Below are 113,571 nucleotides of genomic sequence, written 5' to 3'. Positions count from 1 at the left end.
CGGTCTCGGCTGCCCCGAATGGCCGCGCTGCTCCGGCGACAGCCTGGTGCCCACCCACAACCCCGAGCACCACGTGCTCAACATGTCGATCGAGTTCGGCAACCGGCTGATCACCTTCGTGGTGCTCGGCATCGGCGTCCTCGTGTTCGTCGCGGCGCTGCGGCTGCGCCCGCGCCGCCGCAGCCTGGTCCGGTGGGCGCTGGCCCAGCCGATGAGCGTGTTCGCGCAGGCGGTCATCGGCGGCATCGTCGTGCTGACCAAGCTGCACCCGGCCGCCGTCTCGCTGCATTTCCTGGTCTCGCCCGCGCTGCTCGTGTTCTGCGTGGCCCTGTGGATCCGGGCGGGCGAGGGCGACGACGCGCCCCGGTACCTCGCCGGGCCCTGGACGCGCCGGCTCGCGGCCGCCCTCCTGGTCTCCTGCGCCGCCGTCCTCGTCGCGGGCACCGTCGTCACCGGAACGGGTCCGCACGCGGGCGACACCGAGTCCCGCCGCTACGGCTTCGACATCACCGACGTCGCCCGCGTCCACGGCGAGCTGGCATGGCTCACGATCGCGCTGACGTTGATCGCCATCGTCGTCCTGCACCGCACGGGCGCCCCCGCCGCCGCGCGCCGCCGCGCCCACGAGCTGGCCGGCCTCATCGTCGTCCAGGGCGCCATCGGCTACGCCCAGTACTTCCTGGGCGTCCCCGCCGGGCTGGTGCTCCTGCACATGCTCGGCGCGGTGCTCATGTGGATCGCGGCGTTCCGCCTCTTCTTCGCGCTCCGCGACCGCGGCCCCGTTCCCGCCGTGGAACCGGCCCCGGCCGCCCCGCGGGCGGCCGAGGCGCCGCAGCCCGCCTGACCCGCGCCTCAGCCCTTGCGGAGGAACGCGCGCAGGCGGTCCAGCGGCCAGGTGTTGATGACGTCGTCGGGGGTCAGCCAGCCTCGCTGGGCCGTTCCGACGCCGTAGCGGATGTTGCGGTGGTGCCCCACGGAGTGGGCGTCGGTGTCGATGGAGAACTTCACGCCGAGGCGCTTCGCCCGCCGGATCAGGTCGGCGGGCAGGTCCAGGCGGTCGGGGAAGGAGTCGATCTCCATCGCGGTGCCGGTGCGGGCGGCCGCGCGGAACACCTCGTCCCAGTCGGCGTCCACCGGCGGACGGCGGCCGATGCTGCGGGCGGTGGGGTGGCCGATCACATGGACGTGCGGGTTCTCGCACGCGCGGACGAGCCGCCGGGTCATGTCCTCCTCGTCCTGCGTGAAGTGGGAGTGGACGGAGGCCACGCAGATGTCGAAGCCGGAGAGGAAACCGGCGTCCCAGTCGACCTCGCCGTCCGGGTCGATGTTGAGTTCGGTGCCGTGGAGGAGCCTGAGGCCGGGATACCGCTTCTGCAGTTCGGCGACCTGGTCGCGCTGGGCGAGCATCTTCTCGTCGGTCATCCGCTGCATGAACAGGTTCGGCGCGTGGTCGGTGATCGCGTAGTACTCCAGCCCGCGCGCCTGCGCGGCGGCGACCATGTCCTCCAGCGACGCGACGCCGTCGGTCAGGTCGGTGTGGCTGTGCAGATCGCCGCGCAGGTCGTCGACGGTGACGAGGCGGGGAAGCTCGTCCTTGAGGGCCGCCTCGATCTCGCCGCTGTCCTCCCGGAGGGCCGGGTGCACCCAGGGGAGGCCGAGCCGCTCGTACACCTCCTCCTCGGTCTCCGACACGATCAGCTCGTTCGACTCGGCGTCGAACAGCCCGTACTCGGAGAGCTTGAGGCCCGCCTTCACGGCGATCTCGCGGGTGCGGATGTTGTGCGCCTGCGAGCCGGTGAAGTACTGCAGCGCCGCGCCCCACGACTCGGGCGGGACGACCCGCAGGTCGACCTGCAGGCCCTTGGAGGTGCGGATCGAGGTCTTCTTGTCGCCGCCCGCGATGACCTCGGCGACGAACGGGAGCGCGGTGAACGCCTCCATGATCGGGTGGGGGTCGCGGGACGCGGCGAGGACGTCCACGTCGCCGATCGTCTCGCGCATGCGCCGCAGCGAGCCGGCGTGCGCGCAGCGCTCCACCTGCGGCAGCGCGGAGAGGGCCGCGATGATCTCGTCGGCGACGTTCGCGGCGGCGTCGACCAGGACGCGCTCCCCGGAGCTCCGCATCAGCTCGATGCCGCGGAGGATGTTCTCCTCGGTCTTGGCGCCGAAGCCCTTGAGGCCGCGCAGCCGCCCCTCCTTGATCGCCGTGCCCAGCTCGTCCACCGACGAGATACCGAGCTCCTCGTAGACGGCCAGGGCCTTCTTCGGGCCGAGGGTCGGGATGGCGGTGAGGGCGCGCACCCCGGCGGGGATCTGCGTGCGCAGCTCCTCGACCTGCCTGATCGTGCCGGTGGCGGTGTAGTCGAGGACCTTCTTGGCGATCGCCTCGCCCACCGTCGGGATCTTGCGGAGCCCGGCCAGGTCGAGGCCGGCGATGTCGTCGGGGTATCCCGCGATCGCCCGCGCCGCCTTCTCGTACGCCCTGATCTTGAAGGCGTCGCCGCCGGTGATGGACAGCAGGTCCGCCAGTTCCTGGATGAGGGCCGCAGCCTCGTCGTTCGCCCGTGCCATGAGGCGAGTCTAGAAGCCGGGTACGACGTTCCCGAAGATCAGCGGAGCGGCGCGACGGGCCCGCCGGGGTTGTCCATGCGGGCCCGCACGACCTCGTCGGCGATCGCCGACACCTGCTCCTCGGGCAGCCGCCGGTAGCCGTCGTCGGTGACGACCGCGACCGTCGGGTAGATCCGCCGCGTCGGGTCGGGGCCGCCGGTGGCCGTGTCGTCGTCGGCCGCGTCGTAGAGGGCCTGGACGCAGACCGTGGCGGCGTCCTCCAGGGACAGGTCGCGGCGGTAGAGCTTCTTCAGCGCGCCCATCGCGTAGGGGGAGCCGGAGCCGTCCGCGTGGAAGTCGCGGGCCTCCTGCGGGGCGCCGGTGATGTCGTAGGTGTAGATGCGTCCCTCGCCCGAGCCGGGCTCGTACCCGGTGAACAGCGGGACGACCGCGAGCCCCTGCAGCGCCTGCGCGAGGTTGGCCTGGATCACGGCGCCGAGACGGCGGGCCTTGCCCGGCAGCGACAGCGGGACGGTCTCCATCTTCTCGTAGTGCTCCAGCTCGACCTGGAACAGCCGGACCATCTCCAGCGCCAGCCCGACCGTCCCGGCGAACGCGACGGCGGAGTACTCGTCGGCGCGCTGGACCTTGTCCAGTTCCCGGTAGGCGATGCGGTTGCCCTGGGTGGCGCGGCGGTCGCCGGCCATCATCACCCCGCCCGGGAACGTCAGCGCCAGGACGGTCGTGCCGTGCGGCAGCTCGGGCGCGTCGCCCTCGGGCACCCGGTTGACGGGCAGCAGCTCGGGGGAGTGCAGGCGCAGGAAGTCGACGAACGACGCCGACCCCGCCTCGAAGAACTCGGGCGGCATCCCCTGGTCCTCGCTCCGGCCGATCACGGCGGCTCCCTTCCGCATGCTGGACGACCCGTACATCGTGATCCTTCCACGCTGCCACACGAGGCCGCCACTCATGCGATCGATGGTGGGGGGACGACCCCCCACACCCCCCGGTTCGTTCCACTCATGCTTCGGGAGCCTCCGGCGGTTCCTTCTGGCTTCTGGTGGCGCCCGCGCAGGCGACGATGACGCAGCCGATCGCGACCCACTGGCGCCCGGTGAGGATCTCGCCGAGGACCACCACGCCGACCAGCGCGGCCACGGCGGGCTCCAGGCTCATCAGGATCCCGAAGACCCGGGCGGGCACCCGCCGCAGCGCCTCCAGCTCCAGCGAGTACGGGATCACCGACGACAGCAGCCCGACGCCGAGCCCGATCAGCAGCAGCGACGGGTCGAGCAGGGCGCCGCCGCCCGCGGCGGCACCGGCCGCGATGCCGCCGGGCAGCATGACCAGCGTTCCGATGATGCTGGCGAGGGCCAGCCCGGTCGTGCCGGGGAACCTCTGGCCCGTGGCGGCGGTGAGCAGGATGTAGGACGCCCATCCGACCGCGGCGAGCAGCGCGAACACGATGCCGAGCAGGTCCACGTCGCCGCCGCCCCGGGCGAGCATGACCACGCCCGAGCCCGCGAGCACGACCCACACGGCGTCGCGCGGACGGCGGGAGCCCACGATGGCGACCGACAGCGGGCCGAGGAACTCGATCGTCACCGCCACGCCCAGCGGAATCCGGGACAGTGACTGGTAGAACGCGTAGTTCATCCCGGCGAGGGAGACCCCGTAGCCGGCGACGACGGCCAGGTTCCTCCAGGAGTGGTCGCGCAGGACGGTCCGCAACGCCTTGCGGGCCAGGAAGCCCAGCACGAGCGCCGAGGCCAGCAGTCGGATCGACACGACGGAGGTCGGCGGCAGACGCTCGAACAGGTGCTTGGCCAGGCCCGCGCCGACCTGCACGGACAGGATGCCGAGCAGGATCAGGGCGGGCGGCGGCACCGAGCCCAGGGACAGCGCGCGGACGCGTGCCGGCGCGCGGCCCACGTCACCGAACGAACCGGGCGCCTCAGCGAGTGCCACGTGTCACTCCCATCTGAAGAAACGGGCGGCGAGCGCGAGGCCGGCGAGGGCCCACACCGCGAGCACGAGCAGGGGCTTGCCGGGGAGCGCGGCTCCGTGCTGGAGCACGTCCCGCAGGCCCTCGGCCAGCGCGGAGATCGGCAGCAGTTCCAGGACGTCCCGCACCGGGCCGGGGAACTTGTCCAGCGGGAAGACGACCCCGCCGACGGCGAGGAGCAGGATGTAGACGAGATTGGCGGCGGCGAGGGTCGCCTCGGCGCGCAGCGTCCCGGCCATGAGCAGCCCGAACCCGCTGAACGCGGCGGTGCCGAGCAGCAGCAGGACGATCACCGAGCCGGGGTCGCCGTGCGGATGCCAGCCGAGCGCCAGCGCCACCGCGCAGATCACCGCGGCCTGCACCGCCTCGACCGCGACCACGCTCAGCGTCTTGGCGGCGATGAGCCCGCCGCGCGGCAGCGGGGTGGCGCCGAGCCGCTTGAGCACGCCGTAGCGCCGCTCGAAGCCGGTGCCGATCGCCTGGCCGGTGAACGCGGTGGACATCACCGCGAGCGCCAGGATCCCGGGCGTGAGGAAGTCGACCCGGCGGCCCGCGCCGAGGTCGAGCAGGGACGTGGCGCCGAACAGGGTGAGCAGCACCACCGGGATGATCAGCGTGAGCAGCAGCTGCTCGCCGTTGCGCAGCACGGCGCGGAACTCGTAGCCGGCCTGGGAGAGGATCATCCGGTGCAGCGGCACGGCCGCCGGCGCGGGGGACAGGTCCAAGGTCGCGGTCACGAGCGCAGCTCCCGTCCGGTCAGTTCCAGGAAGACGTCCTCCAGGGTGCGGCGCTCGATCCGCAGGTCCTCGGTCATGACGCCGTGCGAGGCGCACCAGGCGGTGACCGTGGCCAGCAGTTCGGGCCGGACGTCGGCCTCGATCAGGTAGTGCCCGGCGGGCGACTCCTTGGCGGCGCTCCCGACGGGCAGCGCCGACAGCAGCTCCTCCAGGCCGAGGCCGGGACGGGCGCGGAACCGCAGCTGCCGCTCGGCGCCGGTCAGCTCCTCCGGGGCGCCCTCGGCCACGACCTTGCCGCGGTCGACGATCACGACGTGGTCGGAGAGGCGCTCGGCCTCCTCCATGTTGTGCGTGGTGAGGACGACCGAGACCCCGGCGGCGCGGAGCTCCCCGATCAGCTCCCAGGTGGCGTGCCTGGCCTGCGGGTCGAGCCCGGTCGTGGGCTCGTCGAGGAAGACGAGCTCGGGCCGTCCGACCACGGCGACGGCCAGCGACAGCCGCTGCTGCTGCCCGCCCGACATCCGCCGGAACGGGGTGCGGGCGTGCTCGGTGAGGCCGAGCCGCTCCAGCAGGACGGACGTGTCGAGCGGTGTGGCGTGGAACGAGGCGACCAGCCGGAGGAACTCGCCGGCCCGGGCCGTGCCCGGCACGCCGCCGGACTGCGGCATCACGCCGACCCTCGGCCTCAGCGCGCGCCCGTCCGCGGCCGGATCCAGGCCGAGGACGCGGACGGTGCCGGAATCGGCCCGCCGGAACCCCTCGCAGATCTCGATCGTGGTGGTCTTGCCGGCGCCGTTCGGGCCGAGCAGCGCGGTGACGGCGCCCCGGGCGGCGCTGAGCGACAGGCCGTCCACGGCCCGTCTTTCACGGCCGGCCGCGCCATAGCGCTTGACGAGCGACCGCAGCTCGACCGCGCCGTCTCCGGGGGGTGTCATGGTGACGAGTTTAGGTCCGGGCGGGGACGGCTCCGCGCCCGGTCCCGGCGGCGGGCCCGGTGAAGGTGCGGCAAAGCCTTCCGGTAAAGGCCCATCCAGTTTCGCCGGCGCGGCGAGGGGGAATTCGCGAGCTGGGGGTGCTCGCGGCGCCCGCGCTGCATGAACTGCCCGCTCGTCCGGGACGCCTGGAAGCAGGCGGGTGAAGGGGGAACTGATGCGCGTGGTCGTCGCGCTCGGGGGGAACGCGCTGGTCAAGCGGGGAGAGACGCCCGACGCCGCACTCCAGCGCCGCAACGTGGACCGCGCCGTGCGGTCGCTGGCGCCGCTCGCCGAGCGGCACGAGCTGATCATCACGCACGGGAACGGCCCGCAGGTCGGGGTGCTGTCGCTGGAGAGCGTGAACGACCCGAACCTCACCCGCCCGTACCCGCTCGACACCATCGGCGCCGAGACCCAGGGAATGATCGGCTACTGGATGCTGCAGGCGCTGCAGAACGCGCTGCCGGGCCGCCAGGTCATGGCGATGATCAACCAGACGCTGGTGTCGGCGGTGGACCCGGCGTTCGAGAACCCCACCAAGTTCGTCGGCCAGGTCTACGACCGGGAGGAGGCGGAGAAGCTCGCCGCCGAGTACGGCTGGACCGTCCGCGAGGACGGGGACCGCTGGCGCCGCGTCGTGCCGTCCCCGCGCCCGCAGCGGGTGATCGAGACCCGGCTGATCAGGGAGCTGGTCCGGCTCGGCACGGTGGTGGTCTGCGCGGGCGGCGGCGGCATCCCGGTGTTCCGCAACGACGTCGGGCGGCTGGAGGGCGCCGAGGCGGTGATCGACAAGGATCTCACCGCGTCCGTCCTCGCCGAGAGCATGGACGCGGACGCGCTGCTGATCCTCACCGACGTGCCCCGCGTGATGCGGAACTTCGGCACGCCCGAGCAGGAGGAGATCACCCACACCACGCCGCACGAGCTGCGGGCCGAGGACTTCCCGGCCGGTTCGATGGGCCCGAAGGCCGAGGCGGCGGCGAGCTTCGTCGAGCGGACGGGGGACATGGCCGCGATCGGGCTGCTCGACCAGTGCGAGCGGATCCTCGAAGGCACCGCCGGCACGATCGTCACCCCGAACGCCACCTGGCCGCTGGCGAGCACCCTCTGACCCCCGGGCCGTCGATATGCTGCCGGGTGAGGGGCTGACCTGCCCGGTCGGGCGATGGCGGGCCGCCGCACGCGCCGCGGGTGAATCCGCAGGTTAGGTAAGGCTTACCTGCGTGAGCTACGACATCGGGATTCCGGTGTTTCGAGGGAAGTAATTACGGCACACTGATGTTGTGAAAAACGTGAGCGAGGATCAGACGAGCGCCCGGGCCGCCTCCGCGCGGCCTTCCGGCGTGCCGTCCGGGCCTGGCCACACCGAGCGTGACACACGCGCCCGGGTGGCCCGGCTGATCCTCGAACACGGCCCGGTCACGGCGTCCACGCTGGGGGAGCGCGTCGGCCTCACGCCGGCCGCGATCCGCCGCCACCTGGACGCGCTGCTGGCCGAGGGCATGATCGAGGTCCGCAAGGCGCGCGTACCGCAGACCCGGCGCGGCCGGGGCCGGCCCGCCAAGTGGTTCGCCATCACCGACGCCGGGCGCAGCGCCTTCGTGCACGCCTACGACGATCTGGCGACCAGCGCACTGCGGTTCCTCGCCGAGACGGCCGGCGACCACGCGGTCGCCGAGTTCGCCAGGCGGCAGATCGCCGACCTGGAGCGGCGGTACCGGCCCGTGGTGCAGGACGCCCCGCCCCAGCAGCGGGTCCGCACGCTCGCCGAGGCGCTGTCGGGAGACGGCTACGCGGCCGCCGCCGCCAAGGCGCCCCAGCCGGGCGGCGGTGAGCAGCTCTGCCAGCACCACTGCCCGGTCGCGCACGTCGCCGCGGAGTTCCCGCAGCTGTGCGAGGCCGAGACCGAGGCGTTCAGCCGCCTGCTGGGCACCCCCGTCCAGCGGCTGGCCACGATCGCCCACGGCGACGGCATCTGCACCACCCACGTCAGCCCCCGCTCGCTGTGCGGGACGGACGAGAGCGTCACCCCCGGAGGGGACGCGGCGGACGCGGGGGCGTCCGCCGAAAAGCATCTGATCATTGACGAGGAGTCCGGAGGGACGTCCCTATGACTACGGCAGCCCACCCTGAGTTGGAAGGGCTCGACAGGTACAAGTTCGGCTGGGCCGACTCCGACGTGGCAGGCGCCTCGGCGCGGCGCGGGCTGAACGAGGACGTCGTCCGCGACATCTCGGGCAAGAAGAACGAGCCCGAATGGATGCTCGACCTGCGCCTCAAGGGGCTGCGGCTGTTCAGCAAGAAGCCGATGCCCACCTGGGGCTCCGACCTGTCGGCCATCGACTTCGACAACATCAAGTACTTCGTGCGCTCCACCGAGCAGCAGGCCGCGTCCTGGGAGGAGCTTCCCGAGGACATCAAGAACACCTACGACAAGCTCGGCATCCCCGAGGCCGAGAAGCAGCGCCTCATCGCCGGCGTCGCCGCGCAGTACGAGTCGGAGGTCGTCTACCACAAGATCCGTGAGGACCTTGAGGAGAAGGGCGTCATCTTCCTCGACACCGACACCGGCCTGCGCGAGCACCCGGAGATCTTCCAGGAGTACTTCGGCTCGGTGATCCCGGTCGGCGACAACAAGTTCGCCGCGCTCAACACCGCGGTGTGGTCGGGCGGCTCGTTCATCTACGTCCCGCCGGGCGTGCACGTGGAGATCCCGCTCCAGGCCTACTTCCGGATCAACACCGAGAACATGGGCCAGTTCGAGCGGACGCTGATCATCGCCGACGAGGGCTCCTACGTCCACTACGTCGAGGGCTGTACCGCCCCGATCTACAAGTCGGACTCGCTGCACTCCGCCGTCGTGGAGATCGTCGTGAAGAAGGACGCCCGCGTCCGCTACACGACCATCCAGAACTGGTCCAACAACGTCTACAACCTGGTGACCAAGCGCGCCGTCGCCTACGAGGGCGCCACCATGGAGTGGGTCGACGGCAACATCGGCTCCAAGGTCACCATGAAGTACCCGGCCGTCTACCTGCTCGGCGAGCGCGCCAAGGGCGAGACCCTGTCGATCGCCTTCGCGGGCGAGGACCAGCACCAGGACGCCGGCGCCAAGATGGTGCACGCCGCGCCGAACACCTCCAGCAGCATCATCTCCAAGTCGGTGGCGCGCGGCGGCGGCCGCACGTCCTACCGGGGGCTGGTGCAGATCCAGGAGGGCGCCGAGCACAGCAAGTCCACGGTCAAGTGCGACGCGCTGCTCGTCGACCAGATCAGCCGGTCCGACACCTACCCCTACGTCGACGTCCGCGAGGACGACGTGGAGATGGGCCACGAGGCCACCGTGTCCAAGGTGTCGGAGCAGCAGCTGTTCTACCTGATGAGCCGCGGCCTCACCGAGGACGAGGCGATGGCGATGATCGTGCGCGGGTTCGTCGAGCCCATCGCGCGCGAGCTGCCGATGGAGTACGCCCTGGAGCTGAACCGGCTCATCGAGCTGCAGATGGAAGGAGCCGTCGGCTGATGGGGCTGGAGCAGAAGCCTCTTTCGACGCTGCACGAGAAGGCGTCCTACGAGGTCGGCGACTTCGACGTGCCGACGGGCCGCGAGGAGGAGTGGCGGTTCACCCCGCTGCGCCGCCTCCGCGGCCTGCACAACGGCACCGCCGAGGAAGGCGGCAAGGTGCTGCTGGAGGCCGAGGCGGCGCCCGGGGTCACCGTCGAGACCGTCGGCCGCGACGACGACCGGATCGGCAAGGCCTACGTGCCCGCCGACCGGGTCAGCGCCCAGGCATGGAACTCCTTCACCCACGCCACCGTCGTGACCGTCCCGAAGGAGACCGTCGCGCCGTCGCCGACCGTCCTGCGGCTGCGCGGCGAGGACGCCTCGGCCGCCGCCTACGGGCACACCACGATCGTCCTGGAGCCGTTCGCCGAGGCCACCGTCGTGCTCACTCACCGCGGCCCGGCTACCTACGCCGACAACGTCGAGTTCGTCGTCGGCGACGGCGCCCGCCTGTCGGTGATCAGCCTCCAGGACTGGGCGGACGGCAGCGTCCACGTCTCCCACCAGCACGCCCGGCTCGGCCGCGACGCCCGGTTCGTCTCGCACAACGTGTCGCTCGGCGGCGACGTCGTGCGGATCTCGCCGTCCGTCGCCTACGACGGGCCCGGCGGCGACGCCGAGCTGTACGGGGTGTACTTCGCCGACGGCGGCCAGCACCTGGAGCACCGCCTCCTCGTCGACCACGCCGTCCCGCACTGCCGCAGCCGCGTCGACTACCGCGGCGCCCTGCAGGACCAGGACGCGCACGCCGTCTGGATCGGCGACGTGATCATCCGCGCGGAGGCCGAGGGCACCGACACCTACGAGCTGAACCGCAACCTCGTCCTGACCGACGGGACGCGGGTCGACTCCGTCCCGAACCTGGAGATCCTCACCGGCGAGGTCGCCGGCGCGGGCCACGCCTCGGCGTCCGGGCGGCTGGACGACGAGCACCTGTTCTACCTGCAGGCGCGCGGCATCACCTTCGACGAGGCTCGCCGCATGGTGGTGCGGGGCTTCCTCGGCCAGCTGGTGGAGCGCATCGAGGTCGCCGAGGTGCGCGAGAAGGTGCGGGAGGCGATCGAGGCGGAGCTCGACCTGGGGGCGGAGAAGTGACCGCCGCCGCGAAGGACGAAGGGACCGGCGCGTCCACCCGGGACGGATACGTGAAGGTGTGCGCGCTGGACGAGGTCCCGGCCGACGGGGCGCTCGCCGTCGAGGTCGACGACACGCCCGTCGCCATCGCGCGCAGCGGCGACGACGTGTTCGCCCTGAACGACATCTGCTCGCACGCCGAGGTCTCCCTCTCCGAGGGCGAGATCTACGACGGCACCATCGAGTGCTGGCTGCACGGGTCCTGCTTCGACCTGCGCAGCGGCAAGCCCACCAACCCGCCGGCCACGCAGCCGGTCGCCACCTACAAGGTCAAGGTCGAGGGCGGCGACGTCTACGTCTCGCTCGCCGCCGACGACTGACCGCACGACGAAGGACTACACGCACTATGGCCACGCTTGAGATCCGCGACCTCCACGTCTCCGTCGGCGACGGCTCCGACGGGGCGAAGGAGATCCTGCGCGGGGTCGACCTGACCGTGAAGGCCGGCGAGACCCACGCGATCATGGGGCCGAACGGCTCCGGCAAGTCCACTCTCGCCTACGCGATCGCCGGCCACCCGAAGTACGAGGTGACGTCCGGAACCGTCACGCTCGACGGCGAGGACGTCCTGGCCATGTCGGTGGACGAGCGCGCCCGCGCCGGGCTGTTCCTGGCGATGCAGTACCCGGTCGAGGTGCCCGGCGTCTCGGTCTCCAACTTCCTGCGCTCGGCCGTCACCGCGGTCCGCGGCGAGGCCCCGAAGCTCCGCGAGTTCTCCAAGGAGATGAAGTCGGCGATGGACGCCCTGTCCATCGACCCGGCGTTCGCGCAGCGCAGCCTGAACGAGGGCTTCTCCGGCGGCGAGAAGAAGCGGCACGAGATCCTCCAGCTGGAGATGCTGAAGCCGAAGGTCGCCGTGCTGGACGAGACCGACTCCGGCCTCGACGTCGACGCGCTCAAGGTCGTGTCCGAGGGCGTCAACCGGTTCGCGGGCGGCGAGACGGGCGTCCTGCTCATCACCCACTACACGCGCATCCTGCGCTATGTGAAGCCCGACTTCGTGCACGTGTTCGCCGCCGGCCGCGTCGTCGCCGAGGGCGGCCCCGAACTGGCCGACGAGCTGGAGAACGAGGGCTACGAGAAGTACGTGAAGGCGGGCGCATCCCTATGAGGCTGCTGCCCGAGGAGCTGAAGAAGGACTTCCCGCTGCTGCAGCGCACGGTGCGCGGCGGTCGCCCTCTGGTGTACCTCGACTCGGGCGCGACGTCGCAGAAGCCCGTCCGGGTGCTGGACGCCGAGCGGGAGTTCTACGAGCGGCACAACGCGGCGCCGCACCGCGGGGCGCACCTGCTCGCCGAGGAGGCGACGGAGGGCTACGAGAACGCCCGCGCGTCGATCGCCCGGTTCATCGGCGCGACGCCGGGCGAGATCGTGTTCACCAAGAACGCCACCGAGGCCATCAACCTGGTCGCGTACGCGATGAGCAACGCGGCCACCGCCGGGCCCGAGGCCGAGCGGTTCGCCGTCGGCCCCGGCGACGAGGTCGTGGTGTCGGAGATGGAGCACCACGCCAACCTCGTCCCGTGGCAGGAGCTCTGCCGGCGGACCGGGGCGACCCTGCGGTGGTTCGGGATCACCGACGAGGGCCGCCTGGACCTGGAGAACCTCGACGACCTCGTCAACGAGCGCACGAAGATCGTCGCGCTGACCCACCAGTCGAACGTGCTCGGCACCGTTCCGCCGGTCCAGCGGATCGTGGACCGTGCCCACGCCGTCGGGGCGCTCGTCCTGCTGGACGCCGCGCAGTCGGTTCCGCACCAGCCGGTGGACGTCACCGCCCTCGGCGCCGACTTCCTGGCGTTCTCCGGGCACAAGATGCTCGGCCCGACCGGCATCGGCGTCCTGTGGGGGCGCGGCGAGCTGCTGGAGGCCATGCCGCCGTTCATCACCGGCGGTTCCATGATCGAGGTCGTCCGCATGGAGGAGACCACGTTCATGCCGCCGCCGCAGCGGTTCGAGGCCGGCGTCCCGATGACCGCCCAGGCGATCGGGCTCGGCGTCGCCTGCGACTACCTCGCCGAGATCGGCATGGACCGCGTCCACGCCCACGAGGAGGCGCTCGTCGGGTACTCCCTCGAACGGCTCGGCGAGATCCCCGGCGTCCGCGTCATCGGCCCCGGCACCACCGAGGCCCGCGGCGGCGCCGTGTCCTTCACCGTCGAGGACATCCACCCGCACGATGTCGGCCAGGTCCTGGACGAGCTGGGCGTCGAGGTCCGCGTCGGCCACCACTGCGCGTGGCCGATCTGCCGCCGCTTCGGCATCCCGGCCACCACCCGCGCGACGTTCTACCTCTACAACACCCTCGGCGACGTGGACGCGCTCGCCGACGGGGTGCGGCAGGCCCAGAAGTTCTTCGGAACAGCCTGAAGGCACGCCCTGTTGTAGCGAGAAAGGCTTGGAAGGGACGACATGCAGCTCGAGGCGATGTACCAGGAGGTCATCCTGGACCATTACCGCAACCCCCTGCACAAGGGTCTGCGGGAGCCGTTCGAGGGCGAGGCGCACCACGTCAATCCCACCTGCGGTGACGAGGTGACGCTGCGCGTCCACCTGGACGGCGAGGGCCAGGACGCCACGGTCGCCGACGTCTCCTACGACGCCATGGGCTGCTCGATCAGCCAGGCCAGCGCCTCGGTGATGTCCGACCTGGTGATCGGCAAGTCCGTCAAGGAGGCGATGGCGGTCGGCGAGGAGTTCCTGGCGCTGATGCAGTCCCGCGGCCAGGACGTCGAGCCGGACGAGGACGTCCTGGAGGACGCCATCGCCTTCGCCGGGGTCTCCAAGTACCCCGCCCGGATCAAATGCGCCCTGCTCGCCTGGATGGCGTGGAAGGACGCGACCGCCCGCGCACTCGGAGAGGCACCATGACCGACACGCCCGCGACCGACACCCCGGCGACCGGCACCCCGGCGACCGACATCTCGGCGACCGCCATGTCGCCCCAGGAGGAAGAGGTCCTGGAGGCGCTCAAGGACGTCGTCGACCCCGAACTCGGCATCAACGTCGTCGACCTGGGCCTGGTGTACGGGGTCGACCTCGCCGACGAGGTCGCCACCCTCGACATGACGCTCACCAGCGCCGCCTGCCCGCTCACCGACGTGATCGAGGACCAGGCCCACAGTGCGCTGGAGGGCCTCGTCAAGGACGTCAAGATCAACTGGGTCTGGCTCCCGCCGTGGGGCCCCGACAAGATCACCGACGAGGGCCGCGACCAGCTCCGCGCCCTCGGCTTCAACGTCTGACCGCTGACCGGTCCGCACCGCGCCATGAGGCCGCGCCCCGCCCGGGGGCGCGGCCTTACGCGTCACCTCGGGTGCGCGTGCTCGGCGGGGGTGGTGTCCGGCGACTTGGGCTTGGGCGGCCAGAGGGTCGTGCTGATCGGCCAGATGGACCAGATCGCCAGGACCACGCCGAGCCGTCCCAGCCAGGCGGTCAGGGCCTCGGTGCGGTCGGCGTCGCCGACCAGGGCGATCATCGCGAGGAGGAGGACGCAGGCGATGGCCGTGGCGAGGGTCGCCTTGCCGAACTCGCGCCACTCGTAGCGGACGCGGGCCCCACCGTGCTTCGGCTTGCCGGACGGTGGCGGGCCGCCGGCGAACCGGTGTGCGAAGCGCTCGTCCGCCCAGCGGACCATGCTGTGGCCGAAAGCGACCGAGTAGCCGAGGTAGGCGGCGGCCAGGCCGTGGCCGGAGCCGGCGGTCGCGCCGCCGCGCAGGTCGATGACCGTGGCGGCCAGCAGCACCACGTCGAGCAGCGGGACGCACAGCAGGAGCGCCGCGCCGGTGCGGCGGAGGCGCAGCGGGTAGCGGGCGGCGAGACCGGCCGCGAGGACGATCCAGAACCCGATCTCGCATCCGGCGATGACCGCGATGAGCACGTTGACATCCCTTCTCGGCGGCGGAATTCCATCGTGTGCCCCGGCGGAGGGGGAGATCGTCCTCTGGTGTGAGGTTTCGCGGGTCGTCCGAAGGATGTACGCGGACTCCTCATCCCGGTGGACGAGGCACGCCGGAGGGGATGTTGAGATGGATCCGTGCACAGGCTCCGACGTCTCACCACGCGCCAGGACGCGCTCATCGCCGCGGCGTCGCTGGCCGGCGGACTGGCGGTGCTCGCGGCGCACGGCTACACGACGTGGTCGAAGGACTGGGACCCGTCGTTCTGGGTTCGTCTCTTTCCGCTGTTCGGGCTGTGCTCGGCGATGCTCCTGAGGCGGACGGCCCCGATCACCGGGCTGCTGCTGGCGGCGCCGTTCAACTTCGCCGACGTCGCGTTCGGGCCGAGCCTCGCCACCGCGATGATCTACGGGGACGCGCTGTACGCGGCGAGCCTGTACGGGCGGCGCCGCACGGCGGAGTGGCTGCTCGGGGTGACGGTCGGGGGGAGCCTCGCGGTGGCGGCCGGGGCCGGGATCGCGCTGCGCGGCGTCGCCGTCGGCGTGGTGGCCGGGTCGGTCGCCGGGGTGGTGTGGGTGGCGCCGGTGCTGACCGCGATGGCGGTCCGGGAGCACCGGTCCCGGGCGGAGGCGGAGCGGCAGCGCGCCGAGCAGGTCGCGCGGCTCGCGGAGATGGACCGGCGCGCCGCGGTGACCGCCGAGCGCGCCCGGATGGCCCGCGAGCTGCACGACGTGATCGCCAACCATCTGAGCGCGGTGGCGCTGCACTCCTCGGCCGTCCTGAAGGTGCCGGACCTCGACCGGGACGGTGTGAACCGGGCCATGGAGGTCATCCGGGAGAACAGCGTGCAGGGCCTGGCCGAGATGCGCCGCATGATCGGGCTGCTGCGGGAGGGCGACGGCGCGGACCCGGCCGCCCGGCCCCGGCTCGCCGAACTGGGGCGGCTCGTCGAGCACACCGGCCGGCCCGACCTGTCCGCCCGGCTGGAGGTCACCGGGGAGCCGCCCGAACTGCCGGCGGCGGTGGAGCTGGCCGCGTACCGGATCGTCCAGGAGTCGCTGACCAACGCGCTGAAGCACGGCGGGCCTGGCCGCGCCGACGTCCGGGTCGCCTACGCCGGGAAGAACGTGGTGATCGACGTGCTCAGCCCGCTCGGCCGGGACGGCTCCCGGCTGCCCGGCACCGGCAGCGGCCTCGTCGGGATGCGGGAGCGTGCCGTGATGCTCGCCGGCAGGTTCGCCGCGGGACCCGACGGCGGGCGGTGGCGCGTGCACGCCGAACTGCCCGTCGAGCTCGTGAACGGGGCGGCATGATCGAGGTGCTGGTCGCCGACGACCAGGCGGCGGTGCGGGCGGGGCTCGTGCTGATCCTCGGTTCGGCGCCGGACGTGCGGGTGGTCGGCGAGGCGGCCGACGGGGCGCGGGCGGTCGAGCTGGCCCGCGAGCTGCGCCCGGACGTGGTGCTCATGGACGTCCGCATGCCCCGCCTGGACGGCATCGGCGCCACCCGGGAGATCGCGGCGTTCACCGACGTGCTGGTTCTGACGACGTTCGACATGGACGAGTACGTGTTCGGCGCGCTGCGGGCGGGCGCCGCCGGGTTCCTGCTGAAGGACGTCGACGCCGACAAGCTGGTGGAGGCGGTGCGGACGGTCGCGGCGGGCGAGGGGATCATCGCGCCGAAGGTCACCCGGCGGCTCATCGGCGCCTTCGCGTCCCGGCCGGCGGCGCCCGCGGAGAAACCCGGGCTGGACGAGCTGACGCCGCGCGAACGCGAGGTGTTCGCCTGCCTCGGGGAGGGCCTGTCGAACGGCCAGATCGCGGCGCGGCTCGACATGGCGGAGACGACCACCAAGACGCACGTCAGCCGGATCCTCGGCAAGCTCGGGCTCACCGGCCGCGTCCAGGCGGCCATCCTCGCCCAGGAAACGGCCGCACGCGGGCTTTCCCGCCTTGATTCACATAAAGGATCATCCGGGGCGGTCTAGGCGCGCAGCGACGATCTCAGCGCGACATCGCCCGGATCAGGTCGGCCACGCGGACGATGCCGAGGCAGCGGCCCACCTCGTCCACCACGACCAGGTCGTCGTACACCCGCTCGTCCTCGGCCCCGGCGGCGCGCAGCGCGGCGATCGCCGGGACGGTCCGCGGCACGGGACGCGGCGGATCGGCCAGCCGCGCGGCGGGCCGGCGCGCGTGCAGCGCGTGCCCGTAGGCGCCTGAGAGCTTGAGCAGGAAACGCGTCCGGTCCACGGTGCGCAGCGGGCGCTGCCGGTCGTCCACCAGGACGACGCTCGTGGCGCCGGTCTCCGCGTTCAGCACGGTGAGCACCTCGTCGGCCGTCGCCGTGTGCGGCAGCGTCACCGCCGGGAGGGTGAACTCCGACACCCGCGGCCCGAGCCCGGCGCCCGGCCGGGCCGGCGGGGCGTGCTCCGCCGCGACCGGGATGCTGACCGGCATCCCCGGGCGCCACTCCGGCGGCGCGAGGGCCGGCCCCTGGACGAGCCGTACGCCGGACTCGCGCATGTGCATCACCTGGTCGCCCGTCGCCATGCCTGGCGCCAGGACGTGCGTCTCCAGCCGGTGCGCCAGCTCGACGAGACTCGCCACGAGCGCCGCCCGGCGCGGCTCGGTGAGCGCGCCGCGGGCCAGTTCGGGATCGAGCTTGACCAGGTAGGAAGTGCCGTCCACCAGCAGGTCGAGCGGCGCGTGCGCGGAGCCCAGGCCGGCGTGCCCGACGAGGTAGCCCGCGCGGCGCAGCGCCGAGAGCGCGGCGGTCAGCGCCGGGCGCCGGGCGGGCGGGAACCCGCCCGTGACGCACAGGATGATCTCGTGCGGGCGCCGGCCGGTCTCGCCGAGCCCGTGGTGCAGCTCGCCCAGCAGATCCTCGCCGGCCGCCAGCGTCTCGGCGCGCAGCCCGATCTGCAGGGGCAGCGGCGTGCCGAGGTCCGCGGCCGCGCGGGCCGCCTCGACCGCGCGCCGCACGTCCTCGGACGCGGGGTCGAACCGCACCGGCCCCCGGGACGGCCCGGCGTGCGCCTCCACGGCGACGACGGCGCCCGTGCCGAGATCGACCACGGGATGGAACACGGCCCGGGCCGGAAGCAGCGCGTCGAGGGTCTCGGTGGCGGACACACGCGAATCATGGCGCCCGAACTCTGGCGAAACCACCCCCGCGGGGAGAAGTTAACCCAGAGTTCTCCCAGGTCGTGGCGCGGATCACCGGCCGGGAGCAGCACCCCGGCGCACCCTCACAGGCCGCGTCCGGCGGCGAGCGCCGACAGCAGGTACGTCACCCCGGCCACGGCCGCCAGCCACGCGTAGGCGATGAAGTCGGCGCCGCGCAGCGTCTGGACGACGAGCCCGCCGACGATCGCGACGGTCAGCACGTCACCGGTCATCGCGGCGGCCCGCAGATGGGCGCGGGCCCGGGTGCCCGACCCGAAGCCCTCACTGAGCGGCACCGCCGGCTCGTTGCGCCGGTAGGCGAGGTAGGCCGCGTATCCGGCCAGTGCGGCGAGCGCGACGAGGGCCGCCCCGGACCGCCCGTCGGCGGCCAGCACGGCCCCGACCACCACACCGGCGCACAGGACGAGCCCTGGCACGGCCCACCGGCTGAGACTGCGGCGTTCGGGAGCGATCCACATGGGTTCATCCTTCCCGATCCGCGCGTGCGGCGGACCGTCAACGCGCCGGGCTGTATCTTCTCGCTTCGTGGCGCAATTTAGGTTGAACGGCTCGAAGATGCTCGCCGTCGACCTCGCCGGCGAGACCATCAGGGCCCTGAACGGCTCCATGGTCGCCTACGAGGGGCAGATGGCGTTCAAGCGGCAGGGCATGACGGGCGGCGAGGGCCTCCGCGGCGCCCTCAAACGCAGGATCGCGGGTGAGGGCATGACCCTCATGGAGATCACCGGGCAGGGGACGGTCTACCTGGCGAGCGAGGCGACGGAGGTGACCCTCGTCCAGCTCACCGGCGACACGCTCTTCGTCGAGTCGGAGAGCCTCCTCTCCCTCGACGGGAACCTGCAGACGGGCGTCCATTTCGTCGGACTGCGGGGCATGGGCACCGGCCAGGGGCTCGCCACCACGAAGGTGGACGGGCACGGGACGGTCGCCATCCTGTCCGCGGGGCCCGCGATCGCGCTGGAGGTGACCCCGCAGGCGCCGCTGTGCGTCGACCCGCACGCCTACGTCTGCCACCACGGGCAGCTCCAGCAGGACGTGGTCACCGACGTCAACTGGCGGACGGTGATCGGCCAGGGATCGGGGGAGAGCGTGCAGTTCCGGTACCAGGGGCACGGGCTGGTGTACGTCCAGCCAGCCGAACGCGGCGGAATTCTGGAGATCTGAATGCCCGGCTACCAGTCGATCAACTCCAAGCTGCTCCAGGTGCCGATCGGGCCGGGGCAGGAGGTCTACAGCAAGCGGGGCGCGATGCTCGGCTACACCGGCCCGGTGTCGTTCGCCCCGTCCACCACGGCGGGGCAGGGCATCGGCGGCGCCGTCGGGCGCGCGGTCGCCGGCGAGCGCAGCGCGATGATGCACGTGACCGGCCAGGGCAGCGTCATGTTCGGCCACGGCGGGCTGCACGTCAGCGTCGTCGACCTGAACGGCGCCGACACCCTGTACGCCGAGGCCGACCGGCTGCTCGTGCACGACGCGACCCTCCAGGTCGGGACGATGTTCATGGGCGAGCAGGGCGGTGTGCGCGGCATCGTCCGCGGCGCGGTCACCGGGCAGGGGCTGTTCACCACGACGCTCACCGGGCACGGCTCGTGCGCGCTGCTGTCGCACGGCGGCGTGATGGAGCTGCCGATCACCCCGCAGCGTCCCGTGCACGTCGACCCGCAGGCGTACGTCGCCCACCGCGGGCAGGTGCAGAACAAGCTCACCACGGCGGTGGGCCTGCGCGACCTGATCGGACGCGGCTCCGGCGAGGGCTTCCAGCTCGAACTGAGCGGCTCCGGCGTCGTCTACGTCCAGGCCAGCGAGAGGAAGATCTGACCCGTGAGCACGTTCGGCACGAAGACCTGGAACGTCACGACGCTTCCGGCCAACGACAACGTCAACCCCTACGCCTTCAGCGTCGACCTCAACGGGCAGTGGTTCGCGCAGAAGGGCAAGATGATCGCCTACTACGGGCAGATCAGGTTCGAGGCGCTGTCGGCGGGCCCGCTGGACTCCCTCGTCGCGCACACCTTCAACTCGCCGCTGTACGCGCAGGACTGGATCGTCGCGGAAGGCCAGGGCAAGCTCGTCCTCGCCGACCGCGGCTTCGACGTCAACTCCTTCGACCTGGAGAACGGCAACCTCACCGTCCGGGCCGGGAACCTGCTGGCGTTCGAGCCCGGCCTGGAGCTCAAGCAGTCGATCATCCCCGGCTTCCTGACGCTGATCGGCACGGGACGGTTCGTCGCCGCGTCCAACGGGCCCGTCCACTTCGTCGAGCCGCCGATCCGGATCGACCCGCAGGCGCTGCTCGGCTGGGCCGACTGCCCGTCGCCCTGTCACCACTACGACCACTCCTACATGCGCGGCGCGTTCGGCGCCGCCCGGATGATCTTCGGGATCGGCGGCTCGTCCGGCGAGGAGCACCAGTTCGACTTCACCGGCCAGGGAACCGTGCTGATGCAGTCGTCCGAGGTCGTTATGAACGAGGACGTCCTGCTGCGCGACCTGGAGGGCCAGATCGGGCTGGTCGGCACGTCCGGCCTCCAGCGCCTCCAGTCGACGATCTCCCAGCGGCTCTCCGCCGAGCGCCAGGGCTGACCCCGGGGCCCGGACCGCTCCGGGCCCCGGGTCACCCGGTCACGACTCCGGCGAGGGCGCCGGCTTCATCACGTGGAACGGGACGCCGAACGGGTCGCGTACGGACGCCGACCGCCCGTACGGGGTGTCCTGCGGCTCGGAGTCGACGGTGCCGCCGCCGGCGCGGACCCTGCGGACCGCCTCGTCGGCGTCGTCGACGGAGAAGTACGTCGTCCACGACGAGACCGGGCCGTCACCGCCGCCGAGGGCGATGTCGGAGCCGCCGAGGATGCCGCCGATGTAGCGGCCGTCCTCCGCGCGCTTCAGCGCGGTGTAGTCCATGCCGCCCGGGATCGGCTCCAGCTCGTAGCCGAACACCGCCTTGTAGAACTCGCCTGCGGCCGCGGAGTCCCGCGTGACCAGCTCGTTCCAGACGAACGAGCCGGGGTCGTTGACGATCCGCGAGCCGGGGTGGGTGCGGCCCTGCCACAGGCCGAACTGCGCGCCCTGCGGGTCCCGGACGATCGCCATGCGGCCCTGGTCCATCACGTCCATGGCCGGGGCGACGACCTCGCCGCCCGCGTCCGTGACGCGCTTGACGAGCCCGTCGCAGTCGTCCGCGGCGAAGTAGACGCTCCACCAGTACACCTCGGGCTGGTCCTCGGGGTTCCGCATCATCCCGGCGACGGGCTCGCCGCGCAGGGTGCACAGGTTGTAGTGGCCTCCCTCGGGCCCCGTGTCCTCGTACTGCCAGCCGAAGAGCGTCCCGTAGAACGTCTTCGCCCGTTCGAGGTCGGGGATGCCGATGTCGAGCCAGTTGGGCGTCCCGTCCGGCGCGTTGCTCGTGACATGGGTCATCCGACTCACACTCCTTTGTGCTGGGACCGTGGCCCCGCTGTCGTCCCGCCGCACGCCCGCCACTTCCCATCCTGGCCCCCAGCGGGGCGTTCACACATCGTTCCCGCCTCATCGGCGTGGCCGGGACCGGCCTGCGGACCGTCCTCCAGCCCCCACCCGCCACCATTCAACGGACGAGCTCCGCTCGACGGTCACGTACACTGATCGAATGGTTCCGCTCCCGAACTGACAGGCCGCCCAGCGCGCCGCCCGGTCCCAGGACCGCGGCGCGCTGTTTCGTGCGCCTGTCCATCGAGCCGTCCGTCAGGGGAGCCCTGTCACTGTGATCATCGCGAAAGACATCGAGCTGCGCGCCGGACCCCGGCTGCTCATCGAGGCCGCCACGTTCCGGGTCAACCCCGGCGACCGGGTCGGCTTCGTCGGGCGCAACGGCGCCGGCAAGACCACCCTCACCAAGGTGCTGGCGGGTGAGGCGCTGCCCGCGCAGGGCGCCGTGACGTCGTCCGGCACCATCGGCTACCTGCCGCAGGACCCGCGCGGCGTCGACCTGGAGGAGCTGGCCCGCGACCGGATCCTGTCCGCCCGCGGGCTGGACGAGGTGATCCGCAAGCTGCGCGCCGCCGAGGAGGCGATGGCGACCGCGGCGGGCCCCGACCGGGACAAGGCCGTCCGCCGCTACGGGCGGCTGGAGGAGCGGCTGCACGTGCTCGGCGGCTACAGCGCGGAGGCCGAGGCCGCCTCGATCGCCTCCAGCCTCGGGCTGCCGGACCGGGTGCTGACCCAGCCCCTCGGGACGCTGTCGGGCGGGCAGCGGCGCCGCGTGGAGCTGGCCCGCATCCTGTTCTCCGGCGCCGACACCCTGCTGCTGGACGAGCCCACCAACCACCTGGACGCCGACTCCATCGTCTGGCTCCGCGACTTCCTGAAGGGCCACCAGGGCGGCCTCGTCGTGATCAGCCACGACGTGGAGCTGCTGGACGCGGTGGTCAACCGGGTGTTCCACCTGGACGCCAACCGCAGCGTGGTCGACATCTACAACGTCGGCTGGAAGAAGTACCTCGACCAGCGGGAGACCGACGAGCGGCGCCGCAAGCGCGAGTCCGCCAACGCGCACCGGCAGGCGTCCGCGCTGCTGTCGCAGGCCGACAAGATGCGCGCGAAGGCCACCAAGGCGAAGGCCGCCCAGCAGATGGACCGGCGCGCGCGGCAGCTCCTCGCCGGCGTCGAGGGCGAGCGGCAGGCCGACAAGGTCGCCAAGATCCGCTTCCCGGACCCCGCCCCGTGCGGCAAGACCCCCCTCACCGCGGAGGGTTTGTCGAAATCGTACGGATCTTTGGAGATTTTCACCGACGTGGACCTGGCCGTCGACCGGGGCAGCCGCGTGGTCATCCTCGGCCTCAACGGCGCCGGGAAGACGACCCTGCTGCGCCTGCTGGCGGGCGTCGACAAGCCCGACACCGGGGCGGTCGTGGCCGGTCACGGCCTGCGGATCGGCTACTACGCCCAGGAGCACGAGACCCTGGACGTCGAGCGGTCCGTCCTGGAGAACATGCAGTCGGCCGCGCCCGGCATGGCGCCGGTCGAGGTCCGCAAGATCCTGGGCTCGTTCCTGTTCTCCGGCGACGACGTCGACAAGCCCGCGGGCGTCCTGTCCGGCGGCGAGAAGACCCGGCTGGCACTGGCGATGCTGGTGGTGTCCAGCGCCAACGTGCTGCTGCTCGACGAGCCCACCAACAACCTCGACCCGGCGAGCCGCGAGGAGATCCTCGGCGCGCTGCGGACGTTCGCCGGCGCCATCGTCCTGGTGACCCACGACGAGGGCGCGGTCGACGCGCTGGCGCCGGAAAGAGTGATTTTGCTCCCGGATGGTGTGGAAGACATCTGGAGTGACGAGTTTGCCGATCTGGTGGCGCTCGCGTGACCTGCACGGTGACTTCCGCAGATCTTTTCTGGCCGAGTGGGTAGCCGAACCGGCGGGAATGACTGATCATGGCGGGGGATAACGCAGCGGTCACCACATCACTACGGGAGGTACTCGTGGCCGAGACCCTTAAGAAGGGCACCCGCGTGACCGGTGCCGAGCGCGACAAGCTCGCGGCGGACCTCAAGAAGAGGTACGACTCCGGCGAGAGCATCCGCGCCCTGGCAGCCGCCACCGGCCGCTCGTACGGTTTCATCCACCGGATTCTGACCGAGTCCGGCGTCAACCTGCGCGGTCGCGGTGGCGCGACCCGGGGCAAGAAGTCCTGAACGGACAACGGCCCCCGGATGAGCGCACCGCCTGACCCGGCGCCGCGACCGGCCGAGTAAGGTTCGGTCGCGGCGGCGGACAGGTTCCGGGTCCCGCCCCGTGGACGGCGGGGCGGGCCCGGTTCGCTCATCGAAAGGAAGACCCATGGGGGACGCGACGGCGGCCGGACGGCCGGAAACGGCCACGGGCCCTGCGGCGGAGTCCGCCCGGCCCGGCCTTGAGCAGGCGGGCCTCCGGCTCGATGTGGACGGCGCGGTCGCGACGGTCACCCTGAACCGGCCCGAGCGGCGCAACGCCATGACGTTCACGACCTGGCGCGGGCTCGCCGAGATCGGGCGCTCCCTGCCCGCGGACGTGCGCGTCGTCGTCCTGCGGGGCGCGGGCCCGTCGTTCTCCGCGGGGATCGACCTCGGCATGTTCTCCGGCGGCGGAGAGGGCTTCGCCGACGGCGCCGACGCCGAGGGCACCGACCGCTTCATCGCCGAGCTGCAGGAGGGCTACACCTGGCTCCGGCGCCCCGACATCGTCACCGTCGCGTCCGTGCACGGCCACGCCATCGGCGCCGGCTTCCAGCTCGCGCTGGCCTGCGACATCCGCGTGATCGCCGACGACGCGAAGTTCTGCATGAAGGAGCCCGCGCTCGGGCTCGTCCCGGACCTGACCGGCACCAAGCCGCTCGTGGAGGTCGTGGGCATCGGGCGCGCCCTGGAGCTGTGCCTCACCGCCCGCACGGTCGGCGCGGACGAGGCGGCCCGGATCGGCCTCGCCGAGACCGTGGTCCCGCGTGACGGCCTCGACGGCGCCGTCCGCGACCTGGTGGACGCCCTGCTCGCGGTGAACCCCGGTGCGGCGGTGGCGACCAAGCGGCTGCTGTGGCAGGCCGCCGACAACACCCTGGACGAGCAGTGCGCCGCCGAGCGCCGCGAGCAGATCGGCCGTCTCCGCGAACTCTTCGGCACGTGACCGGCGCCCGCCCGGGGCGGGGTCCTCGCCCCGGGCGGAGCCGGTTCTACCGGAGGGCCTCCCGGCCGCCGCGGGCCAGCGGCAGCATGACCCTGCTGACGCCCGGCTGCACGGTGACCTCGGTTCCGGCCGGGTAGCGGAGCGTGTAGTCGTAGTCGGTCGACAGCAGGATCACACCGAGCCGGTGGCCGGCCTTCACCACGTAGTCGGCGGGTTCGAGGTTCCACCGGAACCCGTACGTCCGGCCCGGCTCCACCGGTTCGGTGCGGCTGAAGTCGTGCCGGTTCCGCGCGTCCAGCCACCCCCGCGTGATGATCTTGTAGGGGGCGGTCTCGGTCGCGAGCGCCTGCCGGATCGTGCAGCCGGAGTCGGCGGGCACGCTCTCGCCGTAGCAGACCTCCTGGCCGGTGTTGACGCGGGCGCCCGTCGGGCGGGTGTCGGTGCCGTAGTCGACCAGCAGCGCGGTCAGGTACGGCGACCGGCCGTCGAGCGAGGCCCGCAGGGACACCGACGGGACGCCGTCCACCCGGACGGGCTCGCGCAGCGGCTCCGTCAGATAGGCGAGCCGGTTCGGATCGGCCTGGTCCTCGTCGGCGAGGAGCTGCTCGGCGGTGCGGGTCCTTCCGGCGTCGGTGAAGGACTGCGCCGCGCCGTGCCGCGGCCGGAGACCGAGGGTGCCCGGCTGCCCGGACGGGCCCGCGTTCAGGCCGAGCGGGACGGTGCGGGTGCCGGGGACCGGCCAGTCCTTCGCCGTCTCCCACGTCCCGTCGGCGTGCTCGACGTCGACCCGCGGCTCCTTCTCGATCCCGTTGCGGATGCCGTACAGGTACCGGTCGAACCAGTGCAGCGTCTGCCGCAGCCACTCCTCGACCCGCCAGCGGAACGGCGTCGAGTGGTTGCCCTGGTGCAGCCACAGCTTGCGCGGCACACCCGCGTCCTTGAGGGCGTTCCACCACTGCACCGAGTTCTTGATCTTGACGTTCCAGTCGTTGAGCCCGTGCACGACCATGACGGCGGCGCGCACCCTCCGCGCCTGGCCGACGTAGTCGCGGTCGGCCCACACCTTGGAGTAGTCGCCGGTCTCGCGGTCCTGGGCCGCCTCGATGCCGTCGATGACCTTCGCGCAGACCTCCGGGTCCTTCCGGGTCAGCACCGCCTTCGCCAGGACGTCCAGGTCCTCGCCCTGGAAACCGCCGGGCGCGACCACGCCGCCGCCCGCGCGGTAGTAGTCGTACCAGCTGGAGATCCCGGCGATCGGGACGATGGCCTTCAGGCCCTCCACGCCGGTGCCGGCGGCCATGTTCGGCAGCGTCCCGTCGTAGGACTGGCCGATCATGCCGACGTTCCCGGTGGACCAGGTCGCCTTCACCGGCGTGCCGTCCGGCGCCCAGCCGCGGACGCGGCCGTTCAGCCAGTCCACCGCCGCCCTGGCGCCCGCCTGCTCGCTGCGGTCGCCGGAGGTCGGGCAGCCGGTCGAGCCGCCCGTCCCGATGCTGTCGAGGTCGGCGACGGCGTACCCGCGCGGCAGGAAGTAATTGTCGTAGTAGCCGGGGAAGATCTCGGCGAGGTTCCGCTTCGTGCTGGTCAGCGACCGGGCCCGGGCGTCGCCGATGTCGACCGGATGGTTCGGGACGTCCTTGATGCCGGCCCAGTACGGGCTGGGCTCCAGGATCGTCGGCACCTTGAGCCCGGTGGTGCCGGTCTCCTTGGGGCGCATGATCCGCATCTGCACGCGGTCCCGCACGCCGTCGCGGTCGCTGTCGGCCGTCGTCTCGATGTTCACGGTCTGGGTGACGGCGTCGGCGCGGGAGAACACCGGCTGCGTCTCGCCGTTCCTCACCGTGACCCGGTGAGCGCCGGGTGAGCCGGGTTCGGGCCTCGTGGGCCCGGCCGCGGCCGCGGGCAGTGCGGTGGTGGCGACGAGCGCGGCGGTGAGGGTGATCACGCCGGCGCCGCGCGTGCGGCGTCTTCTCATGGGGGCTCCTGGGGGAGGTGAGCCTGGGGGTGATGATCACGGTTACACCCGCCGGGCGGGTTGTCCAGAGGCGTTTACGCCGTGAGCGGAGCCGGGAAGCCCGGCGGCCGGGGACGCGTTGTCCCCGCCGGATACTGAGATGCTTACTTGATTACGTCGACGTTCGGAGGCGCTCGTGGGAATGCCTGGAATGCCGGGCAGCGGCTGGCAGGTGATGGCCTCGTTCCGCAAGGACAGCTCCGTCACCCGGCAGAAGCTCAAGCCCGGCACCGTGGGGCGGATCGCGGGCTACGCCCGTCCCTACGTCCGCGAGCTGGTGCTGTTCCTGGCGCTGAACTCGCTGTCCGCGCTGATCGTCGTCGCCAACCCGCTGCTGCTGAAGGGGATCATCGACCAGGGCATCGTGCCGGGCCGGCAGAACATCGTCATCTGGTTCGCCGCCGCCGTCGCGGGGCTCGCCCTGGTGGAGGCCGTGCTCGGCCTCGTGCAGCGCTGGTACTCGGCCCGCATCGGGGAAGGGCTCATCTACGACCTGCGCAGCCAGGTGTTCGCGCACGTCCAGCGGCAGCCGGTCGCGTTCTTCATGCGGGCGCAGACGGGCTCGCTCGTCAGCCGCCTCAACAACGACGTCATCGGCGCGCAGCGCGCCCTCACCACCACCCTGTCGTCGGTGGTGTCCAACGTGATCAGCCTGATCCTGGTGCTGGTCACGATGCTGATCCTGTCCTGGCAGGTCACGCTGATCGCGCTGCTGCTGCTCCCGATCTTCGTCCTGCCGGCCAAGTGGGTCGGCAGGCGGCTGCAGCGGGTGAGCCGCGAGCAGATGGTGCTGGACGCCGAGATGGGCTCGCTCATGACAGAGCGGTTCAACGTCGCCGGCGCGATGCTCGCCAAGCTGTACGGGCGCCCCGCCGAGGAGGAGGAGAACTTCTCCGGCCGCGCCGCCCGCGTCCGTGACATCGGGGTCGTCGCCGCCATGTACGGGCGCGTCTTCTTCACCGCGCTGACGCTGGTCGCCGCGCTCGCCACCGCCATGGTCTACGGCGTCGGCGGCTACCTGGTCGTGGACGGCACCTTCCAGCTCGGCACGCTCGTCGCGCTCGCCACCCTGCTGACCCGGATGTACGGGCCGCTGACCGCGCTGTCCAACGTCCACGTGGACGTGATGACCGCGCTCGTCAGCTTCGACCGCGTCTTCGAGGTGCTGGACCTCAAGCCGCTGATCCGCGACCGCGAGGACGCCCGGCGGCTGGCCGAGGCCCGGACGCCGTCCGGGAACGGCGCCGGGCCCGCGCTGTCGAAGGCCCCGTCGGTCGAGTTCGACCACGTCCGGTTCGCCTACCCGTCGGCGGAGGAGGTGTCGCTGGCCTCGCTGGAGTCGATCGCGCGCACCGACAACGCGCCCGGCAGGGAGGTCCTGCACGACGTCGACTTCACCGCCCGCCCGGGCCAGCTCGTCGCGCTCGTGGGCCCGTCCGGCGCGGGCAAGTCGACGATCACGCACCTGGTGTCGCGGCTGTACGACGTGTCCGGTGGCGCGGTCCGGATCGGCGGCGCCGACGTCCGCGACGTCACGCTCGAATCGCTGCGCGCCGAGATCGGCGTCGTCAGCCAGGACGCGCACCTTTTCCACGACTCGATCCGCGAGAACATGCGCTACGCCAGCCCCGACGCCTCCGACGAGGAGATCCTGGCGGCGCTGGAGGCCGCGCACATCGGCGACCTCGTCGCCGACATGCCCGCTGGCCTGGACACGGTCGTCGGCGACCGCGGCTACCGGCTGTCGGGCGGCGAGAAGCAGCGGCTCGCGATCGCCCGGCTGCTGCTGAAGGCGCCGTCGGTGGTCGTCCTGGACGAGGCGACCGCCCACCTGGACTCCGAGTCCGAGGCGGCCGTCCAGCGGGCGCTGCGGACCGCCCTCGCCGGGCGGACGTCCCTGGTGATCGCGCACCGGCTGTCGACGATCCGGGAGGCCGACCAGATCCTGGTGATCGAGGGCGGCCGCGTCGCCGAACGCGGCCGGCACGAGGAGCTGCTGCTGGAGGGCGGTCTGTACGCCGAGCTGTACCGCACGCAGTTCTCCCGCCAGCGCGACGAGGACCGGGAGACCGAGCCGCTCGGCGCCGAGTAGCGGCCGCTCAGGCGTCAGAGCCGAGCCGGTAGCCGAGCCTCCGCAGCTCGGTGCCGGCGACCTTCTCGACCTGGGCGGCCTGCCGCGGGGTGAGGCGTTCGCGCCACACCCCGACGCCCGGCTCGCCGGCGTCCCGGTCCCCGGCCCGCACCAGACCCGACAGCGCCGTCTTGGACAGCGGCGCGTCCAGGTACTCCGACAGATCGGCGCCGACGCGCCGCGGCCTGGAGACGAGATCTTCGTAACGGACGGTGAACAGCTGCTCTTCCGGAACCTGCTGGCGCAGCTTGGCGCTGAGCCGCACCGAGCCGCGCCACCGCATCGCGCACTTGACGGCGGGCGCCGCGCGCGGCCACCGGTTGCGGTCGGTGTGGTCCTCGACGCCGAAGAACGGGTTGGGGAAGACCGTGTCGAGGTTGGCGAGGCCGGGCTTGAACCAGGCCAGGCAGCGCTCGTCGTCCAGCATGTCGGCGACGGCGTCCCGGCCGTCCCGGATCAGCTGGACGAGCTGGGCGTCGGGGAAGGCGTCCAGCAGCACGTCGGCGCTGTAGATCAGGTCGGGTGAGGCGTCGGCGAACCGGGCCAGCCCGTTCGGCTCCACGCACGGTTCCCGCAGGTCGGCCTCCTGCGCCGGCCGGTCCGGCGGGCCGGGCGGGCGCGGCGGAAGGCCGCCCAGCTCGCGGCACTCGTCCGGGCACTGCGCGCAGGCCCGCGCCGAGACCTGCCACGCCTCGGCGTAGGCGTCCCGCAGCACCCGCGCGGCGCCCTTCCCGCGCTCGTTCGCGATGGAGGGCTGCCTGGCGAACGCGTAGGTGACCCGCAGGACGCCGTGCCGGCCGGTGGTCAGATGGAAGCCGGGGGAGCGCTTGACCGCACGCGCGAGGAGCTCCGCACCCGAGTGCGGAGCGCCCAGGATGAACACCGGGCGGCGGACCTTGGTGCCGTTGATCACCAGGATGTGCGGCGTCGATCTCATACCGGGCCAAGTTTGTCACCTTTTGAGGCCCGGTCGCTCCGTGACCCTCCGTAAGGGGCCGCCCGATACCCATCCGTTAGCCGCCGAGTACCGGTCCGTCATCCGGGCCGGGGCGGGCCGCCCTGGACCTACCATGTGGAGGGTGGACGCTCCCATGACGCTCGCCGAACTTCTGCCGAAGGCCGAGTCGATCACGGTACTCACCGGCGCCGGGATCTCCACCGACAGCGGGATCCCCGACTTCCGCGGCCCGCAGGGCGTCTGGACGAAGGACCCCTCGGCCGAGGCGATGTCCACGATCGGCGCGTACCTGGCCGACCCGGAGGTGCGCCGCCGGTCCTGGCGGGCCCGCCGCGATCACCCGGTCTGGCGCGCCGAGCCGAACGCCGCGCACGCCGCCCTGGTCGAGCTGGAGCGGGCGGGACGGCTCCGCGCCCTGATCACCCAGAACATCGACGGCCTGCACCAGCGCGCCGGATCGTCGGCGGACGCGGTCATCGAGATCCACGGGACGGTGCGGGAGGCCGTGTGCCTCGCCTGCGAACTGCGCACCCCCATGACCGAGATCCTCGCCCGCGTCGACGCCGGCGAGGACGACCCGCCCTGCGCCGACTGCGGCGGCGTCCAGAAGTCGGCGACGATCTCCTTCGGCCAGGCCCTCGACCGGGACGTCCTGGACGCGGCGGTCGCCGCGGCCCGGTCCTGCGACCTGTTCCTCGCCGTCGGCACGTCGCTGACCGTGCAGCCCGCCGCCGGGCTGTGCCTGGAGGCGGTCGACCACGGCGCCCGCCTGGTGATCATCAACGCGGAGGAGACGCCCTACGATGGGCTGGCCGACGCCGTGCTGCGCCGGCCGATCGGCGAGACGCTGCCGCGCCTCGCCGGGCTCGTCCTCGGCACGGGGCGGTGATCTGTTTGCGGGTCGTGACCGGCCGCCCCTTCCGCTGGCGTCCGGATCCTGACAAGCTCTATCCGTCGCGGTGCGAGGAGGGATCGGGTTGAACAGCGGGGGCGCCCGCGCGGAGGCGGCCGACGGGCCGTCCGACGCGCCCGCCGTCGGCATGCCCGGCGGCGCGGGGCGCGCGCGAAAGGCCCGCAGGTACGGGCGGTTGCGGCCCGGCGATCGTGTCGCGGTGGTCGCGCCCAGCGGCCCCGCCGAGCCCGCCCGGCTGGAGGCGGGCTGCGCCGTGCTGCGCGACCTCGGCCTTGACGTGGTGGTCGGAAAGCACGCTTTGGACCGTGTCAACCTCGGCCCTTCCGGGCCGGTGCGCGCCGACTGGCACCGGCTGGCGGGAGGCGACGCCGACCGCGCCGCCGATCTCCAGGCCGCCTGGTGCGACCCGCGGGTCCGCGCGGTCGTCTGCGCGCGGGGCGGCTACGGCGCCACGCGCGTCCTGGACCGTCTCGACTGGGACGCCCTGCACGCGGCGACGGAGGCGTCGGACGCCTCCCGCGGCGGCCCGAAGATCCTGCACGGCTCCAGCGACATCACCGCCCTGCACACCGCGTTCGGAACGCGCCTGGGCGTCACCACGTCCTTCGGCCCCATGCCGGCCGGCGTGATCGCCGACCTGGACCCGGCCGCGCCGGACGACTCTCTGGACGGCCTCCGCGCGGCCCTGTTCGGCGGTCCGGTGACCCTGTCGGGCACGCACTCCCTGCGGCCCGGACGCGCCGAAGGCCCGCTCACCGGCGGCACCCTCTCGCTGCTGACGGCCGTGCTCGGCACCCCGTACGCGCCGCCGCCCGCCGCCGGCCGCATCGTCTTCCTCGAAGACGTGACCGAGGCGCCCTACCGGATCGACCGGATGCTGGTCCAGCTCCTCCAGGCGGGCTGGCTCGACGGCGCGGCCGGCGTGGCGCTCGGCACCTGGAAGGACTGCGGCGACCCCGCCGAGCTCGACTCGGTGTTCGCCGCGCGGCTCGGCCCGCTCGGCGTCCCGGTCCTGGCGGGCCTCCCCGCCGGGCACGGCCCGCGCCAGCACACCCTGGAACTCGGCGCCCCCGCCGTGCTGCACGCCCCCGACCCCGCAAGCACAGATCCGCACCCCGCCGTGCCGGACCCCGGCGCGCTCACCTTCGAAGCGCCCCCAGGAGGTGCGCGATGAGCGGCCGCCACGCCCGTCCCGAACCATGGGACGACGGGACCCTCGACTCACTGCTCGTCCTCGTCGCCGAGAGCCTCGGCTACACCTGCAGCCGCGCGCCCGGCGAGGTGATGCTGCTGGAGGGCGCCAACCGGCTGCACGTCAGCCTGCGCGACCTGCGGCAGCTCGCCCGGCTCGTGCCGCGCGACGACTGGCCCGCGCTGGTCTCCGACCACGTCACCACGATCGTCACCGCGGTCGAGGAGCCCCTCGACCTCAGCGACTTCGACCTCGCCCAGCATCTGCTGCGCACCCGCATCTACCCGGCGGAGGCCGACAACGGCGTCCTCGCGGCCCGGCCGTTCGCGCCCGGGCTGATCGAGGTCGTGGTGGTCGACACCCCCACCACCGTCCGGACGGTCACCACCGAGGAGATGAACGGCTGGCCGGTGTCCGGCGACGCGCTGTTCATGCTCGGCCGCTCCAACGTCCGCGCCGACGGGCCGCTCCAGCTGGACGAGCAGGACCTCGGCGGCGTCCGCGTCTCGGTCCTGCACGGCTGGACGTTCTACGCCGTCACCCACCTGGCGTGGCTGGAGGAGTACCTGTCGATCGGCCCGTACGGCGCGCTGGTCATCGCCCCCAACCGCAGCCTCATCGTCGCGCACCCGCTCAAGATCGCCGAAGCCTGTCCGCGGGCCCGCTACCGCGAGGCCGTGGCGGCCGCCACTGAACTCCACGCGCAGGCTCACCGCGCGTACGAGGAGGGGCCCGGATCGCTGAGCCCGCACCTTTACTGGTGGCGCGCCGGTGAGCTGACCTACCTCGAAACCCGCTACGAGGGCGACACCCTGGTCCTGCCCGAGGAGTTCGCCTCCGTCCTCGCGACGCTCGCGGCAGAACGATGACGGCGGCCGAGCGATGACCGCGGCGGAGTGCTGATGCGGATCGTCGTCGCGCCCGACTCGTTCAAGGGCAGCCTGTCCGCGGCGGCGGTGTGCGCCGCCGTCGAGGCGGGCGCCCGGCGCGCCGTGCCGGACGCCGAGGTGGTCGCGGTCCCGATGGCCGACGGCGGCGAGGGCACCCTGGACTGCTTCCTCAGCGCCCGGGCGGGCGACGCGATCGAGGTCGCCGCCACCGACCCGCTGGGACGTCCGGTCAAGGCGCGCTACGCCCTGTCCGGCGACGGGCGGTCCGCGGTGGTGGAACTGGCCGCGGCGTCCGGCCTGCCGCTGGTCGAGGACGTTCCGCCCGACCCGATGAACGCCGCCACCACCGGCACCGGCGAGCTGATCGCCGACGCGGTGCGGCGCGGCGCCCGCGACGTCCTCGTCTGCATCGGCGGCAGCGCCAGCACCGACGGCGGCGCCGGGCTGCTGCGCGCGCTCGGCGTCCGCCTCCTGGACGACCGCGGCGCGGAGCTTCCTCCGGGCGGGGCGGCGCTCGCCCGGCTCGCGTCGATCGACGACTCCGGGGTGCCCGGCGAGGTGCGCGCGACCCGGTTCCGGGTCGCCTGTGACGTGACCAACCCCCTGGTCGGGCCGGACGGCGCCGCCGCCGTGTTCGGCCCGCAGAAGGGCGCGTCCCCAGGCCAGGTGGCGGAGCTGGACGCCGCCCTCACCGTCTTCGCCGACGTCGTGGCCGCGCACGGCGGGGTCCGGGTCCACGACCTGCCCGGCGCGGGCGCGGCGGGCGGCACCTGCGGCGGGCTCGCCGGCCTGCTCGGCGCGGAGCCGGCCGGCGGCGCGCTCCTCGTCGCCGAGGCCGTCGGCCTCCCGGTCGCGCTGGCCGGGGCGGACCTGGTCATCACGGGGGAGGGCCGCGTCGACGGGCAGAGCGCCGCCGGCAAGGTCGTCTCCGCCGTCGCGACCTTCGCCCGGGAGCGGGGGACGCCGTGCGTCGCCCTCGCCGGCGGCGTCGCGGGGCCGCTGGACGAACTGCACGCGCTCGGGCTGACCGCCGCCTTCAGTCTCGCCGACGGCCCGCGGACGCTCGCCGAGCTGAAGGCGGACGCCGCGCCCCTGCTCACCGCGCTCGCGGAGCAGGCCGTCCGACTCTTCCGCCGCTAGGCGGCGCAGACGGGCTCGGGTTCCGGCGCGGGCTCAGGGGCACGGGGCTTGATCGTCAGCGCGGGCAGCAGGACGTGGGTGAGCGGCCCGATCGCGACGGCGTACAGGACGGTCCCGACGCCGACGGTGCCGCCCAGCAGCCAGCCCGTGGCGAGCACGGCCAGCTCGATCGCCGTCCGGACCACGCGGATCGAGCGGCCCCGCGCGGCGAGGCCGGTCATCAGCCCGTCCCGCGGCCCGGGGCCGAGGCCCGCGCCGATGTAGCAGCCGGTGGCGAAGCCGCCCACGAGGACGGCGGCGATCAGGTAGGCCCAGCGTGCCGCGAGCGCGCCGGGGTCCGGCAGCAGCCAGAGGAACAGGTCGGCGAACGCGCCGACGAGCACGACGTTGCTGACCGTCCCGATCCCGGGCCGCTGCCGGAGCGGAATCCAGGCGAGCATCACGACCGCGCCGGCGATGATGATCCACATGCCGATCGACAGTCCGAGACGCCGGGAGAGGCCCTGGTGGAAGACGTCCCACGGGTCGTTGCCGAGGCCGGACGACACCTGGAGGGCGATCCCGAGCCCGTACAAGGCCAATCCAACATAGAGCTGCACCAGACGGCGCGCCATCAAGGCCATTATCGTGCTCCAACCCACTAGTGGCCATCGTTCCAGGTCATTCTCCGGACAAGTGGCCTGGCATTTGCAGGGCCAATATGCGAAAGTGGCTTGTATGAGTACGCGTTACGTGAGCGGTCCGCATCTCGCCCGGCTGCTGGGCGACGTGTCACGGGAGCGGCCCGTCTACGCGGCGCTGGCCCGGTCGGTGCGCGGCCTCGTCCTGGACGGCCGGCTCGCGCTGCGGACCCGGCTGCCCGCCGAGCGCGACCTGGCCGCCGCCCTGGGGGTCAGCCGCACCACCGTGACGACCGCCTACGACCGGCTCCGCGACGAGGGCTACATCGAGAGCCGGCAGGGCGCGGGAAGCTGGACGGCGCTGCCCCCGGTCCGCATGTCGGCGGCCGACCCGGCCACCGCGGCCCCGGCCGGCCACCGGTTCGGCAGGGCCCACCCCGCGCCCGACGACCCGTCCTTCATCGACCTCGGCTGCGCCACCCCCGGCGCACCCGCGATCTTCGGCGAGGCCGTCGCCGCGGCCGTCGACGAGCTGCCCCGCTACAGTTCCGGCCCCGGCTACGAACCCGCCGGGCTGGCGAGCCTGCGGCAGGTCATCGCGGACGGCTACGCGGCCCGCGGCGTCCCCACGCGCGCCGACCAGATCGTCGTCACCACCGGCGCGCAGCACGCGTTCACGCTGCTGTCGGAGCTGCTCATCGAGGCGGGCGACGCCGTCATGGTCGAGCGCCCCACCTACCCGCACGCGCTCGGCGCGCTCCGCCGCCGCGGCGCCCGGCTCGTCCCGGTCGGCGTCAACGAGGGCTGGGACGTCGAGCTCGCCGCGGGCGCCATGCGGCAGGCCGCGGTCCGGATGGCGTACACGATCCCCGACTTCCACAACCCGACCGGCCACCTGATGTCCGCGGACGACCGGGCCGCGCTCGTCGACGCCGGGCGGCGCGCCGACGCGTTCCTCGTCTGCGACGAGACGTTCGCCGACCTCGCCCACGACCCCGAGGCGCCGCGCGAGCCGCCGCTCGCGTCCTACGACGCCGGCGGGCGGGTCGTCACGATCGGGTCGGCGTCCAAGCTGCTGTGGGGCGGGCTGCGGATCGGCTGGATCCGCACCACCGCGCCGCTGGCCCGCCGCCTGGTGCTCGCCCGCGAGCCGTTCGACATGGCGAGCCCGGTGCTGGACCAGCTGATCGTCCGGGAGCTGCTGCTGCGGGTGGAGGAGGTCCGCGCCGAGCGTGCCGAGAGCCTGCTGCGCGGCCGTGACGCGCTCGCCGCGGCGCTGCGCGAGCTGCTGCCCGGCTGGGAGTTCCGGCTGCCCGCGGGCGGCATGTCGCTCTGGGCGCGGATCGGCGCGCCCGTCGCGTCGCGGCTCACCGAGGCGTCCGAGCGGCTCGGCGTCCGGGTGGTCGCCGGCCCGGTGTTCGGCGCGGACGGCGTCCTGGAGGACTATCTCCGGCTGCCGTACGTGCTGCCGCCGGACACGCTGCGCCTGGCGGCCGAGCGGCTGGCCCTCGCCTGCCGTGAGGTCGAGGCGGCGCCCGCCGCCCGGCCGCTGCCCGCCTACGTCTGACCGGCGCCGTCCGACCGGTGCTGCGTCCGACCGGGGCTACGGGGCGCGCTGGATGTAGTCGACCAGGTGTTCCCGTTCGCTCTCCAGCTCGTCGATGGCGCTCTTGACGACGTCGCCGATGCTGACGATCCCGGCGAGCCGGCCGTCCGCGACGACGGGCGCGTGCCGGAAGCGGTGCTCGGTCATGACGCGCCGCAGGTCCTCCACCTGGTCGCCGGGGCCGCAGCTGCGGACCTCGGCGGTCATGATGTCGGAGACGGGACGGTCCAGCAGCGCGGCGCCGTGCTCGTGCAGCCGCCGCACCACGTCCCGCTCGGAGACGATGCCGGCGATGGACGTGCCGTCGGGCGAGACCACCACCGCTCCGATGTTGTGCTCCGCCAGGATGGCGAGCAACTGCCGCACGGTGGCCTCGGGCCGCACCGTGGCCACCGCGTCTCCCTTCCTCCGCAGAATGTCGCGAATCCGCATGCCTCACGCTCCGGTGCCGGTTTCGGACCCGTGGGACGACGGCCGCCGGGGGCGGGGCCGGTCGCCGGGCTTGTTCCTGCAAAGGTCGCATGTTCCGGCGTCCGGGGAAACCCCGAGCCGGTAAACGTCGGGGCGGACCGACGCGGAGGCGGTGCGCGTCAGGGGGCGACGAGGCGGGTCAGCGCGTTGAGGGCGGGGGTGAGCAGGCGTCCCGCGGGGCCGGCGTGGGCCAGCGCGGCGCGTGCGGCGTTGGCGCCGCACGCGCCGTGGACGCCGCCGCCGGGATGCGCGGACGCGGAGGCCAGGTAGAGCCCCGCGACCGGGGTCTCGGCGCGCCCGAGACCGGGCACGGGGCGGAACACGAGCTGCTGGTGGATCATCGCCGTGCCGCCGTTGAGCGCGCCGTTCCGCAGGCCGGCGTTGTGCGCCTCGAACGCGGGCGGCGCGACGACGCGGCGGGCGACGACGCGGGACCGGAATCCCGGCGCGTAGCGCTCCACGACGTCCTCGACCCGGTCCGCCATGACCGCCTGTTCGCGCTCGTCCCAGACGCCGGTGATGCCGCCGGGCCCGGCGTCGGCCTTCACCCGCTGGGGGACGTGGGTGTAGGCCCAGGCCGACTCGGTTCCGGCGGGGGACCGGGCGGGGTCGGCCGTCGTCATCTGGCCGAGGAGCGTGAACGGCTCGGACGGGACCCGGCCGGTGGCGAGGTGGCTGCTGTAGCCGGTCAGCTCGTCCAGGCCGGGGGACAGGTGGACGGTCCCGGCACGTCCGGCGCCGGGCGATGTCCAGGGGATCGGGCCCGACAGCGCCCAGTCGACCTTGAAGGTGGCGGGGTCCCAGGTGAAGCGCCGCATGTCCGCGCGGAGCGAGGCGGGCAGGTCGGCCCACGGGACCAGACCGCCGTAGAGGGCGGGAGCCGGGACGTCCGCGAGCACCGCCCTGGCGGCGCGCACCGGCTCACCGGACGCCGTGCGGACGCCGAGCGCGCGCCCGTTCCGGACGACGACCGACGTGACCGGGGTGCCGCAGCGGACACGTCCGCCGCGGGACTCCAGCCGCCGCACCAGCGCCGCCGTCAGTTCGCCCGCGCCGCCCTCGGGGACCGGCCACCCGTACCGCTGGCCGAGCATGGCGAGGAGCCAGCCGAACAGCGACCCGGCCGGCGACTCGGGGGACAGGTCGGTGTGCAGCGCGCACCCGGCGAGCAGCAGCGGGCCGCCGGGTCCGCCGAACTCCTGTTCACCGAGCGTGCGGACCGGCGCCAGCAGCGAGCGCAGGACGCGGAGGCCGCCCGCGCGGCGCGCCGACACCGCCAGCGGAAGCGCGGCCCGGACCGGCGGGAACGGGGTGAACAGGGCGCGCAGGACGTCCTCCCCCAGCTCCTCCCACAGGCCGTACAGCCGCAGCCACGCCTCGCCGTCGCCCTTCCCCAGCGCGTCGAGGCCGGCGGCCGTCGCCTCCGGGTCGCGTTCGAGGACGGCGCAGCGTCCGTCGGGGAGCGGATGGGCGAGGACGGCGGGAGCGTGCCGCCAGCGCAATCCGTGTCGTTCGAGATCCAGCGCCCGCATCGCCGGCGACGCGACGCCGAGCGGGTAGAACGCGCTGCACAGATCGCTGACGTAGTCGGGATGGACGCCCCGGTCGCTGCGGACTGCGCCGCCCGGCTCCGGCTGCGCCTCGAGGACCTCCACGTCCCATCCCGCGTCGGCCAGCACGTTGGCGGCGACGAGCCCGTTCGGTCCCGCGCCGATGACCACCGCGTCGGCCATGTGGCACCGCCTCCCCGGTGATCACCCTACGGGTACCGGGCGGGCGCGGATCAGCCGACGTCGAGCCGGGCCAGCCGGCGCATCACGCCGGGGGCGATTCTGGACGCCAGGTAGCTCAGCCGTGCCTCCGGTGTCACCGGTACCACCGGCCGGTCGTCGCGGACGGCCGCGACGATCCGCTCCGCCACGCGGTCCGGCCCGAAGCCGCGGCGCGCGTAGGCCCGCGCGACCCGCTGCCGGCTCCGCTCCTCCTCGTCCTTCCCCTGGCCGACGAAGCGGGACGTCCGGGTGATGTTGGTGTTGACGATCCCGGGGCAGATGGCGCTGACCCCGATCCCCTGGCCCTTCAGCTCGGCGCGCAGGCACTCCGACAGCATCAGCACCGCCGCCTTGCTCGTCGCGTAGGCGGGCAGCGCGCGGGACGGCGTGAACGCGGCGGCCGAGGACGTGTTCACGATGTGGCCGCCCTGCCCGCGCTCCACCATCTGCTTGGCGAACAGCCGTGAGCCGTGGACGACGCCCCACAGGTTGACGTCCAGGATCTTCTGCCAGTCGTCGGCGGTGTGGTCGAGGAAGGCCCCGGCCATCCCGATCCCGGCGTTGTTGACGACGACGTCCGGCACTCCGTGGTCGTGCAGGACGGACTTGGCGAAGTCCTCCATCGCGGTGGGGTCGGCCACGTCGACCTGGAAGGCGTGGCCGGCCGGGCCGAGGAGACCGGCGAGTTCGGCGGTGCGCTGCGCGGTGGACAGGTCGAGGTCGGCCGCGACCACCTCGGCGCCGCGTTCGGCGAAGGCGAGCGCGGTCGCGCGTCCGATTCCGCTGCCCGCTCCGGTGACGACGACGAGGGAGCCCTCGAACGGGCGCCGGTTCCCGCCGACCCTGGCCCGGGCGAGCGCGCGTGACTCGGCGGCGCTCAGCGGGCCGCCCTGGACACCCGTGACGTGCTCGATGATCCAGCGGGCGACGACGCCGGGGTGGCTGCGCGGCACCCAGTGCCCGGCGGCGATGGGCCGCAGCGACAGGTTCGGGACGCGTCCGGCCAGGCCGCCCACCAGATGCGGCGAGACGAACAGGTCCCGGGTGGGGACGATGACCTGCGTCGGGACGTCCGTGCGCCGGTCACGCGGACGGCGGAGCCGCCGGATCATGTTCGCCCGGTACAGTCCGACGCCCGCGGCGGCGTCGCGGGCCATGGTCCGGGCCGGGTGGCCGTCCCGGACCGGGATGCCCTCGCCCAGCTGCAGCGCCTTGCTGAACGGCCCGGCCATCCCGGCCCGCCACAGCAGCTCCGGCAGGAGCGGCGTCTGGAAGAAGTAGATGTACCAGGACCGGATCGCCTGCCCCGCCGCCCGACGCAGGTTGGCGGGCGTCGGCCGGGCCAGGTTCCGCCGCATCCAGTGTGCGACGTGGTCGAGGCAGGGCCCGGAGATCGAGGTGAACGAGGCGAACCGGTCCGGCATCGTGCAGGCGGCCTCCCACGACTGGATCGACCCCCAGTCGTGGCCGACCAGGTGCACCTTGCGCTCGGGTGCGGTGGCGTCGAGCACGGCCCGCATGTCCGACATCAGGTAGTCGAACGTGTAGCGCCTGCTCCCGAACGGCCGCGAGGAGGCGCCCGCGCCCCGCACGTCGTACCTGACGACGTGGAACCGCCCGGCGAGCCGTCCGGCCACCTCGTCCCAGACGGCGTGGGTGTCGGGATAGCCGTGGACCAGCAGGAGGGTCGGGTTCGACCGGTCGCCCTGCTCATAGACGGCGAGGTCGACACCGTCGCCCCGGACGCGCCTCTTGGTGACGGGTGGAGCGGGGGGTGTCATGGGGTCGTCTCCCGTCGGGCCCACCGGTGCACGTGGGGCAGGTCGTCGTCGAGCCAGTACGCGTCGTCCTCGGTGACCACGAGGATCTCCTCGAACTTCACGCCGACGCCGCGGAACCCGATGTGGGGCTCGACCGCCCACAGCCCGGGCGTCGGGGGGTGCTGGGACTGCGCGGCCCCGTTCCAGAGCGGGGAGCGCCCTTCGAGGCGCTCCTTGACCAGTTCGCGGCCGATGGTCTGGAGGAACCGTACACCGAACGGGAATCCCACGCGTCTGGGGAGGATCCCGCCGATGATCCCGACCTGGTGGCCGATGACGCGCCCCGGGTACTTGCGGTGCCGGCTCTCGTAGCCCTGCCGGTCGATGAGCGCGTCCACCTCGGCGTAGATGCCGGCGAACGTGCGGCGCTCCCGCACCAGATCGAGGATGAGCGTCCGGTAGGCGGCGAGGTCGGCGTCCAGCCGTTCCCAAACGCGGTTCTCCCCGAGGACGCCCCCGTACCCGATGTCGGCGGAGTAGCCGTCCCTCACCGGCGCCATGTCGAGGATGTACGGCATGCCCTCCTCCAGCCGCGTCCCGCCGGGAAGGAACTGCGTGGGCACCTTGAAGCCGCGGAACGCCGACCGGTCGCCGAACCAGGCGAACGGGGTGTGCAGCCAGTCGTCGACGCCCCGCTCCCGCAGCCAGCGGCGCATGCGGCGGCACGCCTCGCGTTCGGTCACGCCCGGTTCGAGCGTGCCGGCGACCTCCTCGGCGCACCGGTAGCACAGCCGCTGGACGGCACGGAATCGCTCGAGCTCCGCCTCGTCGTGCACGCGGGCGAGCGCCACTTTATTGGACACGACGTTAATAAATCGCCGAATCGTCCCCCGGTCAAGAGCCGCCGGCGTGACGCCCGCCACGGCCGGCGGGTCTAGTACGGGTCGTAGCCCGCGGCCTTCGCCGCGGGCGACCGCCTCAGGTACTCCAGGGCGCGCGGCGTCGAGCACACCTTCGACGGGTGGTGGTTCGGCCTGAGGTAGACGGGCGCCTCGCCGAGCAGGAGCCGGAAGACCCCGGGCACGTGGCCGAGCCGGACCGACCGCCGGTACGAGCGGTAGACGCGCAGCGGCGTCACCCGCCGCTTGATCGTCGGGTCCTGCCTGAGCAGATACAGCGAGCCGCCGATCAGCGCCCAGTACAGGAAGAACAGCGACACCACCCAGGCCGCGACGCGGGTGGCGTAGCCGCCGCCCATGGCCTTGAAGACGTCGAAGACCACCGACCGGTGCTCGACCTCCTCGGCGCCGTGCCAGCGCAGCAGGTCCAGCATCGTCGGGTCCACGCCGGCCTCGTCGAGCCGGTCGTTGTCCATGATCCACTGGCCGAGCACGGCGGTGTAGTGCTCGATCGAGGCGACCGCCGCCAGCTCGAACCGCAGCCGGCGCCGCCAGGCCCGCGGGTCGCGCTCCTTCAGCGCCGCCATCTGCGCGGGCCGCTCGGCGTTGCCCCGGCCCGCCGCGTCCGTGATCTTGGAGACGTCGATCCCGGCGCGCTCCAGGATCTGGTCGAGCACGCCCTGGTGGGAGCGGGCGTGCACCATCTCCTGCCCGATGAACCCCTTGATCTCCTCCAGCAGCCGCTCGTCTCTGATATGCGGGCGGGCGTCCTTGACGCACTGGATGAACCACTTCTCGCCCTCGGGCAGGACGATGTGGAACGAGTTGATGATGTGCGTGGCGACCGGGTCGCCCGGCACCCAGTGCAGCGGCGTGTCCGACCAGTCGAAGGAGACGCGCCGCGGCCTGATCGGCGGATGCCGCTCGTCGATGGGCGCCGGACCGCCGTCCGCCAGGGGCCTCGTCATCGGGTCCTCGCCTCCCACGCGTCCTGCCGGACGCGGCGTGCCCCTCGCCGCGCGTCTGCCATTGGCAGAGCAGTCAACCTCCGCCGGGCCCGTGGTTTCTTGAGGACAGCCCAACAAGTTACCGCTTGGTTTTCGGTGCGTCGTGACAAGAGCCGCACGTCACGGCCCGATACGCTGCGCCCCCGCGTAGACGTTCATGGTCTCGCCGCGCAGGAATCCGACGAGCGTCATCCCGGCGTCCTCCGCGAGCTCCACCGCCAGCGAGGACGGCGCCGACACCGCCGCCAGCACCGGGACGCCCGCGGTCATCGCCTTCTGCGTCAGCTCGAACGACGCCCGCCCGCTGACCATCAGGACGGTCCCGGTCAGCGGCAGCCGGTCCTGCCGCAGCGCCCACCCGATCACCTTGTCGACGGCGTTGTGCCGGCCGACGTCCTCGCGCACGGCGAGCAGCCCGCCCGCCGCGTCGAACAGCCCGGCGGCGTGCAGCCCGCCCGTGCGGTCGAACACCCGCTGCGCCTTGCGCAGCCGGCCCGGCATGGCCGCGAGGACGCCCGGGGTGAGCCGGAGCGGGTCGCCCGCCACCTCGTACGGCCGGTCGGCGCGCAGCGCCTCGATGCTCGACTTCCCGCACACCCCGCACGCGCTCGTCGTCGTGAACGCCCTGGTCATCGAGTCGTCCGGCGGCGCCACGCCGGCCGCGAGCACGACGTCCAGCGTGTTCTGCTCCGCCGTGTCCGCGCAGTACCGCATGGTCGCGAGGTCGCCGGCCGCCCCGATCACGCCCTCGGCCGCCAGGAACCCTGCGACCAGGTCGAAGTCGTGCCCGGGCGTGCGCATCGTGATCGTCAGCGGCTTGCCGGCCACGCGGATCTCCAGCGGCTCCTCCACCGCGAGCGTGTCGGGCCTGCGCCCGCGCGACCCGGACGTGCTCAGCCGCAGCACGGGCTTCCGCACGGTGATCCGCCCCATGACCGTGACGGTACCCCGGAAATCCGTCATACACGAAGGCGGCGCGGGGGCTAGTCGGGAACGCCGCGCGGCCGGGGCGCCCGCCACCCGTACCGCAGGGCGAGCACCCGCAGTCCGAACGCCATGGCGGCGGCGCCGGCGGTGACGGCGCCTCCGTGCAGGTCCGCGGCGTCCGCGGCCGCGGTCACTGCGGCGCCCAGCAGCGCCGGCAGCGCGTAGAGCTGCCGGTCGTAGAGCACCGCGGGGATCTGACCGCCCAGCATGTCCCGCAGGATGCCGCCGCCGACCGCCGTCACGATCCCGAGCAGCACCGAATGCACCGGGGACAGTCCGTAGGCGAGTGCCTTCACCGTCCCGGTCGCGCAGAACAGCCCGAGCCCCGCCGCGTCGAAGAGCAGCACCGCCGGCAGCAGCCGCGTCACCTGCGGATGCCAGAAGAACACCAGCGCCGACGCCGCCAGCGGCACCAGCACGTACCCGAGGTCGGTGAACGCCGCCGGGGGCACCGCCCCGATCATCAGGTCCCGGATGATCCCGCCGCCCAGCGCGGTGATCTCCGCCAGCACGACCATCCCGACGACGTCCAGCCGCTGCCGGACGGCCGCCAGCGCCCCGGACACCGCGAACACGAAGATCCCTGCCAGGTCCAGCACCGCCGCGACGTCCGGCCCCGTCACTCCCGGCGGTCCGTCCGGTCGATGCTCCAGTTCGCCACCACCGCCGCGAACGACGGGATCACCAGCGCCACCATGCCCCAACCGTACGCGGCGCCCCGCCGCCGGAACGGGGGTGGCGGAGGCGTACGGGAATCGAACCCGCCGTCCCGAGATGCTCGGGACCGTCGGCTTTGAAGGCCGGGGAGGCCACCAGGCGCTCACACGCCTCCGCGGGCGATCTTAGCCGGTGTAGAGGGCGTCGAGGTCGGCGGAGTACTTGGCGTGGACGACGCGGCGTTTCAGCTTGAGGGTCGGGGTGAGCTCCTCGCTCTCGGCGGTCCACTCGGCGGGGAGCAGGCGCCACTTCTTGACCTGCTGGACGCGGGCGAGGCGGGTGTTGGCGTCCTCGACGGCCTTGGCGACCTCGTCGAGGACGAGGGGGTGGGCGGCGAGGGCGGCCAGGTCGGTGGTGTCGATGCCGCGGGCGGCGGCCCAGACGGGGGCGACCTCGCCGTCGAGGGTGATGAGGGCGACGACGTACGGGCGGCGGTCGCCGAAGGCCAGGGCCTGGCCGACCAGGGGGTGCTCCTTGAGCCGGTTCTCGATCAGGGACGGGGCGATGTTCTCGCCGCCGGCGGTGATGATCAGTTCCTTCTTGCGGTCGACGACGGTGAGGAAGCCGTCGGCGTCGATGCGGCCGACGTCGCCGGTGCGCACCCAGCCGTCCGGGTCGATCAGGTCGGCGGTCGCGTCCGGGCGGTTCAGGTAGCCGGGAGTGCAGGTGGCGCCGCGGACGAGGATCTCGCCGTCGCCGGCCAGCCTCAGTTCCACGCCGGGGAAGGGGCGTCCGACGGTGCCGAGCTTGAAGGAGTCGGCGAGGTTGGCGGTGACGGCGCCGGTCGTCTCGGTCATCCCGTAGGCGTCGAAGATCTTCAGGCCGAGCCCGGCGAAGAAGCGGGCGACCTCGACCGGCAGCGGGGCGGCGGCGCTGGACGCCTGACGCACCCGGTCCAGGCCGAGGAGGGCGCGCATCGGCGTGAGGACCGCCGTGTCGGCCGTCTCGAACGCGGCGGTGATCTCGGGGGTGAGGGTGTTGCCGTACTCCTGTGCCGTCACGTAGGCGCGGCCCGCGTGGAGGGCGGCGGTCACGGCCTGCTTCTTCGCCTCGTCCCGCTCGGCGGACAGGACGGCCTGGATGCCGGCCATGACCTTCTCCCAGACGCGCGGGACGCCGAAGAAGGAGTGCGGCCGCACCTCGGCCAGGATCGTCGTGAGCTGGGAGGGGTCGGGGCAGAAGTGGACGTGGGAGGCCAGCCCCACGGGCAGGTAGTAGCTGAGGACGCGGTCGGCGATGTGCGCGAACGGCAGGTAGGAGATGCCGGACGGATGGTCGGGCAGGACGGAGGTCCGCCGCACCATCTCGGCCTCGTGCAGCACCATCGAGTGCGTGATCAGGACGCCCTTGGGGTCGCCCGTGGTGCCGGAGGTGTACAGGAGGGTGACGGTGTCCTCGGGCTTGACGGCCCGCCAGCGCCGGTCGGCGGCGGACGGGTCGGCGGCGAGCTCGCGGCGGCCGAGCTCGGTGAGGGCGTCCCAGGTGAGGAAGAGGTCGCCGGACGGGCAGGCGTCCGCGTCCACCACGATGATCTTGCGGAGCCCGGGCAGCCGGCCGAGGACCGGCAGCCAGCGGTCGAGCTGGTCCTTGCCGTCCAGGACGGCGTACCTGGCGGAGCAGTGGCCCGCGACGAACGCGACCTGGTCGGGCGCGAGGGTCGCGTACACGGTGGTGGGGACGCCGCCGGCGTGGACGGCCCCGAGGTCGGCGATGACGTGCTCGGAGCGGTTCGGCATCATCAGCGCGACGACGTCGCCGGACTCCAGGCCGAGGGCGGCGAACCCGGCGGCCGTCTCCAGTGCGCGGGTCCGGGTGTCAGCCCAGGTCAGCGTCTTCCATTCGCCGTCGATCCGGTCCGAGTAGGCGGGCCTCGCGCCGTGCCGCCCGGCGGTCTCGGCGAGGGCCGTGCAGATCGTCCGTCCCATGTCGCCCCTTGATGTAAGTGATGACTTGCAGAGCGAATCGCATCATGCCGAACGACGTTCGGACAAGGGTTTCACCGAATCCGGCGCTGGTCGCGGCCGGGATGGGCCCTCGGTGATCGCTCCCGTACTGTCCGTTTGTTGATCATTTGAGATAGTTGTGCGTTAAATCTTGCGGTGACCCGACTCGCCCCCGCCGCCCGCCTGACGCAGTACGCGCACGGCGGCGGCTGCGCCTGCAAGATCCCGCCGGGGGAGCTGGAACGGGTCGTGGCCGGCCTGACCGGCGGGGACGACTCCCTCCTCGTCGGCGGCCCGGACGGCGACGACGCGGCCGTGCTGCGGATCGAGGGGGCGCGGGCCGTGGTGTCCACCGCCGACTTCTTCACGCCGGTCGTCGACGACGCCTACGACTGGGGCCGCATCGCCGCCGCCAACGCGCTCTCCGACGTGTACGCGGTCGGCGGGGAACCGCTGATCGCCCTCAACCTGCTGGGCTGGCCCGCCGACGCGCTGCCCGTGGAGCTGGCCCGCGAGGTGCTGCGCGGCGGACGGGACGTGGCGGCCCTCGCCGGCTGCGCGATCGCGGGCGGGCACAGCATCGACGACCCCGAGCCGAAGTACGGCCTGGCGGTGACCGGCGTCGCCGACCCGGACCGGCTGCTGCGGCTGGACGCCGGCCGCCCCGGCGTCCCGCTGACGCTGACCAAGCCGCTCGGCATCGGCGTCCTCAACGCCCGGCACAAGGCGACCGGGGAGGAGTTCCCGCACGCGGTCGCGACCATGACGGAGCTGAACGCCGACGCCGGGCGGGCCGCCCTCGAACACGGCGCGACCTGCGCCACCGACGTCACCGGGTTCGGGCTGCTCGGCCACCTGTACAAGCTGGCGCGGGCGAGCGGGGTCACGGCCGTCGTGAACGCCTCCGCCGTCCCGTACCTGGACGGCGCGCGCGAGGCGCTCCGGGACGGGTTCGTACCGGGCGGCACCCGGCGCAACCTGTCCTGGGTGTCGCCGCACACCGACTTCCGCCGCATCGCCGAGGAGGAGCGGCTGCTGCTCGCCGACGCCCAGACGTCCGGCGGCCTGCTGGTCGCCGGGGAGATTCCGGGCGCCCCGGTCATCGGCGAACTGGTCGGCCGGGGACGGCACACGCTCGTCATCCGCTAGCCTCCCGCGCTCGTGTCGCCGCCCGGGACGCGGGTAGGGCTCCGACGAGGGCCCGAAGGCGACGGGAGGAGCGTACGGATGACCATCGGGGGGCTGGCCGCGGCCGTCGTCCTGGGCGCGGTCATCGGGGCCCTGGCGCGGCTGATCGTGCCGGGCAGGCCGACCATGCCGGTGTGGCTCCTGATGGGGGCCGGTGTCGTCGCGGCGTTCGCCGGGACGGGCCTGGTCCACGTGTTCGGCCTGGGGGACGGCGGCTGGAGTCCCTGGGAGATCCTGTTCCAGATCGTCCTCGCGGCGGCCGGCGTCTGCCTCGTGGCGGCGTTCTGGCCGGAGCGGACCCGCCGCACCCCCTGACCGAGTACAACCGGCGGCTACGGCGTCCGGCGCAGGACGGGGCGCAGGTCGTCCAGCACGTCCGGGTCCTCGATCGTGGACGGGACCGATACCTCCTGGCCGTCCGCGATTCCCCGCATCACACCGCGCAGGATCTTGCCCGACCGCGTCTTCGGCAGCGCCGGCACGACCGAGATCTCCTTGAGCGCGGCGACGGGCCCGACCTGGTCGCGCACCAGCCTCACCAGCTCCGCGCACACCTCTCCCGGCTCCGCCAGGACCCCGCTCTTCAGCACGACGAGCCCGCGCGGCACCTGCCCCTTGAGCGGGTCCTGGACGCCGATGACCGCGCATTCGGCGACCGCCGGATGGGAGGAGATGACCTCCTCCATCGTCCCGGTTGACAGCCGGTGCCCGGCCACGTTGATCACGTCGTCGGTGCGGCCCATCACCCAGACGTAGCCGTCCTCGTCGATGTGCCCGCCGTCGCCGGTGAGGTAGTGGCCCGGGAACCGCGTCAGGTAGGACTCGACGAACCGCTCGTCGTCCTGCCACAGGGTGGGCAGCGTGCCCGGCGGCAGCGGCAGCCGGATCGCGATGTCGCCGTCCGCGCCGGGCGGGACGGCCGAGCCGTCCGGCGCCAGGACCCGCACGTCGTACCCGGGGACGGGCACCGACGGCGACCCCGCCTTGACCGGCATGGGCTCCAGCCCGCGCAGGTTCGCCACGATCGGCCAGCCGGTCTCGGTCTGCCACCAGTGGTCGATGACCGGGCGGTCCAGGACGCGCGACGCCCACCGGTAGGTGTCCGGGTCGAGCCGCTCGCCGGCGAGGAACAGCGCGTCGAGCGGGGACAGGTCGTGCCCGGCGAGCAGCGCGCCCTCCGGGTCCTCCTTCTTGATCGCGCGGATCGCGGTCGGCGCGGCGAACAGCACCTTCACCCGGTGCTGCGCCGCCACGCGCCAGAACGCGCCCGCGTCCGGCGTCCCGACCGGCTTGCCCTCGTACAGGACGGTCGTGCAGCCGGTGAGCAGCGGCGCGTACACGATGTAGGAGTGCCCGACGACCCAGCCGACGTCGGACGCGGCCCAGAACACGTCGCCGGCGCCGACCCCGAACACGTTCTCCATCGACCAGCGCAGCGCCACCGCGTGCCCGCCGTTGTCGCGGACGACGCCCTTCGGCCGCCCGGTCGTCCCGGACGTGTACAGGATGTAGAGCGGGTCGGTGGCGGCGACGGGCACGCACTCGGCGGGCTCGGCCGTGGCGAGCGCCTCGTCCCAGTCGACGTCCCGCGGCCGGACCAGGTCGGCGTGCAGCTGCTCGCGCTGCCGGATCACGCACCGCTCGACCTTGTGCCGGGCCAGTTCGAGGGCCTGGTCGAGAAGCGGCTTGTAGGGGACGATCCGGCCCGCCTCGATCCCGCAGGACGCCGACACCACCGCCTTGGGGCGGGCGTCGTCGATGCGGACGGCCAGCTCCCGCGCCGCGAACCCGCCGAAGACCACCGAGTGCACCGCGCCGAGCCGCGCGCACGCCAGCATCGCGATCACCGCCTCGGGCACCATCGGCAGGTAGATGACGACGCGGTCGCCGCGGTCGACGCCCTGCGCCCGCAGCGCCCCGGCGAACCGGGCGACGAGGCCGGTCAGCTCCCGGTAGGTGTAGGTGCGCACGGTCCCGGTGACCGGGCTGTCGTAGATCAGCGCCGTCTGGTCGCCGCGGCCCTCCTCGACATGCCGGTCCAGCGCGTTGTCGCACGTGTTGAGCTCACCGCCGGTGAACCAGCGGTAGAACGGCGGCGCCCCGTCGTCCAGGACCCGGTCCGGCGGCACGAGCCAGCGGACGTCCCGCGCGGCCAGCCCCCAGAAGCGGGTCGGGTCGGCGATGCTGCGTTCGTACGCGGCCGCGTAGGCGCCCATGTGGTCCTCCCGGTGACGGGTCCATGGCCCGAGTCTGCGCTGCGGCCTCGATCCGCGATTAGGGCCGCACACCTATAGGGCATGGCGGGGGGCCGGTTCGTCAAGGGCCCGCGCCGCCGGGACGGAGGTCTCGGAGGGGTGGCGCAGGGCGTGCGCGACGGCGATGAGGGCGGCCACGGCCGCGCCCGCGGCGACGATCCAGAAGCACAGCACGTACCCGCCGAGGGTGGGTGTCGCGGTGCCGTCGATCACCCGCCCGGCCAGGATCGACGCGGTGACGGCGCCCGCGACGCTGCCGCCGGTGGTGCGCACGAGCGAGTTGATCCCGCTGGCGATCCCGCTCTGGTCCATCGGGACGTGCTGGACGGCGAGCGTCCCGAGCGCCGCGTACGCGATCCCGAACCCGAGGCCCTGGATGGCGCTGAACGCGAGCATGTCGTACCCGTGCGAGTTCGACACTGCGAGCCAGGCGTAGCACAGCCCGGCGAACGCCGACCCGATCGCGAGCGTCCAGGCGGGGCCGAGGCGGGCCGCGATCCGCCCGGCCATCGCCGAGAAGACCAGCATGGTCACCGTGCTCGGCAGCATGTAGAGGCCCACGTCCAGGACCGAGCCGTCCAGCCCGTATCCGACCTTCGCGGAGGGCGCCTGCACGAACCCGGCGATCAGCGTGAACGCGGCGAACATCGAGAAGCCGAGCAGCGCCGAGACGAGGTTCGCCGACAGCGACCGGGCGCCGACCAGCAGGTTCAGCCGCACCAGCGGTGCCCGGACGCGCAGCTCGATCACGACCCAGACCGCGCAGGCCGCCGCGGCGGCGCCGAACAGGGCGAGGACGCCGCCGGACGTCCAGCCCCACGCGTTGCCCTGGCTGATGCCGAGCAGCAGGCAGACCAGCCAGCCGGCGAGCACCGCCGCGCCGGCGTAGTCGGGCCGTCCCCCGGCCCGGACGCCCACGTCCCGGGCCGCCGCCGCGGCCAGCGCCAGCGCGGCCGCGGCCAGCGCGGCGGCGATCCAGAACACCGGGTGGTGGCTGGAGGTGCGGGTGGCGATCAGCCCGGTCACGATCATGCCGGCGCTGCCGCCGACGCCCATGGTGGCGCTGACGATGCCGATCGCCGTGGTGACCCGGGCGGGCGGGAAGGTGTCCCTGATCATGCCGATCGCGAGCGGGATCAGCGCGGACGAGACGCCCTGCAGCGCGCGCCCGGCGATCAGCACCGGAAGCGAGCCGGACACCGCGCAGACCACCGAGCCGGTCAGCAGCAGCACGAGCGCGAGCAGGATCATCCGCTTCTTGCCGTACATGTCGCCGAACCGCGTCAGCAGCGGGGTGGCCACCGCGCCGGCCAGCAGGGACGCGGTGAACACCCAGGTCACGTCGGTGATGGAGGCGTCGAAGCGGTCCATGAGCTGCGGCAGCAGCGGCAGGACGAGGGTCTGCTGCACCGACACGACCATCCCGGCCGCCGCGAGCGCGAGCAGCGTCGGCCCGGTGGGCCGGGCGCGGCCGCCCGGATGCCCGGACGCCTCGCGCGCCGTGGCCGGGGCGCCGGTCATGCGAACCTCCCGCGTCGGCCGGTCGCCGGGTCCCGGCATCGCGGCATTTTCCTTACTTAGGGTAAGTAAGTGTAGAGGGCGCGATTCACCGCAGGTCGTCCCCCCGGCGAGTGCGGATCTGTCCGCGCGTCTTGGTTTGCGCGGGGCCCCGGCCTCCATAGGCTTGCCTTCCGTGGACCTTCGTCTGCACAACCCCCGTTTTGCCTCTCCCCGCGCGGCTCGTCCCTGTGAGGTCTTCCGCGTTCAGGTCCGGAAAGGACACTGATGCAGGTCGTCACCACCGCCGGCCACGGTGGGCACGGCAAGTCTGCGCTCGTGCGAGCCCTCACCGGCACCGAGCCAGGCGAACCGGGCGCCTGGACGGAGCTGCCCTCGGGGCGGCGCGTGGCGTTCGTGGACGTCCCCGGAGACGAGCGGTCCGTCCCGGCCATGCTGGCCGGCGCGGCGCCCGCGCCGGCCGTCCTGCTCGCCGTCGCCGCCGACGAGGGCTGGATGGCGCAGACGCGCGAGCACCTGGACGCCCTCGGTGCGCTCGGCGTCCGGTCCGGCGTCCTCGCGGTCACCAAGGCCGACGCCGCCGACCCGAAGCTGGCGCTGCGCCTGATCCGCGAGCGGCTCTCCGGCACCGCGCTGCGCGGCGTGGAGGCCGTCGCCGTCAGCGCCGTCACCGGCGCCGGGATGGACGAGCTGGCCGCCGCGCTCGACCGCCTCACCGGCCGGCTGCCCGTCCCCGACCCCGCCGCCCCGGTGCGGCTGTGGGTGGACCGCGCGTTCACCGCCGGGCGGCAGACCGTCGTCACCGGAACCCTCGGTGCCGGGACGATCGCGGTGGGCGACGAGCTGCTCCTGATGCCCGCCGGGGAACACGTCCGCGTCCGCACGATCGGCTGCGCCGGGGAGCCCCGCGAGTCGGTCGGGGGAGTCTCGCGGGTCGTGCTGACCCTGCGCGACGCGGGACGCGTGGGCGCCGGCATGGCCCTGGTGACCCCGGGCGCCTGGACGCACACCACCAGCGTCGACGTCCGCACCCGGTTCGGTGAGGCGTCCGGCAGGCTCGCGCGGCGGCTGACGCTGCACGTCGGCTCGGCCGCCGTCCCGGTCCGGCTCCGGCCCCTCGGCCCGGACACCGCGCGGCTGACGCTGAACACCCGGCTCGCGCTGCACCTCGGCGACACCGGGGTCCTGCGCGACCCGGAGCGGCGGTCGATCGCCGGGGTCAGCGTCCTGGACGTCCGGCCGCCGACCCTCGTCCGGCGCGGCGCCGGCGCGGCCCGCGCGCGGGAGCTGGCGTCCTGGCCGGACCGCCCGGACGGCACGATCGTGCTGCGGCGGCACGGCGTGCTCCGCCGGTCCGAGCTGTCGCTGATGGGCTGCGCGCCGCCGCCGGAGGCCGTCGCGCTGAACGGCGAGTGGGTCGCCGACCCGGCCCACTGGCGGTCGCTGTTCGACCGGCTCGCCGAGGAGACGTCCCGGCACGCCGCCGCGAGCCCGCGCGCCCCGGGCATCCCGCTGGAGACCGTCCGGCTGCGGCTCGGCCTGCCGGCCCGGCAGCTCGTCACCGCGCTCGTCCGGCCGCCGCTGCGGGTGGCCGCGGGACGCGTCTACGGCCCCGTACCGGCCCCGGCCGAAGAATCCGGGCCGGCGGCGGCCCCGCCTCCCACGGCGGTCGCCGCGACGCCCCCACCGCCCCCGCCGCCCTGGGCGGACGGCGTGCGGCGTCTCCAGGCCGACCTCGCCGAAGCCCCTTTCGAACCGCCCACCGCCGAGCGCCTCGAAGAGCTGGGCCTGACGGGCGAGGTCCTCGCCGGCGCGGAACGCGCGGGCGCCGTCCTGCGGATCGCCGACGACGACGGCGACATCGTGCTGCTCCCGGGCGCCGACCGGGAGGCGCTGCGCGTGCTGTCCGGCCTGCCGCAGCCGTTCACGCCCGCCCAGGCCGGCGACGCCCTGGCGGCCGGCCGCCGCGTCGCCGTCGCGCTCCTGCGCCACCTGGACCGGCTCGGCCTGACCGAACGCCGCCCCTCCTGAGACCGCCCTCCTGACGCCGGCGCGGCGAAAACCGGTTGAACCGGGATCGGTGATTCTGGCGTCATAGTTCGCGGTTCGGTTCCGTCGATCAAGGAGAGGGCATGCCGTACCAGACTCTGAAGGGCGGCCGCGTCCCGATCCGGATGTGGACCGACCCCGACACCGTCGAGGACCTGGCCCTCGACCAGCTCCGCAACGTCTCCGCCCTGCCGTGGGTGGAGGGCCTCGCGGTGATGCCCGACGTCCACTACGGCAAGGGCGCCACCGTCGGCTCGGTCATCGCGATGCGGGACGCGGTGTCCCCGGCGGCCGTCGGCGTCGACATCGGCTGCGGGATGACCGCCGTCAAGTCGTCCCTCACCGTCGAGGACATGCCGGACGACCTGTCCGGGCTCCGCAGCCGGCTGGAGAAGGCGATCCCCGTCGGGCGCGGCTCCCACAAGACGGCCGTCGACCCGTCCGGGCTCCCCAGCCTCAAGGAACGCGGCTGGTACGACTTCTGGAAGGGCTTCGACGGCCTGCACCCGGCGGTGCGGGCCCGGCTCGGCCGCGCCCGCGCCCAGATGGGCACGCTCGGCGGCGGCAACCACTTCCTGGAGCTGTGCGCGGACGACGACGGCGCGATCTGGCTCGTCCTGCACTCGGGGTCCCGCAACATCGGCAACGAGCTGGCCGAGCACCACATCGAGGCCGCCCGCAAGCTCCCGCACAACCAGGACCTCCCGGACAACGACCTCGCCGTGTTCCTCACCGGGACCGCGAAGATGGACGCCTACCGGCACGATCTGTTCTGGGCGCAGGAGTACGCACGCCGCAACCGGGCCGTCATGACCGCGCTCGCGCAGGGCGTCGTCACCAAGCGGTTCGGCGAGAAGCGCTGCAAGTGGGGCGAGGTCATCTCCTGCCACCACAACTACGTCGCGGAGGAGGAGTACGGCGGCGTCGAGCTGCTGGTCACCCGCAAGGGCGCGATCCGCGCGGGCCGCGGCGACCTCGGGATCATCCCGGGCTCCATGGCGACCGGCACCTACATCGTCCGCGGCCTCGGCAACGAGACCGCCTACAACTCCGCGTCCCACGGCGCGGGCCGCAGGATGAGCCGCAACAAGGCCCGCAAGCACTTCACCGTGGACGACCTGATCGAGCAGACCAGGGGCGTGGAGTGCCGCAAGGACGGCGGTGTCGTCGACGAGATCCCCGGGGCCTACAAGGACCTGGAGACGGTCATCGCCGCCCAGTCCGACCTCGTCGAGGTCGTCGCGCACCTGCGCCAGCTCATCTGCGTGAAGGGCTGACGGCGATGCGGGCGGTGCAGCGGCCGGCCAACGCCCGGTACACGGGCGACGGCATGAAGCTGCACCGCCGGACGCTGCGGCTCGCCGGCCGCGACCACACGGTCGTCGGGCTGCGGCCGGGCGCGCGGGTCCGGTTCAGCACGAACCTTTTCCACGGCACATGGCACGTGCTGTCCGACCCGCGCGGCGCGAGGGTTCTGGGCCGGCTGCTGTGGGGCCTGTCCTACCAGGCGAGGCCCGGCACGCTGGTGGTCGTCGACCGTCCGTTCCTCGTCCCGACGCCGTTCGACGCGGACCCCGCCGACCCGATCGTCCTCGTCCCCGCCTGGCACACGCCGTTCACCGGAAAGACCGCGCGCGACCTGGCGCGCCGGCTCCCGGTCCGCCGCCCGCCGGACGGAACCGTCCGCTGGCGGACGCACGGGCTGGACGACGCGCTCGCGGACTGGCAGGAATGGTTCCGTGCCGAATGGTGGAAGGACCGCTGCGACGGCCGCGTGAAACGGCTGCACGGCCTGGTCGCCCTCATGCCCCGCACCCCGCTGGAGATGCGCGACTGGGCGGTGCTCGCCGGCGGCATGAACCCGTCCGGGCGCCACGGGATGGACTACGTGTACTTCGGGTCGTGGGGGCACGGCTCCGAGGGGGAGATCCAGGTCTTCCGGGGCTTCCACCGCGACGTGAGCGTGTCCCGGCGGGCGCGTGCCGACGTGCTCGCCTGCCCGGACGCGCCGGCGGACCCCGCCGAGCTGCGGCCGCTGATCTGGGATCGGCACGACCTGATCAAGAGGAGGCGGGCGGCGGCCGCCGCGACCCGCCGCGCCGGTGGCGCGCCCGCGCCGGGCCCCTGAGGGGTCAGCCGAGGACGCGGTCGATGAAGGCGGTGACGTCGGCGAGGACCTCGTCGCGGTTGGTCTCGTTGAAGACCTCGTGGCGGGCGCCCGGGTAGAGGCGCTCGGTGAGGTCGTCGCCGCGGATCGCCTCGATGCCGGCGCGGGTGCCGTCCAGGGGGACGAGTTCGTCGGCGTCGCCGTGCACGTAGAAGGTCGGCAGCGCGCCGAGTGAGCCCTGCTCGTTGATGCGCTTGAGCGCGGTGTCGAGCGCCACGATGGTGGCCTTCTTGAACGGTCCGTGCCAGACGAGCGGGTCCTCGGTGTACGCCTTGCCGACGGCCGGGTCCCGCGACAGCGTCGAGGTGTCGATCGGCTCGTCGGGCATCTCGTCCAGCGGGAGCAGCGCCTCGACCGCGTGCCAGCGGCCGAGGACCGGCCCGGACAGCACCAGCGCGGCGAGGACGCCGCCGTGGAGCCCGGCGTACCGGGCGGCGATCAGCCCGCCCATGGAGTGGCCGATCATGACGACGGGCAGGCCGGGATGGTCGCCGCGCGCCGCCTCCACGACGGTGTGCAGGTCGGCCACGACGTCCTCGTAGTCCTCGATCAGCACGCGGTCGCCGGCCGAGCGGCCGTGGCCCATGTGGTCGGGGCCGCAGACGACGGCGCCGTGCCGGACCAGGACGCCGGCGACGTGGTCGTAGCGGCCGAGGTGCTCGCCGTATCCGTGCACGAGGACCGCGACGTACCGCGGTTCGCCGTCCGCCCAGATCCGGGCGGTGATCGCGCCCCGCGTGCCCGCGAACTCCCACTCCCGCGACGTCGTCACTCCGGCCTCCCTGATGTTCGACGGAACGTAACCGTCTCCCGCGGTGGGACGGATCGTCAACCACCGCAATAGGCTGGAGTGACGACCGCAATCCAGCGGCGGCCCGCGCGCCGGGCCGCCGGACAGCAGGAAGGGGCACCCGTGCTGGTCGACACCTTCGGCCGTACCGCGACGGACCTGCGGGTCTCGCTCACCGACCGGTGCAACCTGCGGTGCTCCTACTGCATGCCGCCCGAGGGGCTGGACTGGCTGCCGAAGCCGGAACTGCTCACCGACGACGAGGTGATCAGGCTGGTCGGCCTCGCCGTGCGCGATCTCGGGATCACCGAGGTCCGCTACACCGGCGGCGAGCCGCTGCTGCGGCGCGGCCTGCCGGACATCGTCCGGCGGACGGCGGAGCTGACGCCGCGCCCGCAGATCTCGCTGACCACCAACGGGATCGGGCTCGACCGGCTGGCGGGTCCGCTCGCCGGGGCCGGGCTCGACCGGGTGAACGTCTCCCTCGACACCCTCGACCGCGACACCTTCAAGCGGCTCGCGCACCGCGACCGGCTGGGCGACGTCCTGAAGGGCCTGGCCGCGGCGCGGGAGGCCGGCCTGGAACCGGTGAAGATCAACGCGGTGCTGATGCGCGGGATCAACGACCACGAGGCCGTCCCGCTGCTGCGGTACTGCCTGGAGCACGGCTACCGGATGCGGTTCATCGAGCAGATGCCGCTGGACGCCCAGCACGGCTGGACCCGGGAGAACATGATCACCGCGGACGAGATCCTGGACCGGCTGTCCGCGGCGTTCGACCTGGCGCCGGACACCGAGCACGACCGCGGCAGCGCCCCCGCCGAGTCGTTCCTGGTCGGCGGCGGCCCCGAGACCGTCGGCGTGATCGGGTCGGTGACCCGGCCGTTCTGCGGCGCCTGCGACCGGGTGCGGCTCACCGCCGACGGGCAGATCCGCAACTGCCTGTTCGCCACCGAGGAGTCCAACCTGCGGGACGCGCTGCGCGCGGGCGCCACCGACACCGAACTGGCCGACCGCTGGCACAAGGCGGTGTGGGCCAAGCGCGCCGGGCACGGCATCGACGACCCGTCGTTCCTGCAGCCCGCCCGGCCCATGTCCGCGATCGGCGGCTGATCCGTGGAGGCCGGGGCGGGGTTCGACGCCGTCCTGCTGGCCGGCGGGCGGGCCCGCCGGTTCGGTGCCGACAAGCCCGCCGCGCCGGCCGGCGGGCGCACGCTGATCGAATGGACGGCCGCCGCGGTGCCGGACGCGTCCCGGCTGATCGTGGTGGGGCCGCGGCGGGACGTCCTGCCGGGCGCCGTCGTCGTCCGGGAGGACCCGCCGGGCGCCGGGCCGGTGCCCGCGCTGCGCGCCGGGCTCGCCGAGGTCCGCGCGCCCCGGCTGGCGCTGCTGGCCGCCGACCTGCCGTTCCTGCGTCCCCGGCACATCGCCGTGCTGCTGGAGGCGGCGGGGGAGCGGGCGGGCGCCGTGCTGGTGGACGGGCAGGGGCGGGAGCAGTGGCTCGCCGGGTGCTGGCACACCGGCGCCCTCCGGACCGCGCTGGCGGGCTACGCGGGCGCGTCCCTGCACGGGCTCCTCGAACCCCTGCGGCCCGCTACGGTCGCGCTGCCGCCCGGTACCCGCCCGGCCTGGTACGACTGTGACACTCCGGAGCAGCTGGCCGCCGCCGACCGGCTGCTTTGAACGTGCGAAAGTGGGCAGACCACCCGAACCATGCGTGAAGGGGGACCCATGTCGGTGCTTGAGGACTGGATCAGCGCGGCCTGCCTCGAACTGGGCCTGGAACGCGGCGACATCGACCAGGGCCTGGTGCTGGACCTCGCCCGCGACGTCGCCCACGGGGTCGCCAGGCCGGGGGCGCCGCTGACGGCGTACCTGCTCGGCCTCGCGGTCGGGCGCGGCGCGCCCGCGCGGGACGCCGCCGCCCGGCTGACCGAGATGGCCGAGGGCTGGCGGGCCGAGGTCCCGGGGCCGGCGGGCGAGCCGGTCCTGGACGCCTAGCCCCGGTCCGGGGGCGCGTCCCGGTCGGCGACCGGCACCACGTCCTTCAGGAAGCCGCGGCGGGACAGGAACGCCGACAGGCTCTCGCGGTGCTCGTCGCAGGCCAGCCAGATCTTCCGCCGGTCCGGGGTGTGGATCTTCGGGTTGTTCCACCGCAGCGCCCACACGGCGTCGGCGCGGCAGCCCTTGGCGGAGCACAGCGGTTCCTCGGGGCCGGTCCCCGGAGCGGAGTCGGTCATCCGGCAACTCTGGCACAGCGCGGCGGCCGGGCCGTACCCGCCCGGCGTTTCGCCCGGTGTTCTCCGGAAAGGACCCTGCCCGTGCAGTCAGAGGCCGCGGACGCGCCGGACCACGGCGACGGGCGGCGGCGCTGGCAGGCGCTCTCGGTCTGCCTGGTCGCGGCGTTCATGACGCTGCTGGACGTCAGCATCGTCAACGTGGCGCTGCCCTCGATCCGGGCGGGCCTGGACGCCTCCGAGGCGGAGCTGCAGTGGATCCTGTCGGGGTACGCGCTGACGTTCGGGCTCGTCCTCGTCCCGGCGGGGCGGCTCGGCGACGCCCGCAGCCGCCGCGCGGTGTTCATGTCGGGGCTCGCGCTGTTCACGGCGGCGAGCGCCGGGGCGGGCGTCGCCCCGACGACCCTGTTCCTCATCCTCGCCAGGCTGGTGCAGGGCATCGCGGGCGGCATCGTCATCCCCCAGGTCGCGGGCCTCATCCAGGAGCTGTTCCGGGGCGCGGACCGGGGACGGGCGTTCGGCGCGCTCGGCGGCGTCATCGGCGTCGCCACCGCCGTGGGCCCGCTGCTCGGCGGGGCGCTGATCGCGCTGGCCGGTCCCGAGGAGGGCTGGCGGTGGGTGTTCTACGTCAATGTCCCGGTCGGGGTGGCGGCGCTGTTCCTGGCGTGGCGGCTGTTGCCCGCGCCGGTCTACGGGGAGCGGCAGGGCCTGGATCCGCTCGGCGTGCTCCTGCTGGGCGCGGGCGTCGTGTGCGTGCTGCTGCCGCTCGTCCAGGAGCAGCAGTGGCACGGCGGCCTGAAATGGCTGCTGGTCCTCGCGGGCGCCGTCCTGATCGCGGTGTTCGCGGCGTGGGAGCGCCGGGCCCGGGCGCCGATGATCGATCTCGCCCTGTTCCGGCTGCGCTCCTACACGCTGGGCACGGCGATCGCGCTGCTGTTCTTCGCCGGGTTCACCGCGATCTTCTTCATCTTCACCCTCTACCTGCAGAACGGCCTCGGCTACAGCGCGCTCGGCGCGGGCCTGGCGATCACGCCGTTCGCGGTCGGGTCGGGGATCGCGTCCGCGGCCGGCGGCCGGGCCGTGTCGCGTTACGGCCGGGTGCTCGTCGCCGCCGGCCTGGGGCTGGTGCTGGCCGGTCTCGGCGCCGCGTGGGTCGCCGTGGAGCTGAACCCGGGCGGCGGTGTCGCCTGGGCGACCGCCGCGCCGCTGGCGCTGGCGGGCGTCGGCACCGGCCTGGTCATCGCGCCGAACCAGACGCTCACGCTGTCGGAGGTGGACTACACCGAGGGCGGCAGCGCGGCGGGCGTCCTGCAGACGGGGCAGCGCGTCGGCAGCGCGACCGGCATCGCCGCCGTCGGGTCGGTGTTCTTCGCAACCCTCGCCGGGACGCGCGGGGACTGGGCGACGGCGTTCCGGCACGGGCTGGTCGTCATCCTGGTGTTCGTGCTGGCGGCGCTGGCCGCGGCCGTCGCCGACCTCGCCGCGGGCCGCCGCGACCGCCGGGCCGCGCTAGCGGCGGCGGAGGGCGCGCAGTCCCAGGCCGGCCGCGGCCGCGGCGCCGAGGACGGCGGCGCCTAGCACCCTGTTCTGCCGCCTGATCCGCGCCGGGATCTCCGCGTACGGCAGCGTCGAGAACGAGACCAGCTCGTAGCGCGAGACGTAGCGTCCGGCGAGGCGCCGCTCCAGCGCGTGCGTCGCGGCCTGCTTCGCCCGGTACACCGGGGACGACACCCGGTCGCGCATCTCGACGAAGTTGTCGAGCGCCATCTCGGCGATCGCGTCGGTGTTGGCCTTGCGCCGCTCCTGGTAGAGGGAGAGCGCGCGGGCCCAGTCACCGCCGGCCTCGGTCAGGCACTGGTCGATCTCGATGCAGTCCTCGAAGGCGCAGTTCGCGCCCTGCCCGAAGAACGGGACGATCGCGTGCGCGGCGTCGCCCAGCAGCGCCACGATCGCGCCGCGCCCGTACCTCGTCCACGGCCAGCAGCGGACGGTGACCAGCGACCCGACCGGGTTCCGCGCGTAGTCGGCGGTCAGGTCCGGCATCAGCCCGGCGACGTCGGGATAGTCCCGCTCGAAGCGGGCGGCGACCTTCTCCGGCGTGTCGAGGGCGGCGAGGTCGTCCTTCGGCCAGAACAGCGTGCAGGTGAACGACCTGTCCAGGTTCGGCAGCGCGATCATCATCGAGGTGCCGCGCGGCCAGATGTGCAGCGCGTCCGGGTCGAGCGCGAACTCGCCGTCCTTCGGCGGGACGGTCAGCTCCTTGTAGCCGTGCTCCAGGAAGTCGGCGTCCTCGTCCAGCTCAAGGGACCCGCGGACCGCGCTGTAGGCGCCGTCCCCGGCCAGCACGACGGTGGCGGGCTCGGCGCTCCCGTCCTCCATCAGGACGGCCCCTGCCTCGGTGTCCACGCCGGTGACGCGCTGGGAGAAGCGCAGCGTCACCCCGGGCGTGGCCTCGGCGGTGTCCAGCAGCGACCGGTTCAGTTCGGCGCGGCTGATGGAGTTGATGGCGCGCTCGCCGTCCGCGCTGTAGGGCTGGAAGTTCTGCGTGCCCCGGAGGGGATGCACCATCCGGCCGTGCATGGGCAGCGCCTGCTTGAGGGACTGGTCCCGCAGGCCCACCTGCTCCAGCGCGGCAAGGCCGCGGGCCGAGATCGCCAGGTTGATGGAGCGTCCGCGCTCGGCGCCCGCGACGCGCGGGTCGGGGCGCCGCTCGTACACCGTCACGGCGATGCCGCGGCGGCCGAGGAGCACCGCGAGCAGGCAGCCCGCCAGTCCCGCGCCGACGATCGCGACCCGCTCGCCGTCAGCCGCCATGGGCGGGGACCTCCTCGGTCTGGGAGCGGACCTCCCACAGGTCGGGGAAGGCGGGCGCGAACAGGGTGCTGCGCAGGTAGTCGGCGCCGGCCGACCCGCCGGTGCCGATCTTCGCGCCGATCGTCCGCTCGACCATCTTCAGGTGCCGGTACCGCCACTCCTGGATGCCCTCGTCCATGTCGACGAGCGCCTCGCAGACCTCGGCGGCCGGTCCGCTCTCGTCCGCGTAGACGGTGAGGAGGACCTTCTGGACGCCGGGGTCCGGCTCCCACGCCCGGGACGTGTCGCGGCCGAGCGCCGCCTCCGGGACGGGGAGCCCGCGGCCGGCGAGGTAGCGCAGCAGCGAGTCGAACACCGAGGGGCGGGAGACGGCGGCCTGGAGCCGCTCGTCGCCGCGCAGGTCGGAGGCGGGGAACGCGCGCCGGCCGAGGACGGCCTCGATCTCGCGGAACTGCTCGCTCTGGAATCCGCTGGAGCTGCCGAGCGCGTCGCGGAACGAGGCGAACTGCCGGGGCGTCATCGTCTCCAGCACGTCCAGCTGCCCGACCACGGTCTTGAGGATCTTGGCGATGCGGCGGGCGGTGTGCAGCGAGCCGGCGCTGTTGCCCTCCTCCAGCCTGCTCTGCAGCAGCTCGGCCTCGTGCAGGATCTGCTTGAACCACAGCTCGTAGACCTGGTGGATGATCACGAAGAGCAGCTCGTCGTGGGCCCGCGTCCTCGGCTCCTGGCAGGACAGGAGATCGTCGAGCTTCAGATAGCCGCCGTACGTCATCGTCGGCGAATCCGCCATCACGCCTCCTTGCGACACAACGGATGTGCCCCGCAGCATAAGCGATCGTTCCGCCCGTCCCGGGGACGGGAGGGCCGCCTCACCACAGCCGCAGGGAGCGCCTGAAGATCTCGGCGACGGACTCCTCGTCCACCGGGCGCGGCGAGGTGGCCAGCAGCCGCTGCTGCTTCATCGTGCCCTCCACCAGCCCGGGGATGTCGCCCTCGGCGTAGCCGACGCCGGCGATCCCGTCCGGGATGCCGATGTCGCGCATCAGGCTCAGCACGGCGAGCGGCAGGTGCTCCGCCGGGTCGTTCGGCCGGTCCAGCCGCGGGTCGAGGAGCTCGGCGGCCCGCACGTGCCGTTCGGGACGCGCCTGGTAGGTGAACCGGAACGCCTCGGGCGCCGTCAGCGACACCGACATCCCGTGCGGGACCATCGCCTCCCCGCCGGGGTAGCCGTCCGGGTGGAAGTCCTTCACCATCCCGGCGATCGGGTAGGCGTTGGCGTGCGGGATGTGGACCCCGGCGTTTCCGAAGCCCAGCCCCGCGAACGTGGCCGCCAGCGCCATGTCGGTGCGGGCCCGCCGGTCGTCCCCGTCCCGGACGGCCTTGCGGAACGACCGGGACAGCAAGGTCAGCGATTTCTCCGCCCACATGTCCGACACCGGGTTGGCGCCGCAGTACGGCACCCGCTGCTCGGGCCGCTTGCGTTCGTACTCGTCGTAGGGGCGGGCGGTATAGCTCTCCAGGGCGTGGCACAGGATGTCCATCCCGGCGGACGCGGTCACGCCGGACGGCTGCGACATCGTCAGCTCCGGATCGACCACCGCGAGCGCCGGCCGCATCCGCGGATGGCTGATGCCCGTCTTGACCCGCAGGTCCAGGACGTCGAGGACGCACACCGTCGTGCTCTCGGCGCCGGTACCGGTCGTCGTCGGGACGGCGACCAGCGGCAGCAAGGGCCGCTCCGGTGCCCGCCCCGCCCCGATCGGCGGGTTCAGGTACTCGGCGAGGTCGCCCTCGTTCGTCGTGAGCAGGTTGACCGCCTTCGCGGTGTCGATGCTCGACCCGCCGCCGACCGCCACGTAGGCGTCGTAGGGCCCGGTCGCCCGCGCGTGCTCGACCGCGACCCGCATGCTCGCGTCCGTCGGCTCGACCCGGACGCCGTCGAAGACCGCCGCCTCGATCCCGTACGCCTTCATCGCGTCGGCGATCCGCTGCGGCCCGCCGGTCGCGGCGACCCCGGGATCGGTCACCACCAGCACCCTGCGCGCCCCGTACTGTGCCAGGTCGAAGCCGATCTCGTCGGCCGCCCCCGTGCCGAACTTCAGCTGCGGCGCCCCGTAGGTGAAGACCGTTTCGTTCGTCATGACCGTCCTCAGGTGTAGAAGGCGTCCGGTGCCTCTTCCCGGCGATTCCCCGGATCTTCACTGTCGACGCGTACCGGCCGCCGAGATCGCCGGCGATCGGCCGGGCACGGACCGCGCTAGTCGAGGTCGCCGGTGGTCAGGCGGACCCGGCGCAGGGCCGTGGTGATCTCGGCCGCCTCGGCCGCGGGGAGGCCGGAGATGCCGAAGCCGGACTCGTTCAGCGCGAGGGTGGCCTCCTCGGCGAGGTCGCGGCCGGCGGGGGTGACGGTGGCGAGGACGACGCGGCGGTCGTCGGGGGAGGGCCGGCGGCCGACGAGTCCGCGCTGTTCCAGGCGTCCGATGACGTTGGTGACCGACGCGGGGTGCACCATGAGGCGGGTGCCCATCTTGCCCATCGGGAGCGTCCCGGTGCGGGTGAAGGCGAGCAGCCGCAGCGCCTCGTAGGCGGCGAACGTCAGGCCGTACGGCTTGAGGACGGCCTCGATCCGGCTCAGCAGCAGCTGCTGGGCCCGCATCACCGAGGTGACGGCCGCCATGTGGTCGGCGTGCTCGGGCCAGCGGGTGCTCCACTGGCGGTGGGCCTCGGCGATCGGGTCGGGGGTGTCGGGCACCGGCCCACCGTACGTGGTCTTGACTGCGTCGCGCACGGAAACTATTTTAACTTCCAAATATTGGATGTCCAAGGTTTGGGGTGGGGACGGTGACGCGGGACCTGCACGCGCCGGTGCACCCGGTGCGGTTCGTGACCGCGGCGGCGCTGTTCGACGGCCATGACGCGGCGATCAACATCATGCGGCGCATCCTGCAGTCCCAGGGCGCCGAGGTGGTGCACCTCGGCCACGACCGCTCGGTCCGCGAGGTCGTCGACGCCGTTCTCGAGGAGGACGCGCAGGGCGTGGCGATCAGCTCCTACCAGGGCGGCCACGTCGAGTACTTCGAGTACCTGTCGCGCAGCCTGAAGGAGGCCGGCGCCGAGCACGTGAAGGTGTTCGGCGGGGGCGGCGGCGTCATCGTCCACGAGGAGATCGCGCGGCTGTCCGGCGCCGGGGTGCGGATCTTCTCCCCGGAGGACGGGCAGCGCCTCGGCCTGCCCGGAATGATCAACGAGCTGGTGCGCGACTGCGACGTCGACCTCGCCGCGGAGCCCGTTCCGGTGGACGAGGTCCTCGCGGGGGAGCGGCGCGCCCTCGCCCGGGCCATCACCTGCCTTCAGGCGGGGAAGCTGCCGGCGGACGACCTGGCACGCCTCGCGGAGGCGGCGGGCGGCCGGCGGGTGCCGGTACTGGGGATCACCGGGACGGGCGGGTCCGGGAAGTCGTCCCTCACCGACGAGCTGGTGCGGCGGCTGCGCGTCGACCAGGATGACCGGCTGCGCGTCGCGGTGCTGGCCGTGGACCCGACGCGGCGGCGCGGCGGCGGTGCGCTGCTGGGCGACCGGATCAGGATGAACTCCCTGGACGGCGACCGCGTGTTCTTCCGCTCGCTGGCCACGCGGGGGGCGCGGGAGCTGCCGGAGAACGTCGGGGACATCGTCACCGCCTGCAAGGCCGCCGGGTACGACCTGGTCGTCCTGGAGACCCCCGGCATCGGGCAGGGCGACGCCGCGATCGTCCCGCTGGTCGACGTCTCGCTGTACGTGATGACGCCGGAGTTCGGCGCCGCGTCCCAGCTGGAGAAGATCGACATGCTCGACTTCGCGGACGTGGTGGCGATCAACAAGTTCGAGCGGCGCGGCGCGGCAGACGCGCTGCGGGACGTGGGCCGCCAGCTCGTCCGGAACCGGGAGGCGTTCGGGCAGAAACCCGATGACATGCCGGTGTTCGGCACCAGCGCGGCGACGTTCAACGACGACGGCGTCACGGCGCTCTACCAGCACCTCGGCGGGCTGCTGGGCGGCCACGGGCTGCGGCTGGAGGACGGCGCCCTGCCCGACGTCACGACGAAGGTGTCGACCGGCGCCGCGACCGTCATCCCGCCGGGCCGGGTGCGGTACCTGTCCGACATCGCCGAGACGGTGCGCGGCTACCACGCCGACACCGCGAAGCAGATCGAGGCGGTGCGGCGCGTCCAGCGGCTCGACGAGGTGCGCGCCGAACTGACGGACGCGGCCGAGGTCGAGGGGCTGCTGGAGAAGGCGCGCCGCGACGTGGCCCCCGGCAACGCCGAGCTGATCGAGGGCTGGCCCGCCGTCGTGGAGTCCTATTCCGGCGACGAGCAGGTCGTGAAGATCCGCGACAAGGAACTGCACACCAGGCTCACGCGGGAGTCGCTGTCGGGCAGCCGGATCCCGCGCGTCGCGCTGCCGCGCTACACCGACCACGGTGAGCTGCTGCGGTTCCTCCGGTCGGAGAACCTGCCCGGCAGCTTCCCCTTCACGGGCGGTGTGTTCCCCTTCAAGCGCGACAACGAAGACCCCGCGCGCATGTTCGCGGGGGAGGGCGACCCGTTCCGCACCAACCGCCGCTTCAAGCTGCTGTCGGAGGGCCAGCCCGCGACGCGGCTGTCGACCGCCTTCGACTCGGTCACGCTCTACGGGCGCGACCCGGACGAGCGTCCCGACGTGTACGGCAAGGTCGGCACGTCCGGGGTGTCGATCGCCACGCTCGACGACATGAAGGCGCTCTACGACGGGTTCGACCTGTCGTCGCCGACCACATCGGTGTCGATGACCATCAACGGGCCCGCGCCCACGATCCTGGCGTTCTTCCTCAACACCGCCATCGACCAGGGCCTGGACGCCTTCCACGAGGAGCACGGGCGCGAGCCGTCGGCGGAGGAGGCCGCGCAGATCCGCGCGCGGGTGCTGTCGACCGTGCGCGGCACCGTGCAGGCCGACATCCTCAAGGAGGACCAGGGGCAGAACACCTGCATCTTCTCCACCGAGTTCTCGCTGCGGATGATGGGCGACATCCAGGAGTGGTTCATCGCCAACAAGGTCCGCAACTTCTACTCGGTGTCGATCTCCGGCTACCACATCGCCGAGGCGGGCGCGAACCCCATCAGCCAGCTCGCGTTCACCCTCGCCAACGGGTTCACCTATGTCGAGTCCTACCTGGCGCGCGGCATGGACATCGACGACTTCGCGCCCAACCTGTCGTTCTTCTTCTCCAACGGCATGGACCCCGAGTACAACGTGCTCGGACGCGTCGCCCGCCGCATCTGGGCCGTGGCCATGCGCGACCGGTACGGGGCCAACGAGCGCAGCCAGAAGCTCAAGTACCACGTGCAGACCTCCGGGCGTTCCCTGCACGCGCAGGAGATGCACTTCAACGACATCCGCACCACGCTGCAGGCCCTGATCGCCATCTACGACAACTGCAACAGCCTGCACACCAACGCCTACGACGAGGCCGTCACCACGCCCACGGCGGAGTCGGTGCGGCGCGCGCTGGCGATCCAGCTCATCATCAACCGCGAGTGGGGCCTCGCGATGAACGAGAACCCGCTGCAGGGGTCGTTCGTCATCGACGAACTCACCGACCTGGTCGAGGAGGCCGTGCTGGCGGAGTTCGACCGCATCAGCGAGCGCGGCGGCGTGCTCGGCGCGATGGAGACCGGCTACCAGCGCGGCCGCATCCAGGACGAGTCGATGCTGTACGAGCAGCGCAAGCACGACGGCTCCCTGCCGATCATCGGCGTCAACACCTTCCGGAGCCCGGACGCCGCGGACGGGACGCCGAAGAAGATCGAACTGGCCCGCGCGACCGAGGAGGAGAAGCGGTCCCAGCTCGACCGCGTCCACGGCTACCAGGACGCGCACGGCGCCGAGGCGTCGGCCGCCCTGGCCGCGCTCAAGGACGCGGCGCAGGCGGGCGAGAACGTCTTCGCGGTGCTGATGGACGCGGCGCGCGTGTGCAGCCTCCAGCAGATCACCGACGCGTTCTTCGAGGTCGGCGGCCAGTACCGCCGCAACGTATGAGGGTGCGCGACGACACCGGCGTCCCGGTCCCTGTACCGGACCGGGTGGGGCGGGTCGTGTCGATCGTCCCGTCGCTGACGGAGACGGTCGCGGTGACCGCCCCTGGGCTGCTCGTCGGCGCGACCGACTGGTGCACCCATCCCGGGGGCCTGGACGTGCCGCGCGTGAGAGGCACGAAGAACCCCGACGTGGCGAAGATCGCGGAGCTGCGGCCGGACGTCGTCGTCGGCAACACCGAGGAGAACCGTCCCGAGGACGTCGAGGCGCTGCGGGCCGCGGGGATCCCGGTGTGGATGACGGAGATCCGCACGGTCGACGAGGCCCTGGCGTCGCTCCGGCGGATGCTCACCGAGGCGTGCCGTGTGCCCGTCCCGTCCTGGCTGGACGAGGCGGCCCGCGTCTGGGCGGACGTGAGACCGGGCCGGACCCGCGCGGCCGTCGTCCCGATCTGGCGGCGGCCATGGATGGTCGTCGGCCGCGACACCTTCACCGGCGACGTCCTGGCCCGCCTCGGGGTGTCCAACGTCTACGCCGGGCACCCCGACCGGTACCCGAAGATCCCGCTGGACGAGCTGAACGCGTCCGGCGCAGACCTCGCCGTCCTGCCGGACGAGCCCTACCGGTTCACGGCGGACGACGGCCCCGAGTCGTTCCCCGGCATGGACGTGGCGCTCGTCAGCGGCCGGTACCTGACCTGGTACGGCCCGTCGCTGGCCGACGCCCCGGCGGTGCTGTCAGGACGGCTCGGCGCGGCGCGGGCGTACTAGCCGGGGGGCCGCCGGGTGAACATCGCCTCCACGCAGCGGGCCATGCGATCGTCCAGTTCCTCCGCGGGCACGTCGATCTCCCGCGCCAGGTGCTCGCGCAGCAGCGTGTACCCGTAGATCGTGGACGCGATCGCCGCCTGGACGGCCGCCACGTCCTCGACCGGCAGGTCGCCCCGCGCGGCCTCCGCCGCGAGGTCCTCCCGGCCCGCGCCACGGTTGAGCAGGACGCGGGGCCGGTCGTCGCCGTCCAGGACCAGCAGGGTCGCCAGCCGGACCGGCTCGGGATTGCGCAGGCTCGTCCAGAACAGCCGCGACAGCCGGCCGCGCAGCGGCAGCCCGGCCGCGTCCACCGCGTCCTCGGCGTTGGGGCGGGCGCGGTGGAACAGCGCCGAGCGCAGCAGTGCCCGCCGCGACCCGAAGTACTGGTAGACGAGCCCGCGGTTGACCCCGGCCTCGTCGGCGACCTGCCGCAGGTTCAGCCCGGCGAGGACGCCGCCGCGGCGCAGCAGCGCGATCGCCGCCGCGCGCAGCGACTCCTCGGTCCCCTCCCGGTCCCGCCCGCGGGCCGCCCCCTCAGGCGCGGGGACCACCCGCCACGTAGATGACCTGGCCGGTCACGAACGAGGCGTCGTCGCTCACGAGGAAGGCGACGGTGCCGGCGATGTCCTCGGGGACGCCGACGCGCCGGACGGGGATCTCCTTGGCGGCGGCGGCCTTGAAGTCCTCGAACCCGACGCCGATCCGGGCGGCGGTCGCGGCCGTCATCTCCGTCGCGATGAACCCGGGGGCGATCGCGTTGGCGGTCACGCCGAACCTGCCCAGCTCGATGGCGAGCGTCTTGGTGAAGCCCTGCAGGCCCGCCTTGGCCGCGGAGTAGTTGGCCTGGCCGCGGTTGCCGAGCGCCGACACCGACGACAGGTTCACGATCCGGCCCCAGCCGGCCTTCGTCATGTGCTCCTGCACGGCGCGGCTCATCAGGAACGAGCCGCGCAGGTGCACCGACATGACGGAGTCCCAGTCGTCGTCGGACATCTTGAACAGCAGGTTGTCGCGGGTGATGCCGGCGTTGTTCACCAGCACGACGGGCGGGCCGAGCTCGGCGGCGACGCGCGCGACGGCGGCGGAGACCGCCGCGGAGTCGGCGACGTCCACGCCGACGGCGAGGGCCGTGCCGCCATCCTTGGCGATCGTCTCCACGGTCCCGGCGCAGGCGGCCTCGTCGAGGTCGCAGACCGCGACGGCGAAGCCCTCCTTCGCGAGCCGGACGGCGGTGGCGGCGCCGATGCCGCGCGCCGCTCCGGTGACCAGGGCGACCCGGGTGTCAGTCATGTGCGCAGCCTCTCCGTCAGACCTGGATGTCCTTGGCGATGATGGTCTTGAGCACCTCGCTGGTGCCGCCGTAGATGCGGGTGACCCGGGCGTCGGCGTACAGGCGCGCGATCGGGTACTCCAGGATGTAGCCGTAGCCGCCGTGCAGCTGGAGGCACTTGTCGACGACGCGGGCCTGGACCTCGGTGCAGAACAGCTTGCAGACGGCGGCGTCGGCGGGGGTGAGCTCGCCGGCGTCCAGCGCCTCGATGCAGCGGTCGACGAGCGACCGGGCGGCCTCGACCTCGGTGGCGCACTCGGCGAGGACGAACTTGGTGTTCTGGAACGACGACACGGTCTTGCCGAAGACGGTCCGGTCCTGCACGTACCTGCGGGCGAACTCGACGGCCGCGGCGGCGGACGCGTAGGAGCTGGTCGCGATGCCGAGGCGCTCCTCGGCCAGGTTGTGGGTCAGGTACTCGAAGCCGCGGCCCTCCTCGCCGAGGAGGTCCTCCACGGGCACCCGGACGTCGGTGAACGACAGCTCGGCGGTGTCGGAGCTGCGCAGCCCGATCTTCTCCAGCTTCCGGCCGACCGCGTAGCCGTCGCTCTTGGTGTCGACGGCGAGGATCGACAGGCCCGCCCGGCGGTTCTCCGGAGTGGCGGGGGAGGTCCGCGCCACGACGAGCACCCGGTCGGCGAGGACGCCGCCGGTGATGAACGTCTTGGCGCCGTTGAGGACGTAGTGGTCGCCGTCCCGCTTCGCGGTGGTCTGCATGCCGGCGAGGTCGGAGCCGGTGCCGGGCTCGGTCATCGCGATCGCGGTCATCATCTCGCCGGACACGAACGGCGGCAGCCAGCGCTTCTTCTGCTCCTCCGACCCGTACTTCAGCAGGTAGGGCAGGACGAGGTTGACGTGCACGCCGTAGCCGCCGAAGCCCACCCCGGCGCGGGCGCACTCCTCGGAGATCACCGCCTGGTACTTGAAGCTGGTCTCGCCCGCGCCGCCGTACTCCTCGGGCACCTGGATGCCGAACACGCCGATCTCGCCGAGCTTGTTGTAGAAGTCGCGCGGCGGGTGGCCCGCGTCCTCCCACGCCTCGTAGACCGGCGCGACCTCGGCCTCGATGAACGCCCGGATCGTGTCCCGGAACGCCTCATGGTCCTCGTTGAAAACGGTGCGGCGCACGCCGTGCCCCTCTCGCTGCGTTAACTAACAGAACGCTAACTTAACCCGAACGTAGTTCTAGAATCAACTACGCAGCTGGTTCCGAGGGGCGCTGGCAGAGGCGGTTCAGCAGTCGGGTTCGCAGACCCGGCGCGAGACGGCCTTGAGGAAGATGCCCTGGATCTGCCCGGGCGTCTCGGCCACGTAGGCGTCGCCGTGCGTCACCTGCGCGATCTGCCGCAGCTCGTTGACGTCCACGCCGGACCCGTAGCCCACCATGTTGACCTGGACGGGACGCTCCGGGTCGTACGCGCGCCGCATGTGGTCGAGGGTCTCTTCCAGGGACGGGCCGTCCGGGTCCTCGTTCTTCCCGTCCGTCCAGAGCAGGACCGAGTTCACGTACTCCGGCTTGTAGGTCCGCTTCATGTGGTCGAACGCGGCCATGACCGTGTCGTACAGGCCGGTGTCGCCGTGCTTCTTCGCCCTGATCCGCGCGAACGCGCTCAATACGAGCTGCCGGCGGGTGGCCGAGCCGAGCCGCTCGTTGAGCGGGCCGACACCGACCAGCTCCCGCCAGTCCTGGTCGCCCTCCAGCTTCGTGGAGAAGATCCACTGGCCGAGCTCGCTGTCGTCCGGCAGCAGCGACAGCCCGCCCTGCGCGGTGCGGACCGTGGACTGCAGCCGTGTCACGCCGGGCGCGACGGTCTCGTCCATGGATCCGGACACGTCGATGATGCTCAGCATCCGGATGCTCAGCGACAGCTGCGCCCACGACTGCATGGTGCGCCGGACGCCGGCCGCCGGCGTCTCCGGGAGCGCCTTCGGCGGGCTCGGGTTCAGGCCGGTCCGCGCGGTGAACGCCGCGGGCGCCGCCCCGCCCGGCGCCCGGAACCCCAGCCGCTGGACGTCCGCGCGGGTGGCCTGGTCCAAGAGTGCCTTCCCGAGCAGCCGTGCCGCGCTCACCTTCGCCGCGTCCTTCGACAGGACGGTGACGGGATGGTCGAGGAAGATCGTGCCCTCCGCCGGGTACACCGCGACCGCCGGCTCGGCCGGGCGCCGCGCGTTGTAGCCGTACACCGCCTGCTCGGGCGCCAGCGCGACCGGGTAGCGGTCGGTGTCGCCCTGGCCGAACGCGATGAACTCCGCCTTGACCGAGGCCGCCACGCCCGCCCGGATCGTCCGGACCACGCCCGCGAACATGGCCTCGCCGCCGGGGTCCTTCGCCAGCAGCGCGTCGGCCAGCATCAGCGAGCCCATGCCGGTGGCGCTGCGGCCGGGGTCTGGCACCTGCAGCCTGAACAGCCGCGGCGGGATCACGCTGCCGTCCGTCCCGGTGGCGGGCCCGTCCTCGGCGTTCGAGGCCGTGCCCGCCGCCGCGAGGAGGTCCTTCCAGGACGGCTGTTCCGGTGCGCCGAGGTTCCGCAGCTGGGTCGCGAGCCCGCGGGGCATCGCCAGCACGATCGGGGAGGAGGCGATCCCGCCCAGCCGGGTGAACTCCCCGGACGTCCCGTTCCCCCCGGAGCCGTCGGCGAGCTTGGTCCACAGCGACGAGTCGGGGATCCAGACGTCCGGTTTCCGCGTGACCCCGGCCACGCCCTTGCCGGACAGCAGCGTCGCGACGGCGGCCGGATCAGTGGCCCGCACCCGCGCGCGGACGCACCGGCCGTCCACCTCGTGCTTCGCGTCGTTGAACCGGCGCGCCGCGCGGATCACCGCCGGCGCGACGTCCGGGGCGGCCGCCACGCCGACGTCGAGCGCGTCGTCGCCGGAGCAGCCGCCGCCCGCCGCGGTGACCGCGTACACGCCGAGGCCGGTGAGCAGGACCAGGCCGATCGCGCCCGCCAGCGGGCCGAGCAGGATGCCGCCGACGCGCCTCGGGGGACGGCCCCCGCCGAAGCCCCGCCGTTTCCCGGCCGGCTTGGCGGCGGCGTGCGCCGGTCCCGGCGGACGGGGCGTGCGGTCCGGTTCGGCGAAGGCGTCGAAAGGCTCGCCGGTTCCCTTTCCGGGCGGTTCGGGCCGCCGGGGGGCGCCGCCGTGCGCCGCCCTCCTGTGGACGCCCTCGTACCCGTCGGGGACGCCGCCCGGGTCGGAGGCGCCGAGGAAGGTGAAGGGCGCCTCGGGGCCGCCGGTCTCCGGCAGGTTCCGGGGTGCCCAGTCGGGCACGTCGTCGTGTCCGCTCATCGCCGATCTCCGTTTCCCGGGCGGGGGGGCCGGGCCGCGTCGCGCCGGGTGCCGACGCCCCGATCATGAGACACATGGACGATGTGTCTCACATAGGCCAGATGTGATGTTGGTCTCATCGGCGTCTTCCGTCAAGTGGTTCGGCGAGTCGGGAATGGGACGCGGCCGGTCAGGAGCGCGGGACGGGCTCCCCGGCCCGCGGCGCGGCCGGCCCGGCGTACGGGGCCTCCCCCTGGCGCGGGGACGGTGCCGGCGCTCAGCAGTACGCAGCGGACCCGGGAACGGATCGGTCCGTGGCCGGGGCGTTCTGACGGAGGGTGCCCGGCCGGAAACGCCGTGCCCGCCGGGGATCCGGGGGCGAGAAGTTCGGCTCGACCGGGTTTCGGGTCATGGCCGGACCAGGCCAGCCGGAGAGCTTGTGCTCCGGCAGAGGCGTGCTAGGCGCCCGGACGGACGGTCAAGGAGCGCTCCCCGGAAGGTCGTCCGCGACCCTCGGAACGTCCAGTGCAGACCCTGGACATTGAAAAGCGGCGCCGGGTGGATACGGGGGCAATCCACCCGGCGCCGCATCATCGGTGTTCCGACGGGGGCCCGGAACACCGGCACGGGCGCCCCGACGGGGGACCAGAGCGCCGGTACAAATCGTACACCGAAACCCCCCGCGGTTAGTCAAGGGAATGTCACGACCGGATTTCCGGACGCTGTCCGGAAACCGGCTTCTGTTCCCTTTGCGAGCGGTCGTCGAAGGCCGCGGAGGCCGTCGGCTCGCGTCCCCCGTTCGCGAAGATCACCGCGACGTAGGGCAGCACGGCGGCCGCGACCACCATGAGCACCGCCAGCCACCACGGCGCGCCCGCCACCGCGGCCACCACCGCCCCCAGGAAGCAGATCGTGCGGACGCCCATGGACATGAGGTAGCGCCGCTGCCGGTAGCCGATGTCCTCGGACATGGGGCGGGGAGCGTCGGTGACCGTGTAGACCGCCGGCTCCCTGTGGTGGCGGGGATTCACCTTCACGATTCCACGGTAAGCCCATGGAGTCCGCCCTGCGACGGCGGGCTGGGCAAAACATGCGGGAGGAACGAGATGACCGATCGCACGTATCGGGTGACGGAGATCGTGGGGACCTCGCCGGAGTCGGTGGAGACCGCGATCCGCAACGGCGTCCGGCGCGCCGCGCAGACGCTGCGCCACCTGGACTGGTTCGAGGTGACCGAGGTCCGCGGCCAGATCGAGGACGGAGAGGTCGCCCACTTCCAGGCCACCATGAAGGTCGGCTTCCGCCTGGAGGACACCTGAGCGGCGCGCAGGGCCCGCCCCGGCCGGGGCGGGCCCTGGAAGACCCCCGGACGCGGGAGGTCAGGACGCCTGCGACACCGTCGACATGTTGAAGTCGGGGATCCGCAGCGCCGGCATCGCGGCCCGGGTGAAGTAGTCCGACCACTCGCGCGGCAGCGTCGGCCGGGTCTCGCCGACCTCGGCGAGCCGCGACAGCAGGTCGACGGGGCTCTCGTTGAACCGGAAGTTGTTCACGGCCCCGACGACCTCGCCGTCCTCGACGAGGTAGACGCCGTCGCGGGTGAGGCCGGTCAGCAGCAGGCTCTGCGGGTCGACCTCCCGGATGTACCACAGGCACGTCAGCAGCAGCCCCCGCTCGGTGCGGGCGACCATCTCCTCCAGGGAGGCGCCGCCGTCCGGCCCCCTCAGGGCCAGGTTGTCGACGGGCGGGGTGAGCGGCAGACCGGTGCGCTCGGCCGAGTGCCGGGTCTGGGCGAGGGACGTGAGCGTCCCGCCGCTGATCCAGTCGGTGGCGCCGAGCGCGAGCCCGTTGTCGAAGACCGACGCCTCGCGGCTGGAGGCGTGCGCGACGACGAACGGGGCGCACTCCATGCCGGGGGCGGCCGGGTCGCTGGACAGCGTGACGGGCAGGTTCGCGAGCTTCTCCCCGACGCGGGTCCCGCCGCCGGGGGCGCTGAACACCGTCCGGCCGTCCTGCGCGTCCTGCGCGCCCGCCGACCAGTACAGGTAGATCATCAGGTCGGCGACGGCGGACGGCGGCAGGACCGTCTCGTACCGCCCGGCGGGCAGGTCCACGCGCCGCTCGCCCCACTCCAGCCGCCGCGCGAGGTCGCCGGTGAGGGCGGGGACGTCGACGTCGGTGAAGTCGCGGGTGCCGGTGCCCGCCCACGCCGAGCCGCCCGCGCCCTTGGCGTTCAGCTCAAGCAGCCCGGTCGGCTGGTCGTGCCGCAGCCGCAGGCCCGCCGAGCTGCCGAGGAACGTCGAGGTGAGGACGTGGTTGGCGAACCCGTACAGGCGCCGGTCGCCGGCCTGCGCGGCGGCGAACGCCTCGCCGAGCGCGGGCGCGAACCCCTCGAAGACGCCGATGCCGGTCTCGGCCGGGTCGTCGTCCCACCCCGCGCCGCCGGACGGCCCCTCGGTGATCAGCGGCCGGGCATCCTCGGCGGCCTCGTTCCCGGCCGCGTCGGCCTCGGCCGCGCGGACCAGGTCCTCGATGCCGTCGGCGCCGACCGCGGACCGCGACACCACGCCGGCCGCGACGCCGCCGGCGGTCTCGCGCAGCGCGATGACGGTGAGGCGGCTGGAGCGCGTGACGCCGTTGGTGGTGAGGGTGTTGCCCGCCCACCGCAGGTTCGCGGTGCTCGCCTCGTCGGCGATGACGATGCAGTCGTCGGTGCGCGACAGCGACAGCGCCCGCTCGACCGCCTCCTGCGGCCTGATCCTGCTCACTGGCCGGCCTCCTTCAGCGCGTTGAGGATGTTGACCCCGCGGAACAGCGCCGACGGGCAGCCGTGGCTGACCGGCGCGACCTGCCCGGGCTGGCCCTTGCCGCAGTTGAACGCGCCGCCGAGCACGTACGTCTGCGGGCCGCCGACGGCCTCCATCGAGTTCCAGAAGTCGGTGGTGGTCGCCTGGTAGGCGACGTCGCGGAGCTGCCCGGCGAGCCGCCCGTTCTCGATCCGGTAGAAGCGCTGCCCCGTGAACTGGAAGTTGTACCGCTGCATGTCGATCGACCAGCTCTTGTCGCCGACGATGTAGATGCCGCGCTCGACGCCGGAGATCAGCTCGTCGGTGGAGGGGCCGTCCTCGGCGGGCTTGAGCGAGACGTTCGCCATCCGCTGGATCGGCATGCTGGACGCGGCGTCGGCGAACGCGCAGCCGTTGGAGCGGTCGGCGCCGGTGAGGCGGGCGATGCGCCGGTCGGTCTGGTATCCGGTGAACAGCCCCTCGGAGACGATGTCGAACGCCTGGGTCCGCACGCCCTCGTCGTCGTAGCCGATGGTGGCCAGGCCGTGCTCGACGGTCCGGTCCCCGGTGATGTTCATGACCTTGGAGCCGTACTGCAGGTTCCCGAGCTTGTCGGGCGTCGCGAACGAGGTGCCGGCGTAGGCGGCCTCGTAGCCGAGCGCCCGGTCCAGCTCGGTGGCGTGCCCGATCGACTCGTGGATCGTCAGCCACAGGTTGGACGGGTCGACGACGACGTCGTACACGCCCGGGTCGACCGACGGCGCCGCGAGCTTCTCGGCGAGCAGCTCGGGGATGCGGGCGAGCTCGCCGTCCCAGTCCCAGTGCTCCCCGGACAGCCACTCCCACCCGTACCCGGCGGGCGGCGCGAGCGTGCGCATCGTGTCGAAGAGGCCGCCGGCGATGCCGACGGCGGTGACGACGGGGTGCAGCCGGACGCGCTGCTGGGTGGTGACCGTCCCGTCGAGGTCGGCGAAGAACTTGTTCTCCTTGACCTGCAGGAGCGTGGCGTCCACGTGGTCGACGCGGTCGTCGCCGAGCAGGCGGCGGCTCCAGCCGGACAGCAGCGCGACCTTGTCGGCGGTCGGCACGTCGAACGGGTCGGTCTCGTAGGCGGAGATCCACGTGCGTTCGCCGTGCACGGGTTCGGGCGCCAGCTCGATGGGCTCGCGGTTGACGGCCTTGGCGACGGCGGCGACGCCGACGGCCTGCTCGGCGACGCGGGCGGCGCCGCCGGGCGTCAGGTCGATGCCGGCGGCGAAGCCCCAGGTGCCGTCCTTGACGACGCGGACCGACAGGCCGACGTCGTCGGCGTCCAGGGCGGTCTCCAGCGCGGCGTCGTGCAGGCGGAGGGTCTGGCTGCGGATGCGCTCCAGGCGGAAGTCGGCGTGCTCGGCGCCCAGCTCGCGGGCGCGGGACAGGGCCGCGTCGGCCAGCGCGCGGAGCGGCAGCGCGGTGAAGGCGGGATCGATGTCATGCACCCTCCGCAACCTACCTCCCGAGCCCGCCGCTCCGGGGCCGCGCGGCGGCGAACAAACCGGGGTGGCGGATCTTGTCGGTTCGGCACATCCGCAGGGGCGCCGCGCGCCCGCTAATGTCGTTCCGCAGCCAGCAAGCAGCACAACGAGAGGGTCGTGATGAGTCGCTCTGTCCTCGTGACCGGCGGTAACCGGGGCATCGGCCTGGCCATCGCCCGCGAGCTCGCCGCGGCGGGCGACACGGTCGCGGTCACCTACCGGTCCGGCGAGCCGCCCGAGGGACTGTTCGGCGTCCGGTGCGACGTGACGAGCGCCGAGGACGTCGACGCGGCCTTCGCGAAGGTCGAGGCGGAGCAGGGCCCGGTCGAGGTGGTCGTCGCCAACGCCGGGATCACCAAGGACACGCTCCTGGCGATCATGAGCGAGGACTCGTTCACGTCCGTCCTCGACACCAACCTGACCGGCTCGTTCCGCGTGGCCAAGCGGGCCGTGAAGGGCATGATGCGCAAGCGGGCGGGGCGGATCGTGCTGGTCTCCTCGGTCGTGGGGCTGATGGGCTCGCCGGGGCAGTCCAACTACGCCGCGTCCAAGGCCGGCATGGTCGGGTTCGCTCGCTCGCTCGCCCGCGAGCTGGGGTCGCGCGGGATCACGGTGAACGTGGTGGCGCCCGGGTTCGTCGACACCGACATGACGGCGGTGCTGAGCGAGGACCAGCAGAAGGCCATCACGGCCGCGATCCCGCTGGGGCGGATCGCGGACCCCGGAGAGATCGCCAAGGCCGTGCGGTTCGTGGCCAGTGAGGACGCCGCCTACATCACCGGGGCCGTGATCCCGGTCGACGGCGGCCTGGGAATGGGGCACTGACGGTCATGGGAATCCTCGAAGGCAAGCGCATCCTGGTCACCGGCGTTCTCACCGACGCCTCCATCGGCTTCCACATCGCGCGGATCGCGCAGGAGCAGGGCGCCGAGGTGGCGCTGACCGCCTACCCGCGGCCGACGCTCACGCAGCGGACCGCCAAGCGGCTCCCGTCCGGCCCGGACTCGCCGCCCCCGGTGATCGAGCTGGACGTGACGAACGCCGAGCAGCTCGACGCGCTCGCGGGGAACCTGCGCGACCACGGCTTCGACCACCTGGACGGCGTCGTCCACGCGATCGCGTTCGCGCCGCAGACCGCGCTCGGCGGCACCTTCCTGGAGACGCCGTGGGAGGACGTGGCGACCGCGGTGCACGCCTCCACGTACTCGCTGAAGTCGCTGACGATGGCGTGCCTGCCGCTGATGAAGGACGGCGGCTCGGTCGTCGGGCTGGACTTCGACGCCAGCAAGGCGTGGCCGGTGTACGACTGGATGGGCGTGGCGAAGGCCGGCCTGGAGTCGTGCGCCCGCTACCTGGCCAAGTACCTGGGCCCGCAGGGCATCCGGGTGAACCTGGTCGCCGCGGGCCCGCTCGCCACGATGGCGGCCAAGAGCATCCCCGGGTTCGAGGGCATGACCGACATGTGGCCGCAGGCGGCGCCGCTCGGCTGGGACATCAAGGACAGCGAGCCCACCGCCCGCGCGTGCGCGGCCCTGCTGTCGGACTTCTTCCCCGCGACGACGGGCGAGATCGTCCACGTCGACGGCGGCCTGCACTCCATCGGCGCCCCGTCGGCGTGAGCGCCGCCTGAACGAGCGCCGCGCCGCTCAGCGGGCGGCGCGGCGGCGGCGCAGGGCGCGGCCCGCGACGCTGATGTTGAGGGAGCCGACCGCTCCGGCGGCGCCCGCCGCGGCGGCGACCAGGAGCATCTGGCCGTCGTCGCGCCCGGAGGCGGCGACGGGGGAGATCAGGCGTGTCTGCGGCATGGCGGCCGTTCCGCCGGCCGGGTACCGGTAGGCGTTCGGGTCCGCGGCGATCTCGGGCAGGACGCCGGGCACCCCGGGCGCCGTGGACGGGGTCTGCCCGGAGTACGGCTCGAACCCTCCGGGCCCCGTCATGGTGGACGGCCCTGACGGGCTCGCCGCCCGGCCGCGGCCCGGCGACGACGACGGCTTGCGCGGAGCCTTGGCGGGCGCCTTGTGGGGCTTCTTGACGGAGGGCTTCTCCGGTTTGGGTTTCGCCGTCTTCGGCGGGGTGGGCTTCGGCGCCGGGCTCTTCGGGGTGAGGGCGTCGCGGAGGTTGCCGAGGTTGCACTTCCAGTTCTCGATGGTGCTCTCGGGGTCGACGCCCTTCTTGCACGTCTCCGCCGCGTCGGCCGCCGGGGCGGCGAGGACGAGGACCAGCGCCCCCGCCGAGACCGCCGCCGACGCCGTTCCGAGCCGCCTGAGCCGCTGGGGCATGTCGCTCCTCCACCCGCACCGATGCCGTCCCTGACCCTGTTGACATCGTGTCCCATACGGGGTGGTCCGTAAACCGCGGCACAAGGGTTTCTTTACCCGTCAGTACGTCACTGGATCACCAGCCGTGCCAGCCTGGTGCGCCGGGCGGGCGCCCCGTTCTCGCGGACGGCCCTGGCCAGCGCGGGTCCGGCGGCCTGGACGACGGACAGATGCCGGCGCGCCAGCCCGAACGCGGTGGCCACCAGCGGCCGCGACAGCCCGTCCGCGGACATGACCGCGACGACGGCGGGGCGCCGCGTCCCGCGCGCCAGCGCGACCGGCACGGCCCAGCCGTGCCGCAGCCGGGACGCGTCCGCCGGGGCGACCACCGCGGCGCCGCCGGGGAACTCGATCTCCAGCCCGTGCGGGCCGCCGCCGGTCACCACGCCGGTCTCGCCGAGCGGAGCGTGCGGGAGCGGCGCGGCGACGACCACCCGGTCGCCGGGGTCCATCCCGCCCAGCTTGCCGGGGCCAGGGTTCAGGCGGGCCTTGAGCGCGGCGTTGAGCGCGGCGGCGCCCGCCTCGCCGCCCGCGGCCGGCGCGACGGCCTGGACGTCCTCGGCCGGGATCCCGAGCGCCCGGGGGATCGAGTCGGTGACGAGCTGGACGGCCCGGTGCACCGCCTCGCCGGGGCTCTCGGCGGGCACGATGACGACCTCGCGCCCGGGCGCGTCGACGGCTTTGAGGTCGCCGCCGCGCACGGCCGCGGTCAGCGCGCCGAGGGGGCCGGACGGCGGCCCGGCGTCCAGTGCCACGACGGGCACGGTCTCCGACGCCTCCAGGTCGTCCAGCGGCCGGCCCGGCCCGGCGGGCGGCGCGGCGCCCGGCTCGGCGCACAGCACCAGGTGGGCGCCGTCCGGGCACGCCTCGGCGAGCACCGCGCACAGTTCGACGTCGAGCGCGGAGCCGTCCGCCACGATGACAAGGTCGAGGTCGAAGGGACGCTGCTCGCCGCGCCGGTAGACCACGGCGCCGGGCGCGTCCGGTGCGTCCTCGTGCGGCTCCAGCAGCCTGTGCAGGCTTGAGACGGTGACGCCGTCCGCGTCCCCGGCGAGACCGGCGGCGAGGTCGGCGGCGGCGCGGTCGGTGGGCGCGGCGACGGCGGTCCGGACGCCCTGCGACGCGGCGGCGGCCGCGATGCCGGTGACCGCGCGCGCCAGGTCGTCCGGCGTCCCCCGCAGGATGCTCACGCCGGTGCGGAGCGCGGCGGTGAGCGCGAGGGACCGGTCCTCGGGCAGCCCGTCGCGCAGGCCCTTCACTGCGGCGTCGTCCAGGAGCGGCGCCGCCGTGAGCGTCAGCCGCTGGAGGCCCTCGGCCGCGGCCTCCTCGGCGAGCGCCCACCGCGCCGGGCCGAGCGTCTCCTCCGGCTCCGGCCGCTCGGCGTCCTCCTCGAAGGACTCCTCGTCGAACGCGGGCTCCTCGGTGAGCGACAGGACCTCCGCCTCGTCCAGCGCCGCCTCGATCGCGCCGCGCGGGTCGGGGAACCGCGCGCGTTCCAGCGCGGACAGCACCTCGGCGGCGGGCGTCACCGTGTGGCCGGCGCGGGCCGCCTCGGTCAGCAGGTGCAGGACGAGCGCGCCGCCGCGCCGGGGGTCGCCGGGCCCGGCGCCGTCGCCGAGGAGGGCGCGGGCGAAGTGGTCTGCCTGGCCGGGCTGGACGCCTGGGACGCGCAGCAGCCGCCACGGGTCGGCGCGCAGCAGCCCGGCGGCGCCGGGTCCGAGCCCACGGGCGGCCCGCGGGGCGAGCGCGGCGGGGACGCCCGTCTCGGTGAAGAGCGCGGTGAGCGCCTCCAGGTTCTCCTGCGGGGTCCGGTCCTCGCCGGGCGGCGGGGCCGGCGCGGGGTCGCGGGCTTCGCCGTCCGGGCGGGGCCGGTCGTCGAGCGCCTGCGCGGCGGCCTCGGCGGCGCGCATGGCCTCCGCGGCGCGCGCCGCCCGCTCGGCGGGGGAGGGGGTCTCGTCAGGGGTGTCGGTCACGGGCTTCCCGTCGCGGCTGATCACGGTTGGCGGTGGACCGTCCCGAGGTTGCCACGGACGGTCCCTGGGGTCACTTGGAACACGGCGTCACTTGGAACACGGCGTCGCCTACTACACCGGGCACTGCGAAGACGCGGTCTCCGATCACAGGTGGGAGGGTGTGTCGGAGAGGTCGGAGACGTCGTCCAGGGCGCGGCGGATCTCGTTCGGCAGCGTGAGGTCCTCGCTCTCCAGGATCGCGCCGAGTTGCGCCGCGGTCCGGGCGCCGACGATCGGCGCGGCGACCCCCGCGCGGTCGCGGACCCACGCGAGCGCGACCGCGAGCGGGGAGCGGCCGAGGCCCTCGGCGGCGGTCACCACCGACTCCACGATGCGGGCGCACTCCTCGTCCAGGTAGGGCTGGACGAACTCGGCGAAGTGGGGTGCCGCGGCGCGCGACCCGGCGGGGATGCCGGTGCGGTACTTGCCGGTGAGGACGCCCCGGCCGAGCGGGGACCACGGCAGCAGGCCCGCCCCGGCGTCCAGCGCGGCGGGTACGACCTCGCGCTCGATGTCGCGGCTCAGCAGCGAGTACTCCAGCTGCGCGGACACGACCGGCGCGCGGCCCGGCCAGGCCCGCTGCCACGCGGCGGCCTTGGAGACCTGCCAGCCCGCGTAGTTGGACACCCCGACGTACCGCGTCCGGCCGGTCACGACCGCCTCGTCCAGCGCCGACAGCGTCTCCTCCAGCGGCGTGGCGGGGTCGTAGACGTGCAGCTGCCACAGGTCCACGTGGTCGAGGTCCATCCGGTCGAGGGAGGCGTCCAGGGCGCGGAGCAGGTGCCTGCGGGAGCCGTCGTAGCGGCCGTTCGGCCTGATCGCGGCCTTGGTCGCGATGACGAGGCCGTCCCGGTCGACGAGTTCGCTCAGCAGCCGGCCGAGGATCCGCTCGCTGTCGCCGTCGTTGTAGACGTCGGCGGTGTCGACCAGGGTGCCCCCGGCCTCCATGAACGCGACGAGCTGCGCCGCCGCCTCGTCCGGGTCGGTGTCCTGCCCCCAGGTCATGGTGCCGAGGCCCAGCCGGGACACCAGCAGCCCGCTCCGCCCGAGGTGACGCTCCTTCATAGGCGGCCAATCTAGCGGTCCGCGCGATCCCGGCGGAAAGTGAGCATCCGTCACGTCCGGCTTCAGCCGTGCCCTTCGATCCTGGTGGGTTCCGCGGGCGCCGGGTGCCGCCGGGCTAGAGTGCGCAGCCATGGCGCCACCCCCGTTCTCGATGTACTCGCCGAAGACCCCGGACGGCGACGGCGGGCCGCCCATGGCGCCGGTGTTCGGCGCGGGCCCCGCCGACGACCCCGGCTACCTCGGCTCGCTGCGCGGCGGGACCGAGCTCGGCCGGATGCGGCTGATGATGCTGGTGCTGCTGGCCGCGCCCGTGCTCATCCTGGCGATCATGCCGCTGATCGTGGAGGACGGCCGCGGGGACGCCCCACCGTGGATCTACGCGCCGCCGGCCGCGGCCGCCCTGCTCGCGCTGCTGGCCGGGCCGCGGGCGCCGCGCCCGATGGCGCCGGGCGCGGAGCCGCCGGCGGCGGCGCTGACCGCGCTGCTGATGTTCCGGCAGGCGGTGCTGCTGCGGTTCGCGCTGGCCGAGGGCGTGATCCTGCTGGGCCTGCCCCTGGCGATGGTCGGGCACAGCGAAACGGTGTTCGTCGCCGGGTTCGTCCTCGGCTACCCGCTGCTGGTCTGGCTGGCGCTGCCCACGCGCGGCATGGTGGAGCGGGTGCGGCGCCGCCTGGAGGCGCGGGACGCCGAGTCCCACCTGTGGGCGGTCCTCCTCGCCGCACCCCCGCCCGCGGGCGCGACGCCGCCCGCCGCGGGCCGGTAGCCCCTGTCCGGTCCCGGGGCCGCGTTACAGACCGGTCACGGCCGCGCGCGTGGCGCCTCTGAGCGCTTGCCTGACGGCGCCGGATTCACACGGTCTCTTCCGGCCCGGGTTTCCCCCGGAGCTGCCCCGCCTCAGGGGCACAACTGAGAATGAAGGGTGGTAGAGCCCTAATGATTCACGCATATAACGGCTTACCGGCGACCGGAGCGCCTCAGGCGTCTCCGTTCGCCGGGTGGCCGGCGACCGTTCCCGTCACTACTGGGCCGCTTCCGAGCTTCCCTTGTGCCGGGTGGCCGGTGACCGCTCCCATCACCACCGGAGCGCCGCCGATCGTCCAGGCGTGCGACAAGCCTGGGCACCTGCAGACGACATGCATGTTCTGCCAGACGTCGTACTGCACGGTATGCGAGAGTCACAGCTGCTAGTCCCGATCGCTCCCATGCCCCGCGTGGCATGGCCGGTCAGCAGCTAATCTACATACCGGCCCCTCGGCGCACGCGCCGAGGGGCCGGTCCTCTCCGGCTCAGAGCCAGCCGCTCTTGCGGAGGCGGCGGAACAGCAGGACGCAGATGACGGCCATCACGGCGATGACCAGCGGGTATCCGACGGCCCAGTGCAGTTCGGGCATGTGGTCGAAGTTCATGCCGTAGATCCCGGCGATCGCGGTCGGCACCGCGATGATCGCGGCCCACGCGGAGATCTTGCGCATGTCCTCGTTCTGCTGCTTGCCGAGCAGCGCCAGGTGCGCGGTCAGCACGCTGTTGAGCAGCTCGTTGTGCGCGTCGACCTGCGAGTCGACGCGCAGCAGGTGGTCCAGGACGTCGCGGAAGTACTCCCGGGTGCTGCCGCACTCGGCGACCCGGCCCTTCACGATCTCCTGCAGGACGGGGATCAGCGGGTCCTCGGCGCCGCGGAACTCCAGCACCTCCCGCTTGAGGTTGTAGATGTCGGCGGTGACGTCCCGCGCGCCCGGGTCGAACACGGCCCGCTCCAGCCCGATGATGTCGACCTCGACCTCGTGGGCGACGAGCCCGTAGCGGTCGACGACCTCGTCGCACACCGCGTAAAGGACGGCGGTGGCGCCGTGCTTGAGCAGCTCCGGGCTGTCCTCCAGCCGCTTGCGGACGAGGCCGAGCGGGTTCCCGGCGCCGTGCCGGACGGTGACGACGAAGTCGCGGCCGAGGAACACCATGATCTCGCCGACCTCGATGTCGGACGTCTCGTCGATGTACGCGAGCGTCTTCAGTACGACGAACAGCGTGTCGTCGTAGCGCTCCATCTTGGGCCGCTGGTGCGCGGTGACCGCGTCCTCGGAGGCGAGCGGATGCAGCATCAGCTCGTCCTTGACCAGCTCGAACTCGTCCTCGTCGGGCTCGAACAGGCCGATCCAGAGGAAGCAGTCGCCGTCCGCGCGGGCGGCGTCGAAGGCGTCGCTGATGTCGCCGTCGATGTCGTGGCGCCTGCCGCCCGCGTAGATGGCCTTGTCGACGATCACAGTGTGCATTGTTCCGCATTCGGACACCTGCCCGTGCCGCCCGGCCGGGATGATCTCCTAGAGTGAGCCGGTGTGACGACGCTTCTCCTGGTCCGGCACGGCCTGACCGCGATGACCGGCCCGGTGCTGGCCGGATGGACGCCCGGCGTCCGCCTGGACGACCGGGGCCGCGCGCAGGTCACCGCCCTCGCCGCCCGCCTGGCGCCGCTTCCGCTGGCCGCCGTCGTGTCCAGCCCCCTGGAACGCTGCGCCGAGACGGCCGAGGCCATCGCCGCCGGGCACGCCGGGCCGGTCGGGAAGATCGAGACGGACGAGCGGTTCGGCGAGGTCCGCTACGGCGACTGGACGGGCCGGCCCCTGAAGGAGCTGGCCGAGGAGCCGCTCTGGCGGGTCGTCCAGGCCCACCCGTCCGCCGCGCGGTTCCCCGGGGAGGCCGGCGAGTCCCTGGCCGGCGCGCAGCACCGCGCCGTCACGGCCGTCCGCGACTGGAACGCGCGGATCGCGGCCGAGCACGGCCCGGACGCCCTCTACCTCGTGTGCAGCCACGGCGACATCATCAAGTCGGTCGTCGCCGACGCCCTCGGCCTGCACCTGGACCAGTTCCAGCGCATCCAGGCCGACCCGGCGTCCCTCACCGTCATCCGGTACACCGAAACGCGCCCGTTCGTCGTCCGGGTCAACGACACCGGAGGCGATGTCGCCGGGCTCGTTCCCGAACCGCGGGAGGAAGGTTCCGGGAAAGACGGACTCGGGCCGGGCGACGCGGTCGTCGGCGGCGGCGCGTAGGGTCGGTGTCATGCCCGTCATCTCCTACGACCTGCCGGAGCGGTTCGTCGCCGGCGCCGTCGGGCGGCCAGGCGACCGCGCCTTCTTCCTGCAGGCGCGCTCGGGCCGCCGCGTCACCAGCGTCGGCCTGGAGAAGTTCCAGGTGACGCTGCTGGCCGAGCGGCTGGAGGAACTGCTGGACGAGGTGCTGCGGCGCGCCGGCGGGGAGTCCGCCGTCCCCGCGGCCGCCCCGTCCGATCTCCAGGACGACGGTCCCCTCGACCAGCCCGTCGAGGAGGAGTTCAAGGTCGGCACGATGGCGCTCGCGTGGGATCCCGACGACGAGCAGGTCGTGATCGAGGCGCAGGAGGTCACCGAGTCCGAGGAGGACACCGAGGTCGGCGAGGACGATCCCGCCATCGCGGTGCTGCGGGTGCGGATCAGCCCGGCGCAGGCCCGCGCCTTCGCCGAGCGCGCGCTGAAGGTCGTCGCGGCCGGGCGCCCCCCGTGCCCGCTGTGCGGCCTGCCCCTCGACAGCGAGGGGCACGTGTGCCCCCGCCAGAACGGATACCTCGGCTGAGATGACATCCCTGCGAACGGACCGCGCCCGGACGCCCGTGTGCCGCCGTCCCGCCGGGCCCCGCGCGGCGGAAACAGGCCCGCCGTGCTGGATCATGGACGACGCGGCCGGGAGAATGAACGCATGACGCAGTCCTCCCGGGACCGGGCACCCGCCGGCGACGTCGCCGGGCGGGGCGGGCCCGCCGGCCCGGTGTCCCCGCGCGACGTCGCCGCCGCCGAGGGGCTGCTGTCGGCGGGGCGCCTCGCCGTGGAGGGCCGCCTCGTCCAGGCGTCCAACGCCACGCTGTACTGCTCGATCGAGCACGACGGGCTGTCGGCCAACTGCGTCTACAAGCCCGTCGCGGGGGAGCGGCCCCTGTGGGACTTCCCCGACGGCACCCTCGCCGAGCGGGAGGTCGCCGCCTACGAGGTCTCCAAGGCGATGGGCTGGGGCACCGTCCCGCCGACCGTGCACCGCGACGGCCCCTACGGGCCCGGCATGGTGCAGCTGTGGGTGGAGCCCGACCCCGACGTCGACCTCGTGTCGCTGTCGCGGTCCGACGACGAGGCGATCCGCCGCATGTCCGTCTTCGACGCCGTCGTCAACAACGCCGACCGCAAGATCGGCCACCTGCTGCCGCCCGGCGACGGCCACGTGTACGGCTGCGACCACGGCGTCTGCTTCTCCGTCGACTACAAGCTGCGCACGGTGCTGTGGCAGTGGCGCGGCAAGCCCCTCACCCCCGAGGCCCTCGACGCCCTCGGCCGGGTCGACGCCGGGCTGCGCGGCGGCGGCCTCGGCGCGCGGCTCGCCGAGCTGCTCACCGCCGACGAGGTCGACGCCACCCGCCGCCGCGTCGAGCTGATGCTGAAGCACCGCATCCACCCCTATCCGCCCGAGGACTGGCCCGCCATCCCCTGGCCGCCGCTGTAGCCCGCCCCGGCCTGTGCGGGATTTTGGGGGAATGCTCCAATTGGGGCATGTGCACTGCGATCATCAGTGTCGATCCCTCCTCCCCGGTCCCGGTCCTGCTCGTGGGCGTCCGGGACGAGTTCGTCGCCCGCGACTGGGAGCCGCCCGGGCGGCACTGGCCGGACCGGCCCGGCCTCGTCGGCGGCCGTGACCTGCGGGCGGGCGGCACGTGGCTGGCGGTGGAGCCGGACGCGCCGCGCGTCGCGGTCGTGCTGAACGGCCGCGGCCGGATGGCGCCCGAGGCGGGCCGCGCGACGCGCGGGGAGCTGCCGCTGCGCGCCGCCGCCGACGGCAAGCTCGGCGACCCGGACCTCGCCGCCTTCGACCCCTTCCACCTCGTCCTCGCCGAACCCGACCGGGTGCGCCTGTGGAGCTGGGACGGCACGGCGCTCGGCGAACGCGGCCTCGGCCCCGGCCTCCACCTCATCGTCAACAGCGGCCTGGAGGGCGAGGGCCAGCTGGAAGGGGAGACCGAGGACGCCTACATGGCGGCGCGGCTCGCGCACTTCCGGCCACGTCTGGCCACGGCGCCCCGCCCCGAGCCCGGCCCGGACGAACCCGTGGAAAAGGCATGGGGCGCGTGGCTGCCGCTGGTGAACGGCGACGGGCTGCCCCGCGCCGACCACCGCGCCCTGCTTCCCCTGCTCGACCTGGGCGACGGCCGCGTCTGGGGCACCACCTCGGTCAGCCTCGTCGCGCTCGGCGGGGCCGGCGTCCGGTACGACTTCTCCGCCGCCCCCGGCGACGGCGCCGCCTGGTCCCGCGTGCGGTAAGGACACGGTGACCCGTCCGGTCGGCGGCTACGCCTGCGATCGATGACCCTGGGTGCTAGTTTGGCTACTTAATGCGATCTTCGTCGGAGGCGGCGCCGAGGAGCCGCCAGGCCGAGACCGGAACCCGGAGGCCGCGGGAGACCGCGGACGGCGCCGCGCCGGTGGAGTGCCGCACCCCGTTCCAGCTCGCGTGCGGCCGGTTCCGCCGCGACCGGCTCGCGGTCGCGGCCCTCGCCGTCCTGGCGCTGATCGTGGCGTTCGCGGCGCTGGCGCCGCTGTGGGCGCAGCTGACCGGCCACCCCTACGACGCGACGTTCCCGCGGACGGGCCTGGACGCCGGCGGGCAGCCCCGCGGGCCGGGCGCCCGGTTCCCGCTCGGCGCCGACCAGCTCGGCCGCGACGTCCTGGTCCGGGCCGCCTACGGCGCGCGGATCTCCCTGGCCGTCGGGGTCCTCGCGGCCCTGCTCGCCGCCGCCGCGGGCACGGCGGCCGGGACGCTCGCCGGGTTCGCGGGCGGCGCCCTGGACACGCTGCTCGCCCGGCTGATGGACACGACGCTCGCGCTGCCGTACCTGCTGGTGGCGATCACGCTGGCGACCGCGTTCCGGATCTCCTCGGTCGCCGCGAGCCTCACCCTGACGATCGTGGTGATCGCGTTCTTCCAGTTCGCGGCGTTCGGCCGGGTCATCCGCGGGCAGGTGGTCGCGCTGAAGCGCCGGGAGTTCATCGACGCGGCCCGGGCGCTCGGCTCCTCCAACGTCCGGATCATGTTCGCCGAGGTACTGCCGAACCTGGTCGCGCAGATCACCGTGCTGACCTCGCTGCTGATCCCGGCGTCGATCGTGTTCGAGGCGACGCTGTCGTTCCTCGGCGCCGGGGTCCGGCCGCCGATGCCGAGCTGGGGGTCGATGCTCGGCGAGGGCGGCGACGTGTTCCAGACCGCCTGGTGGCTGCTCGCCGTCCCGGGCGGCCTGCTGCTGCTGACCACGCTGTCGTTCAACCTGCTCGGCGACGGGATCCGCGACGCCCTGGACCCGGGCGGCGACCGCTCCGCCGGGGGGAGGTGAGCGCCCGTGGCGCGTTTCCTCCTCCGCCGGCTGCTGTACGCGGTCATCGTGCTGTGGCTGGTGTCCACGCTGGTCTTCGCGTTCCTGCACCTGTCGCCCGTCCCGGTGGAGCGGGTCATCGGCGGGCCACGCGCGACCGCCGGCACGCTGGACCAGATCCGCCGCAACCTCGGGCTCGACCTGCCCGTCCCCGTCCAGTACTGGCGGTTCGCCGAGCGGCTGCTGCGCGGCGACCTCGGCGACTCCTACGTCAACGGCACGCCCGTCACCGCCCTGATCGGCGACCGGCTCCCGGCGACGCTGTGGCTGGTGGCCGGCGCCGGTGTCCTGTGCTCCGCCGGCGGCGTCCTGCTCGGCGTGCTCAGCGCGACCAGGGCACGGTCCCTGTGGGACCGGGCCGCGACCGTTTTCGTGCTGGCCGGCCTGTCCACGCCGCCGTTCGTGATGGCGCTGGTGCTGCTCTACGTGTTCGCGACCAGGCTCGGGCAGAGCGGCGTCCACGTGTTCGAGGCGGGGCCGCCGCTGCAGGAGCACTTCCTCCGCCGGATGGTCCTGCCGTGGATCGCGCTCGCGTTCCTCATGATGGCCGCCTACACCCGCCTCACCCGGGGGGCGATGCTGGACGTGCTGGGCGAGGACTACGTGCGGACCGCGCGGGCCAAGGGCCTGCCGGAGCGCCGCGTCGTGTGCGGGCACGGGCTGCGGGCCGCGCTGGCCCCGGTCGTCACCCAGGCCGGCATCGACCTCGGCGCGCTGATCGGCTCCACGATCGTGACCGAGAAGGTGTTCGGGCTGCAGGGCGTGGGGCAGCTCGTCTACCAGTCCATCGCCCTCGGCGACACCCCGGTGATCATCGGGGTGACGCTGCTGGTGACGTTCTTCGTGGTCGCCGCGAACCTGCTGGTCGACATCGGCTACTCGGTCCTGGACCCGCGCGTCCGCCTCGCCTGACGGCCCACCCGGGCGGCCGCCCCCGGCAGATGCCATGATCTCGGATTCATGCCGCGAACTGCGCATGGATAAGCTTTCGGGTATGCGATCGTGGCCCGCCCCCGAAGTCCCCCGCCTGTCCGACGCGGGACTGCCCGCCGCGGCACGGCCGCTGAGCCTGCACGACACGGGGACGGGGGAGACGCGTCCCACGACCCCCGGCGAAACCGCCCGGATGTACGTGTGCGGGATCACCCCCTACGACGCGACCCACCTCGGCCACGCCAACACCTACCTGGCGTTCGACCTCGTCAACCGGGTCTGGCAGGACCTCGGCCACCGGGTGCACTACGTCCAGAACGCCACCGACGTCGACGACCCGCTCCTGGAACGTGCCCAGCAGACCGGGGAGGACTGGCGGGAGCTGGCCGACCGGGAGATCCAGCTGTTCCGCGACGACATGACCGCGCTGCGGGTCCTGCCGCCCGACCAGTACATCGGCGCGGTCGAGGCGATCCCGCTGATCGTGGAGATGATCGAGAAGCTGCGCGGCCGGGACGCCACCTACGAGGTGTCCGGCGACGTCTACTTCCCGATCGCCGCCGACCCGGCGTTCGGGCAGGTCAGCGGGCTGCCGCGGGACGAGATGACGGCGCTGTCGGCCGAGCGCGGCGGCGACCCCGGCCGGCCCGGCAAACGCGACCCGCTGGACGCCCTGCTCTGGATGGCGAAACGCCCCGGCGAGCCCGGCTGGGAGTCCCCGTTCGGGGAGGGCCGCCCCGGCTGGCACGTCGAGTGCTCCGCGATCTCCGTCGAGTACCTCGGCATGGCGTTCGACGTCGAGGGCGGCGGCTCCGACCTGGCGTTCCCGCACCACGAGATGGGCGCCTCCCACGCTCAGGTCGCCACGGGGGAGCGGCCGCACGCACGCGCCTACGTCCACGCCGGCATGGTCGGCCTGGACGGCGAGAAGATGTCGAAGTCGCGCGGCAACCTCGTGTTCGTGTCGAAGCTGCGGCAGAGCGGCACCGACCCGATGGCGATCCGGCTGGCGCTGCTGGCCCACCACTACCGCGCCGACTGGGAGTGGACGCCCGCCGCCCTGGACGAGGCCGCCGCACGCCTCGGCCGCTGGCGCGCCGCCGTGGCCCGCCCGTCCGGGCCGCCCGCCGCACCGCTGGCCGCCGCGGTCCGCGACCACCTGGCCGGCGACCTGGACGCCCCGGCCGCGCTGGCGGCCGTCGACGCCTGGGCCGCCGCCGGCGGCGCCGACGAGGCCGCCCCGGCGCAGGCCCGTGCCATCGCCGACGCCCTCCTCGGCGTCACGCTCTGACCCTCCGCCGGCCGAGCCGGGTCACTCCAGCACGTAGCAGTCCCAGTCGGACGGGGTGCCCGCGTCGCCGTGCAGGCGCGCCTCGGCGTCCGGCCGGTACTGCGACGTGCACACCAGCGTCATCGTGATCTTGGTGTCCACGCCGATGTCGCCGCCGCGGGGGACGCAGTACCAGTCGCCGGAGCGGAACACGGCGTCGCGGTCGCGGGCCGCGCAGTACCTGCCGGGGTCGGGGGACCCGAGCACGACGGGAGTGGGCGGCGGGTCGTCCGACGTCGGCGGGCCGCCGTTCCCGCCGCCCGGCCGCGTCCCCTGGCCCGGCCCGGGACGGCCCGCCGTGCTGGTCGGCCTTCTGGAAGTACGGCCGGTGGTGGGCGACGCCGACGACGGCCCGGACGAGTGCCGCGCCGTCGTCGGAGCCGAGACCGGCCCGCCGCCCTGCGTCCCGGCCGGCCCGGACGGTCCGCCCCGATGCCGGTCCAGCAGCCCGTATCCGGCGCCGCCCGCGACCGCGGCCACGACCACCGCGGCGGCGGCCGCGGCCAGCGGCCGGCCGAGGCGCCGCCGCCCGGGGCGCCCGCCGCCGGGGCGCGGATCGGTGGCCGCGGGCGGCAGCGTGCCGGTGCCGCCCGTACCCTCGGCGGAGCCCGCCCCCGCGGCGTCCGGCACCGCGGCGTCCGGCACCACGGGCGGGGCTTCGGCCGGCGGGGTCTCGCCGGGCGGGGCCGCGGCGGGCGCGGGTTCGAAGGCGTCCTCGTGGCCGACGAGCCGCAAGAGCAGCTGCGCCGCCGTCGGCCGCCGCGCGGGGTCCTTGTCCAGGGCGGCCGCGACCAGCTCGCGCAGCTCGCCGTCCAGGTCTCCGAGGTCGGGCTCGTGGTGCAGGACGCGGTACATCACCGCCGGGATGGAGTCGGACCCGAACGGGGGCCGCCCGGTCGCCGCGAACGTCATCGTCGCGCCCCAGGCGAACACGTCCGCGCCGGCGCCGACGTCCTCCCCGGACACCTGCTCGGGCGCCATGTACGCGGGGGTGCCGACCGCGCGGCTGCTCACCGCGCTGGCGGCGTCCAGGACGCGCGACAGCCCGAAGTCGATCACGCGGGGCCCGTCGGGGCCGAGCAGCACGTTGTGCGGCTTGAGGTCGCGGTGCACGATCCCGGCGCGGTGGATGGCGGTCAGCGCGCTGGCGGTGCTGACGGCGAGCCGGTCCAGCGCGCCGCCGCCCATCGGCCCGTCCCGCGCGACGAGCCGGTTCAGCGCCTCGCCGGGGACGTACTCGCTGACCAGGTAGGGGCTGTCCCCGGCGACCTCGGCGTCCAGGAACTGGGCGGTGCAGAACCGGGCGACCTGCTTGGCGACCTCCGCCTCGCGGACGAACCGGGCCCGCGCGGTGTCGTCGTCGTCGAACTGGACCCGCAGCAGCTTGACCGCGACGCGCTCGCCGTCCGCGCCCTCGCCGAGGTAGACCGTGCCCTGCGCGCCGGACCCGAGCCGCCCGAGCAGCTCGTAGCGGCCGAGACGCACCGGATCATGGGGATGCAGGGGCTGGGCCTCCGGCAAAACCTGCGCTCCCTCACCCGTCCGGTCATCGGTCGCCGCACATCACGGTAGGCCCGCCACCCTATACAGGGCCAGGCCGCCCGAGGCCACGTCCGGGCCGCGGGCCCTTCCCCGCGCGCCGCCGCCGGAGGGGAGGCGGCGCGGTCAGGGGCGACCGGCGCCGGTCACTCCGGATCGCGGCGGCGCAGGTAGCGCTCGAACTCGCGGGCGATGGCGTCGCCGCTCGCCTCGGGCAGCTCGGTGGCGTCCTTCTGCTCCTCCAGCGTGCGGACGTACTCGGCGACCTCGGAGTCCTCCTCGGCGAGCTCGTTGACGCCGTGCTCCCAGGCGCGGGCCTCCTCGGGCAGCTCGCCGAGCGGGACGGTGACGTCCAGGAGGTCCTCGACGCGGCGCAGCAGCGCCAGGGTCGCCTTGGGGGACGGCGGCTGGGCGACGTAGTGGGGGACCGCGGCCCACAGCGAGACGGTGTCGAGGTCGGCCTTGGCGCAGGCGTCCTGGAGCACCCCGAGGATCCCGGTCGGCCCCTCGTAGCGGGCCGGCTCCAGGTGCAGGGTGCTGACGAGCCCGGCCTCGGACGCGGCGCCGGTGACGGGCACCGGGCGGGTGTGGGGGGCGTCGGCGAGCAGCGCGCCGAGCAGGACGACGTTGCGGATCTCCAGCTCCAGCATCAGCCCGACCAGCTCGCGGCAGAACGACCGCCACCGCATGTTCGGCTCGATCCCGTGCAGCAGCACGACGTCCTTGCCGTTCGGGAGCCGCGTCCAGGACACGCGGGTCGTCGGCCAGGTGATGCCGCGGGTCTCGCCGTCGGTCATCTCCACGATCGGGCGGGTGACCTGGAAGTCGTAGTAGTCGTCCGGATCGAGCTCGGCGATGGGCACCGCCTCCCAGGCGGACTCCAGATGCGCGATCACCCCGCTGGCGGCCTCACCGGCGTCGTTCCACCCCTCAAAGGCGGCCACGAGCACCGGATCGACGAGTTCCGGCACGCTTTCCAGCTCGATCACGCGCTGCCTCCTTCCGACGCCCAGGTACAGCGTCACCGACGGGGGCCGTCATTCCCGGGGCGGGGTCCCCGCTCATGATCGGTGGCTGTCAGCCTACGTCCTGACAGTGACGTACCCCACCCCTCAGGAGGCCAGACCCCGCCCTGTACGCCCGCGGCGGAACCCGGGTCACGATCAGGTCACCGGCCGCGGGGGGTAGGGGCCGGAGGACGGCGGGTCACCGGCCGCGGGGGGTGGTGTGCGCGATCAGCACGTCGCAGGGGGAGCGGTGCGACAGGTTCGCGGGCACGGACCCGAGGATGCGGCCCGCGAGGCTGTTGAGGCCGCGGTTGCCGACCACGACGAGGTCCGCGCCGCGCTCCTTGGCGATCCTGCTGATGACGTCGACGGCGTCGCCCTCGGCGGCGACGTGCTCGATGTCGGTGGCGCCGGCCGCGACGGCCCGCTCCCGCGCGGCCCGCAGCGCGTCGTCGGCGGGCGTGGACCCCTGCACCTTGTAGGCCAGGTCGCCGAGCCGGTCGGCGGCGCTCGCCCGCTCGCGCTCGGGCATCGGGCTGTAGGCGGAGGCGAGCAGGAGGGTGGCGCCCGTGGCGGCGGCCAGCTGCGCGGCCCGGTCGACCGCGCGGAACGAGGAGTCTGAACCGTCGGTGCCGACGAGGATGATGCGGTACGCGCTCATGCCGTTCCTTACCCGTTGGTAGTCACTGCTGGCACGGTATCGGCCCGGTGACCCTTCCGTCACCGTCTCTTTGCACACCCCGTCCAAGAGGGGCGGCCCTTCCAGCATGTGGACGGCCCCGGAGCCGCCTCCGGCCGCGCGGATAGGGTGGGTCTCCGCCCCTTCGCCCCGTGAGGAGAGACGTGACCCCTGGCCTCCCGCAAGCCGTGCTGTTCGACATGGACGGCCTGCTCATCGACTCCGAACGCGTCTGGCTGGAGGTCGAGTCGGAGGTCATGGCGTGGCTGGGCGGCGAGTGGAGCACCGCCCACCAGGAGCGCCTGGTCGGCGGCTCCCTCTACGTCGCCGTCGACTACATGCTGGAGCTGACCGGCGCGGACGCCCCCCGCGAGGAGGTCGGCCGGCGGATGCTGGACGGCATGGCCGAGCGGCTCAGCACCTGCGTCCCGATGATGCCGGGCGCCAAGGACCTGCTCGCCGAGGTCCGCGCGGCGGGCGTCGCCGCGGCGCTGGTGTCCTCCAGCCACCGGCGGCTGATCGAGCCGGTGCTGGACGCCGTCGGCCGCGAGCACTTCGCGCTGAGCGTCGCCGGCGACGAGGTGACCCGGACCAAGCCCGACCCCGAGCCGTACCTGACCGCCGCCGCCCGGCTCGGCGCCGACCCGGCCCGCTGCGTGGTGCTGGAGGACTCCCCGAACGGCGTCGCGGCGGCGGAGGCGGCCGGCTGCGTCACCGTCGCGGTCCCCGGCGTCCTGCCGATCCCGCCCGCGCCGGGACGCACGGTGGTCGCCTCGTTGCGCGAGGTGAACCTGGCGATGCTCGCGTCGCTGCCGGGCTGACCCGGCGGCGACCCGGCCGTCGCCGCACCGTTGCCGGGCGGTGACCCGCGGGCTGCCCCTGAGGGTTCGGCCCCTAGGGGGTGGATCACGCCGCAGGAGGAGGACGGCCCGGACGCAAACCGTCCGCCGGGAGGAGCAGGACCGGCGCCCCGCGTGTGACGATGGAGAGAGCACCACCGTACGGAGTGAGGGGCCGGCATGAGCGACGCAGCCATTTTCGCGATCAGTCTCGGGGTGACCCTGGTCGGTCTGGTGATCAGCTGGGGCGCCTACCGCCGCCGGGGAGCCGGCACGGGCATGCGCGGTGCGGCCCTGTCGCTGGTGCCGCTCGCGGCGGCGATGACCGGGGTGACGGAGTTCTTCGTCGACCTGGCGTTCAGCCCGGTGAAGTGGGCCGGCGTCGCGGTGGCGGGTCTGGCCGTCCTTCTTTACATGACGTCCGGGGCGATGCTGAGCCGCCGCGCGGGCACTGAGTCCGGCAAGTCCGGCAAGTCCGGCAAGTCTGCCGAGGGCGGCGGCGGGCGGCGGTCCGCGGGGCGCGCCGGGAAGCCGAAGGGCGCCGTGGAGGGCCCCGCGCAGCGCGGCGGCGACCCCGAGATGGCGGAGATCGAGAAGATCCTGCGCGACCGCGGCATCTCCTGAGCGGCATCTCGCCGGGCGGCGTCTCCTGAGAGCGGCGCGCGGTTCACCGTGTGCGCAGCGTGACGGCGGGCCGGGACGTATCCACCCCGATGGGGACGTCCCGGCCCGCCGTTTCTCCGCTTCCGTGCTCTGACCTGCGGAGAATCGATATCGGAACGGACTCAGTACGGTAAACTTTGCCGGTCTAGACCGGCTTTCGCTTGCCTGGCAGGTGTTACCGGAACGTACTATTCGGGCGATTTGTCCGAAGTGTTGTGTGACCGCGTGTTGCCCAGATGACGACGAGATCACAAGTCAGATACGGGTACTGGCGAAGGTCGCCTCACGGATGGAGAGTCGTGCCCGAAGGACTACGTTTCCCTTCAGCAAACGCGGCGTAACGGGCACGGGGGCAGCGGATGATCTCCGCGGCCGCCGGTCACTCGCCGGCGGCATGGCCGAACCAGTGGCCGGACGGTAGGAGGTATGGAGCGTGGCCGCACCCCTTGAGGTGACCGGGTCCGACGCCGAGGCGCAGCCGGAATCGGTGCTCGCCGGTGTCGACAGGAAGAAGATCCAGGGACGGTCCCTCGGGCAGATCGCCTGGATGCGGCTGAAGCGCGACAAGGTCGCACTCAGCGGCGCCGTCATCGTCATCGTGCTCATCCTGATCGCGATCTTCGGCCCGTTCTTCGTGCAGGACCCGCTGACCTACCACCAGAACCTGATCGACCCGACCTACAACCGGCCGAAGTCCGGGATCTGGCACTCGGGCATCAGCGGCGACCACTTGCTCGGCGTGGAGCCCGGCACCGGCCGCGACATGCTCGCCCGGATCGTGCACGGCGCCCGCATCTCGCTGCTGGTGTCGTTCCTGGCCACCCTGATGTCGGTGGTCATCGGGACGGTCGCGGGCATCATCGCCGGCTACTTCGGCGGCTGGGTCGACTACCTGATCAGCCGTGCGATGGACGCCTTCCTCGCCTTCCCGCTGCTGCTGTTCGCGATCGCTCTGGTCGGCGTCGTGTCGGACGGGGCGTTCGGGCTGAACGGCAACGGGCTGCGGATCTCGGTGCTGGTCGTGGTCATCGGGTTCTTCAACTGGCCCTACATCGGCCGCATCATCCGCGGGCAGACGCTGTCGCTGCGCGAACGCGAGTTCGTGGACGCCGCGCGCAGCATGGGGGCCCGCAGCTCCTACGTGCTGTTCAAAGAGGTCCTGCCGAACCTGGTCGCGCCGATCCTGGTCTACTCGACCCTGCTGATCCCGACGAACATCCTGTTCGAGGCGGCGCTGTCGTTCCTCGGCGTCGGCGTCATCCCGCCGACCCCGTCGTGGGGCGGCATGCTGACGCTCGCGGTGCCGATCTACTCCTCCGACCCCGCCTACATGATCATCCCCGGTATGGCGATCTTCATCACCGTCCTCGCCTTCAACCTCTTCGGTGACGGGCTGCGGGACGCTCTCGACCCTCGGGGCAAGTGACTCGGGTCCAACCGACCCGTCTATTTGAAGGGGTGCGCCTGCACATGAACAAGATGAGACCAATCGCGGTCTTCGCGGCCGGCGTGGTCGCGGCCGCGGGGCTCGCCGCCTGTGGCGGCGGTGACTCGGGCGGGTCCGGGAGCGGCCCCGGCTACAACGCCGGCAACCAGGCCCAGGTCAACAAGTCGGACAAGAAGGGCGGCACGCTCAAGTTCGCCGACTCCGACGACTGGGACTCGCCGGACCCGGGCAACACCTACTACGCGTTCTCCCAGAACTTCGCCCGCCTCTACGGCCGTGGCCTGACCACGTTCAAGGCGGCCGCGGGCAAGGAGAGCCTTGAGATCACGCCCGACCTGGCCACCGACATGGGCCAGTCCAGCGACGGCGGCAAGACCTGGACGTACAAGCTGCGCACCGGCGTCAAGTACGACGACGGCACCACGGTGACGTCCAAGGACGTGAAGTACGCGGTCGAGCGCAGCAACTTCACCAAGGAGCTGCAGCTCGGGCCGAAGTACTTCAAGCAGTACCTCGTCGACAACAAGCCCGCCTACAAGGGCCCGTACGAGGACAAGAGCGACGAGGGCCTGAAGTCGATCGAGACCCCCGACGACCAGACGATCATCTTCCACCTGAACGCGCCGTTCCAGGAGTTCGACTACCTGGTCGCGATGTCGCAGTCGATCCCGGTGCCGAAGGCCAAGGACACCGGCACCAAGTACGAGACCTCGATCGTCTCCAGCGGTCCGTACAAGATCGACAACTACACGCGCGGCAAGTCCATGTCGCTGTCGCGCAACCCGAACTGGAACCAGAGCACCGACCCGCTCCGCAAGGCTCTGCCTGACAAGATCGAAGTTCAGATCAAGCAGAACGCCGACGACATCGACCAGCGGCTGCTCGCCGGTTCGCTGGACATGGACATCGCCGGCGTCGGCGTCCAGGCGGGTACCCAGCCGAAGGTGCTGACCCCCGAGCAGAAGCCGTACGTCGACAACCCGGTCCAGGGCTTCCTGCGGTTCATGTCGCTGAACCAGCACGTCAAGCCGCTGGACAACCAGCACTGCCGCATCGCCGTGCAGTACGCGACCGACAAGGTCGCCGCGCAGACCGCCTACGGAGGCCCGCTCGCCGGCGGCGACATCGCCACCACGATCCTGCCGCCGACGGTGTCCGGGTACACCAAGTTCGACCTGTACCCGCAGAAGCAGGCGGAGGGCGGCGGCCTCGACCAGGCCACCCTGGCCAAGGCCAAGCAGGAGCTGCAGGCGTGCGGCAAGCCGAACGGCTTCTCCACCAAGATCTCGGCGCGGTCGGACCGGCCGAAGGAAGTCGCGATGGCCGAGGCGATCCAGCAGAGCCTCGCCAAGGTCGGCATCAAGGTCAGCATCGTGCAGTTCCCGGCCGGTGACTACTTCAACAAGTACGTCGGCGTGCCGAAGTACGTGCACGACCACGGCATCGGCATGATGATCATGGCGTGGGCGGCGGACTGGCCGACCGGCTACGGCTTCCTCTCGCAGATCATCCACGGTGACGCGATCAAGCCGTCCGGCGGCAACAACCTCGCCGAGATGGACGACCCCGCGGTCAACAAGGGGCTGGACGACGCGATCGCCAACCCGGACGAGGCCGCCCGCCTGAAGGCCTACGGCGAGGTCGACAAGACGGCGATGGGGACGGCCATGGAGGTCCCGCTGATCTACGCCAAGGCCCTGATGTACCGGCCGAAGCGCGTGACCAACGCCGGCATCACCTACGGCTACGGCGGAATGTACGACTACCTGAACATGGGCGTGGAGTGACACTCCGCTTCGTCCGTGCGTCCATCTGAAGGCAGGTGAAGGCGACGCCCGCCGGCCCGGCAGGGACCTACCGGTCCCGCCGGCCGGCGGGTGGGGCCGAGCAATGTGTTCGCATACATCATCCGGCGGCTCATCGGCGCCGTCATCATGTTGCTGCTGGTCAGCCTGGTGACCTTCGGCATCTTCTTCTGGCTGCCGAAGCTGGCGGGGCAGACCACCGACCAGATCGCGGCGTCCTACGTCGGCAAGGCGCCGACCGCCGAGGCCATCCAGGACACCAAGGAGCGGCTCGGCCTGGACAAGCCGGTCGTGGTGCAGTACGGCAACTACCTGAAGGCGATCGCCGTCGGCAAGGACTACAAGGCCGGCCCGGTGACCGACCACTGCCCGGCGCCGTGCCTCGGCTACTCGTTCCGCAGCAGCCAGCCGGTCCTTGAGACCCTGCTCGACCGCGCCCCCGCGACGCTGTCGCTGGCATTCGGCGCCGCGATCCTCTGGCTGGCCGGCGGCATCGCCACCGGCGTGGTGTCGGCGCTGCGAAGAGGCTCGATCTGGGACCGCGCGACGATGATCATCGCGTTGAGCGGTGTGTCGCTGCCGATCTACTTCACCGGCCTGGTCTCGCTCGCCCTGTTCTCCTACAGCCTCAAGATCTTCCCGGGCGGCGGCAGCTACACCTCCTTCACCGACAATCCGGTGAAATGGTTCGAGGCGCTGGTGCTGCCCTGGGTGACGCTCGCGTTTCTCTACGCCGCGATGTACGCGCGGCTCACGAGAGCGGGCATGCTGGAGACGATGAACGAGGACTACATCCGCACCGCCCGGGCCAAGGGGCTGCCGGAGAAGACCGTCGTCACCAGGCACGCGCTGCGCGCCTCGCTGACGCCGATCCTCACCATCTTCGGCCTCGACCTCGGGCTGCTGCTCGGCGGCGCGGTCCTGACCGAGAACACCTTCGGCATCCCGGGGCTGGGCCAGCTCGCGATCAGCTCGATCCGCGGCGGCGACCTGCCCATGGTGCTCGGCGTGACGCTGCTGACCGCGACCTCCATCGTGTTCATCAACCTGATCGTCGACATGCTGTACGCCGTCGTCGACCCGAGAGTGAGGCTTGGCTGATGACCGGCACCGCGCCCGCCGCGGACACCGCGGGCACCGGCGAGGCTCCCACCTCCTTCCTGGAGGTCCGCGACCTCAAGATCCACTTCCCGACGGACGACGGGCTGGTGAAGTCCGTCGACGGGCTGTCGTTCGCCCTGGAACGCGGCCGCACCCTCGGGATCGTGGGCGAGTCCGGCTCCGGCAAGAGCGTGACCAGCCTCGGCATCCTCGGCCTGCACAACCGGCGCAACGCCGACGTGTCCGGGGAGATCTGGCTGGACGGCAAGGAGATCGTCGGCGCCTCGCAGGGCGAGGTGCGCCGCCTCCGCGGCCGCAACATGGCGATGATCTTCCAGGATCCGCTGTCGTCGATGCATCCCTTCTACACGGTCGGCAAGCAGATCATCGAGGCCTACCGGGTGCACAACGACGTGTCCAAGGCGGTGGCCCGCAAGCACGCCATCGACATGCTGGGCAAGGTCGGCATCCCGAAGCCGGACAAGCGGGTGGACGACTACCCGCACCAGTTCTCCGGCGGCATGCGGCAGCGCGCGATGATCGCGATGGCGCTGTCGTGCGACCCGGAGCTGCTGATCGCCGACGAGCCGACGACGGCGCTGGACGTGACGGTGCAGGCGCAGATCCTGGACCTGATCCGCGACCTGCAGCAGGAGTTCAACTCCGCCGTCATCATGATCACCCACGATCTCGGGGTGGTCGCGGAGCTGTCGGACGACATCCTGGTGATGTACGCGGGCCGCGCGGTGGAGTACGCGTCGGTCGACGACGCGTTCCACCGGCCGCTGCACCCCTACACGTGGGGTCTGCTCGGGTCGATGCCGCGGCTGGACCGGGAGCGGTCGGAGCGGCTGCTGCCGATCGAGGGGTCGCCGCCGAGCCTGATCAACGTGCCGTCCGGGTGCGCGTTCCATCCGCGCTGCCCCTACAAGGACCTCAACGGCGACAAGAGCATGACCGAGCGGCCCGAGCTGGTCGAGGTCGAGCCCGGCCACAAGGCGGCGTGCCACCTCCCCCTGGAGAAGAAGCGCGAGATCTGGAACGACGAGATCCGGGCGAAGCTGTGACCAGCGAGGGTGGGAACGAGACTGTGAACACGACCAAGACCCCGGCGGGCGAGACCCGCCCGGCCGAGGAGACCCGCCCCGTACGGGACGGCGAGCCGCTGCTGGAGGTGGACAACCTCGGCAAGCACTTCCCCGTCACCGCGGGGCTGCTGCGCCGGCAGGTCGCGGCGGTGAAGGCCGTCGACGGCGTGTCGTTCTCGGTCCGCAAGGGCGAGACGCTCGGGCTGGTGGGGGAGTCGGGCTGCGGCAAGTCCACCACCGGCCGGATGATCATGCGGCTGCTGGACCCGAGCTTCGGGAAGATCACCTTCGAGGGGCAGGACATCACCACGATGTCGCAGGGCCGGCTCCGGCCGCTCCGCCGCGACCTCCAGATGATCTTCCAGGACCCGTACTCGTCGCTGAACCCCCGCAAGACGGTCGGCGCGATCGTCGGGGCGCCGTTCCGGCTGCAGAACATCGAGGCCAAGCAGGGCGTGAAGAAGGCCGTCCAGGAGATCCTGGAGCTGGTCGGCCTCAACCCCGAGCACTACAACCGGTACCCGCACGAGTTCTCCGGCGGGCAGCGGCAGCGCATCGGGATCGCCCGCACCCTGGCCCTCAAACCGAAGCTGATCGTCGCCGACGAGCCGGTGTCGGCGCTGGACGTGTCGGTGCAGGCGCAGGTCGTCAACCTGCTGGAGGACCTTCAGAACGAGCTCGACCTCACCTACGTGGTGATCGCGCACGACCTGTCGGTGGTCCGGCACATCTCCGACCGCGTCGCCGTCATGTACCTCGGCAAGATCGTCGAGCTGGCGGACCGGGCCGACCTGTACGAGCGGCCCATGCACCCCTACACCAACGCGCTGCTGTCGGCGGTGCCGATCCCGGACCCGAGCGAGCGCGGCGACCGCAAGCGGATCCGGCTGCAGGGCGACGTGCCGAGCCCGCTCGACCCGCCGCCCGCGTGCCGGTTCCACACCCGCTGCTGGAAGGCGCAGGACATCTGCAAGCAGGTCGAGCCGCCGCTGGTGGAGCTCAGTCCGGGCCACCTGGCCGCCTGCCACTTCCCGGAGAACACCACGGTCAGCGCGACCGACGCGGTCGCCAAGGCCGCGGTGGCGCCCGGCGCGACCGGGGCCGACGCGGCCCCGGCCGACGACGCCGAGCCCGCGGAGTAGCCTCCCGGCACGGAACAAGACCCGGCCCCCCGCCTTGGGGGACCGGGTCTTGTTCTTGTCAGCCGCCGGTCCGGGGCGGCCCGTCCGGGGTCACTCGGTGGAGATGGCCTTGAGGACGTCCATGCGTCCCGCCCGCCACGCCGGCCACAGCGCCGCGAGGACGCCGATGACCGCGGCCACCACCAGGTAGACCACCAGCGTCCCGTAGGGGATGGCGAGGACGCCGAGGCCCTGGTCCGCCAGGGCGTTCTGCAGCGCCGCGCCGAACGCGACCCCGATGCCCATGCCGAGCACCGCGCCGAACACCGCGATCACGATCGACTCGACGCGGATCATGCGGCGCAGCTGGCGGCGGCTGATGCCGATGGCGCGCAGCAGCCCGATCTCCCTGGTCCGTTCGATCACCGACAGGGCGAGCGTGTTGACGACGCCCACGGCAGCGATGATGACCGACATGGCCAGCAGGATGGTCAGGAACGTCACGAACCCGTCGACCTGCTTGCGGGCGTCGGCCTTCAGCGACGCCTGGTCGGACACCTTCAGGTTCGGGTAGTCCTTCAGCGTCGACTCCAGCGCCGTCTTCGTCGCCGCCGACGGTGCCGCGTCCACCACGATCGCGTCCACGGACGGTTTCACGGTGTGCCGCAGGTACGCCGGCTGGGAGATGATCGTGTCGCCGATCAGGTTGCTCTTGGCGAACACGCCCGTCAGCGTCAGCCGCTCGGTCCTGCCGTCGGTGAACTGCACGGGCACCACCGCCCCGAGCTTCCAGCCGCGGTCCTTCGCGGTGTCCTCGTTCACCATGAACCCGGCGTCGCCGATCCGGGTGCCGCCGGAGGTGACCTTCAGCTTGGCGGCCTCGGCGATCACCGCGACGTCGCCGGACATGTACGACGCCTTCTTCCCGTCGATCTTGGCGCCGCCCGCGTAGGTGGGGGTCGCGGACGTCACCCCGGGCGTCGACCCGATCTTGCCGGCGACCTCGCCGCCGATGCCGCCCGCACCCTCGGCCTGGACGAGGTAGTCGGCGCCGAACTGCGCGTCGACCTGGGCGTCGACCGACGCCCGCATCGTCGCGCCGAGCACGTTCACCGTGGTGATCAGCGCCAGCCCGATCATCAGCGCGGCCGCCGTCGCGGCGGTGCGGCGCGGGTTGCGCAGCGCGTTCTGCCGCGCCAGGCGACCCGGCGAGCCCATCAGCCGCGCGAACGGCGCGCCGAGCACCTTCACCGCCGGAACACTGATCACCGGGGCCAGCATCGCGACGCCGATGAACACCGTGAACGCGCCCACCCCGACCAGCGCCACCGGGCTCCCGCCGTTCCCGGCGAGCCCGGCGCCGATGAGCCCGGCACCCGCGAGAGTGAGCAGCGACCCGAGCGCGACACGGATCCGCAGCGACCGCTGCGGCAGCGCGACGTCGTCGCGCATCGCCGCGACCGGCGGGATCTTCGCGGCGCGGCGCGCCGGGAAGTACGCCGACACGACCGTCACGACGATGCCCACCGTGTACGCCCAGATCACCGGCGTCTTGGTGAACGTCAGCCCGCCCTGCCCCGCGTCGCCCATCTGCGTCTGCAGCAGCGACGCCAGGCCCGCGCCGGCCGCCAGGCCCAGCGTGGAGCCGACCACGCCGACCGCGACGGCCTCGCCGATCACCGCCCGCGTCACCTGCCCGCGGGCCGCGCCGATCGCGCGCAGCAGCGCCAGCTCCCGGGTCCGCTGCGCGACCAGCATCGAGAACGTGTTGAAGATGATGAACGACCCGACGAAGATCGAGATCAGCGCGAACACCAGAAGGAAGATCCGGAAGAAGTTCATCATCGTCGCGATGTCGCTCTTGGTCTCCTCGCGGAGCTTCTCGCCGGTGACGGCCTCCGTGCCGGACGGCAGGACCCTCGCGACCCGGTCGCGCAGCTCGGCCTGCGACACGCCGGTCGAGCCCATCTCGATGTCGGTGAAGTACCCGGGCTTCAGCATCAGCCGCTGCGCGGTCGGGGTGTCGAACGCGGTGAGCGTCGCGCCCATCAGGTTCCCGGTGTCGGCCAGCCCGACGATCCGCATCCGGGCGGGCGGCCCGGCGGTGACGACCCGGGTGGTGTCGCCGACGGCGAGCTTGCCCTTCTCCGCGGTCTTGGCGTCGATGACGACCTCGCCCGGCCCCTGAGGCGCGCGGCCCGACTTCAGGTCGTAGGACCCGCCCGTCGTCCAGTTCGTGCCGATCTGCGGCGGCCCGTTCTGCGCCGTCCCGACGATCTTCCCGTCCTTGCCGACGACCGCCGCGTACCCGCTGACGTTGCCCTTCGGGTCCTTGACGCCCTCGACGCCCTGCAGGGCCTTCAGCACCGTCGCCGGCACCGGCTGCACCGCCATGCCGTCGTCGTCGCCCTCGACGACCTTCTTGGCGCGCACGTCCACGGCCACGTTGGTGCCGACCCGGCTGAACAGATCGTCGAACTGCTTGTTCATGCTGTCGGTGAAGATCAGCGTGCCGGCCACGAACGCGACACCGAGGATCACCGCGACGGCCGTCAGCACCAGCCTGATCTTGTGCGCCGCGAGATTGCGGAGCGTGACCTTGCCCATCATCGCGCCGACACCCCGGACTCCGGCGTGGTCACGGGGCCGGTGTTGTGGCCGCCGGCGTCGAAGCCCTTCATGCGCTCCAGCACCCGCTCGGCGGTCGGCTCGGCCATCGTGTCGACGATCTGCCCGTCGGACAGGAACAGCACCTGGTCGGCGTAGGCGGCCGCGGACGGGTCGTGCGTGACCATCACGATGGTCTGCCCCATCCGCCGCACCGAGTCCCGCAGGAACCCGAGGACCTCGGCGCCCGACCGCGAGTCCAGGTTCCCGGTCGGCTCGTCCGCGAAGATGATCTCCGGCCGGGACGCCAGGGCGCGGGCGCACGCCACCCGCTGCTGCTGCCCGCCCGACAGCTCGGTCGGGCGGTGCTTCAGCCGCGGCCGCAACCCCACCGTGTCGATCACCGCGTCCAGCCAGTCCTTGTCGGCCTTGCGGCCCGCGATGTCCATCGGCAGCGTGATGTTCTCCAGCGCGGTCAGCGTCGGCACCAGGTTGAACGCCTGGAAGATGAACCCGATCTTGTCGCGGCGCAGCCGGGTGAGCTGCTTGTCCTTCAGCCGCGTCAGCTCGGTGTCGCCGATGTAGACCTGCCCGGAGTCCACCGAGTCCAGCCCCGCCATGCAGTGCATCAGGGTCGACTTCCCCGACCCGGACGGCCCCATGATCGCAGTGAACCGGCCGCGGGGAATGCCGACGGTGACCCCGTCGAGCGCGACGACCTGCGCGTCGCCGCGCCCGTACACCTTCGCGATCTGCTGGGCCCGAGCGGCGAAGTCGCCCGCCCCGGGCGCGGACGCCGCGCCGGCGGTCGATGGGGCGGTGTTCGTCACGTGAAACTCCCGTGTGTGAGTGAGCTGGGACTGGGTCCGGACCGCGCCGTGCCCCCGGCGATCCGACAACCAAAACAGTAGAAGCCCGCCCAACCCCTGTGATGCACCCCAGGAACGGACTTGGCGGTCCACCCACGGCAGGAGAAACCCGCCCCCGCTCGTCCTACCGGAGTAGGCCTCCACCCCCCGAACGCCAGGGGCACCTCAGGGGCCGACCATGAAACCGCCCGGCCCCGCGCGGCGTCCCCCGGGACGGCTCAGCTCTGGCCGGGCCTGCTCAACCCCGTCTCGTACGCGTACACCACGGCCTGCACCCGGTCCCGCAGCCCCAGCTTCGCCAGGACGTTCCCCACGTGCGTCTTCACCGTCGTCTCGCTCACCACCAGCTCCGCCGCGATCTCCGCGTTCGACTGGCCGCGCGCCACATGCGCCAGCACCTCGCGCTCCCGCTGGGTCAGCGTGTCCAGCCCCGGAGGCGGAGCCGCGTCCCGCACGGCCGGCAGCCGGCTGGCGAACTTGTCCAGCAGCCGCCGCGTCACCGACGGCGCCACGATCGCATCGCCCTCAGCCACGATCCGGATCGCCTGCACCAGATCCTCCGGCGGCGAGTCCTTCAGCAGGAACCCGCTCGCACCCGCCCGGACCGCCTCGATCACGTACTCGTCCAGGTCGAACGTCGTCAGGATCAGCACCCGCGGATCATGCGACGCCGCACCCTCCCGGATGATCCGGCGGGTCGCCTCGATCCCGTCCACCCCCGGCATCCGGATGTCCATCAGCACCACGTCCGGCAGCAGCGACCGCGTCAGCTCCACCGCCGCCGCGCCGTCCCCGGCCTCCCCGACCACCGCGATGTCGGCCTCCGCCTCCAGGATGAGCCGGAACCCCGTCCGCAGCAGCGGCTGGTCGTCGACGAGCAGCACCCGCACCGTGGTCATCGGGCCGCCACCGCCGGCCGCCGTCCCGGACCGTTCATCGTCGCGCTCCTCGCCTCACCCGGGGCACCGCGTCCGCGGCACCCTGCCAACCTACGGCCTCGCACCGCTCACGCCTCCAGCGGGAAACGCGCCCGCACACCGAACCCGCCCCCGACCCGCGGCCCGATCTTCAACTCGCCACCGTACAGCGCCACCCGCTCGTACATGCCGACGAGCCCATGCCCCGGATTGTCCCCGTCGTCGGCCATGAACGTCGCCGTGCCCCGCCCGTCGTCCTCGATCTCCACCGTCAGATCATGATCCCCGTAGTACAGCCGCACCCACGCCCGCGCCTGCGGCCCCGCGTGCTTAAGCGTGTTCGTCAGCGCCTCCTGGATCAGCCGGAACGCCGCCACGTCCACCCCCGGCGACGGCGCCCGCGCCTCACCCTCGATCCACAACTGCACCGACAGGCCCGTCTCCCGCACATGATCCAGCAGCTCGCCCAGGTCGCCCAGCCCCGGCTGCGGCGCCAGCTCCCGCCCCGCCCGGTCCTGGTCCCGGTCCGTCCGCAGCACCCCCACGATCCGCCGCATCTCGCTCAGCGCCGTCCGCCCGACCTCCTCGATCGTCGACATCGCCTCACGCGCGCTCCCCGGATCCCGGTCGATGATCCGCCGCGCCGCCCCCGCCTGCACCGTCATCACGCTCACGTGATGCGCCACCACATCGTGCAGCTCCCGGGCGATCCGCGACCGCTCCTCGATCCGCGCCGCCCGCGCGTCGGTGCCGCGCGCCCGCTCCAGCCGCGCCGCCCGGTCCTCCAGCTCCGCGAAGTACGCCCGCCGCAGCCGCAGATTCCGGCCCAGCACCCACACCCCGATGACCAGCGCGCAATCCGTGATCAGCACCACCGGCGACGTCGACACCGGCAGCAGGATCAGGTACACGAGGAAATAGACGAACGCGATCAGCCCGCCGGCCGCACTCTGCGCCAGCCCCCGATGGGCCGCCACCGTGTACACCGCGATCAGGAACGCCACCACGTCCGGCACCGACGGCGGATACCCCGCCACCGCCATCACCAGCTCACCACCGATGATGAACAGCAGCACCGGCATCGGATGACGCTGACGCCACGCCAGCGCCATCGTCACCACGACCACCAGCAGCCCGTCCCACACGTCCGGCGTCCGGAAGTCCTCATAGCCCGCGTTGGTGGGAAGCTCCTCCAGGAACAACTGCGGCAGCCCCACCGCCAGCAGCCCCACCGCCAGCAACGCATCGGACGCCGTCGGACGCGCCTGCAACCAGGCGCGGACGGCACGAAGACCACGGATGCGGGGTGACACGACACTCACCCTAGGAGGTGGCGGCAGGTCCCGACCCCTCCTGGACGCGGATCCGCGGTCCTCCCCAAGGATGACCCGGCCGGACCCGCACCCACCCTAAAGATCGTCGTGCTCCCGGGCCATCCCGCCCGGACGCCCCTCCACCGGCCCCGCACCCTCCAGATCGGCCGGCGACGGCCGGTTCACCGGCACCACCGGCAACGGCGGGGGAGTACCGCCGAACTCCGGGCACCGCTCCTTGTGATCACACCAGTCGCACAACCGGCCCGCCCGCGCCCGCCACTCACCCGTCTCCATCGCCCGCCGGATCGCCTGCCACAGCGCCTCGACCTTCCGCTGCGTCGCCCGCAGATCCGCCTCGTCCGGCTCGTAACGCAGAACCTCGCCGTTCCCCAGATACATCAGCTGCAGCAACCGCGGCACCCGCCCCCGAAGCCGCCACAGCACCAGCGCGTAGAACTTCATCTGGAACAGCGCACGCGCCTCGAAATCCGCCCGCGGCGCCGTCCCCGTCTTGTAGTCCACGATCCGCACATCACCGCTCGGCGCCACATCCACCCGGTCGATGTACCCCCGCAGCTTCAACCCCGAGTCCAGCACCGTCTCCACGAACAGCTCCCGCTCGGCCGGCTCCAGCCGCCGCGGATCCTCCAGCGTGAAGTACCGCTCCACCATCCGCCGCGCATGCGCCAGCCACTCCGCGTGCTCCGCCTCCCCGGCGTCCCCGTCCTCGAACAGCTCCGCGAGACCCGGCTCCGCCTCCAGCAGCCGCTCCCACTCCGGCCCCAGCATCTCCAGCGCCGCCGCCGGAGTCCGCGCCCCCGCGGGCAGGTCGTACAGCCGCTCCAGCACCGCGTGCACCAGCGTCCCGCGGACGGCCGCCGCACTCGGACGCTCCGGAATCCGATCGATCACACGGAACCTGTACAACAACGGACACGTCATGAAATCGCCCGCCCGGGACGGCGACAACGACCCCGAAACCACCACCCCGCCCGCATCCCCCGCCACCGCAGCCGATGCCCCGCTACCCGCCTCGGTCGTCGTCATGGCACAGCACACTAGGCGACACCCCCGACGAAAATCCCGCACCCGCCCCACCCCACCCCGCCGACCCCCAGCGCCCACCCGCAGCCGACCCGCCCCTCCGGGGCCGTAGCATCGATGACGTGACACACAGCGCGCCCCCGACCGAGGGCAGGACACCGGCCGGCGGCACCGGACCCGACGACGACCGCGCCGCACGCCCCGGCCTCCTCATGGGCCGCCTCCTCGGCGTCCCCATCTACGTCTCGCCCAGCTGGTTCCTCGTCGCCGTGCTCGTCACCGTCATGTTCGAAGGCCAAGTCCACGACGTCGTCACACGCCCCCTCAGCTACCTCGTCGCCTTCACCTACGCCGTCCTCCTCTACGGCTCGGTCTTCGTCCACGAACTCAGCCACGCCGTCACCGCACGCGCCTTCGGCCTCCCCGTCCGCTCCGTCACCCTCCACATCCTCGGCGGCGAGACCTCCATCGAACGCGAAGCCCCCACCCCAGGCCGCGAATTCCTCATCGCCTTCGCCGGACCCCTCGTCAACCTCGTCCTCGCCGGACTCGGCCTCCTCCTCCACGCCACCCTCCCCCTCCCCGACGTCGCCCTCCTCCTCATCGAAGCCCTCACCTTCGCCAACCTCCTCGTCGGCGTCTTCAACCTCCTCCCCGGCCTCCCCCTCGACGGCGGCCGCCTCGTCCGCGCCATCGTCTGGAAAGCCACCGGACGCAGCCGCAACGGCGCCATCTTCGCCGGCTGGGTCGGCCGCGCCGTCGCCATCGGCTGCCTCATCGCCGGCGCCTACCTCGCCACCTACAACACCGGCGAAGGCGGCGGCATCGGCTGGCTCGCCCTCCTCTGGTCCGCCCTCGTCGCCTCCTTCATCTGGGTCGGAGCCACCCAGGCCATCCGCGCCGAACGCGTCCGCGACCGCATCCCCCTGCTGTCCGCCCGCCGCCTCGCCCGCCGCGCCACCCTCGTCACCGCCGACGTCCCCCTCGCCGAAGCGATCCGCCGCGCCCAGCAGGACCACGCCGGCGCCATCGTCATCGCCGACCACGACGGCAAACCCCTCGGCCTCGTCAACGAGAAGGCCGTCACCGCCACCCCCGAACACCGCCGCCCCTGGATCAGCGCCGGCGACCTCTCCCGCGGCATCGACGACCACCTCACCCTCCCCGCCGACATCACCGGCGAAGACCTCATCGAAGCGCTCCGCCGCGCCCCCGCCACCGAATACCTCCTCGTCGAACCCGACGGACGCGTCTACGGCGTCCTCGCCGTCACCGACGTCGACCGCGCCTTCGCCGGCGTCTGAACCGCCCGGACCCCCGCCCCTCCGCACCCCGCACGGCACGGCCGGACCGCCCCCCACCCGCCGCTAGCCTTGACCTCCATGAGCGAACCCCAGCCGAACGACCCCACCCACTCACCCGGCCGCATCCCCCACGGCCCCTTCCGCCCCGGCGACCAGGTTCAGCTCACAGACCCCAAAGGCCGCATCAACACCATCACCCTCCAAACCGGCAAGCTCTACCACTCCCACAAAGGCTCAGTCCCCCACGACGACATCATCGGCAGCCCCGAAGGCACCGTCTTCCGCTCCACCGGCGGCACCGAATACCTCGCCTTCCGCCCCCTCCTCGCCGACTTCACCCTCCGCATGCCGCGCGGCGCCGCCGTCGTCTACCCCAAAGACGCCGCCCAGATCATCGCCATGGCCGACATCTTCCCCGGCGCCCGCGTCATCGAAGCCGGCGCCGGATCCGGCGCCCTCACCTGCTTCCTCCTCCGCGCCGTCGGCGAACACGGCCTCGTCTCCTCCTACGAACGCCGCCCCGACTTCGCCGACATCGCCCGCGCCAACGTCGAGAAATTCTTCGGCGCCCCCCACCCCGCCTGGCGCCTCACCGTCGGCTCCCTCGAAGACGCCCTCGCCGAAACCGACGTCGACCGCGTCGTCCTCGACATGCTCGCCCCCTGGGAAACCCTCGACGCCGTCGCCAAGGCACTCATCCCCGGCGGCATGGTGTGCGCCTACATCGCCACCACCACGCAGATGTCCCGCGTCGTCGAAGACCTCCGCGCCAACGGCCGCTTCGCCGAACCCCAAGCCTCCGAGACCATGCTCCGCACCTGGCACGTCGACGGACTCGCCGTCCGCCCCGACCACCGCATGGTCGGCCACACCGGCTTCCTCGTCACCGCCCGCCGGCTCGCCGACGGCGTCACCCCGCCCGCCCGCCGCCGCCGCCCCGCCAAAGGCGCCCACCCCGCCCCCGGCCAGAACAGCCCCGGCCAGGACACGCCCGGCCAGGACACGCCCGGCCGGAACGCCACGCCGGATCGACCCGCCGAGTCCTAGATCACATTCCCGCCACACCCCCCACCGAACTCGGCAAACCTCCCCCCACGACACGCCCGCGCCCACGAACGCCCAGGTCCAGGCCCCGTAACCCCCCACCCCGCCGCACCCCCGCGGCACCCCCGCCAACCCTCCCGGAACACCCCCGCACGACACGAACACCGAATGGGCAGGTTACGGAAGCCCTCCAGATAGGTAGGGTCTCAGTAGGTCGTCGGCTCTCTTCGTGAGGAGGTGACGGGGCGTGGCCGCTCGTGACGATGCTGGGGCGCGCAGGGCGCAGCACGAAAAGGAGGTCAGGGACCTTCAAACGCAGATCTCCTTCCTGGAGGAGGAGATCTCCGTGCTGCGCCGCAAGCTCGCGGAATCCCCGCGCCAAGTACGTGTGCTGGAAGAACGCCTCCATGAGGCACAAGCCAACCTGGCCGCTGTAACCGGCCAGAACGAGCGACTCGTAGCGACCCTCAAAGAGGCTCGCGAACAGATCGTCGCGCTCAAGGAGGAGGTCGACAGGCTCGCACAACCACCCTCCGGATTCGGTGTCTTCCTCGAAGCACGCGACGACGGAACAGTCGACATCTTCACCGGCGGACGCAAGCTACGCGTCAACGTCAGCCCGGCCGTCGACATCGACGAACTCCAGCGCGGCCAAGAGGTCATGCTGAACGAGGCCCTCAACATCGTCGAAGCCCTCAAGTTCGAAGAGCAAGGCGAAGTCGTCATGCTCAAGGAACTCTTCGACGACGGCGAACGCGCCCTCGTCATCGCCCACGCCGACGAAGAACGCGTGGTCAAGCTCGCCGAGCCGCTCCGCGGCGTCCCCCTCCGGGCCGGCGACTCCCTCATGCTCGAATCCCGATCCGGATACGCCTACGAGAAGATCCACAAGGCAGAGGTCGAGGAACTCGTCCTCGAAGAGGTCCCCGACATCTCCTACAACGAGATCGGCGGCCTCGGCTCACAGATCGAAATGATCCGCGACGCCGTCGAACTGCCCTACCTGCACGCCGACCTCTTCCGCGAACACCAGCTCCGCCCCCCCAAGGGCGTGCTGCTCTACGGCCCCCCCGGATGCGGCAAGACCCTCATCGCCAAGGCCGTGGCGAACTCCCTCGCCAAACAGGTCGCGGAGAAGACCGGCCAGGAGGGCAAGAGCTTCTTCCTCAACATCAAGGGCCCCGAACTCCTCAACAAGTACGTCGGCGAGACCGAACGGCACATCCGCCTCGTGTTCCAGCGCGCCCGCGAAAAGGCCTCCGCCGGAACCCCGGTCATCGTCTTCTTCGACGAGATGGACTCCATCTTCCGCACCCGCGGATCCGGAGTCTCCTCCGACGTCGAGAACACCATCGTCCCCCAGCTCCTCAGCGAGATCGACGGCGTCGAGGGCCTGGAGAACGTCATCGTCATCGGCGCCTCCAACCGCGAGGACATGATCGACCCCGCGATCCTGCGCCCCGGCCGCCTCGACGTCAAAATCAAGATCGAACGCCCCGACGCCGAAGCGGCCAAGGACATCTTCTCCAAGTACATCCTCGACGGACTGCCCCTCCACCCCGACGACCTCAAGGAACACGGCGGCTCCACCGACGCCACCGTCGAGGCCATGATCCAGCGCACCGTCGAACGCATGTACACCGAAAGCGAGGAGAACCGCTTCCTGGAGGTCACCTACGCCAACGGAGACAAGGAAGTCCTCTACTTCAAGGACTTCAACTCCGGCGCGATGATCCAGAACATCGTCGACCGCGCCAAGAAAATGGCCATCAAGCAGTTCCTCGACACCGGCCAGAAGGGCCTGCGCGTCGCCCACCTCCTCGCCGCCTGCGTCGACGAGTTCAGCGAGAACGAGGACCTGCCCAACACCACCAACCCCGACGACTGGGCCCGCATCTCCGGCAAGAAGGGCGAACGGATCGTCTACATCCGCACCCTCGTCTCCGGAACCAAGGGCACCGAGGCCGGACGCTCAATCGACACCGTCGCCAACACCGGCCAGTACCTCTAACCCCGAACAGACCGTGACAAAGCGCACGCGGCGGCCCCCAGAACGGAGGCCGCCGCGTACGCACGCCCCGCCACGACCCCCGCGAACAGCGGGCCCCATGGCTCCACCCTCCCGGCCCCGATAGGCTCGACGATATGAGTGTTCGGCGGGTGATGGGCATCGAGACCGAGTACGGCATCTCCGTACCCGGTCAGCCAGGGGCCAACGCGATGGTGACCTCCTCCCAGGTCGTCAACGCCTACCTCGCGGCGTCGGCGGCACGGGCCCGCAGAGCCCGCTGGGACTTCGAAGAGGAGAACCCCCTCCGCGACGCCCGCGGCTTCGACCTCGCCCGCGAGGTCGCCGACCCCACCCAACTCACCGACGAGGACCTCGGCCTCGCCAACGTCATCCTCACCAACGGCGCCCGCCTCTACGTCGACCACGCCCACCCCGAGTACTCCGCGCCCGAATGCACCAACCCCCGCGACGCCGTCATCTGGGACAAAGCCGGAGAACGCGTCATGGCCGACGCCGCCCAGCGCGCCGCCCTCGTCCCCGGCACCCACCCCATCCAGCTCTACAAGAACAACACCGACAACAAGGGCGCC

104 protein-coding genes and 1 tRNA gene (2 of these 105 only partly in view) are annotated in these 113,571 nt (G+C 72.9%); 57 read left to right on the top strand and 48 right to left on the bottom strand.

What is annotated here, in order from left to right; genetic code table 11:
• Positions 1 to 844: the 3' portion of a COX15/CtaA family protein gene (locus ACQPZP_RS24095; RefSeq protein WP_433471983.1), read on the top strand. It extends 152 nt beyond the left edge of the window; only the last 844 of its 996 coding nucleotides appear in the window; its start codon lies off the left edge, out of view; the stop codon is at positions 842 to 844.
• Positions 845 to 852: 8 nt separating this feature from the next.
• Here the strand turns inward: ACQPZP_RS24095 and polX are convergent, their stop codons facing one another.
• The 5 genes from polX to ACQPZP_RS24070 all read right to left on the bottom strand — a co-directional run bounded on the left by polX (position 853) and on the right by ACQPZP_RS24070 (position 6,227).
• Positions 853 to 2,571, bottom strand: a complete 1,719-nt coding sequence (gene polX / locus ACQPZP_RS24090; RefSeq protein ID WP_433471982.1) for a DNA polymerase/3'-5' exonuclease PolX — start codon at positions 2,569 to 2,571, stop codon at positions 853 to 855.
• A 38-nt stretch (positions 2,572 to 2,609) separates the two neighbouring features.
• The gene (gene prcB, locus ACQPZP_RS24085; protein WP_433479671.1) at positions 2,610 to 3,419 is read right to left on the bottom strand and encodes a proteasome subunit beta; all 810 of its coding nucleotides are present in this window, start codon (positions 3,417 to 3,419) and stop codon (positions 2,610 to 2,612) included.
• 151 nt (positions 3,420 to 3,570) lie between these two features.
• Complete coding sequence (locus ACQPZP_RS24080; protein WP_433471981.1) at positions 3,571 to 4,518, bottom strand: EamA family transporter; 948 nt, start codon at positions 4,516 to 4,518, stop codon at positions 3,571 to 3,573.
• A 3-nt stretch (positions 4,519 to 4,521) separates the two neighbouring features.
• Positions 4,522 to 5,238, bottom strand: a complete 717-nt coding sequence (locus tag ACQPZP_RS24075; RefSeq protein WP_433479670.1) for an ABC transporter permease — start codon at positions 5,236 to 5,238, stop codon at positions 4,522 to 4,524.
• Positions 5,239 to 5,288: 50 nt separating this feature from the next.
• Positions 5,289 to 6,227 (bottom strand): ABC transporter ATP-binding protein, encoded by a 939-nt coding sequence (locus tag ACQPZP_RS24070; protein ID WP_433471980.1) that lies wholly within the window; start codon positions 6,225 to 6,227, stop codon positions 5,289 to 5,291.
• 214 nt (positions 6,228 to 6,441) lie between these two features.
• Here ACQPZP_RS24070 and arcC point away from each other — a divergent pair, with 214 nt between their 5' ends.
• From arcC to ACQPZP_RS24025, 9 genes are all read left to right on the top strand, one after another.
• A complete protein-coding gene (gene arcC, locus ACQPZP_RS24065) occupies positions 6,442 to 7,377 on the top strand; it encodes a carbamate kinase (protein WP_433461529.1) in 936 nt (311 codons plus the stop codon).
• Between the two features lie 232 nt (positions 7,378 to 7,609).
• The gene (locus ACQPZP_RS24060; RefSeq protein ID WP_433479669.1) at positions 7,610 to 8,380 is read left to right on the top strand and encodes a helix-turn-helix transcriptional regulator; all 771 of its coding nucleotides are present in this window, start codon (positions 7,610 to 7,612) and stop codon (positions 8,378 to 8,380) included.
• The gene (sufB, locus tag ACQPZP_RS24055; protein ID WP_433471979.1) at positions 8,377 to 9,789 is read left to right on the top strand and encodes a Fe-S cluster assembly protein SufB; all 1,413 of its coding nucleotides are present in this window, start codon (positions 8,377 to 8,379) and stop codon (positions 9,787 to 9,789) included. Before ACQPZP_RS24060 ends, sufB begins: the two co-directional genes overlap by 4 nt.
• A complete protein-coding gene (gene sufD, locus ACQPZP_RS24050; protein ID WP_433471978.1) occupies positions 9,789 to 10,925 on the top strand; it encodes a Fe-S cluster assembly protein SufD in 1,137 nt (378 codons plus the stop codon). The genes sufB and sufD overlap by 1 nt, the downstream gene beginning before the upstream one ends.
• Positions 10,922 to 11,284: a non-heme iron oxygenase ferredoxin subunit gene (locus tag ACQPZP_RS24045; RefSeq protein WP_433471977.1), complete on the top strand. Its 363-nt coding sequence runs from the start codon at positions 10,922 to 10,924 to the stop codon at positions 11,282 to 11,284. The genes sufD and ACQPZP_RS24045 overlap by 4 nt, the downstream gene beginning before the upstream one ends.
• 26 nt (positions 11,285 to 11,310) lie before the next feature.
• Entirely contained in the window at positions 11,311 to 12,075 is a 765-nt protein-coding gene (gene sufC / locus ACQPZP_RS24040; RefSeq protein WP_433461525.1) for a Fe-S cluster assembly ATPase SufC, read from the top strand.
• The gene (locus tag ACQPZP_RS24035; protein WP_433471976.1) at positions 12,072 to 13,334 is read left to right on the top strand and encodes a cysteine desulfurase; all 1,263 of its coding nucleotides are present in this window, start codon (positions 12,072 to 12,074) and stop codon (positions 13,332 to 13,334) included. The genes sufC and ACQPZP_RS24035 overlap by 4 nt, the downstream gene beginning before the upstream one ends.
• Positions 13,335 to 13,376: 42 nt before the next feature.
• Positions 13,377 to 13,835 (top strand): Fe-S cluster assembly sulfur transfer protein SufU, encoded by a 459-nt coding sequence (gene sufU, locus ACQPZP_RS24030; RefSeq protein ID WP_433461523.1) that lies wholly within the window; start codon positions 13,377 to 13,379, stop codon positions 13,833 to 13,835.
• On the top strand, positions 13,832 to 14,209 hold the full coding sequence (locus ACQPZP_RS24025) for a metal-sulfur cluster assembly factor (RefSeq protein ID WP_433471975.1): 378 nt from the start codon (positions 13,832 to 13,834) through the stop codon (positions 14,207 to 14,209). Before sufU ends, ACQPZP_RS24025 begins: the two co-directional genes overlap by 4 nt.
• Before the next feature lie 62 nt (positions 14,210 to 14,271).
• Here the strand turns inward: ACQPZP_RS24025 and ACQPZP_RS24020 are convergent, their stop codons facing one another.
• Entirely contained in the window at positions 14,272 to 14,844 is a 573-nt protein-coding gene (locus tag ACQPZP_RS24020) for a hypothetical protein (protein WP_433471974.1), read from the bottom strand.
• 156 nt (positions 14,845 to 15,000) lie between these two features.
• Here ACQPZP_RS24020 and ACQPZP_RS24015 point away from each other — a divergent pair, with 156 nt between their 5' ends.
• Together ACQPZP_RS24015 and ACQPZP_RS24010 are read left to right on the top strand one after the other, a co-directional pair.
• On the top strand, positions 15,001 to 16,176 hold the full coding sequence (locus tag ACQPZP_RS24015; protein ID WP_433471973.1) for a sensor histidine kinase: 1,176 nt from the start codon (positions 15,001 to 15,003) through the stop codon (positions 16,174 to 16,176).
• Entirely contained in the window at positions 16,173 to 16,850 is a 678-nt protein-coding gene (locus ACQPZP_RS24010; RefSeq protein WP_433471972.1) for a response regulator, read from the top strand. The genes ACQPZP_RS24015 and ACQPZP_RS24010 overlap by 4 nt, the downstream gene beginning before the upstream one ends.
• Positions 16,851 to 16,866: 16 nt before the next feature.
• Here ACQPZP_RS24010 and ACQPZP_RS24005 read toward each other — a convergent pair whose 3' ends face one another.
• Entirely contained in the window at positions 16,867 to 17,997 is a 1,131-nt protein-coding gene (locus tag ACQPZP_RS24005) for an EAL domain-containing protein (protein WP_433471971.1), read from the bottom strand.
• A gap of 116 nt (positions 17,998 to 18,113) precedes the next feature.
• Positions 18,114 to 18,509, bottom strand: a complete 396-nt coding sequence (locus tag ACQPZP_RS24000; protein ID WP_433461517.1) for an ABC transporter permease — start codon at positions 18,507 to 18,509, stop codon at positions 18,114 to 18,116.
• Positions 18,510 to 18,576: 67 nt separating this feature from the next.
• Here ACQPZP_RS24000 and ACQPZP_RS23995 point away from each other — a divergent pair, with 67 nt between their 5' ends.
• Genes ACQPZP_RS23995 through ACQPZP_RS23985 form a run of 3 tightly spaced genes read left to right on the top strand, consistent with a single transcriptional unit; the run spans position 18,577 to position 20,634 of the window.
• A complete protein-coding gene (locus tag ACQPZP_RS23995; protein ID WP_433471970.1) occupies positions 18,577 to 19,215 on the top strand; it encodes an AIM24 family protein in 639 nt (212 codons plus the stop codon).
• Positions 19,216 to 19,869 (top strand): AIM24 family protein, encoded by a 654-nt coding sequence (locus ACQPZP_RS23990; protein WP_433471969.1) that lies wholly within the window; start codon positions 19,216 to 19,218, stop codon positions 19,867 to 19,869.
• Between the two features lie 3 nt (positions 19,870 to 19,872).
• Positions 19,873 to 20,634 (top strand): AIM24 family protein, encoded by a 762-nt coding sequence (locus tag ACQPZP_RS23985; protein WP_433471968.1) that lies wholly within the window; start codon positions 19,873 to 19,875, stop codon positions 20,632 to 20,634.
• Positions 20,635 to 20,673: 39 nt separating this feature from the next.
• Here the strand turns inward: ACQPZP_RS23985 and ACQPZP_RS23980 are convergent, their stop codons facing one another.
• Complete coding sequence (locus tag ACQPZP_RS23980) at positions 20,674 to 21,471, bottom strand: VOC family protein (protein ID WP_433471967.1); 798 nt, start codon at positions 21,469 to 21,471, stop codon at positions 20,674 to 20,676.
• A 322-nt stretch (positions 21,472 to 21,793) separates the two neighbouring features.
• On the opposite strand from ACQPZP_RS23980, the gene abc-f reads away from it, so the two are divergent.
• From abc-f to ACQPZP_RS23965, 3 genes are all read left to right on the top strand, one after another.
• Positions 21,794 to 23,392, top strand: a complete 1,599-nt coding sequence (abc-f, locus tag ACQPZP_RS23975) for a ribosomal protection-like ABC-F family protein (protein ID WP_433471966.1) — start codon at positions 21,794 to 21,796, stop codon at positions 23,390 to 23,392.
• A 116-nt stretch (positions 23,393 to 23,508) separates the two neighbouring features.
• Entirely contained in the window at positions 23,509 to 23,721 is a 213-nt protein-coding gene (locus ACQPZP_RS23970; RefSeq protein WP_021596738.1) for a helix-turn-helix domain-containing protein, read from the top strand.
• Between the two features lie 145 nt (positions 23,722 to 23,866).
• The gene (locus tag ACQPZP_RS23965) at positions 23,867 to 24,685 is read left to right on the top strand and encodes an enoyl-CoA hydratase/isomerase family protein (protein WP_433471965.1); all 819 of its coding nucleotides are present in this window, start codon (positions 23,867 to 23,869) and stop codon (positions 24,683 to 24,685) included.
• 46 nt (positions 24,686 to 24,731) lie between these two features.
• Here ACQPZP_RS23965 and ACQPZP_RS23960 read toward each other — a convergent pair whose 3' ends face one another.
• Positions 24,732 to 26,660: a Xaa-Pro dipeptidyl-peptidase gene (locus tag ACQPZP_RS23960; RefSeq protein WP_433471964.1), complete on the bottom strand. Its 1,929-nt coding sequence runs from the start codon at positions 26,658 to 26,660 to the stop codon at positions 24,732 to 24,734.
• 181 nt (positions 26,661 to 26,841) lie between these two features.
• On the opposite strand from ACQPZP_RS23960, the gene ACQPZP_RS23955 reads away from it, so the two are divergent.
• Positions 26,842 to 28,791 (top strand): ABC transporter ATP-binding protein, encoded by a 1,950-nt coding sequence (locus tag ACQPZP_RS23955; RefSeq protein ID WP_433479668.1) that lies wholly within the window; start codon positions 26,842 to 26,844, stop codon positions 28,789 to 28,791.
• 7 nt (positions 28,792 to 28,798) lie between these two features.
• On the opposite strand, the gene ACQPZP_RS23950 is transcribed toward ACQPZP_RS23955, so the two are convergent.
• Positions 28,799 to 29,767, bottom strand: coding sequence for a sulfotransferase family protein (locus ACQPZP_RS23950; protein WP_433471963.1), 969 nt, complete (start codon positions 29,765 to 29,767; stop codon positions 28,799 to 28,801).
• A 154-nt stretch (positions 29,768 to 29,921) separates the two neighbouring features.
• On the opposite strand from ACQPZP_RS23950, the gene ACQPZP_RS23945 reads away from it, so the two are divergent.
• The 4 genes from ACQPZP_RS23945 to ACQPZP_RS23930 all read left to right on the top strand — a co-directional run bounded on the left by ACQPZP_RS23945 (position 29,922) and on the right by ACQPZP_RS23930 (position 33,923).
• Positions 29,922 to 30,677, top strand: a complete 756-nt coding sequence (locus ACQPZP_RS23945; RefSeq protein WP_433479667.1) for an SIR2 family NAD-dependent protein deacylase — start codon at positions 29,922 to 29,924, stop codon at positions 30,675 to 30,677.
• A gap of 88 nt (positions 30,678 to 30,765) precedes the next feature.
• The gene (locus ACQPZP_RS23940; protein ID WP_433471962.1) at positions 30,766 to 31,875 is read left to right on the top strand and encodes a S66 peptidase family protein; all 1,110 of its coding nucleotides are present in this window, start codon (positions 30,766 to 30,768) and stop codon (positions 31,873 to 31,875) included.
• Entirely contained in the window at positions 31,872 to 32,762 is an 891-nt protein-coding gene (locus ACQPZP_RS23935; RefSeq protein WP_433471961.1) for a hypothetical protein, read from the top strand. Before ACQPZP_RS23940 ends, ACQPZP_RS23935 begins: the two co-directional genes overlap by 4 nt.
• 33 nt (positions 32,763 to 32,795) lie before the next feature.
• A complete protein-coding gene (locus ACQPZP_RS23930) occupies positions 32,796 to 33,923 on the top strand; it encodes a glycerate kinase (RefSeq protein ID WP_433471960.1) in 1,128 nt (375 codons plus the stop codon).
• Here the strand turns inward: ACQPZP_RS23930 and ACQPZP_RS23925 are convergent.
• Positions 33,920 to 34,546, bottom strand: a complete 627-nt coding sequence (locus ACQPZP_RS23925; RefSeq protein ID WP_433471959.1) for a YczE/YyaS/YitT family protein — start codon at positions 34,544 to 34,546, stop codon at positions 33,920 to 33,922. The two genes, ACQPZP_RS23930 and ACQPZP_RS23925, sit on opposite strands and share 4 nt — an antisense overlap.
• 94 nt (positions 34,547 to 34,640) lie before the next feature.
• Here ACQPZP_RS23925 and ACQPZP_RS23920 point away from each other — a divergent pair, with 94 nt between their 5' ends.
• A complete protein-coding gene (locus ACQPZP_RS23920; protein WP_433471958.1) occupies positions 34,641 to 36,110 on the top strand; it encodes a PLP-dependent aminotransferase family protein in 1,470 nt (489 codons plus the stop codon).
• 36 nt (positions 36,111 to 36,146) lie between these two features.
• Here ACQPZP_RS23920 and ACQPZP_RS23915 read toward each other — a convergent pair whose 3' ends face one another.
• The 9 genes from ACQPZP_RS23915 to ACQPZP_RS23875 form a co-directional block, all read right to left on the bottom strand.
• On the bottom strand, positions 36,147 to 36,581 hold the full coding sequence (locus tag ACQPZP_RS23915) for a CBS domain-containing protein (RefSeq protein WP_433471957.1): 435 nt from the start codon (positions 36,579 to 36,581) through the stop codon (positions 36,147 to 36,149).
• Between the two features lie 158 nt (positions 36,582 to 36,739).
• On the bottom strand, positions 36,740 to 38,353 hold the full coding sequence (locus tag ACQPZP_RS23910; RefSeq protein ID WP_433471956.1) for a phytoene desaturase family protein: 1,614 nt from the start codon (positions 38,351 to 38,353) through the stop codon (positions 36,740 to 36,742).
• Positions 38,354 to 38,403: 50 nt separating this feature from the next.
• Positions 38,404 to 40,173, bottom strand: a complete 1,770-nt coding sequence (locus ACQPZP_RS23905; protein ID WP_433471955.1) for an SDR family oxidoreductase — start codon at positions 40,171 to 40,173, stop codon at positions 38,404 to 38,406.
• Entirely contained in the window at positions 40,170 to 41,015 is an 846-nt protein-coding gene (locus ACQPZP_RS23900) for a M24 family metallopeptidase (protein WP_433471954.1), read from the bottom strand. Before ACQPZP_RS23900 ends, ACQPZP_RS23905 begins: the two co-directional genes overlap by 4 nt.
• Before the next feature lie 71 nt (positions 41,016 to 41,086).
• Complete coding sequence (locus tag ACQPZP_RS23895; RefSeq protein ID WP_433471953.1) at positions 41,087 to 42,019, bottom strand: metal-dependent hydrolase; 933 nt, start codon at positions 42,017 to 42,019, stop codon at positions 41,087 to 41,089.
• Positions 42,020 to 42,178: 159 nt separating this feature from the next.
• Positions 42,179 to 42,991 carry a formate dehydrogenase accessory sulfurtransferase FdhD gene (gene fdhD / locus ACQPZP_RS23890; RefSeq protein ID WP_433471952.1) on the bottom strand — a complete coding sequence of 271 codons (813 nt, stop codon included), beginning with the start codon at positions 42,989 to 42,991 and terminating at the stop codon, positions 42,179 to 42,181.
• 50 nt (positions 42,992 to 43,041) lie between these two features.
• Positions 43,042 to 43,668, bottom strand: coding sequence for a trimeric intracellular cation channel family protein (locus ACQPZP_RS23885; RefSeq protein WP_433461497.1), 627 nt, complete (start codon positions 43,666 to 43,668; stop codon positions 43,042 to 43,044).
• Between the two features lie 113 nt (positions 43,669 to 43,781).
• A tRNA-Sec gene (locus tag ACQPZP_RS23880) sits at positions 43,782 to 43,877 on the bottom strand.
• 10 nt (positions 43,878 to 43,887) lie between these two features.
• Positions 43,888 to 45,687, bottom strand: coding sequence for an AMP-dependent synthetase/ligase (locus ACQPZP_RS23875; protein WP_433471951.1), 1,800 nt, complete (start codon positions 45,685 to 45,687; stop codon positions 43,888 to 43,890).
• Between the two features lie 174 nt (positions 45,688 to 45,861).
• On the opposite strand from ACQPZP_RS23875, the gene selD reads away from it, so the two are divergent.
• Both selD and ACQPZP_RS23865 read left to right on the top strand, forming a co-directional pair.
• A complete protein-coding gene (gene selD, locus ACQPZP_RS23870; protein ID WP_433471950.1) occupies positions 45,862 to 46,854 on the top strand; it encodes a selenide, water dikinase SelD in 993 nt (330 codons plus the stop codon).
• A 78-nt stretch (positions 46,855 to 46,932) separates the two neighbouring features.
• Positions 46,933 to 47,208: a GlsB/YeaQ/YmgE family stress response membrane protein gene (locus ACQPZP_RS23865; RefSeq protein ID WP_433471949.1), complete on the top strand. Its 276-nt coding sequence runs from the start codon at positions 46,933 to 46,935 to the stop codon at positions 47,206 to 47,208.
• Positions 47,209 to 47,225: 17 nt separating this feature from the next.
• Here ACQPZP_RS23865 and ACQPZP_RS23860 read toward each other — a convergent pair whose 3' ends face one another.
• Both ACQPZP_RS23860 and ACQPZP_RS23855 read right to left on the bottom strand, forming a co-directional pair.
• The gene (locus ACQPZP_RS23860) at positions 47,226 to 49,109 is read right to left on the bottom strand and encodes a propionyl-CoA synthetase (RefSeq protein ID WP_433471948.1); all 1,884 of its coding nucleotides are present in this window, start codon (positions 49,107 to 49,109) and stop codon (positions 47,226 to 47,228) included.
• Between the two features lie 72 nt (positions 49,110 to 49,181).
• Positions 49,182 to 50,669 carry an MFS transporter gene (locus ACQPZP_RS23855; RefSeq protein WP_433471947.1) on the bottom strand — a complete coding sequence of 496 codons (1,488 nt, stop codon included), beginning with the start codon at positions 50,667 to 50,669 and terminating at the stop codon, positions 49,182 to 49,184.
• A gap of 264 nt (positions 50,670 to 50,933) precedes the next feature.
• Here ACQPZP_RS23855 and ACQPZP_RS23850 point away from each other — a divergent pair, with 264 nt between their 5' ends.
• The 3 genes from ACQPZP_RS23850 (at position 50,934) to ACQPZP_RS23840 (ending at position 54,843) form a co-directional block, all read left to right on the top strand.
• Positions 50,934 to 52,697 (top strand): SelB domain-containing protein, encoded by a 1,764-nt coding sequence (locus tag ACQPZP_RS23850; RefSeq protein ID WP_433471946.1) that lies wholly within the window; start codon positions 50,934 to 50,936, stop codon positions 52,695 to 52,697.
• Between the two features lie 101 nt (positions 52,698 to 52,798).
• On the top strand, positions 52,799 to 53,992 hold the full coding sequence (locus ACQPZP_RS23845; RefSeq protein ID WP_433471945.1) for an RtcB family protein: 1,194 nt from the start codon (positions 52,799 to 52,801) through the stop codon (positions 53,990 to 53,992).
• A 5-nt stretch (positions 53,993 to 53,997) separates the two neighbouring features.
• Positions 53,998 to 54,843 (top strand): hypothetical protein, encoded by an 846-nt coding sequence (locus ACQPZP_RS23840; protein ID WP_433471944.1) that lies wholly within the window; start codon positions 53,998 to 54,000, stop codon positions 54,841 to 54,843.
• A 4-nt stretch (positions 54,844 to 54,847) separates the two neighbouring features.
• Here the strand turns inward: ACQPZP_RS23840 and ACQPZP_RS23835 are convergent, their stop codons facing one another.
• Positions 54,848 to 55,654, bottom strand: coding sequence for an alpha/beta hydrolase (locus ACQPZP_RS23835; protein WP_433471943.1), 807 nt, complete (start codon positions 55,652 to 55,654; stop codon positions 54,848 to 54,850).
• Positions 55,655 to 55,795: 141 nt separating this feature from the next.
• Between ACQPZP_RS23835 and moaA the strand changes: the two genes are divergently transcribed.
• Genes moaA through ACQPZP_RS23820 form a run of 3 tightly spaced genes read left to right on the top strand, consistent with a single transcriptional unit; the run spans position 55,796 to position 57,673 of the window.
• Positions 55,796 to 56,785, top strand: coding sequence for a GTP 3',8-cyclase MoaA (gene moaA, locus ACQPZP_RS23830; RefSeq protein WP_433470042.1), 990 nt, complete (start codon positions 55,796 to 55,798; stop codon positions 56,783 to 56,785).
• A 3-nt stretch (positions 56,786 to 56,788) separates the two neighbouring features.
• Positions 56,789 to 57,355, top strand: a complete 567-nt coding sequence (gene mobA, locus ACQPZP_RS23825; RefSeq protein ID WP_433471942.1) for a molybdenum cofactor guanylyltransferase — start codon at positions 56,789 to 56,791, stop codon at positions 57,353 to 57,355.
• 48 nt (positions 57,356 to 57,403) lie between these two features.
• Positions 57,404 to 57,673 carry a DUF6457 domain-containing protein gene (locus ACQPZP_RS23820; protein WP_433471941.1) on the top strand — a complete coding sequence of 90 codons (270 nt, stop codon included), beginning with the start codon at positions 57,404 to 57,406 and terminating at the stop codon, positions 57,671 to 57,673.
• On the opposite strand, the gene ACQPZP_RS23815 is transcribed toward ACQPZP_RS23820, so the two are convergent.
• On the bottom strand, positions 57,670 to 57,912 hold the full coding sequence (locus ACQPZP_RS23815) for a hypothetical protein (RefSeq protein ID WP_433471940.1): 243 nt from the start codon (positions 57,910 to 57,912) through the stop codon (positions 57,670 to 57,672). The two genes, ACQPZP_RS23820 and ACQPZP_RS23815, sit on opposite strands and share 4 nt — an antisense overlap.
• Before the next feature lie 81 nt (positions 57,913 to 57,993).
• Between ACQPZP_RS23815 and ACQPZP_RS23810 the strand changes: the two genes are divergently transcribed.
• Positions 57,994 to 59,487: a DHA2 family efflux MFS transporter permease subunit gene (locus tag ACQPZP_RS23810; RefSeq protein ID WP_433471939.1), complete on the top strand. Its 1,494-nt coding sequence runs from the start codon at positions 57,994 to 57,996 to the stop codon at positions 59,485 to 59,487.
• On the opposite strand, the gene ACQPZP_RS23805 is transcribed toward ACQPZP_RS23810, so the two are convergent.
• From ACQPZP_RS23805 to ACQPZP_RS23790, 4 genes are all read right to left on the bottom strand, one after another.
• Positions 59,419 to 60,723, bottom strand: a complete 1,305-nt coding sequence (locus ACQPZP_RS23805) for an FAD-dependent oxidoreductase (RefSeq protein WP_433471938.1) — start codon at positions 60,721 to 60,723, stop codon at positions 59,419 to 59,421. The genes ACQPZP_RS23810 and ACQPZP_RS23805 overlap by 69 nt on opposite strands.
• On the bottom strand, positions 60,713 to 61,513 hold the full coding sequence (locus ACQPZP_RS23800; RefSeq protein WP_433471937.1) for a tryptophan 2,3-dioxygenase: 801 nt from the start codon (positions 61,511 to 61,513) through the stop codon (positions 60,713 to 60,715). The genes ACQPZP_RS23805 and ACQPZP_RS23800 overlap by 11 nt, the downstream gene beginning before the upstream one ends.
• A gap of 79 nt (positions 61,514 to 61,592) precedes the next feature.
• Entirely contained in the window at positions 61,593 to 62,864 is a 1,272-nt protein-coding gene (locus ACQPZP_RS23795) for a hydroxyacid-oxoacid transhydrogenase (RefSeq protein WP_433471936.1), read from the bottom strand.
• A 116-nt stretch (positions 62,865 to 62,980) separates the two neighbouring features.
• Entirely contained in the window at positions 62,981 to 63,511 is a 531-nt protein-coding gene (locus tag ACQPZP_RS23790) for a MarR family transcriptional regulator (RefSeq protein ID WP_433471935.1), read from the bottom strand.
• Between the two features lie 44 nt (positions 63,512 to 63,555).
• Between ACQPZP_RS23790 and icmF the strand changes: the two genes are divergently transcribed.
• Positions 63,556 to 66,783, top strand: a complete 3,228-nt coding sequence (gene icmF / locus ACQPZP_RS23785; RefSeq protein ID WP_433471934.1) for a fused isobutyryl-CoA mutase/GTPase IcmF — start codon at positions 63,556 to 63,558, stop codon at positions 66,781 to 66,783.
• A complete protein-coding gene (locus ACQPZP_RS23780; RefSeq protein WP_433471933.1) occupies positions 66,780 to 67,550 on the top strand; it encodes a helical backbone metal receptor in 771 nt (256 codons plus the stop codon). Before icmF ends, ACQPZP_RS23780 begins: the two co-directional genes overlap by 4 nt.
• Here the strand turns inward: ACQPZP_RS23780 and ACQPZP_RS23775 are convergent.
• From ACQPZP_RS23775 to ACQPZP_RS23755, 5 genes are all read right to left on the bottom strand, one after another.
• On the bottom strand, positions 67,547 to 68,140 hold the full coding sequence (locus tag ACQPZP_RS23775) for a TetR/AcrR family transcriptional regulator (RefSeq protein WP_433461477.1): 594 nt from the start codon (positions 68,138 to 68,140) through the stop codon (positions 67,547 to 67,549). The two genes, ACQPZP_RS23780 and ACQPZP_RS23775, sit on opposite strands and share 4 nt — an antisense overlap.
• On the bottom strand, positions 68,124 to 68,879 hold the full coding sequence (gene fabG / locus ACQPZP_RS23770) for a 3-oxoacyl-ACP reductase FabG (RefSeq protein ID WP_433471932.1): 756 nt from the start codon (positions 68,877 to 68,879) through the stop codon (positions 68,124 to 68,126). Before fabG ends, ACQPZP_RS23775 begins: the two co-directional genes overlap by 17 nt.
• Before the next feature lie 16 nt (positions 68,880 to 68,895).
• Entirely contained in the window at positions 68,896 to 70,047 is a 1,152-nt protein-coding gene (locus tag ACQPZP_RS23765; protein WP_433471931.1) for an acyl-CoA dehydrogenase family protein, read from the bottom strand.
• Between the two features lie 105 nt (positions 70,048 to 70,152).
• On the bottom strand, positions 70,153 to 72,207 hold the full coding sequence (locus tag ACQPZP_RS23760) for a substrate-binding domain-containing protein (RefSeq protein WP_433471930.1): 2,055 nt from the start codon (positions 72,205 to 72,207) through the stop codon (positions 70,153 to 70,155).
• Between the two features lie 680 nt (positions 72,208 to 72,887).
• Complete coding sequence (locus ACQPZP_RS23755; protein WP_433471929.1) at positions 72,888 to 73,223, bottom strand: DUF3099 domain-containing protein; 336 nt, start codon at positions 73,221 to 73,223, stop codon at positions 72,888 to 72,890.
• A 69-nt stretch (positions 73,224 to 73,292) separates the two neighbouring features.
• Between ACQPZP_RS23755 and ACQPZP_RS23750 the strand changes: the two genes are divergently transcribed.
• A complete protein-coding gene (locus ACQPZP_RS23750; protein ID WP_433471928.1) occupies positions 73,293 to 73,505 on the top strand; it encodes a dodecin in 213 nt (70 codons plus the stop codon).
• Positions 73,506 to 73,565: 60 nt separating this feature from the next.
• Here ACQPZP_RS23750 and ACQPZP_RS23745 read toward each other — a convergent pair whose 3' ends face one another.
• Positions 73,566 to 74,945: a metallopeptidase TldD-related protein gene (locus tag ACQPZP_RS23745; RefSeq protein ID WP_433479666.1), complete on the bottom strand. Its 1,380-nt coding sequence runs from the start codon at positions 74,943 to 74,945 to the stop codon at positions 73,566 to 73,568.
• Between the two features lie 5 nt (positions 74,946 to 74,950).
• Positions 74,951 to 76,450 carry a TldD/PmbA family protein gene (locus tag ACQPZP_RS23740; RefSeq protein ID WP_433471927.1) on the bottom strand — a complete coding sequence of 500 codons (1,500 nt, stop codon included), beginning with the start codon at positions 76,448 to 76,450 and terminating at the stop codon, positions 74,951 to 74,953.
• Positions 76,451 to 76,606: 156 nt separating this feature from the next.
• Between ACQPZP_RS23740 and ACQPZP_RS23735 the strand changes: the two genes are divergently transcribed.
• Complete coding sequence (locus ACQPZP_RS23735) at positions 76,607 to 77,311, top strand: beta-ketoacyl-ACP reductase (protein WP_433471926.1); 705 nt, start codon at positions 76,607 to 76,609, stop codon at positions 77,309 to 77,311.
• A gap of 5 nt (positions 77,312 to 77,316) precedes the next feature.
• Positions 77,317 to 78,105: an enoyl-ACP reductase FabI gene (fabI, locus tag ACQPZP_RS23730; RefSeq protein ID WP_433471925.1), complete on the top strand. Its 789-nt coding sequence runs from the start codon at positions 77,317 to 77,319 to the stop codon at positions 78,103 to 78,105.
• A 27-nt stretch (positions 78,106 to 78,132) separates the two neighbouring features.
• Here fabI and ACQPZP_RS23725 read toward each other — a convergent pair whose 3' ends face one another.
• The 3 genes from ACQPZP_RS23725 to ACQPZP_RS23715 form a co-directional block, all read right to left on the bottom strand.
• Complete coding sequence (locus ACQPZP_RS23725; protein ID WP_433471924.1) at positions 78,133 to 78,765, bottom strand: hypothetical protein; 633 nt, start codon at positions 78,763 to 78,765, stop codon at positions 78,133 to 78,135.
• A gap of 107 nt (positions 78,766 to 78,872) precedes the next feature.
• Positions 78,873 to 80,777, bottom strand: coding sequence for a helix-hairpin-helix domain-containing protein (locus ACQPZP_RS23720; RefSeq protein ID WP_433471923.1), 1,905 nt, complete (start codon positions 80,775 to 80,777; stop codon positions 78,873 to 78,875).
• Between the two features lie 144 nt (positions 80,778 to 80,921).
• Positions 80,922 to 81,881, bottom strand: a complete 960-nt coding sequence (locus ACQPZP_RS23715) for an aldo/keto reductase (RefSeq protein ID WP_433471922.1) — start codon at positions 81,879 to 81,881, stop codon at positions 80,922 to 80,924.
• Positions 81,882 to 82,011: 130 nt separating this feature from the next.
• On the opposite strand from ACQPZP_RS23715, the gene ACQPZP_RS23710 reads away from it, so the two are divergent.
• Positions 82,012 to 82,644 (top strand): hypothetical protein, encoded by a 633-nt coding sequence (locus ACQPZP_RS23710; protein WP_433471921.1) that lies wholly within the window; start codon positions 82,012 to 82,014, stop codon positions 82,642 to 82,644.
• 523 nt (positions 82,645 to 83,167) lie between these two features.
• Here ACQPZP_RS23710 and corA read toward each other — a convergent pair.
• Positions 83,168 to 84,139, bottom strand: a complete 972-nt coding sequence (gene corA, locus ACQPZP_RS23705; protein WP_433479665.1) for a magnesium/cobalt transporter CorA — start codon at positions 84,137 to 84,139, stop codon at positions 83,168 to 83,170.
• 72 nt (positions 84,140 to 84,211) lie between these two features.
• Between corA and ACQPZP_RS23700 the strand changes: the two genes are divergently transcribed.
• The 7 genes from ACQPZP_RS23700 (at position 84,212) to mshC (ending at position 90,541) form a co-directional block, all read left to right on the top strand.
• Positions 84,212 to 84,925: a histidine phosphatase family protein gene (locus ACQPZP_RS23700; RefSeq protein ID WP_433471920.1), complete on the top strand. Its 714-nt coding sequence runs from the start codon at positions 84,212 to 84,214 to the stop codon at positions 84,923 to 84,925.
• Positions 84,926 to 84,935: 10 nt separating this feature from the next.
• Entirely contained in the window at positions 84,936 to 85,484 is a 549-nt protein-coding gene (locus tag ACQPZP_RS23695) for a DUF3090 domain-containing protein (RefSeq protein ID WP_433471919.1), read from the top strand.
• Positions 85,485 to 85,607: 123 nt separating this feature from the next.
• Complete coding sequence (locus ACQPZP_RS23690) at positions 85,608 to 86,399, top strand: SCO1664 family protein (protein ID WP_433471918.1); 792 nt, start codon at positions 85,608 to 85,610, stop codon at positions 86,397 to 86,399.
• A 47-nt stretch (positions 86,400 to 86,446) separates the two neighbouring features.
• Positions 86,447 to 87,211: an NRDE family protein gene (locus tag ACQPZP_RS23685; protein ID WP_433471917.1), complete on the top strand. Its 765-nt coding sequence runs from the start codon at positions 86,447 to 86,449 to the stop codon at positions 87,209 to 87,211.
• A gap of 71 nt (positions 87,212 to 87,282) precedes the next feature.
• Positions 87,283 to 88,278, top strand: coding sequence for an ABC transporter permease (locus ACQPZP_RS23680; protein WP_433471916.1), 996 nt, complete (start codon positions 87,283 to 87,285; stop codon positions 88,276 to 88,278).
• A 6-nt stretch (positions 88,279 to 88,284) separates the two neighbouring features.
• Complete coding sequence (locus ACQPZP_RS23675) at positions 88,285 to 89,229, top strand: ABC transporter permease (protein WP_433471915.1); 945 nt, start codon at positions 88,285 to 88,287, stop codon at positions 89,227 to 89,229.
• 82 nt (positions 89,230 to 89,311) lie between these two features.
• Positions 89,312 to 90,541 carry a cysteine--1-D-myo-inosityl 2-amino-2-deoxy-alpha-D-glucopyranoside ligase gene (gene mshC / locus ACQPZP_RS23670; protein WP_433471914.1) on the top strand — a complete coding sequence of 410 codons (1,230 nt, stop codon included), beginning with the start codon at positions 89,312 to 89,314 and terminating at the stop codon, positions 90,539 to 90,541.
• Between the two features lie 21 nt (positions 90,542 to 90,562).
• Here the strand turns inward: mshC and ACQPZP_RS23665 are convergent, their stop codons facing one another.
• The 3 genes from ACQPZP_RS23665 to ACQPZP_RS23655 form a co-directional block, all read right to left on the bottom strand.
• A complete protein-coding gene (locus ACQPZP_RS23665; protein WP_433471913.1) occupies positions 90,563 to 92,101 on the bottom strand; it encodes a serine/threonine-protein kinase in 1,539 nt (512 codons plus the stop codon).
• Between the two features lie 164 nt (positions 92,102 to 92,265).
• Positions 92,266 to 93,108 (bottom strand): PAC2 family protein, encoded by an 843-nt coding sequence (locus ACQPZP_RS23660; protein ID WP_433461455.1) that lies wholly within the window; start codon positions 93,106 to 93,108, stop codon positions 92,266 to 92,268.
• Between the two features lie 217 nt (positions 93,109 to 93,325).
• On the bottom strand, positions 93,326 to 93,787 hold the full coding sequence (locus tag ACQPZP_RS23655) for a universal stress protein (protein WP_433461454.1): 462 nt from the start codon (positions 93,785 to 93,787) through the stop codon (positions 93,326 to 93,328).
• A 182-nt stretch (positions 93,788 to 93,969) separates the two neighbouring features.
• Between ACQPZP_RS23655 and ACQPZP_RS23650 the strand changes: the two genes are divergently transcribed.
• The 7 genes from ACQPZP_RS23650 to ACQPZP_RS23620 all read left to right on the top strand — a co-directional run bounded on the left by ACQPZP_RS23650 (position 93,970) and on the right by ACQPZP_RS23620 (position 101,890).
• A complete protein-coding gene (locus ACQPZP_RS23650; protein WP_433471912.1) occupies positions 93,970 to 94,626 on the top strand; it encodes an HAD family hydrolase in 657 nt (218 codons plus the stop codon).
• A gap of 198 nt (positions 94,627 to 94,824) precedes the next feature.
• The gene (locus tag ACQPZP_RS23645; protein ID WP_433471911.1) at positions 94,825 to 95,268 is read left to right on the top strand and encodes a hypothetical protein; all 444 of its coding nucleotides are present in this window, start codon (positions 94,825 to 94,827) and stop codon (positions 95,266 to 95,268) included.
• Between the two features lie 472 nt (positions 95,269 to 95,740).
• Positions 95,741 to 96,733 carry an ABC transporter permease gene (locus ACQPZP_RS23640; protein WP_433471910.1) on the top strand — a complete coding sequence of 331 codons (993 nt, stop codon included), beginning with the start codon at positions 95,741 to 95,743 and terminating at the stop codon, positions 96,731 to 96,733.
• 44 nt (positions 96,734 to 96,777) lie between these two features.
• On the top strand, positions 96,778 to 98,541 hold the full coding sequence (locus tag ACQPZP_RS23635; RefSeq protein WP_433471909.1) for an ABC transporter substrate-binding protein: 1,764 nt from the start codon (positions 96,778 to 96,780) through the stop codon (positions 98,539 to 98,541).
• A 105-nt stretch (positions 98,542 to 98,646) separates the two neighbouring features.
• Positions 98,647 to 99,660, top strand: a complete 1,014-nt coding sequence (locus ACQPZP_RS23630; protein WP_433471908.1) for an ABC transporter permease — start codon at positions 98,647 to 98,649, stop codon at positions 99,658 to 99,660.
• The gene (locus ACQPZP_RS23625; protein ID WP_433471907.1) at positions 99,660 to 100,727 is read left to right on the top strand and encodes an ABC transporter ATP-binding protein; all 1,068 of its coding nucleotides are present in this window, start codon (positions 99,660 to 99,662) and stop codon (positions 100,725 to 100,727) included. The genes ACQPZP_RS23630 and ACQPZP_RS23625 overlap by 1 nt, the downstream gene beginning before the upstream one ends.
• A 23-nt stretch (positions 100,728 to 100,750) precedes the next feature.
• Positions 100,751 to 101,890, top strand: a complete 1,140-nt coding sequence (locus ACQPZP_RS23620) for an ABC transporter ATP-binding protein (RefSeq protein ID WP_433471906.1) — start codon at positions 100,751 to 100,753, stop codon at positions 101,888 to 101,890.
• Positions 101,891 to 101,980: 90 nt separating this feature from the next.
• On the opposite strand, the gene ACQPZP_RS23615 is transcribed toward ACQPZP_RS23620, so the two are convergent.
• The 5 genes from ACQPZP_RS23615 to ACQPZP_RS23595 all read right to left on the bottom strand — a co-directional run bounded on the left by ACQPZP_RS23615 (position 101,981) and on the right by ACQPZP_RS23595 (position 108,625).
• Positions 101,981 to 104,479 (bottom strand): ABC transporter permease, encoded by a 2,499-nt coding sequence (locus tag ACQPZP_RS23615; RefSeq protein WP_433471905.1) that lies wholly within the window; start codon positions 104,477 to 104,479, stop codon positions 101,981 to 101,983.
• Positions 104,476 to 105,306: an ABC transporter ATP-binding protein gene (locus ACQPZP_RS23610; RefSeq protein WP_433471904.1), complete on the bottom strand. Its 831-nt coding sequence runs from the start codon at positions 105,304 to 105,306 to the stop codon at positions 104,476 to 104,478. The genes ACQPZP_RS23615 and ACQPZP_RS23610 overlap by 4 nt, the downstream gene beginning before the upstream one ends.
• Before the next feature lie 257 nt (positions 105,307 to 105,563).
• Complete coding sequence (locus tag ACQPZP_RS23605) at positions 105,564 to 106,244, bottom strand: response regulator (protein ID WP_433471903.1); 681 nt, start codon at positions 106,242 to 106,244, stop codon at positions 105,564 to 105,566.
• Between the two features lie 107 nt (positions 106,245 to 106,351).
• Entirely contained in the window at positions 106,352 to 107,575 is a 1,224-nt protein-coding gene (locus ACQPZP_RS23600; RefSeq protein WP_433471902.1) for a sensor histidine kinase, read from the bottom strand.
• Positions 107,576 to 107,671: 96 nt separating this feature from the next.
• Positions 107,672 to 108,625 (bottom strand): RecB family exonuclease, encoded by a 954-nt coding sequence (locus ACQPZP_RS23595; RefSeq protein ID WP_433471901.1) that lies wholly within the window; start codon positions 108,623 to 108,625, stop codon positions 107,672 to 107,674.
• Positions 108,626 to 108,744: 119 nt separating this feature from the next.
• On the opposite strand from ACQPZP_RS23595, the gene ACQPZP_RS23590 reads away from it, so the two are divergent.
• The 4 genes from ACQPZP_RS23590 to dop form a co-directional block, all read left to right on the top strand.
• On the top strand, positions 108,745 to 109,926 hold the full coding sequence (locus tag ACQPZP_RS23590; RefSeq protein WP_433471900.1) for a site-2 protease family protein: 1,182 nt from the start codon (positions 108,745 to 108,747) through the stop codon (positions 109,924 to 109,926).
• A gap of 78 nt (positions 109,927 to 110,004) precedes the next feature.
• Positions 110,005 to 110,973 (top strand): tRNA (adenine-N1)-methyltransferase, encoded by a 969-nt coding sequence (locus tag ACQPZP_RS23585; RefSeq protein WP_433471899.1) that lies wholly within the window; start codon positions 110,005 to 110,007, stop codon positions 110,971 to 110,973.
• Positions 110,974 to 111,217: 244 nt separating this feature from the next.
• Positions 111,218 to 112,981: a proteasome ATPase gene (gene arc / locus ACQPZP_RS23580; RefSeq protein WP_433471898.1), complete on the top strand. Its 1,764-nt coding sequence runs from the start codon at positions 111,218 to 111,220 to the stop codon at positions 112,979 to 112,981.
• A gap of 134 nt (positions 112,982 to 113,115) precedes the next feature.
• On the top strand, positions 113,116 to 113,571 hold the start of the coding sequence (gene dop, locus ACQPZP_RS23575) for a depupylase/deamidase Dop (protein ID WP_433471897.1). 1,062 nt of this gene lie beyond the right edge of the window; 456 of the gene's 1,518 nt are visible here — the first part of the coding sequence; its start codon is at positions 113,116 to 113,118; its stop codon lies off the right edge, out of view.

Source organism: Spirillospora sp. CA-142024 (assembly GCF_050942325.1).
Classification (GTDB): domain Bacteria; phylum Actinomycetota; class Actinomycetes; order Streptosporangiales; family Streptosporangiaceae; genus Spirillospora.
Note: the sequence above shows the minus strand (reverse complement) of the source record. Positions and strands in the feature narration are given on the sequence as shown.

Bases quoted from the DNA above. Each gene is read 5' to 3' on its own strand.
- ACQPZP_RS23655 (WP_433461454.1), bottom strand. From the start codon at position 93,787: ATGAGCGCGTACCGCATCATCCTCGTCGGCACCGACGGTTCAGACTCC.
- ACQPZP_RS23840 (WP_433471944.1), top strand. From the start codon at position 53,998: ATGCGGGCGGTGCAGCGGCCGGCCAACGCCCGGTACACGGGCGACGGC.
- ACQPZP_RS23875 (WP_433471951.1), bottom strand. From the start codon at position 45,687: ATGGGACGGACGATCTGCACGGCCCTCGCCGAGACCGCCGGGCGGCAC.
- ACQPZP_RS23850 (WP_433471946.1), top strand. From the start codon at position 50,934: ATGCAGGTCGTCACCACCGCCGGCCACGGTGGGCACGGCAAGTCTGCG.
- sufU (WP_433461523.1), top strand. From the start codon at position 13,377: ATGCAGCTCGAGGCGATGTACCAGGAGGTCATCCTGGACCATTACCGC.
- ACQPZP_RS23925 (WP_433471959.1), bottom strand. From the start codon at position 34,546: ATGGCCTTGATGGCGCGCCGTCTGGTGCAGCTCTATGTTGGATTGGCC.
- ACQPZP_RS23845 (WP_433471945.1), top strand. From the start codon at position 52,799: ATGCCGTACCAGACTCTGAAGGGCGGCCGCGTCCCGATCCGGATGTGG.
- ACQPZP_RS24025 (WP_433471975.1), top strand. From the start codon at position 13,832: ATGACCGACACGCCCGCGACCGACACCCCGGCGACCGGCACCCCGGCG.
- ACQPZP_RS23990 (WP_433471969.1), top strand. From the start codon at position 19,216: ATGCCCGGCTACCAGTCGATCAACTCCAAGCTGCTCCAGGTGCCGATC.
- ACQPZP_RS23910 (WP_433471956.1), bottom strand. From the start codon at position 38,353: ATGGCCGACGCGGTGGTCATCGGCGCGGGACCGAACGGGCTCGTCGCC.
- ACQPZP_RS23920 (WP_433471958.1), top strand. From the start codon at position 34,641: ATGAGTACGCGTTACGTGAGCGGTCCGCATCTCGCCCGGCTGCTGGGC.
- ACQPZP_RS23585 (WP_433471899.1), top strand. From the start codon at position 110,005: ATGAGCGAACCCCAGCCGAACGACCCCACCCACTCACCCGGCCGCATC.
- ACQPZP_RS24035 (WP_433471976.1), top strand. From the start codon at position 12,072: ATGAGGCTGCTGCCCGAGGAGCTGAAGAAGGACTTCCCGCTGCTGCAG.
- ACQPZP_RS23965 (WP_433471965.1), top strand. From the start codon at position 23,867: ATGGGGGACGCGACGGCGGCCGGACGGCCGGAAACGGCCACGGGCCCT.
- ACQPZP_RS24070 (WP_433471980.1), bottom strand. From the start codon at position 6,227: ATGACACCCCCCGGAGACGGCGCGGTCGAGCTGCGGTCGCTCGTCAAG.
- ACQPZP_RS23715 (WP_433471922.1), bottom strand. From the start codon at position 81,881: ATGAAGGAGCGTCACCTCGGGCGGAGCGGGCTGCTGGTGTCCCGGCTG.
- ACQPZP_RS23605 (WP_433471903.1), bottom strand. From the start codon at position 106,244: ATGACCACGGTGCGGGTGCTGCTCGTCGACGACCAGCCGCTGCTGCGG.
- ACQPZP_RS23725 (WP_433471924.1), bottom strand. From the start codon at position 78,765: ATGCCCCAGCGGCTCAGGCGGCTCGGAACGGCGTCGGCGGCGGTCTCG.
- ACQPZP_RS23780 (WP_433471933.1), top strand. From the start codon at position 66,780: ATGAGGGTGCGCGACGACACCGGCGTCCCGGTCCCTGTACCGGACCGG.
- ACQPZP_RS24010 (WP_433471972.1), top strand. From the start codon at position 16,173: ATGATCGAGGTGCTGGTCGCCGACGACCAGGCGGCGGTGCGGGCGGGG.
- ACQPZP_RS23690 (WP_433471918.1), top strand. From the start codon at position 85,608: ATGACGCAGTCCTCCCGGGACCGGGCACCCGCCGGCGACGTCGCCGGG.
- ACQPZP_RS23795 (WP_433471936.1), bottom strand. From the start codon at position 62,864: ATGACGAACGAAACGGTCTTCACCTACGGGGCGCCGCAGCTGAAGTTC.
- ACQPZP_RS23635 (WP_433471909.1), top strand. From the start codon at position 96,778: ATGAACAAGATGAGACCAATCGCGGTCTTCGCGGCCGGCGTGGTCGCG.
- ACQPZP_RS23595 (WP_433471901.1), bottom strand. From the start codon at position 108,625: ATGACGACGACCGAGGCGGGTAGCGGGGCATCGGCTGCGGTGGCGGGG.
- ACQPZP_RS23815 (WP_433471940.1), bottom strand. From the start codon at position 57,912: ATGACCGACTCCGCTCCGGGGACCGGCCCCGAGGAACCGCTGTGCTCC.
- ACQPZP_RS23895 (WP_433471953.1), bottom strand. From the start codon at position 42,019: ATGACGAGGCCCCTGGCGGACGGCGGTCCGGCGCCCATCGACGAGCGG.
- ACQPZP_RS23980 (WP_433471967.1), bottom strand. From the start codon at position 21,471: ATGACCCATGTCACGAGCAACGCGCCGGACGGGACGCCCAACTGGCTC.
- ACQPZP_RS23860 (WP_433471948.1), bottom strand. From the start codon at position 49,109: ATGGGCGCCTACGCGGCCGCGTACGAACGCAGCATCGCCGACCCGACC.
- ACQPZP_RS23710 (WP_433471921.1), top strand. From the start codon at position 82,012: ATGGCGCCACCCCCGTTCTCGATGTACTCGCCGAAGACCCCGGACGGC.
- ACQPZP_RS23955 (WP_433479668.1), top strand. From the start codon at position 26,842: ATGCCTGGAATGCCGGGCAGCGGCTGGCAGGTGATGGCCTCGTTCCGC.
- ACQPZP_RS23685 (WP_433471917.1), top strand. From the start codon at position 86,447: ATGTGCACTGCGATCATCAGTGTCGATCCCTCCTCCCCGGTCCCGGTC.
- sufB (WP_433471979.1), top strand. From the start codon at position 8,377: ATGACTACGGCAGCCCACCCTGAGTTGGAAGGGCTCGACAGGTACAAG.
- sufD (WP_433471978.1), top strand. From the start codon at position 9,789: ATGGGGCTGGAGCAGAAGCCTCTTTCGACGCTGCACGAGAAGGCGTCC.
- ACQPZP_RS23950 (WP_433471963.1), bottom strand. From the start codon at position 29,767: ATGAGATCGACGCCGCACATCCTGGTGATCAACGGCACCAAGGTCCGC.
- ACQPZP_RS23960 (WP_433471964.1), bottom strand. From the start codon at position 26,660: ATGAGAAGACGCCGCACGCGCGGCGCCGGCGTGATCACCCTCACCGCC.
- fabG (WP_433471932.1), bottom strand. From the start codon at position 68,879: ATGACTGACACCCGGGTCGCCCTGGTCACCGGAGCGGCGCGCGGCATC.
- ACQPZP_RS23915 (WP_433471957.1), bottom strand. From the start codon at position 36,581: ATGCGGATTCGCGACATTCTGCGGAGGAAGGGAGACGCGGTGGCCACG.
- fabI (WP_433471925.1), top strand. From the start codon at position 77,317: ATGGGAATCCTCGAAGGCAAGCGCATCCTGGTCACCGGCGTTCTCACC.
- ACQPZP_RS23855 (WP_433471947.1), bottom strand. From the start codon at position 50,669: ATGACCGGCGCCCCGGCCACGGCGCGCGAGGCGTCCGGGCATCCGGGC.
- arcC (WP_433461529.1), top strand. From the start codon at position 6,442: ATGCGCGTGGTCGTCGCGCTCGGGGGGAACGCGCTGGTCAAGCGGGGA.
- ACQPZP_RS23750 (WP_433471928.1), top strand. From the start codon at position 73,293: ATGACCGATCGCACGTATCGGGTGACGGAGATCGTGGGGACCTCGCCG.
- ACQPZP_RS23945 (WP_433479667.1), top strand. From the start codon at position 29,922: ATGACGCTCGCCGAACTTCTGCCGAAGGCCGAGTCGATCACGGTACTC.
- ACQPZP_RS24075 (WP_433479670.1), bottom strand. From the start codon at position 5,238: ATGATCCTCTCCCAGGCCGGCTACGAGTTCCGCGCCGTGCTGCGCAAC.
- sufC (WP_433461525.1), top strand. From the start codon at position 11,311: ATGGCCACGCTTGAGATCCGCGACCTCCACGTCTCCGTCGGCGACGGC.
- prcB (WP_433479671.1), bottom strand. From the start codon at position 3,419: ATGCCGCCCGAGTTCTTCGAGGCGGGGTCGGCGTCGTTCGTCGACTTC.
- ACQPZP_RS23760 (WP_433471930.1), bottom strand. From the start codon at position 72,207: ATGAGCGGACACGACGACGTGCCCGACTGGGCACCCCGGAACCTGCCG.
- ACQPZP_RS23800 (WP_433471937.1), bottom strand. From the start codon at position 61,513: ATGGCGGATTCGCCGACGATGACGTACGGCGGCTATCTGAAGCTCGAC.
- ACQPZP_RS23905 (WP_433471955.1), bottom strand. From the start codon at position 40,173: ATGACACCCCCCGCTCCACCCGTCACCAAGAGGCGCGTCCGGGGCGAC.
- ACQPZP_RS23865 (WP_433471949.1), top strand. From the start codon at position 46,933: ATGACCATCGGGGGGCTGGCCGCGGCCGTCGTCCTGGGCGCGGTCATC.
- ACQPZP_RS24000 (WP_433461517.1), bottom strand. From the start codon at position 18,509: ATGTGGATCGCTCCCGAACGCCGCAGTCTCAGCCGGTGGGCCGTGCCA.
- ACQPZP_RS23735 (WP_433471926.1), top strand. From the start codon at position 76,607: ATGAGTCGCTCTGTCCTCGTGACCGGCGGTAACCGGGGCATCGGCCTG.
- ACQPZP_RS23695 (WP_433471919.1), top strand. From the start codon at position 84,936: ATGCCCGTCATCTCCTACGACCTGCCGGAGCGGTTCGTCGCCGGCGCC.
- ACQPZP_RS23805 (WP_433471938.1), bottom strand. From the start codon at position 60,723: ATGGCGGCTGACGGCGAGCGGGTCGCGATCGTCGGCGCGGGACTGGCG.
- ACQPZP_RS23625 (WP_433471907.1), top strand. From the start codon at position 99,660: ATGACCGGCACCGCGCCCGCCGCGGACACCGCGGGCACCGGCGAGGCT.
- ACQPZP_RS23680 (WP_433471916.1), top strand. From the start codon at position 87,283: ATGCGATCTTCGTCGGAGGCGGCGCCGAGGAGCCGCCAGGCCGAGACC.
- ACQPZP_RS23645 (WP_433471911.1), top strand. From the start codon at position 94,825: ATGAGCGACGCAGCCATTTTCGCGATCAGTCTCGGGGTGACCCTGGTC.
- polX (WP_433471982.1), bottom strand. From the start codon at position 2,571: ATGGCACGGGCGAACGACGAGGCTGCGGCCCTCATCCAGGAACTGGCG.
- mshC (WP_433471914.1), top strand. From the start codon at position 89,312: ATGCGATCGTGGCCCGCCCCCGAAGTCCCCCGCCTGTCCGACGCGGGA.
- ACQPZP_RS23935 (WP_433471961.1), top strand. From the start codon at position 31,872: ATGAGCGGCCGCCACGCCCGTCCCGAACCATGGGACGACGGGACCCTC.
- ACQPZP_RS23615 (WP_433471905.1), bottom strand. From the start codon at position 104,479: ATGATGGGCAAGGTCACGCTCCGCAATCTCGCGGCGCACAAGATCAGG.
- ACQPZP_RS23820 (WP_433471941.1), top strand. From the start codon at position 57,404: ATGTCGGTGCTTGAGGACTGGATCAGCGCGGCCTGCCTCGAACTGGGC.
- fdhD (WP_433471952.1), bottom strand. From the start codon at position 42,991: ATGGGGCGGATCACCGTGCGGAAGCCCGTGCTGCGGCTGAGCACGTCC.
- ACQPZP_RS23930 (WP_433471960.1), top strand. From the start codon at position 32,796: ATGCGGATCGTCGTCGCGCCCGACTCGTTCAAGGGCAGCCTGTCCGCG.